111 protein-coding genes (2 of these 111 cut by a window edge) are annotated in these 115,343 nt (G+C 39.5%); 57 read left to right on the plus strand and 54 right to left on the minus strand.

Going from position 1 to position 115,343, the window contains the following annotated elements; genetic code table 11:
* Positions 1-146, plus strand: partial view of a hypothetical protein gene (locus tag CH362_RS04310; RefSeq protein WP_100709277.1) — the end only. The gene continues 199 nt to the left of window position 1, outside the view; the window shows 146 of its 345 coding nt (coding positions 200-345); the start codon falls outside the window, past its left edge; its stop codon occupies positions 144-146.
* A 41-nt stretch (positions 147-187) separates the two neighbouring features.
* Positions 188-841 (plus strand): DedA family protein, encoded by a 654-nt coding sequence (locus tag CH362_RS04315; protein WP_100709074.1) that lies wholly within the window; start codon positions 188-190, stop codon positions 839-841.
* A gap of 7 nt (positions 842-848) precedes the next feature.
* Here the strand turns inward: CH362_RS04315 and CH362_RS04320 are convergent, their stop codons facing one another.
* Both CH362_RS04320 and CH362_RS04325 read right to left on the minus strand, forming a co-directional pair.
* Positions 849-1,742, minus strand: coding sequence for a hypothetical protein (locus tag CH362_RS04320; RefSeq protein WP_100709075.1), 894 nt, complete (start codon positions 1,740-1,742; stop codon positions 849-851).
* 44 nt (positions 1,743-1,786) lie between these two features.
* A complete protein-coding gene (locus tag CH362_RS04325; protein WP_100709076.1) occupies positions 1,787-2,605 on the minus strand; it encodes a hypothetical protein in 819 nt (272 codons plus the stop codon).
* 418 nt (positions 2,606-3,023) lie between these two features.
* Between CH362_RS04325 and CH362_RS04330 the strand changes: the two genes are divergently transcribed.
* The 4 genes from CH362_RS04330 to CH362_RS04345 all read left to right on the plus strand — a co-directional run bounded on the left by CH362_RS04330 (position 3,024) and on the right by CH362_RS04345 (position 6,617).
* Positions 3,024-4,232, plus strand: coding sequence for a DUF4785 family immunoglobulin-like domain-containing protein (locus CH362_RS04330; RefSeq protein ID WP_100709077.1), 1,209 nt, complete (start codon positions 3,024-3,026; stop codon positions 4,230-4,232).
* Positions 4,233-4,311: 79 nt separating this feature from the next.
* Positions 4,312-5,649, plus strand: coding sequence for an adenylate/guanylate cyclase domain-containing protein (locus CH362_RS04335; RefSeq protein ID WP_100709078.1), 1,338 nt, complete (start codon positions 4,312-4,314; stop codon positions 5,647-5,649).
* Between the two features lie 114 nt (positions 5,650-5,763).
* Positions 5,764-6,102: an ArsR/SmtB family transcription factor gene (locus tag CH362_RS04340; protein ID WP_100709079.1), complete on the plus strand. Its 339-nt coding sequence runs from the start codon at positions 5,764-5,766 to the stop codon at positions 6,100-6,102.
* Between the two features lie 2 nt (positions 6,103-6,104).
* Complete coding sequence (locus tag CH362_RS04345; RefSeq protein ID WP_100709080.1) at positions 6,105-6,617, plus strand: SRPBCC domain-containing protein; 513 nt, start codon at positions 6,105-6,107, stop codon at positions 6,615-6,617.
* 65 nt (positions 6,618-6,682) lie between these two features.
* Here CH362_RS04345 and CH362_RS04350 read toward each other — a convergent pair whose 3' ends face one another.
* Both CH362_RS04350 and CH362_RS04355 read right to left on the minus strand, forming a co-directional pair.
* On the minus strand, positions 6,683-7,039 hold the full coding sequence (locus CH362_RS04350; RefSeq protein WP_100709081.1) for a DUF2200 domain-containing protein: 357 nt from the start codon (positions 7,037-7,039) through the stop codon (positions 6,683-6,685).
* Between the two features lie 50 nt (positions 7,040-7,089).
* A complete protein-coding gene (locus CH362_RS04355) occupies positions 7,090-7,530 on the minus strand; it encodes a VOC family protein (protein ID WP_208859523.1) in 441 nt (146 codons plus the stop codon).
* A gap of 150 nt (positions 7,531-7,680) precedes the next feature.
* Between CH362_RS04355 and CH362_RS04360 the strand changes: the two genes are divergently transcribed.
* The 3 genes from CH362_RS04360 to CH362_RS04370 are packed head-to-tail and all read left to right on the plus strand — an operon-like array spanning position 7,681 to position 8,889.
* Complete coding sequence (locus CH362_RS04360) at positions 7,681-8,004, plus strand: ArsR/SmtB family transcription factor (RefSeq protein ID WP_100709083.1); 324 nt, start codon at positions 7,681-7,683, stop codon at positions 8,002-8,004.
* Positions 7,997-8,476 carry an SRPBCC family protein gene (locus tag CH362_RS04365; RefSeq protein WP_100709084.1) on the plus strand — a complete coding sequence of 160 codons (480 nt, stop codon included), beginning with the start codon at positions 7,997-7,999 and terminating at the stop codon, positions 8,474-8,476. Before CH362_RS04360 ends, CH362_RS04365 begins: the two co-directional genes overlap by 8 nt.
* On the plus strand, positions 8,473-8,889 hold the full coding sequence (locus CH362_RS04370; RefSeq protein ID WP_100709085.1) for a GFA family protein: 417 nt from the start codon (positions 8,473-8,475) through the stop codon (positions 8,887-8,889). Before CH362_RS04365 ends, CH362_RS04370 begins: the two co-directional genes overlap by 4 nt.
* Positions 8,890-8,950: 61 nt before the next feature.
* On the opposite strand, the gene CH362_RS04375 is transcribed toward CH362_RS04370, so the two are convergent.
* The 5 genes from CH362_RS04375 to CH362_RS04395 form a co-directional block, all read right to left on the minus strand.
* Complete coding sequence (locus CH362_RS04375) at positions 8,951-9,730, minus strand: aminoglycoside 6-adenylyltransferase (RefSeq protein ID WP_100709086.1); 780 nt, start codon at positions 9,728-9,730, stop codon at positions 8,951-8,953.
* Between the two features lie 30 nt (positions 9,731-9,760).
* Positions 9,761-10,321 (minus strand): dihydrofolate reductase family protein, encoded by a 561-nt coding sequence (locus CH362_RS04380; protein WP_100709087.1) that lies wholly within the window; start codon positions 10,319-10,321, stop codon positions 9,761-9,763.
* A gap of 236 nt (positions 10,322-10,557) precedes the next feature.
* Entirely contained in the window at positions 10,558-11,424 is an 867-nt protein-coding gene (locus CH362_RS04385) for an alpha/beta hydrolase (protein ID WP_100709088.1), read from the minus strand.
* Between the two features lie 112 nt (positions 11,425-11,536).
* Positions 11,537-12,619, minus strand: coding sequence for a PA0069 family radical SAM protein (locus CH362_RS04390; RefSeq protein WP_100709089.1), 1,083 nt, complete (start codon positions 12,617-12,619; stop codon positions 11,537-11,539).
* 84 nt (positions 12,620-12,703) lie between these two features.
* Entirely contained in the window at positions 12,704-13,333 is a 630-nt protein-coding gene (locus CH362_RS04395) for a glutathione S-transferase family protein (RefSeq protein ID WP_100709090.1), read from the minus strand.
* Positions 13,334-13,700: 367 nt separating this feature from the next.
* Here CH362_RS04395 and CH362_RS04400 point away from each other — a divergent pair, with 367 nt between their 5' ends.
* Positions 13,701-14,702 (plus strand): PAS domain-containing protein, encoded by a 1,002-nt coding sequence (locus CH362_RS04400; RefSeq protein ID WP_244280467.1) that lies wholly within the window; start codon positions 13,701-13,703, stop codon positions 14,700-14,702.
* Positions 14,703-14,720: 18 nt separating this feature from the next.
* Here the strand turns inward: CH362_RS04400 and msrA are convergent, their stop codons facing one another.
* Entirely contained in the window at positions 14,721-15,350 is a 630-nt protein-coding gene (gene msrA / locus CH362_RS04405) for a peptide-methionine (S)-S-oxide reductase MsrA (RefSeq protein ID WP_100709092.1), read from the minus strand.
* A 233-nt stretch (positions 15,351-15,583) separates the two neighbouring features.
* Here msrA and CH362_RS04410 point away from each other — a divergent pair, with 233 nt between their 5' ends.
* Positions 15,584-17,815: a carbonic anhydrase gene (locus tag CH362_RS04410; RefSeq protein ID WP_100709093.1), complete on the plus strand. Its 2,232-nt coding sequence runs from the start codon at positions 15,584-15,586 to the stop codon at positions 17,813-17,815.
* Here the strand turns inward: CH362_RS04410 and CH362_RS04415 are convergent.
* Positions 17,808-18,215, minus strand: a complete 408-nt coding sequence (locus CH362_RS04415; RefSeq protein ID WP_100709094.1) for a GreA/GreB family elongation factor — start codon at positions 18,213-18,215, stop codon at positions 17,808-17,810. The two genes, CH362_RS04410 and CH362_RS04415, sit on opposite strands and share 8 nt — an antisense overlap.
* Before the next feature lie 179 nt (positions 18,216-18,394).
* On the opposite strand from CH362_RS04415, the gene CH362_RS04420 reads away from it, so the two are divergent.
* On the plus strand, positions 18,395-18,976 hold the full coding sequence (locus CH362_RS04420; RefSeq protein ID WP_100709095.1) for a hypothetical protein: 582 nt from the start codon (positions 18,395-18,397) through the stop codon (positions 18,974-18,976).
* A gap of 158 nt (positions 18,977-19,134) precedes the next feature.
* Positions 19,135-19,665, plus strand: coding sequence for an SET domain-containing protein (locus CH362_RS04425; RefSeq protein WP_100709096.1), 531 nt, complete (start codon positions 19,135-19,137; stop codon positions 19,663-19,665).
* A gap of 26 nt (positions 19,666-19,691) precedes the next feature.
* Here the strand turns inward: CH362_RS04425 and CH362_RS04430 are convergent, their stop codons facing one another.
* From CH362_RS04430 to CH362_RS04490, 13 genes are all read right to left on the minus strand, one after another.
* On the minus strand, positions 19,692-20,282 hold the full coding sequence (locus CH362_RS04430; RefSeq protein WP_100709097.1) for a DUF2179 domain-containing protein: 591 nt from the start codon (positions 20,280-20,282) through the stop codon (positions 19,692-19,694).
* 39 nt (positions 20,283-20,321) lie between these two features.
* On the minus strand, positions 20,322-20,636 hold the full coding sequence (locus tag CH362_RS04435) for an LIC_10461 domain-containing protein (protein WP_100709098.1): 315 nt from the start codon (positions 20,634-20,636) through the stop codon (positions 20,322-20,324).
* Entirely contained in the window at positions 20,624-21,004 is a 381-nt protein-coding gene (locus CH362_RS04440; RefSeq protein ID WP_100709099.1) for a Bor/Iss family lipoprotein, read from the minus strand. Before CH362_RS04440 ends, CH362_RS04435 begins: the two co-directional genes overlap by 13 nt.
* Entirely contained in the window at positions 20,991-21,476 is a 486-nt protein-coding gene (locus CH362_RS04445; protein ID WP_100709100.1) for an LIC_10463 family lipoprotein, read from the minus strand. Before CH362_RS04445 ends, CH362_RS04440 begins: the two co-directional genes overlap by 14 nt.
* The gene (locus CH362_RS04450; RefSeq protein ID WP_100709101.1) at positions 21,473-27,268 is read right to left on the minus strand and encodes a beta strand repeat-containing protein; all 5,796 of its coding nucleotides are present in this window, start codon (positions 27,266-27,268) and stop codon (positions 21,473-21,475) included. Before CH362_RS04450 ends, CH362_RS04445 begins: the two co-directional genes overlap by 4 nt.
* Before the next feature lie 502 nt (positions 27,269-27,770).
* Positions 27,771-28,124 carry an LIC_10461 domain-containing protein gene (locus CH362_RS04455; protein WP_100709102.1) on the minus strand — a complete coding sequence of 118 codons (354 nt, stop codon included), beginning with the start codon at positions 28,122-28,124 and terminating at the stop codon, positions 27,771-27,773.
* A complete protein-coding gene (locus CH362_RS04460; protein WP_165780225.1) occupies positions 28,109-28,522 on the minus strand; it encodes a Bor/Iss family lipoprotein in 414 nt (137 codons plus the stop codon). The genes CH362_RS04455 and CH362_RS04460 overlap by 16 nt, the downstream gene beginning before the upstream one ends.
* Complete coding sequence (locus CH362_RS04465) at positions 28,470-28,943, minus strand: LIC_10463 family lipoprotein (RefSeq protein WP_100709104.1); 474 nt, start codon at positions 28,941-28,943, stop codon at positions 28,470-28,472. The genes CH362_RS04460 and CH362_RS04465 overlap by 53 nt, the downstream gene beginning before the upstream one ends.
* Complete coding sequence (locus CH362_RS04470) at positions 28,943-36,406, minus strand: beta strand repeat-containing protein (RefSeq protein WP_100709105.1); 7,464 nt, start codon at positions 36,404-36,406, stop codon at positions 28,943-28,945. The genes CH362_RS04465 and CH362_RS04470 overlap by 1 nt, the downstream gene beginning before the upstream one ends.
* Positions 36,407-36,803: 397 nt before the next feature.
* Entirely contained in the window at positions 36,804-38,294 is a 1,491-nt protein-coding gene (locus tag CH362_RS04475; RefSeq protein WP_100709106.1) for an HTTM domain-containing protein, read from the minus strand.
* A 19-nt stretch (positions 38,295-38,313) separates the two neighbouring features.
* Positions 38,314-39,270 (minus strand): DNA-processing protein DprA, encoded by a 957-nt coding sequence (locus CH362_RS04480; protein WP_100709107.1) that lies wholly within the window; start codon positions 39,268-39,270, stop codon positions 38,314-38,316.
* Positions 39,271-39,283: 13 nt separating this feature from the next.
* Positions 39,284-40,138: a tetratricopeptide repeat protein gene (locus tag CH362_RS04485; protein WP_100709108.1), complete on the minus strand. Its 855-nt coding sequence runs from the start codon at positions 40,136-40,138 to the stop codon at positions 39,284-39,286.
* 153 nt (positions 40,139-40,291) lie between these two features.
* Positions 40,292-40,639, minus strand: coding sequence for a DoxX family protein (locus CH362_RS04490; RefSeq protein ID WP_100709109.1), 348 nt, complete (start codon positions 40,637-40,639; stop codon positions 40,292-40,294).
* 94 nt (positions 40,640-40,733) lie between these two features.
* Between CH362_RS04490 and CH362_RS04495 the strand changes: the two genes are divergently transcribed.
* Entirely contained in the window at positions 40,734-41,165 is a 432-nt protein-coding gene (locus CH362_RS04495; RefSeq protein ID WP_100709110.1) for a GNAT family protein, read from the plus strand.
* Here the strand turns inward: CH362_RS04495 and CH362_RS04500 are convergent.
* Genes CH362_RS04500 through nadA form a run of 3 tightly spaced genes read right to left on the minus strand, consistent with a single transcriptional unit; the run spans position 41,162 to position 43,084 of the window.
* The gene (locus CH362_RS04500; protein ID WP_100709111.1) at positions 41,162-41,653 is read right to left on the minus strand and encodes a hypothetical protein; all 492 of its coding nucleotides are present in this window, start codon (positions 41,651-41,653) and stop codon (positions 41,162-41,164) included. The genes CH362_RS04495 and CH362_RS04500 overlap by 4 nt on opposite strands.
* Complete coding sequence (gene ispF, locus CH362_RS04505) at positions 41,626-42,108, minus strand: 2-C-methyl-D-erythritol 2,4-cyclodiphosphate synthase (RefSeq protein WP_100709112.1); 483 nt, start codon at positions 42,106-42,108, stop codon at positions 41,626-41,628. Before ispF ends, CH362_RS04500 begins: the two co-directional genes overlap by 28 nt.
* Before the next feature lie 4 nt (positions 42,109-42,112).
* Entirely contained in the window at positions 42,113-43,084 is a 972-nt protein-coding gene (nadA, locus tag CH362_RS04510; protein ID WP_086448087.1) for a quinolinate synthase NadA, read from the minus strand.
* A gap of 275 nt (positions 43,085-43,359) precedes the next feature.
* Here nadA and CH362_RS04515 point away from each other — a divergent pair, with 275 nt between their 5' ends.
* Both CH362_RS04515 and lep read left to right on the plus strand, forming a co-directional pair.
* Positions 43,360-44,424: a lipoprotein LipL41 gene (locus CH362_RS04515; RefSeq protein WP_100709113.1), complete on the plus strand. Its 1,065-nt coding sequence runs from the start codon at positions 43,360-43,362 to the stop codon at positions 44,422-44,424.
* The gene (gene lep / locus CH362_RS04520; protein ID WP_100709114.1) at positions 44,408-44,779 is read left to right on the plus strand and encodes a LipL41-expression chaperone Lep; all 372 of its coding nucleotides are present in this window, start codon (positions 44,408-44,410) and stop codon (positions 44,777-44,779) included. The genes CH362_RS04515 and lep overlap by 17 nt, the downstream gene beginning before the upstream one ends.
* A gap of 60 nt (positions 44,780-44,839) precedes the next feature.
* Here lep and CH362_RS04525 read toward each other — a convergent pair whose 3' ends face one another.
* The gene (locus tag CH362_RS04525) at positions 44,840-46,462 is read right to left on the minus strand and encodes a hypothetical protein (RefSeq protein WP_100709115.1); all 1,623 of its coding nucleotides are present in this window, start codon (positions 46,460-46,462) and stop codon (positions 44,840-44,842) included.
* A gap of 192 nt (positions 46,463-46,654) precedes the next feature.
* On the opposite strand from CH362_RS04525, the gene CH362_RS04530 reads away from it, so the two are divergent.
* From CH362_RS04530 to CH362_RS04545, 4 genes are all read left to right on the plus strand, one after another.
* On the plus strand, positions 46,655-48,568 hold the full coding sequence (locus CH362_RS04530; RefSeq protein ID WP_100709116.1) for a B12-binding domain-containing radical SAM protein: 1,914 nt from the start codon (positions 46,655-46,657) through the stop codon (positions 48,566-48,568).
* A gap of 134 nt (positions 48,569-48,702) precedes the next feature.
* Positions 48,703-49,278, plus strand: coding sequence for a hemerythrin domain-containing protein (locus CH362_RS04535; protein WP_100709117.1), 576 nt, complete (start codon positions 48,703-48,705; stop codon positions 49,276-49,278).
* Between the two features lie 73 nt (positions 49,279-49,351).
* Positions 49,352-49,633, plus strand: coding sequence for a helix-hairpin-helix domain-containing protein (locus CH362_RS04540; RefSeq protein WP_100709118.1), 282 nt, complete (start codon positions 49,352-49,354; stop codon positions 49,631-49,633).
* Positions 49,626-50,384 carry a helix-turn-helix domain-containing protein gene (locus tag CH362_RS04545; RefSeq protein ID WP_100709119.1) on the plus strand — a complete coding sequence of 253 codons (759 nt, stop codon included), beginning with the start codon at positions 49,626-49,628 and terminating at the stop codon, positions 50,382-50,384. Before CH362_RS04540 ends, CH362_RS04545 begins: the two co-directional genes overlap by 8 nt.
* On the opposite strand, the gene CH362_RS04550 is transcribed toward CH362_RS04545, so the two are convergent.
* The 3 genes from CH362_RS04550 to galK form a co-directional block, all read right to left on the minus strand.
* Positions 50,374-50,994, minus strand: a complete 621-nt coding sequence (locus CH362_RS04550; protein WP_100709120.1) for a uracil-DNA glycosylase family protein — start codon at positions 50,992-50,994, stop codon at positions 50,374-50,376. The genes CH362_RS04545 and CH362_RS04550 overlap by 11 nt on opposite strands.
* A 10-nt stretch (positions 50,995-51,004) precedes the next feature.
* Positions 51,005-51,424 (minus strand): STAS domain-containing protein, encoded by a 420-nt coding sequence (locus tag CH362_RS04555; RefSeq protein ID WP_100709121.1) that lies wholly within the window; start codon positions 51,422-51,424, stop codon positions 51,005-51,007.
* Between the two features lie 86 nt (positions 51,425-51,510).
* A complete protein-coding gene (galK, locus tag CH362_RS04560; protein ID WP_100709122.1) occupies positions 51,511-52,674 on the minus strand; it encodes a galactokinase in 1,164 nt (387 codons plus the stop codon).
* A 135-nt stretch (positions 52,675-52,809) separates the two neighbouring features.
* On the opposite strand from galK, the gene CH362_RS04565 reads away from it, so the two are divergent.
* The 3 genes from CH362_RS04565 (at position 52,810) to CH362_RS04580 (ending at position 56,415) form a co-directional block, all read left to right on the plus strand.
* Positions 52,810-54,150 carry a glucose-6-phosphate isomerase gene (locus CH362_RS04565; protein WP_100709123.1) on the plus strand — a complete coding sequence of 447 codons (1,341 nt, stop codon included), beginning with the start codon at positions 52,810-52,812 and terminating at the stop codon, positions 54,148-54,150.
* A 718-nt stretch (positions 54,151-54,868) separates the two neighbouring features.
* Positions 54,869-55,768 carry a hypothetical protein gene (locus tag CH362_RS04575; RefSeq protein WP_100709125.1) on the plus strand — a complete coding sequence of 300 codons (900 nt, stop codon included), beginning with the start codon at positions 54,869-54,871 and terminating at the stop codon, positions 55,766-55,768.
* 35 nt (positions 55,769-55,803) lie between these two features.
* On the plus strand, positions 55,804-56,415 hold the full coding sequence (locus tag CH362_RS04580; protein ID WP_100709126.1) for a GNAT family N-acetyltransferase: 612 nt from the start codon (positions 55,804-55,806) through the stop codon (positions 56,413-56,415).
* A gap of 12 nt (positions 56,416-56,427) precedes the next feature.
* Here CH362_RS04580 and CH362_RS04585 read toward each other — a convergent pair whose 3' ends face one another.
* Both CH362_RS04585 and CH362_RS04590 read right to left on the minus strand, forming a co-directional pair.
* The gene (locus tag CH362_RS04585) at positions 56,428-57,006 is read right to left on the minus strand and encodes a ClpP family protease (RefSeq protein WP_100709127.1); all 579 of its coding nucleotides are present in this window, start codon (positions 57,004-57,006) and stop codon (positions 56,428-56,430) included.
* Between the two features lie 12 nt (positions 57,007-57,018).
* Positions 57,019-57,585: an RNA polymerase sigma factor gene (locus CH362_RS04590; RefSeq protein ID WP_100709128.1), complete on the minus strand. Its 567-nt coding sequence runs from the start codon at positions 57,583-57,585 to the stop codon at positions 57,019-57,021.
* Between the two features lie 673 nt (positions 57,586-58,258).
* Between CH362_RS04590 and CH362_RS04595 the strand changes: the two genes are divergently transcribed.
* Positions 58,259-58,987, plus strand: coding sequence for a YqjF family protein (locus tag CH362_RS04595; protein ID WP_100709129.1), 729 nt, complete (start codon positions 58,259-58,261; stop codon positions 58,985-58,987).
* Here CH362_RS04595 and CH362_RS04600 read toward each other — a convergent pair.
* The 4 genes from CH362_RS04600 to CH362_RS04615 are packed head-to-tail and all read right to left on the minus strand — an operon-like array spanning position 58,984 to position 64,595.
* Positions 58,984-59,709: an NTP transferase domain-containing protein gene (locus CH362_RS04600; protein ID WP_100709130.1), complete on the minus strand. Its 726-nt coding sequence runs from the start codon at positions 59,707-59,709 to the stop codon at positions 58,984-58,986. The genes CH362_RS04595 and CH362_RS04600 overlap by 4 nt on opposite strands.
* A 1-nt stretch (position 59,710) precedes the next feature.
* Entirely contained in the window at positions 59,711-60,700 is a 990-nt protein-coding gene (locus tag CH362_RS04605; protein ID WP_100709131.1) for a phosphotransferase, read from the minus strand.
* 18 nt (positions 60,701-60,718) lie between these two features.
* Positions 60,719-62,230: a hybrid sensor histidine kinase/response regulator gene (locus CH362_RS04610; RefSeq protein WP_100709132.1), complete on the minus strand. Its 1,512-nt coding sequence runs from the start codon at positions 62,228-62,230 to the stop codon at positions 60,719-60,721.
* Positions 62,231-62,252: 22 nt separating this feature from the next.
* On the minus strand, positions 62,253-64,595 hold the full coding sequence (locus CH362_RS04615) for an ATP-binding protein (RefSeq protein WP_100709133.1): 2,343 nt from the start codon (positions 64,593-64,595) through the stop codon (positions 62,253-62,255).
* Between the two features lie 90 nt (positions 64,596-64,685).
* Between CH362_RS04615 and CH362_RS04620 the strand changes: the two genes are divergently transcribed.
* From CH362_RS04620 to CH362_RS04630, 3 genes are all read left to right on the plus strand, one after another.
* On the plus strand, positions 64,686-65,558 hold the full coding sequence (locus tag CH362_RS04620) for an alpha/beta fold hydrolase (RefSeq protein ID WP_100709134.1): 873 nt from the start codon (positions 64,686-64,688) through the stop codon (positions 65,556-65,558).
* A gap of 359 nt (positions 65,559-65,917) precedes the next feature.
* Entirely contained in the window at positions 65,918-66,535 is a 618-nt protein-coding gene (locus tag CH362_RS04625; protein ID WP_100709135.1) for a response regulator, read from the plus strand.
* A gap of 164 nt (positions 66,536-66,699) precedes the next feature.
* The gene (locus CH362_RS04630; RefSeq protein ID WP_100709278.1) at positions 66,700-67,332 is read left to right on the plus strand and encodes a hypothetical protein; all 633 of its coding nucleotides are present in this window, start codon (positions 66,700-66,702) and stop codon (positions 67,330-67,332) included.
* Positions 67,333-67,342: 10 nt separating this feature from the next.
* On the opposite strand, the gene CH362_RS04635 is transcribed toward CH362_RS04630, so the two are convergent.
* From CH362_RS04635 to CH362_RS04660, 6 genes are all read right to left on the minus strand, one after another.
* Positions 67,343-68,059, minus strand: a complete 717-nt coding sequence (locus CH362_RS04635; RefSeq protein ID WP_100709136.1) for a lysophospholipid acyltransferase family protein — start codon at positions 68,057-68,059, stop codon at positions 67,343-67,345.
* Positions 68,056-68,412 carry a hypothetical protein gene (locus CH362_RS04640; protein WP_100709137.1) on the minus strand — a complete coding sequence of 119 codons (357 nt, stop codon included), beginning with the start codon at positions 68,410-68,412 and terminating at the stop codon, positions 68,056-68,058. Before CH362_RS04640 ends, CH362_RS04635 begins: the two co-directional genes overlap by 4 nt.
* A 4-nt stretch (positions 68,413-68,416) precedes the next feature.
* Positions 68,417-69,835 (minus strand): FAD-binding oxidoreductase, encoded by a 1,419-nt coding sequence (locus CH362_RS04645; protein WP_100709138.1) that lies wholly within the window; start codon positions 69,833-69,835, stop codon positions 68,417-68,419.
* A 2-nt stretch (positions 69,836-69,837) separates the two neighbouring features.
* Positions 69,838-71,955 (minus strand): polyphosphate kinase 1, encoded by a 2,118-nt coding sequence (gene ppk1, locus CH362_RS04650; protein WP_244280480.1) that lies wholly within the window; start codon positions 71,953-71,955, stop codon positions 69,838-69,840.
* A 123-nt stretch (positions 71,956-72,078) separates the two neighbouring features.
* Positions 72,079-72,516: an LIC13259/LIC11441 family protein gene (locus tag CH362_RS04655; protein WP_100709140.1), complete on the minus strand. Its 438-nt coding sequence runs from the start codon at positions 72,514-72,516 to the stop codon at positions 72,079-72,081.
* A 45-nt stretch (positions 72,517-72,561) separates the two neighbouring features.
* Entirely contained in the window at positions 72,562-72,882 is a 321-nt protein-coding gene (locus CH362_RS04660; protein ID WP_100709141.1) for a hypothetical protein, read from the minus strand.
* Positions 72,883-72,998: 116 nt separating this feature from the next.
* On the opposite strand from CH362_RS04660, the gene CH362_RS04665 reads away from it, so the two are divergent.
* The 8 genes from CH362_RS04665 (at position 72,999) to CH362_RS04700 (ending at position 83,674) form a co-directional block, all read left to right on the plus strand.
* Positions 72,999-73,508 (plus strand): DinB family protein, encoded by a 510-nt coding sequence (locus tag CH362_RS04665; RefSeq protein WP_100709142.1) that lies wholly within the window; start codon positions 72,999-73,001, stop codon positions 73,506-73,508.
* A 17-nt stretch (positions 73,509-73,525) separates the two neighbouring features.
* The gene (locus tag CH362_RS04670; RefSeq protein ID WP_100709143.1) at positions 73,526-73,846 is read left to right on the plus strand and encodes an SH3 domain-containing protein; all 321 of its coding nucleotides are present in this window, start codon (positions 73,526-73,528) and stop codon (positions 73,844-73,846) included.
* Between the two features lie 38 nt (positions 73,847-73,884).
* Positions 73,885-74,682, plus strand: coding sequence for a hypothetical protein (locus CH362_RS04675; RefSeq protein ID WP_100709144.1), 798 nt, complete (start codon positions 73,885-73,887; stop codon positions 74,680-74,682).
* Positions 74,683-74,834: 152 nt separating this feature from the next.
* Positions 74,835-78,344 carry a PAS domain-containing protein gene (locus tag CH362_RS04680; RefSeq protein ID WP_100709145.1) on the plus strand — a complete coding sequence of 1,170 codons (3,510 nt, stop codon included), beginning with the start codon at positions 74,835-74,837 and terminating at the stop codon, positions 78,342-78,344.
* Entirely contained in the window at positions 78,334-78,741 is a 408-nt protein-coding gene (locus CH362_RS04685; protein ID WP_100709146.1) for a response regulator, read from the plus strand. The genes CH362_RS04680 and CH362_RS04685 overlap by 11 nt, the downstream gene beginning before the upstream one ends.
* Before the next feature lie 158 nt (positions 78,742-78,899).
* Complete coding sequence (locus CH362_RS04690) at positions 78,900-80,660, plus strand: acyl-CoA dehydrogenase family protein (protein ID WP_100709147.1); 1,761 nt, start codon at positions 78,900-78,902, stop codon at positions 80,658-80,660.
* Between the two features lie 71 nt (positions 80,661-80,731).
* Positions 80,732-82,675 carry a flagellar filament capping protein FliD gene (gene fliD, locus CH362_RS04695; RefSeq protein WP_100709148.1) on the plus strand — a complete coding sequence of 648 codons (1,944 nt, stop codon included), beginning with the start codon at positions 80,732-80,734 and terminating at the stop codon, positions 82,673-82,675.
* Between the two features lie 30 nt (positions 82,676-82,705).
* Positions 82,706-83,674, plus strand: a complete 969-nt coding sequence (locus CH362_RS04700) for a hypothetical protein (protein ID WP_100709149.1) — start codon at positions 82,706-82,708, stop codon at positions 83,672-83,674.
* Here the strand turns inward: CH362_RS04700 and CH362_RS04705 are convergent.
* Entirely contained in the window at positions 83,671-85,461 is a 1,791-nt protein-coding gene (locus tag CH362_RS04705; RefSeq protein ID WP_100709150.1) for a SpoIIE family protein phosphatase, read from the minus strand. The two genes, CH362_RS04700 and CH362_RS04705, sit on opposite strands and share 4 nt — an antisense overlap.
* The gene (locus tag CH362_RS04710) at positions 85,458-87,203 is read right to left on the minus strand and encodes a SpoIIE family protein phosphatase (protein ID WP_100709151.1); all 1,746 of its coding nucleotides are present in this window, start codon (positions 87,201-87,203) and stop codon (positions 85,458-85,460) included. Before CH362_RS04710 ends, CH362_RS04705 begins: the two co-directional genes overlap by 4 nt.
* A gap of 218 nt (positions 87,204-87,421) precedes the next feature.
* Here CH362_RS04710 and CH362_RS04715 point away from each other — a divergent pair, with 218 nt between their 5' ends.
* Positions 87,422-87,979 carry a hypothetical protein gene (locus CH362_RS04715; RefSeq protein ID WP_100709152.1) on the plus strand — a complete coding sequence of 186 codons (558 nt, stop codon included), beginning with the start codon at positions 87,422-87,424 and terminating at the stop codon, positions 87,977-87,979.
* Positions 87,980-88,022: 43 nt separating this feature from the next.
* Here the strand turns inward: CH362_RS04715 and CH362_RS04720 are convergent, their stop codons facing one another.
* Positions 88,023-88,955 carry a bifunctional riboflavin kinase/FAD synthetase gene (locus CH362_RS04720; protein ID WP_100709153.1) on the minus strand — a complete coding sequence of 311 codons (933 nt, stop codon included), beginning with the start codon at positions 88,953-88,955 and terminating at the stop codon, positions 88,023-88,025.
* Positions 88,956-88,990: 35 nt separating this feature from the next.
* Here CH362_RS04720 and CH362_RS04725 point away from each other — a divergent pair, with 35 nt between their 5' ends.
* On the plus strand, positions 88,991-89,614 hold the full coding sequence (locus CH362_RS04725) for an LIC10729 family protein (protein ID WP_100709154.1): 624 nt from the start codon (positions 88,991-88,993) through the stop codon (positions 89,612-89,614).
* A gap of 3 nt (positions 89,615-89,617) precedes the next feature.
* Here the strand turns inward: CH362_RS04725 and CH362_RS04730 are convergent, their stop codons facing one another.
* Positions 89,618-89,950, minus strand: a complete 333-nt coding sequence (locus tag CH362_RS04730; RefSeq protein ID WP_100709155.1) for an STAS domain-containing protein — start codon at positions 89,948-89,950, stop codon at positions 89,618-89,620.
* Between the two features lie 117 nt (positions 89,951-90,067).
* Between CH362_RS04730 and CH362_RS04735 the strand changes: the two genes are divergently transcribed.
* Genes CH362_RS04735 through CH362_RS04750 form a run of 4 tightly spaced genes read left to right on the plus strand, consistent with a single transcriptional unit; the run spans position 90,068 to position 92,743 of the window.
* On the plus strand, positions 90,068-90,760 hold the full coding sequence (locus CH362_RS04735; RefSeq protein ID WP_100709156.1) for an LIC_12936 family protein: 693 nt from the start codon (positions 90,068-90,070) through the stop codon (positions 90,758-90,760).
* A gap of 27 nt (positions 90,761-90,787) precedes the next feature.
* Positions 90,788-91,456, plus strand: a complete 669-nt coding sequence (locus CH362_RS04740) for a J domain-containing protein (protein WP_100709157.1) — start codon at positions 90,788-90,790, stop codon at positions 91,454-91,456.
* A gap of 6 nt (positions 91,457-91,462) precedes the next feature.
* On the plus strand, positions 91,463-92,449 hold the full coding sequence (locus CH362_RS04745) for a type I phosphomannose isomerase catalytic subunit (RefSeq protein ID WP_100709158.1): 987 nt from the start codon (positions 91,463-91,465) through the stop codon (positions 92,447-92,449).
* 3 nt (positions 92,450-92,452) lie between these two features.
* A complete protein-coding gene (locus tag CH362_RS04750) occupies positions 92,453-92,743 on the plus strand; it encodes an HNH endonuclease (RefSeq protein ID WP_100709159.1) in 291 nt (96 codons plus the stop codon).
* 9 nt (positions 92,744-92,752) lie between these two features.
* Here the strand turns inward: CH362_RS04750 and CH362_RS19145 are convergent, their stop codons facing one another.
* Positions 92,753-92,965 (minus strand): hypothetical protein, encoded by a 213-nt coding sequence (locus CH362_RS19145; protein ID WP_125169706.1) that lies wholly within the window; start codon positions 92,963-92,965, stop codon positions 92,753-92,755.
* A 10-nt stretch (positions 92,966-92,975) separates the two neighbouring features.
* Positions 92,976-95,462, minus strand: coding sequence for an ATP-binding protein (locus CH362_RS04755; RefSeq protein ID WP_100709160.1), 2,487 nt, complete (start codon positions 95,460-95,462; stop codon positions 92,976-92,978).
* 109 nt (positions 95,463-95,571) lie between these two features.
* On the opposite strand from CH362_RS04755, the gene CH362_RS04760 reads away from it, so the two are divergent.
* The 3 genes from CH362_RS04760 (at position 95,572) to CH362_RS04770 (ending at position 99,129) form a co-directional block, all read left to right on the plus strand.
* On the plus strand, positions 95,572-95,910 hold the full coding sequence (locus tag CH362_RS04760) for a DUF1292 domain-containing protein (protein WP_100709161.1): 339 nt from the start codon (positions 95,572-95,574) through the stop codon (positions 95,908-95,910).
* 93 nt (positions 95,911-96,003) lie between these two features.
* On the plus strand, positions 96,004-97,491 hold the full coding sequence (locus tag CH362_RS04765; protein WP_244280468.1) for a potassium/proton antiporter: 1,488 nt from the start codon (positions 96,004-96,006) through the stop codon (positions 97,489-97,491).
* Between the two features lie 12 nt (positions 97,492-97,503).
* Positions 97,504-99,129 (plus strand): hypothetical protein, encoded by a 1,626-nt coding sequence (locus CH362_RS04770; protein WP_100709163.1) that lies wholly within the window; start codon positions 97,504-97,506, stop codon positions 99,127-99,129.
* Between the two features lie 31 nt (positions 99,130-99,160).
* Here the strand turns inward: CH362_RS04770 and CH362_RS04775 are convergent, their stop codons facing one another.
* Complete coding sequence (locus CH362_RS04775; RefSeq protein ID WP_100709164.1) at positions 99,161-99,892, minus strand: motility protein A; 732 nt, start codon at positions 99,890-99,892, stop codon at positions 99,161-99,163.
* Between the two features lie 293 nt (positions 99,893-100,185).
* Between CH362_RS04775 and CH362_RS04780 the strand changes: the two genes are divergently transcribed.
* From CH362_RS04780 to CH362_RS04815, 8 genes are all read left to right on the plus strand, one after another.
* The gene (locus CH362_RS04780) at positions 100,186-101,730 is read left to right on the plus strand and encodes a cellulose synthase family protein (RefSeq protein WP_100709165.1); all 1,545 of its coding nucleotides are present in this window, start codon (positions 100,186-100,188) and stop codon (positions 101,728-101,730) included.
* A gap of 91 nt (positions 101,731-101,821) precedes the next feature.
* On the plus strand, positions 101,822-102,103 hold the full coding sequence (locus CH362_RS04785) for a hypothetical protein (RefSeq protein ID WP_010414765.1): 282 nt from the start codon (positions 101,822-101,824) through the stop codon (positions 102,101-102,103).
* A 7-nt stretch (positions 102,104-102,110) separates the two neighbouring features.
* Positions 102,111-103,262 carry a 4Fe-4S dicluster domain-containing protein gene (locus CH362_RS04790; protein WP_100709166.1) on the plus strand — a complete coding sequence of 384 codons (1,152 nt, stop codon included), beginning with the start codon at positions 102,111-102,113 and terminating at the stop codon, positions 103,260-103,262.
* Entirely contained in the window at positions 103,252-104,136 is an 885-nt protein-coding gene (locus CH362_RS04795) for a hypothetical protein (RefSeq protein ID WP_100709167.1), read from the plus strand. Before CH362_RS04790 ends, CH362_RS04795 begins: the two co-directional genes overlap by 11 nt.
* Entirely contained in the window at positions 104,133-104,588 is a 456-nt protein-coding gene (locus tag CH362_RS04800) for a PTS sugar transporter subunit IIA (RefSeq protein WP_100709168.1), read from the plus strand. Before CH362_RS04795 ends, CH362_RS04800 begins: the two co-directional genes overlap by 4 nt.
* A 12-nt stretch (positions 104,589-104,600) precedes the next feature.
* Complete coding sequence (locus CH362_RS04805) at positions 104,601-105,503, plus strand: ABC transporter permease subunit (protein WP_100709169.1); 903 nt, start codon at positions 104,601-104,603, stop codon at positions 105,501-105,503.
* Complete coding sequence (locus CH362_RS04810) at positions 105,500-106,270, plus strand: ABC transporter permease (protein WP_100709170.1); 771 nt, start codon at positions 105,500-105,502, stop codon at positions 106,268-106,270. Before CH362_RS04805 ends, CH362_RS04810 begins: the two co-directional genes overlap by 4 nt.
* A complete protein-coding gene (locus CH362_RS04815; RefSeq protein WP_100709171.1) occupies positions 106,267-107,895 on the plus strand; it encodes a PEGA domain-containing protein in 1,629 nt (542 codons plus the stop codon). Before CH362_RS04810 ends, CH362_RS04815 begins: the two co-directional genes overlap by 4 nt.
* Here CH362_RS04815 and CH362_RS04820 read toward each other — a convergent pair.
* Both CH362_RS04820 and aroE read right to left on the minus strand, forming a co-directional pair.
* Complete coding sequence (locus CH362_RS04820) at positions 107,879-109,090, minus strand: glutamate ligase domain-containing protein (RefSeq protein ID WP_100709172.1); 1,212 nt, start codon at positions 109,088-109,090, stop codon at positions 107,879-107,881. The genes CH362_RS04815 and CH362_RS04820 overlap by 17 nt on opposite strands.
* Positions 109,091-109,111: 21 nt before the next feature.
* Positions 109,112-109,978: a shikimate dehydrogenase gene (aroE, locus tag CH362_RS04825; RefSeq protein ID WP_100709173.1), complete on the minus strand. Its 867-nt coding sequence runs from the start codon at positions 109,976-109,978 to the stop codon at positions 109,112-109,114.
* A 67-nt stretch (positions 109,979-110,045) separates the two neighbouring features.
* Here aroE and CH362_RS04830 point away from each other — a divergent pair, with 67 nt between their 5' ends.
* Positions 110,046-110,438 carry a hypothetical protein gene (locus CH362_RS04830; protein WP_036090145.1) on the plus strand — a complete coding sequence of 131 codons (393 nt, stop codon included), beginning with the start codon at positions 110,046-110,048 and terminating at the stop codon, positions 110,436-110,438.
* A 47-nt stretch (positions 110,439-110,485) separates the two neighbouring features.
* On the opposite strand, the gene CH362_RS04835 is transcribed toward CH362_RS04830, so the two are convergent.
* Both CH362_RS04835 and CH362_RS04840 read right to left on the minus strand, forming a co-directional pair.
* Entirely contained in the window at positions 110,486-111,256 is a 771-nt protein-coding gene (locus CH362_RS04835; protein WP_165780226.1) for a glycosyltransferase family 2 protein, read from the minus strand.
* Entirely contained in the window at positions 111,253-111,945 is a 693-nt protein-coding gene (locus tag CH362_RS04840) for an ATP-binding protein (protein ID WP_100709175.1), read from the minus strand. Before CH362_RS04840 ends, CH362_RS04835 begins: the two co-directional genes overlap by 4 nt.
* 26 nt (positions 111,946-111,971) lie before the next feature.
* Here CH362_RS04840 and CH362_RS04845 point away from each other — a divergent pair, with 26 nt between their 5' ends.
* The 4 genes from CH362_RS04845 to CH362_RS04860 all read left to right on the plus strand — a co-directional run.
* Complete coding sequence (locus tag CH362_RS04845; RefSeq protein WP_100709176.1) at positions 111,972-113,327, plus strand: amidohydrolase family protein; 1,356 nt, start codon at positions 111,972-111,974, stop codon at positions 113,325-113,327.
* Complete coding sequence (locus CH362_RS04850) at positions 113,324-114,475, plus strand: S1 RNA-binding domain-containing protein (RefSeq protein ID WP_100709177.1); 1,152 nt, start codon at positions 113,324-113,326, stop codon at positions 114,473-114,475. The genes CH362_RS04845 and CH362_RS04850 overlap by 4 nt, the downstream gene beginning before the upstream one ends.
* On the plus strand, positions 114,476-114,937 hold the full coding sequence (locus CH362_RS04855; protein ID WP_100709178.1) for a tRNA (cytidine(34)-2'-O)-methyltransferase: 462 nt from the start codon (positions 114,476-114,478) through the stop codon (positions 114,935-114,937). It begins immediately after the preceding gene.
* A 73-nt stretch (positions 114,938-115,010) separates the two neighbouring features.
* Positions 115,011-115,343 carry the 5' end (the start) of an ATP-binding protein gene (locus tag CH362_RS04860; RefSeq protein ID WP_100709279.1) on the plus strand. 333 nt of this gene lie beyond the right edge of the window, so only the first 333 of its 666 coding nucleotides appear in the window; its start codon is at positions 115,011-115,013; its stop codon lies beyond the right edge, outside the window.

Raw genomic sequence — 115,343 nt, forward strand, 5'->3', positions numbered from 1 at the left:
GTGATCCAGTAGAATTTGATGCCAGGATCAGACCCGACAAGCGAGGAGTTTCCTCTGGAAAAATCCGTTTAAATTATCCTACAAAAATTTATAAACAAGGCCCAGATCAAGCAGGTCTATTTCCGGAAGTACGCTCTAACATTTGACTTCCCCGCTGGACCCTTGAATCTGACTCTCGGAGCTTAAATTGGAAACTATCAAATATCTTTTAGACTTCTTCTTACATCTTGAAAATCATTTGGATGCATTGATCGTTGCTTATGGAACTTGGATCTATTTGATCCTATTCTTGATCATTTTTTGTGAAACCGGTCTTGTTGTAACTCCTATACTTCCGGGAGATAGCTTGTTATTTGCATTAGGTGCATTTGCAGCCAGAGGAAGTTTAGATCTTAGTATCTTACTTATACTTCTCATTATTGCTGCGATCTTAGGTGATACTGTTAATTATGCGATTGGTCATTTGGCAGGAGATAAGATCCTCGCAAAGGAGAAGGTCCCCTTCTTAAATAAAAAGCACTTAGAAAAGGCTCATCAATTCTACGAAGAATACGGTGGAAAAACTATCATCATCGCAAGATTTATCCCTATCGTTCGGACGTTTGCTCCTTTCGTAGCAGGGATCGGAAGTATGACTTATACTAAATTCATTTTGTATAATATAGTCGGCGGAGTTGTCTGGATCGCTATTTTCTTATTCGGCGGTTATAAGTTCGGGAACCTGGAGTTTGTTCAAAGGAACTTCAAGATAGTTATTCTAGCGATCATTGTCATTTCAGTAATGCCTGCGGTGATAGAGTATATTAGAGAAATGAGAAAAACAAAGGCCTCGGAAAAATAATCGAAACCTATTGGCTACAATCCTTGGTCTTATTTAAACTTTTGACCAAGGGTTTATCCTTATAACGTTTAAATGGAGGAGGTTCCATATCCCTTGCGATATCCGAATCTCCACCTCTTCCTCCTGGACTGATCCCAACAGGTCCGAAACTAGAAGCAGGATAAAAACAAACTGGAAATTCCTTTGCTTCTTCTAATTTTTTAGATTTTTCATTCGTTTTGAAAACTTGGTCTTGTACTCGAACATAAAGAAGATTCGAATTCTCTGACCAACGTATCCTGAATTCAGGAGTTTCTTCCCATTTTGTTAATTGGAACTCAAAGTAAGATCTATCATAAGAAGAGGATTGTCCATTTACATCAGCTATGATCAGTGTAGGGGATTCTATTTCCAGATCCGATTTCAATTTTCCTAATATAATTGCTGCCTTCCCCCCATCTGGAGAAGGTACGAATTGAAAGATAGTTTGGTTTTCTTTTTGAAAATTTTTAGGTTCGAAGGAATGAAATCCTTTCGGGGACCAAACCGCAGGGAAACGAATTGATGCGCCGTATTCGTCATTTGTGCCTTGGATCCAAAACAAACGATTGGTTGCGGAATGGAAATAAACTGATCCTGGTAATGTCCAAGATCCTATTTCATAAGAATAAATTGGAGGATCTCCGGAATCGTTGCCGGGTCCTGATATTTCATAAATTCTAAATTTAGTTCTGTAATTCTTTTTATGAGTGGTTCCGCTTAAAGGATTCCATGCATCCTTCTCTTCGTAGATCACTTCAGTTTGGACTATATTTTTGCCGGTTTCAGACCAGCCTCTTTCGACCGCAAGACTTGCAGGTCTCCATTGTATTTGTGAGCAGTGGAATATTAATAAGGGGAGTAAGACGGTTAAAATTTTCATAAACGATAGCGCGCCGCTTTTTCGACGCGCTATTTTGGATTGGATTATCTCCAGCCTTCGTTTTTCAATTCACTGTGGTTCAAGTATAATCCGGAAGATCCTACAGAAGGAGCTCTCGTGTGACCTTGGAACTGAGTATAGGTAACGTTCGAGTTGAACGGCCAAATACCTTCGCTCTGAGTCAACGATGATTGGCAAACGCTAACTCCGCCCGACTTGTTATAAGCACAGGAAGAATGGAAAGCGACTGCGTAATCGTCCTCGCCTGGAAGAATCAGGGATGCACCAGCCATACCTTTATAACCTGGTACTTGGTATACAGTGATACCTGCAGTGTTGTTGTGGTTGTAAGCTCCACGAGCAGTTCCAACAATTAGGGATTTATCCATTGCGTTACCGCCGAATCCGAATGTAATACCATTCAGAGCAGAAGCAAGCTCGGATCCACCGGAAGCAGAAGCTAAAGCAGTAACTTTAGTTACATTATAACCTTTGCTAGAAGTAGTTCCACCTAAGTTAGATAACCAATACTCAATCGCATAACAACCCGCGCTATGACATACGATCTTGCAGGAATTAGATCCCTTGCAATATGTATTCAAGCCCGTAGTGATATTGGTCTGAGCTCTTGCCGATCCATAATTTCTTGGGTCAGAAGTTCCGTCGTATCCAACGAAAATTTTGCTTCCCGACACAGAGTTCGGTGCGCTTCCCCAATAATTATTCACGTCAGTAGTTCCCACTCCGTTGTGGTTGCTGTCAGACTTTCCGTGAATGAAAACCGTATAGGTTTGCGCAGAAAGTGAGCCAACAAATAACGATGCGAAAACACATCCCAATACCATACTTTTCCAATTTTTCATCTTCTCTATTCTCCGATCTTTTGGGAAAACCAAAACCTTAACTTTTGATTTTCCCGGTCTACAAGTATGGGGTAAGTGGCTTTTCGAGTCAAGTGATTGGACTTTTTTTAACATAACGGGTTGAATGTAAAAAAGTATACAAATCAAAAATAACATTATAAAATTATAATGTATAACGTACGCTACAATAGCATGCAGTGTTAGTTACAATTTATTTCCAAATAATTCTACATAAAATTGTAAGTGAAAAATAAGAAGATTGGCAAACCAAACAATAAGACCTAAAAGAATTCGTTCTAATAAAATTAGTCCAAAAGGGTTAGCCAATTTCTTCTTTAATGATTCTTAAAATAAAGGTTGAGAAAGGTCTCGCATTTCATATACAGGTGAGCCTGTACTGGGCATTGAAAAATTAGAGATGAGTCAAAAAAAAATTTTTATCTACCTTGGCATTATGATCGCAGCTGCCTTGGTTTTCTATCTATTAAGGGATGAAGCAGAAGAGAACGGTTGGTTCTTGTCTGAAGAAGAGAAAAAAGCAAAAGCTGAATGGATGGCGAAAGGAAGTCCTCCGGGTGGTGGTTCTGCATCGGACAATCCTGACTTCTTAGGAAGTCTAGATGAATCCATTCCTCCTGAAAAAGTTTTAAAAGATTATTTAGAATGGTCTGAGTATCCACCTAACTCGAGACCTTTGACAAAGTATAATGAAGATCTAACAAATCCGTATTTTATCCAACTTTCTCCAATTGCGATGGTGGATAAGCCTGAGGATAAAAAGCCAAACGGTTATTCTTGCAAATTACAACCTTTACAATGGGCCGCAATAGGTGTGAAAGAACCTCTTCATATCACCTTAGAATGTTTTAATACGAGTAATTTTGAAAAAGTTCCATTAAATATTCGTAATGTAAAACTTTGGAAAGAATTCGACGGCAATAAATTTGTGGCCCTTCCTCCTGACGGGAATGACAAGGGGATAGATGGGGATGCTCACGCTAAGGATAATGTTTTTACCTTCGAATGGAGGCCAACCTACAAGGATTGGGGAGACATGTTCATGGAAGTGGAGTTTGAATACACAAAAGAGAAGAAGCAGGGTAAAGTCCTGTCCTCCTTCTTCTCTTCTCCTTATCAACCTGCAGAATGGAGCGGTTACTTTTTGGATGTTCCGAGAGACGGTTCTTTGAGTATGAAAACTGGTGTGAACGTATTCAAGGCTGGGACTTATCATTTAGAAGCCAATCTTGTGAATGCAGGAAATGGAGATCCTATTGCCTGGGCGAGTTTCGACGGCAAATTGAATGCAGGAAGGCAAGAAGTAGAATTTTTGTTTTTCGGTAAATTGATCCGAGAAAGTGGGTATGAGGGCCCTTATGCCCTAACTCAATTAAGAGGTTATAGGGTAAATCTTGCAGTAGATCCGGATTGGTTTGGGCAGGGAGAAGAAGGAATGAGAAGGATCCTTGCCGCAAAGACCACAGAACCTGATAAAGAGTTAGTCGCTCCTTATAATAAAGACAACTATACTACCAAAGAATATAATTTGAATACATTCTCCTTAAAAGCTTTCGAGTCTCCGGAGAAGGACCAGAAGGTAAAACAATTACAAGACCTCGCACGTTAGTTGCAGATGACTGGATTTATTTGAAATAGGAATTCTTGTTCTTGAGCCGATATTAGGATGAAAAGAGGGCAACTTCGGAATGAAGAAAGTAAATGATATATATGATACGATTCGAGAATGGTTTCAGGCTAAAAAAATCACTAGTGGTCTGACTCAGTCCGAAGCAAGGCCGGTACGAACTACATTTTATACTCAATTGAGTATGCTTGTGATCCCGACACTACTAGTTTTCTCAATCTATTTTAATGAACCTCCTGAAACCCATACTTTCTCTTTTATCCATTATTTCCTTCTCATCATTCCGTTACTATTTGCCTTTTATTTATTAAGATTACGTTATTATAATTTATCTGCGGTAATTACATTAGTCGCTGTTAATTATCACCTTTTGGCGCTGACAATGTCTCAAGCGGATGATCCTGCACCGTTAGCGTTTTTACTTACTTCCACTTTGTCATTTCTAATGATCTCTAAGAAGTTTAATACTGTAAGGGTCGTAATCTCCATTTTGCCATTAGGGCTTTTTCTTTTTAGCCAGTATTATTATAAAGTTTTAGGTGGGCATGCGATATTTGGTCCACCGAGATGGGTAGTACCGGCCGAATATCTCATGCCCCCTCTGGTCTTACTATGTTTTACTTTTGTTCTGGTTGTTTACCAATTTGTGAAGGCGGTAGATTTGGCAGAGGCAAAGTTAACGGAAGAACATAAAAAGTCGGAGCAATTGCTTCTTAATATATTGCCGGAAGAAATTGCCCAAGAGTTGAAAGAGAAAGGAGTTTCAGAACCGCGCTTGCATCGCAGTGCAACGGTTTGTTTTACTGACTTCAAGGGTTTCACTCAGATTGCGGAGACTCTATCTCCTGCGGAACTCGTTGCCGAACTCGACCGCTGTTTCTCTTATTTTGATAGTGTAATGGAGAGAAATAATTTAGAGAAACTTAAGACGATCGGAGATAGTTATATGTTCGCGGGTAGTATCCCGGAATCGAATCGAACACATGCGGTCGACTGCGTAATGGCCGCTCTTGAAATCCAGGCTTTCATGAATCAAATGAAAGAAATCAAAGCAAACCAGGGCCTACCTTACTGGGAGCTTCGACTTGGGATCCACTCAGGCGATTTGATAGCAGGCGTAATTGGTGAGAAGAAGTTTGCTTACGACGTTTGGAGCGATACTGTCAATACTGCAAGCAGATGTGAATCATCTGGTATTCCCGGCCGTATCAATATTTCTGGCGCCACATACGAACTAGTAAAAGATTTTTTCGAATGCGAATATAGGGGTGCTGTGCCCGCCAAAAATAAAGGAGAGATCGAAATGTACTTTGTCAATGGTCTCCTTGCGGATCTTCGACGAGCAGGAGAAGATCGGATCCCGAACGAAGAGTTTCTGAGAAGATATAAGCAGCTTTGACACTTCCTTTATAGTCATACCGCGATTTTCCATTGCTTCTATTCAAAAAAGACGTTCAAAAAAGGATTGACATTTCTTTGTTATATAACTAGATGCTTATATAACAAACTTGCTATGCAAAATCTCGACTCTACCTTTGCTGCACTTGCTGACCCAACTCGCCGTGCGATTCTTATGCGTCTCGCAAAAGGCGACTCTACGGTCATGGAGCTTGCTAAACCCTTTAAAATGAGCCAGCCGGCAATTTCACGGCATCTCAAAGTTTTAGAGGAAGCGGGTCTTATCTCAACCACGATCAGAGCGCAGGAACGCCCGCGCAGACTTGAGACCGCACCTCTCAAAAAAGCCACTGATTGGATTGAGAAGTACCGCCAAATGTGGGAGAAGAACTATCAATCACTTGATGGGCTACTTGAAGAATTGAAGACGATGCAAACAATAGGAGATGAATAGAAATGAAAGCAGATCTAACAGAATTGAAGGTAGAGCTTAGAGGTGAAAGAGAAGTTGTGGCTACACGTTATTTTTCCGCGCCTCGTCAATTGGTATTCGATTGTTTCACTAAACCCGAGTTAATGCGTCGTTGGTTGACTGGTCCCGAAGGTTGGACTCTTGAGAAGATTGAAAACGATCTTAGGGTAGGGGGCAATTACCTATACGTCTTTGCAGATCAAAAAGGGATTCAAATGGGTGTTTATGGAAAATTTCTTGAAGTGATCATTCCTGAGAAATTTGCGAATAACGAAAATTATGCGACAGACATGTCCACCTTTAATCCGGAAGGCCCGACAAATCCAGATGCTACTGTAGAGTCTCGCACCTTTACAACAGAAGGAAATTTAACCCTCATGACTCACGTGGTCAAATTCGCTTCTGCAGAAGTGCGTGAGGCGGAAATCGGTGCAGTCGAAGCTTGGAAAGATATCTGCTTAGTGCTCGATAAACTATTGGCAGAACTTTCTGGATAAATCCAAACATTTAACGTCGCCATGTTGCATGGGCGCATGTTCGCCCATGCAGACAAAATGAATCTCTAAACAGACCCCCGTAATATTTTTTCCATGGCCTTTCCTTTGGCCAATTCATCTACCAACTTATCTAAATAGCGGATCTTCTGCATAAGTTTATCTTCTACATCTTCTACACGAATGCCGCATACCACTCCTTTGATCAGTGATACATTATCATTGAGATGAGGCGCCTGATCAAAAAATTCTTTGAAGTTCACTTCATTCTTAAGTTGTTTTTGAAAACTTTTAGAATCGTATCCAGTGAGCCAAAAAATGATTTTATCTACTTCTGCTTTTGTTCGTCCTTTTCTTTCTGCCTTTTGGATGTATAGAGGATAAACTTTTGAGAAAGACATAGCAAAAACTTTCGAATTTTCCATTTGATCTATTACCTTATTTATTTCTCGGCACTTGTTTCATTATTAAAACTTTATTTGAGTTCCTCGGCGAGTGCGATGATGAATCCTTCTGGGGTTCTTAAATAACATAGAAGATAAGTATCTTCGTACTGTTCCAATTTGCCGACGAGTGTAACTCCATGTTTTTCGAGTCGAGCGACTGTATCTTTGATATCCGTGACTGCAAACATCACACGAAGATAACCTATAGTATTGGAGGGAGCATTCTTTGGTTCCCGGCTTATGGCTTTCGGTCTGATAAATTTAGACAGTTCTAGTCTGCTATGCCCATCAGGTGTTTTCATCATCGCCATATCGACTTGCATTCCTTCAAGCCCTACAACATGGTCCGCCCAGGATCCTTCGACTCTCATTTGTCCTTCGAGCTCTAAACCAATTTCGGTGAATAGAGCAATCGTAGCCTCAAGATCTTCTACAACAATAGCAACATTGTCCATTCGTTTCACTGCCATTTTCTCTGATCCTCCGATCTGGCTAAGTATAGGCTTCGTATTTGCTTTGGCGGTCGATCCATTTATTGATCTATTTGTTGGTAATTTTTTAGGTATTCTAGTTGACATGCAGGCATTTACCTGCATATTATTTTCTTACAAAAGCAACGAATGGACGCTGATAATGTTTTCAAAGCGCTGGGAGATCCGACACGCAGAAAGCTTCTCGACCTTTTATACGAGAAGAACGGCCAAACTTTGGGCCAGCTCTGCGAGCACCTTGACATGACTCGGCAATCTACTACGCAACATATCGGGATCCTTGAATCGGCCAATCTGATAAGCACGGTTTGGCGGGGAAGAGAGAAGTTGCATTTTATAAACCCCGTGCCGTTGCATGAGGTCTACGAACGCTGGGTTAGAAAATTTGAACAGCAACGACTTAGTCTGTTGTATGACCTTAAAAAGGAACTCGAAGGAGAGAATAATGAGTAAAGAGAAGACGAGCTTTGTTTATGTGACTTATATCCGCTCGACACCGGAAAAAGTTTTTGAGGCAATCATGAAGCCGGAGATCACACGACTCTATTGGGGTCATGAGAATATTTCAGACTGGAAGCCTGAATCAACCTGGGAGCATGTACGTGCTAACGATCGTGTAGTTAATATTGTAGGTAAAGTGGTTGAGGTAGTACCTCCAACACGCTTGGTAATCACTTGGGCAAGTCCTTCTCAAGCGGATGATCCTGAAAGTTATAGTCGAGTGACATTTAACGTAGAGCCATATGAAGACATGGTGAAGCTAACAGTTCTTCATGATGAACTCGAAGCAGGTAGTGGAATGGCTAAGGGAATCCAACAAGGTTGGCCGATCGTTCTTTCTAGTCTTAAGTCCTTGTTGGAAACAGGGAAGGGTATCGATGTTTTTGCGAAACCTAAGTCTGCTTCCAGTGGAAGTCTTTCATGAGTTCACCATTTACTGGCGGATGTGCATGTGGTGCTATCCGTTACTTGACCAAGCATGAACCTGTCTTTCAAAATCATTGTCAATGTCGTGACTGCCAGCTCAGAAGTGGTACAGGACATGGTTCATACCTGACCTTTCCCGCTCGAGCTGAGATGACAATCACTGGCGAAGCAACTCATTGGGAAGTTGCGGGTGATAGTGGTAACATAAAGATACATTCTTTCTGCCCAAAATGTGGAACTCCCGTTTATCTACGTTTTGCAGCTATGCCGGATATGATTGCTGTTCATGCAGGAAGTTTAGATGAGCCTGGCCGTTTTGCACCTCATGTACTTACTTACAAAGTTCGAGGATTAGCATGGGATTCAATTGATCCTGGGTTGAAAGCATTTGAGAAGATGCCGACTGGTTAAAGCAGATATGCGCATGTTCGCCCATGCACGCACGCACACACATTTGCATGGGCGCACGCGCTTAATCGTTTATATTATTCAAATAGTTCAAAGCATAATTCTCTGCTTCGGATAAGTTTTTAATATCAGAATTATAAAGAGCCAATCTTAATTCTTGGTATAGCTTAACTGAACTCAGTATGCTGTCCTTAATTGATTTAAAATTATAACTAGGAACTGTGGATTTTAGTTTTTCAAGATCGATTGGATCAAGAATGAATTCAAGTTTCCGAACTCCCCGGGGAAGAGATTTGTTTTTAAGGTGAAGGAGAGGACCTAAAACAACATTTCTTACGAATGATAAAAAATCAATCGTCTCAAAATATTCTCCTCTTCCTAACTTTGTGCCTGCGTAATGTACCCAAACCCAAAATCGATCTTCTATCCATTGGAAATCTGGATTCGGCCATTGGGCTTTTGTTGATTCGAGGATGGATGGGATCTGTTTGTTATTCTTGTAAGTGAAGACTGGATTTTCGATCCGGTCTTTTAATTCGGAAAGCTGAATGAACTTAAAATCAACGTGAAGAAATGGATCTTCATACAGGCAAATTAATAGTCTTCTTTCTCCAACGTGTTCGCCGGTAAATGCCGATAGTAAAGTTCCGAAATTATTCGCGAAATCAATCATCTCTTTTCGCGCATAACGAATCCCATCTTTTAATACGATAACAAAGTCGATGTCGGAATATTCATCAAGCTCGTTGGAAATGAATGAGCCTGCTATTGCAACGCCTTCGATTGCGTTGTTATTCGAAGCAAACTCATTCACTTTCTTGATGAATAGATCTATCTTCTCCATATTATTTTTTGTGTATCATTGTCTTAACTTTTATTCAGGAGCATAACGAACAAAGATGCCTCCTGTAGCAAGGGTGCGAGATTCAAGTAGTTTGAGTTTTTTATTGGGAATTCCCTGATTGAACAAAAGTTTTCCCTTTCCTAAAAATGTAGGCGCAATGCATAGACGAATCTCATCAAATAACTCAGCTTTCAGTAAGGATCCGGATAAGTTGCCACTTCCGAATACAAACATATCCCCGCTGCCTTGCTCTTTTAATTTAGGAATTTCGACCGCAGCATTTTTTACGATTGTACTGTTGTTCCAGTCGGCAGTTTTGAGAGTAGAAGAGCAGACGATTTTTCGGATCCCATTCATAAATTTGGCGATTTCTCCTTCCGTCTTTTCTTCTTCAGCTTTGATCCAATAATCTGCCATTCCTTTGTAAGTAGTCGCACCAAACACAAGCATGTCGGCTGATCTTAATTGAGTGAGGCTTAACTCCTCAAGCTCTTGACCCCAAACAAGTTCATGGAAACTCAAGTCCCAGTGTGTCTCGCCCTCAAAATATCCATCCAAGGTGATTACATTCCACATTATCAGTTTTCTCATGACAGGCTCCTATAATATTATGATTTTATAAAGTTATGATTTCTCGAAAAGGGTGCTGATGGCGGTTATGCGAACGTTCGCGTATGCAGCGAGAGGCAGGTCCATCGGCGTTATTTACACATAGGCGTCGGTTCGCCCATCCACCCAGGGACAGAGCATGGCCGCATATGCGCCCATGCACAAATCCGGGCTAAGTGAGGTTGCCATACCCCGCTCAGAAAGAATTTTCCCTTTTATCAATGAGTCTGCAACCAGTTCACTAGATCGCCCAAAACTTTTGCCTTGTCCTGTGGGAGTTCATTCATTGTCTCGTGATACAATCCGTCATAAATTTTCATGGATTTGTCTGAAGAAGGGATCACTTTAAATGCTTCTTCTGTTCCGACAGAAAGTGCGATCGAATCTTCTTTTCCATGGAATAGATAGACTGGGAAATTAATTCGTGCTGCTTTCTCTAAGGCTTTTTCTTTTGAGTTCAAAAGGAAATCTCCTAAATAAGCTCCGACTGAACCGTGAACTAAAGGATCTTTTTTATAAGCTTCTACAACTGACTTGTCTCTGGATAATGCGTTTACATCTAATCCTGTTGGAACAGTAAGAGTAGGGAATGCTCCTGCGAGTAAACTTCCCGCACCTTTTTTAATATTCATTACTAAGTCTGTTTTAACTGCGATAGGCAATCCACTTAGAACAAGTCTGTCTAAACTTGCTTGGTGAGAAGGTTCTCCTGCGTAAAACAATGAGATCAATGCTCCCATGGAGTGTCCCATTAGAGTAACTTGTTTTACCCCTTCTTTTTGTTTTGCGATGCTTATCAGTCTGTCCAGGTCTGCTAAAAATTGGTTAAAATGAGTGACTACTCCTTTGCTTCCGCCTGATTTTCCATGGCCGCGAGCATCTATTAGATAAACATTATATCCTTTTCCGGCAAGTGCTTCGAGTAGATTATCGTATCTTTTTCCGTGTTCTCCGATCCCATGATGAACCACTAAGGTTCTAGGATTGTTTGCGTCTTTTGCGCGGTAGGCTCTATAATAGATGGATACGTCGCCGGCTCCTACAAAGGTTCCGTCTTCCAGATGGTAGTTTTGTTCCCAATTCATTCGGTAAATATCCGATCTGTCTGAAAAATGGGGAAGGAAATTTCTATCCAATCCGCTTCTTTCTTTCTACTATTTCGAACGAACGTAATGCCTGTGGTCTTCGTTACAGTCCTTATTCCGGAAATAGCCCTGGTAGGAATTCCTCATGTTTTTTCTTTTTCAGAAGATAACGAGTAGGAACTGCAAATAAGTCCTTTCTCAATTCTCTTCTTTTTGTGAGCCCAAACCTTTTGGTGGAGATCGAAAATCTTTTTTGGAGAAGTTCCGCATAATTCCCTTCTCCTCTCATTCTCTCTCCCCAAGTTGCTTTGTATAATTTGCCTCCTCTTGCTTCTGAAATGACTTTTAGGACTTTTTCTTTTTTGAGAGGGAAATGTCTGGTAAGCCAGTCCTCGAATAAAGGTGCAACTTCGAAGGGAAGTCTTACGAATACCATTCCGGCTGTTTCTGCACCAGATAAAGAGGCTTGTTCCAGTAGATGTTCCATTTCGAAATCGTTTATAAATGGAATTACAGGAGCAAATAATACCCCTGTTGGAATTCCAGCATCTGTAAGTTTACGAAGAGTTTCCATTCTTCTTACAGGAGCCGGGGCTCTTGGTTCTAGCTTGGACCAAAGTTCTTTATCCAAAGTGGTGATAGAAAGAAATACTTTCAAAATCCCTAATTTTCCCATTTCGGAAAGAATATCTATATCTCTTTGTATCAGAGAAGACTTGGTGATGATAGCTGTCGGCTGTTTGAATTCCAACATCACTTCCAATAGTGATCTTGTGTTTTTATAGATCCGTTCTCCTGGTTGGTAGGGATCAGTTGCGGTGCCTATCGTGATTGGTTCAAATGCCTGCTTCCTCTTTCTTAATTCTTCTGCTAAAAGTTTGGCAGGTTCCTTTTTCACAAATATTTTTGTTTCAAAGTCCAGTCCAGGTGAAAGATCCACATAAGAATGATTAGGTCTTGCGAAACAATAAATACAGCCGTGCTCACAACCTCTGTATGGATTGATACTTGCATCGAATGGAATGTCTGGCGATTTATTTCGAGTTAGGACCGATTTTGAATCTTCCCAAAAGAATTGGGTAGAAGGAGAGGATTCCTCTTCTAAGTCTGTCCTATCTTCTAACCAAATTTCTCTTTGGGTTTTATCAAATCTGCTGGGAGGGAGTTCTTCTGTTCCTCTTTTCTTAGAATTCATAAGATTGAATTCTAAGAAATACTAAACAAAAAACAAGCAAAAATATGATTGTGTTTTGTTGGAAGTCCTACAAAAAGATCTTACTTAGTTAATCTCTAATTTTGCTCCTTCTCCCCAAGATTTGTAAGAAGGTAAATTAGAGATTGTTTGCACATACTCGCTTGCTTTAGGCCCGAGCTTTACACCGTACGTTATAAATCTGGAAACTACAGGAGCATAGAATGCATCTGCTATGGAGAAGTTTTGGCCGAACAAGAAAGGCCCGCTGTAGGAATTCAAACATTCTTCCCAAAGTGTTTGGATCCTATCTATGTCCTTCTTTGCATCTTCAGGAACGGAGAAGTCGGACTTTCTGCCATGAAAATTCATACTTAGATTAGATCTTAGGCCTGTGAATCCTGAATGCATTTCTGCAGTTATGGATCTTGCCTTGGCTCTCGCGATTTGATCCTTGGGCCAGAGTCCCTTCTCCGCATATTTTTCTGCCAAATATTCCGCGATACTAAGGCTGTCCCAAACTCTTAGGTCACCGTCGTTTAAGACAGGGACTTTTTTAGAAGGGGAGTACTTATCGATTATGGCTGCGTATTCAGGTGTGAATAGTTTTAAGGAGATCTCTTCGAAAGGAATCCCAAATTGAGTGAGTAGGATCCATGGACGGAAAGACCAGGAAGAGATGTTTTTATTTCCGATTACAAGTTTCAGATCGCTCATAACTTAAAGGTCTCTCAAGGCGGGATGATTCTGCAAGAAAGTAATCCTTTCGAGTTAGTAAGTTTTTGTAGAGATTGATACATAGGCTTTCAATTGGTTTGCCTTTCTTTTGCTACAATTAGCTTCGAGAATTTACATGATCAAGTGTACATAATCCAGTGAAGCTTGGATGTCTTCATTTAACAGTGAAGACTTCTCCTTAGTATTCTAGGAATGGTTTGTAGGATTTTTTTAAAAAACCATGTCTTAAGTTATTAATAAGAAAGAAATCTTTTCGAAAAGAATCGAGCGGTTTCTTAGATACAAAACAAATCGGATGGATCTAAGCTTGGAAAACGTTAAAGAAATTATTCAAACACAAGAAAGTATGCCCGATATTTTGTTAATTTGTGATTCGGGCGGAAGGATCCTTCATATTAACGAGAATGGAAGGAAGATCCTTAGTATCGCTTCTATAGAATCTGCTAAGAGTATGAGTCTTACTGATCTTCTTTCTGAAACGGATCAAAAATATTTCGAAACAGTCATACTACCTAATGTAAGCAAGTCCGGAGAGTTTGAAGGAAGAGGACTTCATCTAATGAAGAAGGATGGGAGTTTCCTCCAAACAAAACAACATGCTTATCTAATGCCGGAAAAATCCTATCTATTCATATTCACGGAAGATAAAGAATCAGAAGCGGGGAAGAAGGAAGCTTTATACAAAGCATTCCAACAATCCCAGAACGGAATGTTCTTAACCGATAAAGAAGGTGTAATCCTTGCGGTGAACAAACAGTTCGAAAAAATTTCCGGCCTAAAAGAGAATGAACTTATAGGAAAAACCCCAAAAGCATTCCAATCTGGAGCAGGAGCATCTAAAACTTTTTATGATGAGTTCTGGGAATCAGTCCTCCAAGGTTCAGTTTCTATTTCTAATTCTAATCTTAAAAATAGTTTCGTAAAAGATTGGAAACAAAATGTTCTTCCTATCAAAGATCGTAATGGAGAAGTTTCCAGCTTCTTAAGCACTATCCTTGCTAATCCTGAACTTTCTGAGTCAGGAGAAGCAAAGAACAATTCAGATTTTGGGAAATCTCCATCTGATGCTTTCAGAAAATACGAAGGTATGGATCGAGAAGCTCTTATCGGAATTTTAAGAGATAAAACAAAACTCACCAAAAAAGAAACAGAGATCTGTGCGGGAATTGCTTCCGGTAAGGATAAGAGTCGGATCAGCGAAGACTTAAGTATCCATCCTGGGACTATGAAAAACCATCTCAAATCGATTTATAGAAAAACTATCGATTTAGAAAAAGAGATCCCAGGTCCAGAAAGAGATAAACTGCAAAGACTTACAATTTACCTCTTCCGTTTACTCGGAGAATGAGACACAGAGATTTTATTTTTAATCTGACTTAGTGCCCCAAACTTCTTTCACATAATCCTCTCTTCCGGAACCCTTTCTGTATTGTTTATAATGCGAAGGGTTCTTTTTATAATAATCCTGATGATATTCTTCTGCTGGATAAAATTCTGATGCAGGCAATATTTCGACGGCGATCGGAGAAGAAAATTTTTTAGAAGCTCCTATTTTATCCTTAAACTCCTGAGCCAATTTTCTTTCAGATTCATTCTTATAATAAATAGCTGCTCTGTATTGATTGCCTCTATCTGCGAATTGTCCTCCTGAATCAGTTGGATCTATCTGTCTCCAATATGTGTCCAAAAGTTTTGTATAATCGATTTTTTTAGGATCGTAAGTGATCAGCACTGATTCTCTATGTCCTGTTCTTCCATAACCTACATCTTCGTACGTTGGATTTTTCTCTTTTCCGCCAGTGTATCCTGAAACTACAGATATGACACCGGGTAGTTTTTCGAACGGTCCTTCCATACACCAAAAACATCCACCTGCAAAAATGGCTGTCTCCGTTTTCGGATTTTCTTTCGAGACAAGTATATTCGAAAAACTAAATATTATGAATATTATAAGTATGGATTCTAATCTTATAAGTTTGAACAAATTTGTTCTCATGTGGTTCCTCATAGTTTCATTTTTTTATGAATTTTTAATCTAACTATTCTTACTGATCACTTGTTCGTATTTTGATTTTTTGCAAAAAATCCTGGTAAGCACAAGTTATCTCAATTTTAGTAGTTATGGATACTTTCGACTGACGTCGGAAAAAGTTACGGACTTATCAACCGTTTCCAATTCTGGGTTTTTATTCTTAATAGAATATAATATGCCCGCCCGTGCGAGTATCGATGAATTTAAAAACAAAACAATTTCTTTCCAACCTTCCTTACGATCTTTCCTCAAGTATCGCAGTTTTTCTTGTAGCTATTCCTCTTTGTTTGGGGATTGCTCATGCGTCTGGAGCTCCTTTATTTTCAGGGATTATCTCTGGTTTTATAGGTGGGATCGTAGTAGGAACCTTCAGTAAATCCGCCTTAAGTGTCTCAGGGCCCACGGCAAGTTTGACTGCGATTGTTCTTTCAGGTATTAAAGATCTGGGAAATTTCGAAGCATTTCTTCTCGCACTTTTAATTGCGGGAATGATACAAACTTTGCTTGGGATCTTAAGAACGGGAGCCTTATCCGCTTATCTTCCTTCTGCTACGGTAGTCGGAATGTCTGTCGCGATCGGATTACTTTTAGTTATCAAACAATTACCTCACTTGATCGGTTATGACGTGGAGGAATTCGGGGTAGAAGAATTCGATATCACTAAAGAAGACGTAAACGAATCTTATCACGATCCTCACGAAGCAAAAGAGACGAACTCTCTCATGTTGCTTGTGCATGCGTTCCGGAATTTACAGAGTAATGTATTAATAATTGGGATAATTTCACTTCTATCTTTCTGGGTTTGGGATAGATATTTTGCCAAAAAATTCAAATATGTTCCTGCGTCTTTAGTGGCGATCATACTGGGAACAGGTTCGAATTTACTTTTAGGTCATCTTCTTCCTGGAGGAACTTTAACTCAGGATCACTTAGTTACTCTTCCCATTTTTAAAAATCCTTCTGAACTATTTGCTCATTTGGATTTTCCGAATTTCTCCTATTGGGACCAAGCTCCCGTATGGACCTTGGCATTGACGATCGCGTTTGCTTCTTCTTTAGAGTCATTACTTTCTGTTGAAGTGGTGGATAAACTAGATGAAGAGAATCGCAAAACTCCAATGTCCCAGGAATTGATCGCACAAGGTTTAGGGAATATGGCCTGCGGACTTGCGGGAGGAATCCCGATTACAAGTGTGGTAGTCAGAGGTTCAGTAAACGCTTCTTCCGGTGCAAAAACCAAATTTTCTGCAATCTTTCATGGTGCGTGGATAGGGATTAGTGTATTACTTTTTCCTAAATTTATGAATACCATTCCTTTGGCGTCTCTGGCTGCGATCTTAACTTTTACAGGTCTAAAACTCGCAAAACCTGCGATGTTTAAGCTGATGTTCCAAAAAGGATATTCTCAGTTCCTGCCATTCTTGGCCACTGTGGTCGTTACATTCTTCACTAATGTTTTGATCGGAACATTCTGCGGTATCTTGGTAGCCTTAGTTTTCGTTTTATATGAAGATCATAGAACTGCAATCTTTAGAGAAGAGCGTCATGGTAAGTTTAGAAGGATCGTTTTAGGGGAAAACTTAGGCTTCTTCCATAAGGCAAAGATCAAGGCGGTTTTAGAAAGTCAACCTTCTGGGATCACCTTGGAGATAGACGGAACTAGAACATTACATATGGATCAGGATATTAAAGAGCTGATCCACGAATTTAGAAAAAATGCCCACCGTAAAGGGATTACGGTGATCCTAGGAGGGATACCGAATATGGAAAATGATATCGAATCCTTGAAAAAAGAAATGAGCGAGTCTTATCAAAAATTATTAAAGAATAACCAAGAATGGGTGGAGGAGAGGACTGCAGAAGATCCTGAATTTTTTGCAAGACATGCAGAAGGCCAAACTCCTCAAACATTATTCATTGGATGCAGCGACTCCAGGGTTCCAGTGAATGTGATCACTAAGACAAATCCTGGAGAAATTTTCGTAACCAGGAATATCGCTAATGTGGTGTCTGTGGACGATATGTCTCTATTCAGTGTAGTTCAATATGCGATCGATGCATTAAACGTAAAACATATCATTGTTTGCGGTCATACCGGCTGCGGTGGGGTAAGGGCTGCTCTTCAAGGAAAGGCTGCCGGGCTCATAGACAACTGGATCACTCATATTAAGGATGTGTATCTGAAACATAGAGAAGAATTGGATGCTCTTCCTGAAGACAAAAGAGAAGAAAGGCTGATCCACCTGAATGTTGCAGAACAGGTAGTGAATTTATACAAGACCGGAATGATACAGAATGCTTTGGCGAAGTACGGATTTCCAGAGATACACGGTTGGGTTTATGATATCCGGAACGGACAGATCAGTGAAGTAGATTATAAGGACATTCTCTCCAAGGAACTTGGAGGATTGTACGGTTATTCTAAATAGCGGCCGGCTGGTAGAGTAGTTCTTGGACTCTTAGGTATTTGTCCATTCCATTGATCTCCCAACGAACTACTTCTCCTACTCTAGCGCCTAATACTGCAGAACCGTGAGCAGAGAATAAGGAAAGTTTACCGTTAGCAGAAGCATTTTCAGTATAATCGTCAGGATATACTAAGGTAAATTGGAATGCTTCTGCGTTTCCAAGGTCTTTAAGCACGAATTTAGAATTCATCGTGATCAGATCTTGGGGAACTTGATTCTGATCTATCTTTTTAGCCTTGGATAGCGTCTTACGTATAATTTCTAAAATGCTTGGTTGAACTACTGCTGCTTGGGCGGAAACCTCAAGGGTCGAAAGAATCCTTTGATGATCATTCCTAGAAAGAAATCTTTTGCCACTCATAACGCAGTACCTCCCCTATAAAACAAATCCGAAACTTACATATCCGCATAATGTACTCAAGCGTTTTTCCTTTTCTTGAATTTTACGAAAATTGCATTCGATTATGCGACATAGGATTTCTTCTTTCTTATAAATTATACTAAACGAAAGATAAGTTTCGTTCGACATAAGAAGAAGACATGTTCCTGACTTTGTTCCAGCCGACTAGAAATAAATCCTTCGCATTAGTTAAATACCTGTTTCGTCTGGTTCGCAAAGACATCCGACCTATACTCATACTCCCTAAAGGAAGTTTGAGTCTTGAAGATGGACTTAGTTTCGGAAGAATGATCTCCAGAATTTCTAATCATCGTGCATCAGCAGTGTTGGGCTTCGCAGAAAATTTTTCGCAGGGCACTCACTTCTGCAAAGAGATCAGATCCGGTACTCTTGGTCATGCGGGGAGAGAACTTCCTATCTTTGTGGATGTTACTAGACTTGGTCTTGGCTCTAAGTCCGAAGATTTAGAAGAGGCCATCCTAGGTTTGGGGGAAAATTGGAGCAGGATTTTTCCTCTGACTTGTTTTCTAGAAATAGGAAGGGACAGTTCCAGACTGGAAGAGGCAAGCGGTCGCACATCTCTATTCAAGATTTCTTCTTTAGTAATGGAAAGAAAGGGAAAGGACTGGAGGTCTCTCAAGAGTGAGAAGAAGGATGAGGATCCGTACGGGGACTGGACCTACGAACTGATCTCGGATCTTCTTCCTGATCGAGGCGTTTGAAATTTTTTTCCAAATATGAATAAGACCCATCAGGACAGGTCTTTATTTTTTAGGGGCCAAGCTAGGGGGTATTTCATATTTTTAATTGAAGTTTTTTCGATCTCGGTCTTGACTGATAAAAATTTTGCCCCTAATGGGGAAGAGCAGGTTGATCTTGCATGATCGAAAGACGCACGAACAAGTTCGGGGAAAACGGAATCTTCGCCTCTCAACCAATCGCTAAGGGAACTTTATTGTTCAGCTATAGCGAATGGATCGAAGATGAGGAATTCGGATGGAAAGTACTCTCCGTCTCGGAAGCCGATGAACTTCCAGAAGAGGAGAAGGAAATCTTCATGAAATACGGCTATGACGTAGACTTCGGCCTAGTCACTGGACCTTCCGGACCTGAATTTGTTATCAATCATTCCAACTTTATGAACCATTCCTGCGATCCGAACATGTGGTACGATCAAATGGACAATATTATAGCCAAAAGGGATATAGAAGTTGGGGAAGAACTGAATATCGACTACGGTAACTTCGTAGTGAACTTCGACCAGACTTTTGAATGCGCTTGTGGGTCTCCTAACTGCCGTAAATACATCCGCAAGGACGATTGGAAAGTTTTACTACCTCAGTACAATCTTAACTTTCCGACCTTCATGCATAAGGAAATTAAGAAGATCCTAGTAAAAGTCCCTGCTTAAGGGGCTTCTTCTTTATAGATCCGGGATCATTTCCTGATCCTGGATTGCCTTCTCCATAGGATGCGGGCAAAACTTTCTCCTTCCTGTCCGGAAGTCTTCCAAAGTTCCGGATCGCTTGTTTTACGAGCATTTTCAATCGTATAAAAGGCCCCAGGTGCTGTTCCTTTCAGAATTCCAAGTACAATGGGTATATCCTTTCTTCTTAATAAGGATAGAATGACTTTAACCGGTCCTCTGGCGCCTTGTGCTTCCAGTGTGGTGGTGCGGTAGCCTGCTTGGGTCAGGTTCTGGACAATTTCATCTCCTTTTTCCGGAACGATGATGCGGATGAGTGAATGTCCTAAAGCGAGTTTTTCTTCTACCACCATTCCTAAAAAAGTGCCAGTAGCAAATCCACCTGCGTATGCGATGTAACAGAATACATTGCTTAGGTTTCTCATGATCTGAGTGATTACGATTAACCAGAGAAGTACTTCTACAAAGCCAAGCATTGCCGCGAGGATCTTTCTTTCTCTGGAGATTAGAATAATGCGGACTGTGCCTATGCTTACGTCCGTCATTCTGGCTAAATAAATTCCGAGTGGTAAAACTAAATAATCAAAGGCCCAGTTAGGCATTCGATTATTCTGGAGGATCCTGGGCGCTTGGCCAGCAATTTACGGTTTGCAGTAAACTTCTACGGTTTTGGTAGTATAGAAGGGGCCGATCAGTGCATGAATGACTAGGTCCACAAAGCCGGTCTTCATGATCACTTCAGGGTGGTTTCTGTCACAGCTTGCTTCCATGGGAGCGCCAGTAGGATAGATCCCAAAAACTGTACTTCCTTGTTTTACTTTTTTATCCGGACCTGGAGTTTCCTTTGCCAATGCATATGGAGTTTCTCCACCTTTATGGACCACAGTGGTAGTATGACAGTCCGCAAAAAATCCAAGGAATAGAACTAAGATTAGAATTTTGATTACTTGTAACATTCTATCTCCACTGTTTGAGGGGAATAGATTGCGAGAGTTAACTGTTCCCAAAGTCCATTCCAAAAACTTGTGTATTGATGAACTGATCTAGGACCTTCTGCACAATACTTAGAAGTGTCCAATACAAGATTTCCAGGATAAAGTCCGAAGAAGTAGTAGGTATGTTGGATCTTATGAACTTCTCCGCCTTGTTCCGCCTGAGCTGATCTTAAATCCAAAGCACGTTTACATTCTCTGGAAGTAGGATAGATCCTACACGCTTCTGGAGGACTTTGAGGATAACGTACCATTGCATGCCTGCAAGATTCCCCGAATCCTAAACTTAAGAATGAGATGGCGAGTATTGCTAAAATTTTATCTGCGCGCAACTTCTTCCTCCCAAATTACCGAAGCATAACCTGGGCCATGCACTGCGGCGAATATTCTGTAAGAAAGAACTTCCGATGGGTTGGAAGATATATGGTTTAATACCAAGGAATAATCTCCTTTTTCAGGATTGTTGATTTCAAGTTTGCAAGGAGAAAGCTGGCTGATCTTTTCTCCACATTTGATCTTAGAATCGAATAAGATCCCTTTTCTGGATAAGGACACTCCCAGGTCAGGTTTGTCTGTTAGAACTTCTATGATAAGAGAAACTCTATCAGCCTGTTTGATCCTAAATCTATATTCCCAAGAACCTTCAAGAATTGTTCCGTCTACTTGGGCCTGGAAAGCAGATGCTTCCGCTTTGGTAACTTTTTCAAAACGTAATGGTTCGTATCTCTGATCCTCTCTACAATTATAGAGAAGGACCAGAGTGAATAAGCTGAATATCAAACAGAGGCTTATATTCTTTTTCATAAGTTCTGTTGTCTGTATACTCTCACAGGAGTATTGTTTTTTCCAACACTCACGTAGAGATAATACACACCGCCAGTGCTAACAGATACTGCGGAGAATATCTGCTGCACGTTACTGGAATCAGTAAGTCCGTTACCCGCAATCTGAGTCCAAACGTTAGAAGCGGATCCTGGGTTGGTCGTGTTCGTGCGATAGATTCGGATACCGGCAGGATTATCGAATCCTACATAGAGATACGCTCCGTTCTTAGCCACCATTGTGATCGTTTTGTTGGAGGTATCTCCGAAGTTGGTGATACCGTTTCCATCGTCTCCTACCACGCTCCAGTCTCCAGCATCACATTCAGTGGCGCCTCCTGTTGCAGTAGGATCACATTTCCAAAGTTGTGCTCTGCGGTTTGTGTCTGTTCCGTCGGTACATCCTGACACAGTTCCTGCAGTCGTGCGGATTCCACTTGCTTGAGTTCCTTGGATACAAATGGTTCGAGTCACATATAGTTTATCGTTGTATTCCGCAAACTGAGCGAATGCTCTATCCGCAGGGATCAGATCGTAGAATTTTGCAAGTTCCAAAGAGAACCAATTATTCGTAGTGCTATTATGCCATTTGGTATTTGTTCTTGGGCCAATTTCAGTCCAGTCTGCGCAAGTGTTCTTAGTAGAACAAGCGGTTGTAGGACTGGAAGAATTGGAACGGATAATTGATCCGTTATGCCCAACTGCATGCAAGCCACCATTCGCAGCATAGATCCTATTCTTGAATACGATAGAAGAATCTACTCCGATATAATATCCCCAGTTAGGACTATTGTTTACATTTCCGGTGCCTCCGTTGGAAGGCCCGCCAAAGTAAGGCATATAATCAATACGTATCCTTCTACCATTGCTACCATCGTAAGCATCACAATTGGAACCTGCAGTACAGAAGCCTGTTGTGCCTGATCCAGTATCTGCAGTATTGAATGTGATAAACCCGAAGTCAGGAGCGTTTAATCCTCCTCCGGTTCCAGTTCCGTCATTACTTGGTTTTGCAAATCCAGGGAATACTCTATCATTCAAAACACTGATAGAAGAAGTTCCTGCAGTTACAGTTCCAGTAATGGAACCCATATCGATGTACTTATAATTCAGGTTGGTAGAAGTATCGTTCGAGTAGTAGAGATAGTCGAAGTTATAATTCGATCCACTTGGAACAGTTCTTGCTGCAGCGATGAAGATATAAGGGTTACTGCTTAAAGAACCTGTTGTGAAAATTCCCCTTCCACTTTCATTGTCCGGACCACAACCATTTGCAAGAGTTGCATCATTTTGGGTACAACCAGAATGCCCTAAGGTAACATAAGGTGGAACCGCAATGCTGTTCTCTCGAGTAGTAGCAGAGTTGGAACTAACGTTAGAAGAATCAGAGTTCTGAGCAGTAGTATCTTTTACGAAGGAGAATTGAACCGACTCAGGATTCGAGCCGTCATAAGCGAAACGTAATGCACCATTTCCTGCGTTGTTCGGGCCTGTGTAAATCTTACTGTTAAAGTCTGCAAGGTAACCGAATGTAGATCCGTTTGGATCAATGGAGATAGGCCCATCCTCAAAGTTTACAGGAGAAGTTCCACAACCTAAGAAGGAAGCTCTGTCCCTCGGAGAAGATTGGATATTTTCAGAATCTCCCGAGTCACGGATAGATCCCCAAGAAGTATTATCGAATCCGTCTCCATTTACGTTATTCGCAGCTACGATTGAGTATTGAGCACCAGTTTGTAATAAGCTATGAGTTACGCAGACTTTTGCGGAATCGGCAGTTGCTCCACCACAAACCACACCATCTAGTATCTTAGCAGAATTGATGGTTCCTAAATTTGTGGTTCCAACAAATGAATAACGGTTTGCACATTCAGAAGTGCTGCTACATTCTGCGGAGCCGCTTACATTATTACCGGATTTAATCGGCTTGGAGAAGTTGATGATCACGGTACTCGTGCTTGCGCAAGAAGCAGAACTTACTTTTAATTGCTCTTGTCCCACGAAGTCTGCATAGTTTGCACAACCTAAGTTGTTCGGACTTGCAGAAAGATCTTGGATACCACTCTTATTCACGATTATCGTATAGTTGGTTCCAGAAGTCTGAGAAGAAGCCAAGGTCAAAGTATAGATTGCTCCACTTCCGCTTACCGAAGAAACGGTGATATTAGAAGTAGAAGAGAAGTTGCTATTATTCGAACAAGAACCTGTTACTCCCGAAGTCAGAGCCAATTTATAATTGGAAGCTGTTGTTGCCTGAGTAGCATCCACGGATTCTGAGAATGTTACTCTCACTGTAGTCGGGCTCAAAGAAACCGCGTTAGATACAGTCGGAGCTGTAGTATCTAAGAACACAACAGTCAACTGAGTGTTTCCGCTCACTGAGCCGCTTGTTGCAGAGATAGTAACAGTTCCTGCTGCAACACCTGTTGCTCTACCTTCTGTTCCGGAGGCATTACTTATAGTAGCCTTGCTTGTATCAGAAGAAGCCCAAGTAACAGAAGTTGTTAAGTTCTGAGTAGAACTGTCTGAATAAGTTCCAGTAGCAGTGAAGTCCTTAGTCTGGGTTGTATACACACTAGTATTCGTAGGAGATACGGCAATCGAAACCAATACTGCCGCCGTTACGGTGAAGTTGGTAGAAGAAGATACTGAACCTAAGGTTGCAGATATAGTGCTTGTTCCAACTGCAACTGCAGTAGCCACACCTTGGTTTCCATTCGCATTACTGATCGTAGAAGAAGAAGTATTGGAAGAAGCCCAAGTCACTTGAGCAGTAATATCCAATGTAGTAGCATCTGAATACACGCCGTTCGCAGTGAATGGAGTGGTGTACCCTTTTGCTAAACTTGAATTGGTTGGAGTGATTGAAATACTGTCTAAAGCCGCAGCAGTTACTGTAACGGCAGTATCCGTGCTTGTTACAGAGTTATAACTTGCTGAAATCTGAGTGCTTCCTTCTTGGAGAGCAGTCAATTTACCGTTGGTCCCAGAAGTATTACTAACAGTTGCCTTAGTTTGATCGAATGAACTCCAAGTTACCTGAGTTGTCAGATCCGAAGTGGAATTATCAGTATAATGTCCGGTCGCGGTAAAGTTCTGAGTGCGTCCCTTCGCGATACTCAAAGTAGGAGAAGGAGCAATCGTGATGCTTGTAAGCGCAGCAGCAGTCACAGTCAATACACTTGCAGGAGAAGTAACTGATCCCAGTGTCGCAGTGATATTTGTGGTTCCAGTTGCAAGAGTAGTCGCAAGACCCTTACTTCCTGCGGCATTACTAATCGTAGCTTTGCTTGTGCTGGAAGAAGCCCAGGTTACTGAAGTAGTCAAATCCTGAGTGCTTGCGTCTGTATAAGTCCCTGTTGCAGTAAAGTTCTGGGTAAGACCTTTTGCAACGCTTGGATTTGTAGGATCTACTTGAATAGAAACTAAAGTCGCTGCAGTTACAGTCAGATTTGCATTTCCGCTGATACTTCCCAGAGTAGCGGAAATATTAGAAGTTCCTAAAGAACCATTATTAGGAGAAGTTAAAGTCTTTTTAGGAGCTGCAGTCAATGCACCCAATTGAACGATAGAAGTTTGAGAACTGCCCCAAACTACTTGGTCAGTGATATCCTGAGTGCTTCCGTCGGAATAGGTTCCTGTAGCTTCTGCAAGGGTAGAAGTTCCCTTAGCGATCGAAGAATCCGTTATATGTACTTCGATAGAATCAAGTTCTGCAGAAGTTACTGTAAATGTGATGGAGTTAGATACAGAACCTGAAGTCGCAGTGATTGTTGCAGTTCCAACAGAAACACCTGTCGCCTTTCCCTTAGTTCCATTTGCATTACTTACACCTACAGTCGAGTTGCTGGAGCTTGACCAAGTAACTGAAGTTGTAAGGTCTTGAGTGGAATTATCAGAGTAAGTTCCAGTCGCACTTAAATTTTGTGATCTTCCTTTTGCGATACTCGGGTTAGAAGGAGTGATCGTGATTGATTGTAAAACCGCAGCAGTCACTGTCAGAGTGGTAGAAGGAGAAGTAATAGTTCCTAATGTTGCAGTAATATTTGTAGTTCCTACTGCAGCAGCTGTTGCCTTACCTTCTGTTCCGGAAGCATTACTAATTGTAGCCTTGCTTGTATCAGAAGAAGCCCAGGTAACGGATGTAGTCAAGTTCTGAGTAGAACTGTCTGTATAAGTTCCGGTAGCTATAAAGTCTTTCGTTAAACCTTTCGCTACGCTTGGATTTGTAGGAGTTACTGCGATGGAAACTAATTTTGCTGCAGTAACAGTGATATCCACAGTGCCACTGATGCTTCCGGAAGTCGCAGTGATTGTAGAAGTTCCGAGAGATCCACTATTCGGAGAATTTACCAACTTTTTAGGAGTAGCAGTTAAACTTCCTAATTGCAGAACTGAAGTTAAAGAACTGCTCCAAGAAACGGAACCAGTAATATTTTGAGAAGTTCCATCAGAATAAACTCCTGTTGCTAATATACTGGTGCTTGTTCCTTTTGCGATAGAAGAATCATCCGCAGTTAATTGAATAGATTCCAAAACAGCTGCAGTTACGGAGAAGGACACAGTTTCGTCTATCCCCCCTATTTCAGCAGTAATATCTACAGTACCAACATTGATACCGGAAGCTCTACCTTCGAATCCTGAACCGTTATCAACAGTTGCTATAGAATTGTCTACACTTGACCAAGTTACTTGATCAGTAATGTTTTCATTATGACCATCTGAGAAAATACCAGTAGCAACAAGATTTAATGTTCTTCCTTTCGGAGTGCTTGGACTAGAAGGAGTGATAGAAATACTTTCTAATACTGCAGCGGTAACGGTAACATCAGTGTTTCCTCCGATTGAATTCAGAGTGGCAGTGATTGTAGAGGTTCCCATATCTTCTGTGGATAAAAATCCTCTGGATCCTGCAGTATTACTGATCGTAGCTACTGAGATATCCGAAGAATTCCAGGTCACAGAATTTGTAATATCTTGGTTTGAATTATCCGAATAAGTTCCTGTAGCAGTATATTGCTGAGTTTTTCCCAATGCCAAAGACTTATTTGTAGGAGTTACTGCAATAGAAACTAAAGCAGCAGAACTAACAGTTAAAGATAGATTAGAAGCATTTAATGAATTATAAGAGGCTCGGATCGAAGTTGTTCCCGCATCTACTGCAGTCACAAGTCCTGCAGAATCTATAGTAGCGATAGCAGAACTTCCTGTGCTCCATGTAGTATTTGGATCGTTAGTCAGATCTTGGTTAGAACCATCCGCGAAATTACCAGTTAAAGTACATTGTCTTGTGATCCCTTTAGGTAAATTATCCGCTTGATTTACGCAGGAAATAGAAATTGTACTTAAAGGAGCTGAAGTAACTGAAAGAGAAATTTGTGCAGTTTTGTTTTCATAAGTGATGCCGATATTCGCAGCTCCCACTCCTGTCCCTGTCGCTTGCCCACCTGCAGCCATAGAAATAATATTGGAATCACTGGTGCTCCATACAGCGTCCGCAGTAATATCTTTATGAGTTCCGTTAGAATACGCAGCAGTCGCCACCAAAGACATGCTTGTAGTTTTCGCAAAACTTGAATTTGGAGAAGAGATCTCTACTCTGCTTAATGTAGGAGTTCCTCCACCAGGAAAGAAGAGTAACCCACCCCCTTTTTTTCCTGCCGCGAGCCCAACAGCTCCCGTTAGTAAAGGCCAGGCAACGCATCCTTGGAAAAGAAGGAAAGAACACGCCAGCGCGGCGTAGAATTTTTTGGTGGTGTTGATTCCGGAGCTCATATATATCTCTTTAGTTCGACAGTCGCTGTAGATTTTACTATCGACCTAATTCTATCGGACGATACATATCTAACGACTATTTCAAGAAAAAATAAATAATAAGGATTAGTTTTGTAAGTAAATACTTACTTCGTCCCGAGGATCGGGTATCGGAGTTCGGCCAATTGCAGAACCTGTTTTAAATTATAAAAACATTACTTAAGTGGTAAAATTTTTATCAGGAGGTAGATACTGCTATTTGCTTCTAAGAATATTTACTCTTAAAAATGTAGAAAACCAACGAGCCTCAAAGATTATTATTTGAAAGTAGAAATGTAATCGATTGATTACAATACGGATTTCGTAATTCGAACGAATTACATCTTTTTAAAGTAGTATTTTGACTTTAAATTAACATATCTGGATCTGAAATGTTTTTCCAGAATTGGAAGAATGAAAAATATCTCGTTCTATTAATAAGAGACTAACGTGAAAATTTTTTCTAAACTATTTAGTTATGTCTCTATTGACCGAAATTATTTCCGTCTAGGATACGTAAAGGCCTGCAATATACGATCACAGTCTTGGTATTATAGAATGGGCCCATAAAAAAATGTATTAGAGAATCTCCGGTCGTAGTCACTAACTTCACTTCTGCAGGAATATTATTCTTACAAATAGCTTCTTCTTTGTTAGAAAGGAAGTAAGTGCCGAATAACGTACTACTTTGTTTCAGGTTTTTTTCTGGAAGGGGTGGTTTTTCCTGTTGGGTGAGGGGTAATACATCTGATTTATGCATCAAAACGGTAGAATGGCAATAAATCCCGAATAATATCAGGTATAAAGAGAAACATATTTTTCTTATATAGGATAACATTCTATCTCCAGAGTCCTAGGGGAATAGATAAGAAGTGTGATTTGTTCCCAAAAAGCATCCGCAAACGATTGGAATTGGTGAGCCGATTTAGGCCCGCTTGGGCAATATTTCTCCAAATTTACTACTATTTCGGAAGGGTAGAGCCCGAATAAATAGTAGGTTTGGTTTATAGAATGCACCGGTCCGTTTTGACTGGTATGATTTGCTCTTTCTTCCATAGCCAATTTGCATTCTTTAGATCCTTGGTACAATCTACAAGGTTCAGGAACCTTTTGAGGATAACTGATCCAGGCATGTCTACAGCCGATTGAGAAACAAATGGTTAATAAAATAGTAATGTATATCTTAACGGCGTACAATTTCTTCCTCCCATGCAACAGAAGCAAAGCCAGGTCCATGGACAGCGGCAAAAATCCTATAGGCCACAGGTCCTGAGTTTTCTTTTCCGGTTAGATCTAATACCAGTGAATACTCTCCTTCTTCCGGATTAGAGATCTCTAATTTACAAAATTTTTCTTTTTCAGAAGAACGGGGGCAGTGATAAATTTTCGGGAATAAAAAGCGGTTTCGAACTAATTTGATAGAGAGTCCTTCTTTGGCAGAGTGAACATCCAATACTAAATTTACACGATCCGCTTGTTTGAGCCTAAACTTGTATTCCCAACTTCCTGAAACTAAAGTGCTATCTGCCTGGGCTTGAAAAACAGAAGAGCCATTCTTTTGGATCCTTTCGAATCTTAATGGTTCTGATCTTCCAACATTGCTGCAAGCTTCCACGAGGAAGAGTAAGTATATAAGAAAAATTGGATGCTTCTTCATTAGTTTTGCTGCCTATACACTCTTACTGGAACGTTATTTTTTCCAACGCTTACATACAGATAGTTAATACTTCCGGACGGAACCGAGATCGCAGAGAATATCTGTTGCACATTTGTTGAGTCAGTTAGTCCTGCCCCGCTTACTTGGGTCCAAACATTAGATGCTGATCCAGGATCTGCAGTATTAGTTCTGTAGATACGGATACCACTCGGATGGTCGAAACCTACGTATAGATAAGATCCATTTTTCACAACCATTGACATGGTTCTGTTTGTAGCATCTCCGAAGTTTGTGATACCAGAGTTATCGTCTCCAACGACTGTCCAATCTCCTGCATCACAATCACCAGAACCTCCAGTTAGAGTAGGATCACATTTCCAAAGTTGAGCCCTTCTATTCGTATCACTTCCGTTTGTACAACCAGTGACTGTTCCTGCTGCGGTCCGTATCGCAGAAGCTTGTGTACCTTGGACGCAAATAGTCCGAGTCACATAAAGTTTTCCGTTAAACTCGGCGAATTGAGAGAATGCTTTATCTCCAGGAGTTAAGTCGTACAGTTTTGATAATTCCAAGGAGAAGTAGTTATTCGTAGGACTATTATGCCATTTTTGATTTGATCTAGGCCCTACTTCTACCCAGTCCGCACAAGTATTCGGAGAACTACATGCAGTTGTTGGGTTCAATGTGTTTGTTCTGATAATAGTACCATTATGATCTACAGCATGTAATCCACCGTTTGCAGCATAGATCCTATTATTGAATACGAATAGAGAATCTACGCCGATATAATAAGCCCAGTTCGGAGAAGAGTTATTATTGACTAGTCCACCTGAGGTCGGTCCTCCGAAGTAAGGCATATGATTGATAAGGAACCTTCTTCCATTACTTCCATCATAAGCATCACAATTAGAGCCGGCAGTACAATTTCCTGTAGTGCCTGAATCCGAACTATTGAATGTAATAAATCCTAGATCCGGAGCATTCAATCCGCCTAACAATCCGCCTACGATAGGACCTCCCTGGTTACTTGCTTTTGCGAATCCAGGATAGATCCGATTATTTTGCACTACCAATGCGGAAGCCGCTGCAGTAACTGTTCCTGTGATCGTGGACATATCTATATACTTATAGTTTAAGTTTGTAGATGTATCTGCAGAATAATACAGATAATCGAATAGATAGTTTCCTGATCCATCTGGCGTGGTTCTTGCTCCACCTATGAACACGTATGGAGTTGTGCCTAAGATACCTGTAGTGAATATACCTCTGCTGTTTTCGTTATCTGGTCCACAACCGCTTGCCAAAGTTGCGTTATTTGTGGTGCAAGAGGTATGCCCTAAGGTCACGTAAGGAGGAACCGCTATCGAAGTTTCCCTTGTAGTTGCAGTGTTGGAACTAACATTAGTAGCATCACTGTTCTGAGCGTTAGTATCTTTAGTGAAACTGAACTGAACGTTTTCAGGAGTATTTCCATCATAACCGAAACGTAAAGCTCCACTTCCGGCAGTATTTGGACCGTTATAAATTTTTCCGTTAAAGTCTATCAGATATCCAAAGGAAGAACCATTCGGGTCAATTGAGATAGGACCATCAGCAAAGTTTACAGGAGAAGTTCCACAACCTATAAATGAAGCTCTGTCCCTAGGTGAAGATTGAACATTCTCAGTAGAACCTGAATCTCTAATAGATCCCCAAGTACTGTTATCGAATCCATCTCCATCGGCATTATTTGCCACGATAACTGTATATTGCGCTCCTGTTTGTATCAGGTTATGTGTTACGCAAACCTTGGAAGAATTCGCAGCTGCTCCGCCGCAAACGATACCATCTAGGATCTTAGCTGAATTCACGGTTCCTAAACTATTTGTTCCAATGAACGAATAACGTTTTCCGCATTCAGTAGTAGTGCTACATTCTGCAGAACCAGTCGTATTGTTTCCAGATTTGATAGGTTTAGAGAAGCTTACTATCGCTGAAGTTACGCTGGAACAAGAAGCTGTAGTAACCTTGAGTTGTTCTTGTCCTAAGAAGTCAGCATAGTTTGGACAAGTAAGTGCATTTGAGACTGGAGACAGATCCACGATTGCGGATTTATTCGCAACTAATGTATATCCAGCTCCACTTGTTTGAGCTGAGCCCAAGGTCAGAACGAACACTGCTCCATTACCTGATACGGAGGAAACTGTGATCGCTGAACTGCTGGACGTGAAGTTAGAATTATCAGAACAACTTCCTGCTAGTGCAGACGTAGATACTATCTTATAGTTTGCCGCAGTAGTTGCAGGTCCACTTGCCATAGATTCTGAATAAGTGACTTGGATAGTAGTAGGTGTAAGAGACACAACGTTTGTGACTGTAGGAGGAATTAAGTCTACAGCTTCTACTGTAAGAGTAGTGTTTCCGCTCAATACACCGATAGTCGCAGTGATCGTACTTGTTCCCGCCGCTACACCCGTTGCTCTACCTTCTGTTCCGGAAGAATTGCTGATAGTCGCTTTGCTTGTATCAGAAGAACTCCACACTACCGATGTGGTGATGTTTTGTGTGCTTGCATCCGTATAAGTTCCAGTCGCAGTAAAGTTTTGTGTCTGGGTCTGATAGATAGTAGGAGTTGTAGGAGAAACAGAGACCGAAACAAGTTGTGCTGCTGTTACAGTAAGGTTAGAAGAACCAGTAACAGAACCCAATGTCGCGGAGATGGTGCTAGATCCATTATTCACCGCAGTCAATAGACCATTATTACCGGAAGCATTGCTGATCACCGCTCTACTTGTATTAGATGATGCCCAAGTAACTTGAGCAGTTAAATCCAATGTGGTTCCATCAGAGTAGGTTCCATTCGCGGTATAATTTACAGTATTTCCTTTTGGAAGACTATAATTCACAGGAGCAATCTGAATAGAATTCAACACAGCAGATGTGACAGTTACATCCGTAGGTGTACTTTGCATACCACCGTAAGTTGCAACAATTTGAGCGGCACCAGTATTCACCGCAGTAATTAGTCCGCTTGTTCCTCCTGAATTTCCAACAGTAACTTTACTTGCGTCAGTGCTGGTCCAGGTAGCTTGCAGAGTTAGATCTTGAGTGGTTCCATCCGTGTATATACCTGTAGCAGTAAAGTTTTGTGTTCTACCTTTTGCAATGCTCAGACTTGGGGCAGGAGCAATCGTGATGGAAGATAAAGTAGGGGAAGTGATGGTTAACGTGCTAGCAGGAGATGTCACTCCACTATAAGAAGCAGTAATATTTGTAGCGCCAGTTGCAACGGTAGTCGCCTTTCCTTGAGAGCCATTTGCATTGCTAATCGTCGCCTTACTTGTATCGGAAGAAGTCCAGGTAACTAAATTTGTAAGATTTAATGTGGATCCGTCTGTATAAGTTCCAGTAGCATTAAAGTTTTGAGGAAGACCCAATGCGATACTTGGATTTGTAGGATCAATCTGAATGGATACCAAAGTTGCAGCGGTTACATTCAGAGTTGCGGATCCGGTTTCTGAACCAAGAGTTGCAGAGATTACGGATGATCCTTGGCTTCCTCCTGATGGAGAATTCATTATTTTAGCAGGACCTGCTATTAGGTTTCCTACTTGAATTACAGTAGCCTGAGAACTATTCCAAGAAACTTGATCACTAATATTTAATGTAGTGTCATCAGAATAAGTTCCGATTGCTTGAGCTTGAGTAGAAGTTCCTAATGCGATTGTGGATTGATTTAAGAAAACTTCAATCGAGGTCAAAACCGCATTCGTAACTTTGAATGTTGCTACTCCGGAAACACCGGCTAAGGTAGCAGTGACATTCGTTTGTCCTACATTTACACCCGTAGCCTTTCCTTGTTTTCCCATTACATTATCTACAGTTGCTATGGACGTATTATTACTTGCCCAGGTGACCTGAGTAGTCAGATCCATCCAGCTTCCATCCGAATATGTTCCTGTCGCGACTAGATCTAAATTTCTTCCTCTAGGAACAGATGGAAGAGACGGATTGATCGTAATCGTTTCTAAAATTGCCGCAGTCACAGTTAGGGTAGTGGACGCACTTGGCCCGCCGCTATAAGTTGCAGTGATGGAAGAAGTTCCAGTAGAGAATGTTGATGCAAGGCCTCTGGAACCAGCGGAGTTACTTATAGTAGCAACGCTCGTATTCGAAGAAGTCCAATTTACTTGTGCGGTGAGATCTTGTGTAGTTCCATCCGTATAAGTTCCAGTCGCCATAAAACTTTGAGTAAGTCCAGAGGCCACGCTTGGATTTGTAGGGGTCACTTGGATGGAGACTAACGCGGCTGCTATTACAGTAATATCTGAAGAACCGGTGACTGCTCCTAACATCGCACTAACTGTAGAAGTGCCAAGGCTTCCTCCAGTTGCCATGATATTCTTTTTAGGTATTGAATTTACAGTTCCCAATTGGATCACAGTTGTGTCGGAAGAATTCCAGGTTACCTGATCGCTTATATTCAAAGTGCTTCCGTCAGAATAAACTCCGGTAGCAAGAACATAAGTGGACGTTCCTTGGTGAAGCGGATTTTCATCCGAGGTTACTTGGATAGAAGATAGAATAGCAGCAGTTACTTTAAAAGGAGAAGTTCCGGTAACACTTCCTAATGTAGCCGATACAGTAGTATTTCCTGTATTTACGCCTGTTGCTTTACCTTCTGTTCCCTGCCAATTATCAATACTTACAATCGAATTAGAATTACTTGCCCAAGTAACCTGAGTAGTGATGTTTTGAGAAGACCCATCAGTGAATATACCTGTGGCGACAAGATTAATACTTCTTCCCTTAGGGGTGCTTGGATTACCCGGTGTTATTGTGATCGATTGCAGAGTTGCATTCGTAACAGTCAGTACACTTGCAGGAGAAGTTGTGGCGCCCAATGTAGCAGTAATATTCGTATTTCCTAATGAAAGACTGGTTGCATTTCCTATTGTTCCGGAACTATTGCTAATCGTTGCCACACTCGTATTCGAAGAATCCCAAGTGACTTGGTCAGTTAGATCCTTAGTTGTATCATCTGTATAAGTTCCTACAGCGGTAAAGTTTTGCCCAACACCTAAAGCTACACTCGGGTTCGTTGGGTTGACTTGAATAGTTAAGAGGGTCGCGTTAGTCACTTCTACATTTGCGGTCCCGCTAGTGCCGTTAATAGATGCTGTAATTGTAGAAATTCCAATATTTCCAGTGCTTTGAGAAAACACTTTCATCCTAGGATCTGAATTTAAGGTTCCGATTTGTAAAATACTTGTGTCTGAACTACTCCAAATTACCTGATCACTGATATTTTGAGAAGTACCGTCAGAATATACACCCTTAGCCTCCGCATAAGTAAATGTGCCTTTCGGAATGGATGCATTATTCGGGATTACTTGTATTGAAGTCAGAGTAGCAGAAGTTACCTTGAAAGAAACAGTTGCAGTTTTTCCGGAAAGAAGTGCGGACACATTCGTTGTCCCTACATTTACACCTGTTCCCTTTCCTTCTTGTCCAACAGTATTATCAACTGTAGCAATCGAAGGATTCGAACTACTCCAAGTAACCTGAGTGGTAATATTCGAACTGGTTCCGTCAGTATAAATTCCTGTCGCAGTTAAAGCTAAAGAAGTTCCTTTTGGAACACTTGGATTTCCAGGTGTAATCGTAATTGAATCTAGAGTTGCATTAGTAACTGTTAATGTACTATCCGGAGAAACTACACCGCTCAGGGTTGCACTAATATTTGTACTACCAGTAGTTAACGTCGTGGCTTGCCCATTCGTTCCAGTGGTATTGCTAATTGTCGCGATATTTGTATCAGAAGAACTCCACGCTACAGAGCTAGTAATATCTTGAGTAGAATTATCCGAGAATGTTCCGATTGCAGTAAATGACTGCATTAGTCCATTCGCAACTGTAGGGTTCGTAGGATTTACTTGTATGGACACTAAGTTCGCAGCAGTCACTGTGATATCTGTAGTCCCATTGACTGCTCCTGAAGTTGCAGTCACGGTCACTGTACCTAATGTTCCTGAATCAGGAGATTGTACTTTCTGTTTTGGAATAGAATTCAAACTTCCTAATTGTAATCTAGATGTATCCGAGATAGACCAAGAAACCTGATCGCTTATATTTCTAGAAGAACCATCTGAATAAATACCAGTGGCCAAAACGTAAGTGATTGTTCCTCTATGGATGGAAGCTTGATCAGCGATCACTTGGATGGAGCTTAATGTTGCCGCAGTAACTTCGAAAGAAATAGTTTGGCTGATTCCTCCGATCGCAGCAGTAATATTCGTAGTGCCTACACTATTACCGGTAACTCTACCTTGTAAACCTGCTCCGTTGGATACGGTTGCTATATTCGTGTCTTGGCTGGACCAAGTTGTCTGCGCAGAAATGTCAGAAGAAGATCCATCTGAAAAAATTCCTGTAGCAGTCAAATTCAAATAGTTTCCGTTTGCAACTTTTGGATTTGCAGGAGTGATTATAATTTTTGTTAGAACTGCAGAAGTTACTGTTGCCTGTGTGATTGCACTGATAGCTCCTAAATTTGCAGTGATTGTTGTACTTCCAACAGACTCTGTATCTAAAAGTCCTTTATTTGTACTATTATCTATAGTTGCGACAGAGGTATCTGAAGACGACCAAGCAACTTGAGTTGTAATATTTTGAGTGGAATTATCACTATAAGTTCCGACTGCAGAGTATTGTTGAGTACTTCCCAAAGCGTAAGAACTATTACTTGGAGTAACCGAAATAGAAACCAAAGTTGCATTACTTACAGTAATTGGAATATTTGCGGAGAAGGATTCAAAATCTGCAGTGATTGTTGTACTTCCAACAGAAGCACCATATACTAGACCTTGGCTATCTACTGTCGCGACAGAACTGTTGGCGGTGTCCCATAAAACATCCGGATCATTTGTAAGATCCTGATGTGTACCATCTCCGAAATCTCCCATCAATTTACATTGTCTGGTTGTTCCTTGAGGAAGACTTGTATGAGAATTATCACATACAATAGAGATGCCGGTTAACGGAGATGCAGTTACAGTCAAAGCTACTACATCTGTTTTTCCCAAATAGTCTATGGAGACATCGGTTGTTCCGTCATTTATTCCTTTTGCCTGCCCAGTAATCAAAGCAGTCATTTGGATAATGGAAGAATCCACAGTGGACCAACTCGCATCGTTGGTAATATCTACGTTTGTGTTATTGGAATAGATTGCGGTCGCTTTTAATTGGATGCTAGTAGCTTTTGCAAAACTATTTGTAGGGGCAGAAATTTCGATCCGATCCAAAACAGGAGGACCACTTGGGCTAGACATGTTGGGGAAGAAAGGAAAGGCGGAACTTTTTTTACGAGCAGCTAAACCCGCCGCACCGATAAGCACAGGCCACGCAGAACAAGCTCCAAAAGAAAACAAAAGGGTAAAGGATATGACTGCCCGGAGAATATATTTTTTAATCAAAATTCCCATGAAACTAAGCGACCTAACTCAAAAATCTCATAAACTCAGGTCTTGGTTGATCAAAGTGATCTAATGAATCAGAATTATGTAATATTCCCCAGAACATTCTAAATTCAAAATATCTAATCCTTCAAGATTTCATCCAAGCCGATCGTATAAGCACAAATATCTATTTAGAGAAGGGTGTATAACGCATATGTGTTATTTCTGCAACAATAAAAGGCATTTTCTGGGTCATTTGACGGAAAAAATTTATTTATAACACTTTTGATGTTAAACGGACGTTCGTTTGAAAAAGAGAATCGCCGAATTACATAGTTATATATTGGATTAGAGTAGTATTATGTCTCATTAAAAGAGATTGAAAATACGTAAATAAAGGATTTGGAATATTCGAATAACAATATTATTTAAAGTCGGGGAGGACCCAATCTTTATGAAAAAAATTATCCTTCACTTTCATTAGATCTCGATTTGGATCAATAAATGGCAGGCTTTTTTTACCATTTAGAGAAACTCTAACTTCTGCATAGACTGCGATATCATCACCAGTTCTTTTCTTTTCTCTATCCCCTAAGAAATGGGCGAATTGTAGGATCAGATCAGGCTGAGTACTCATCATTGTTTTTTGTACTTCGTTTAAATAAGACTCAGGTAAAACGTACTGGGTCTCACCGGTCCGCAAATTGACCACTTGGAAGCTTGCGAATCCATTTTTTTGGATGAGCATGATATGCCATGCGAATCTAAAGCCTTGTTCCGTCCATAGATGATTCCCTGGATATAAAAAATGCCTTAGAGGAAAAATCACTTGGATCAAAATATACAAGGATACCGCCCAGATTCCGAATCTGGAAACAAAATGAGAAGCGAAGTCTCCAAGTTTGGTTTCGAAACTTCTTCCCAATACATTCGGTTTTTCTAAAGTGCGTAAAAGTATTAATAAAAATTTTGCAGAAAGAAAACGAAACCTAACTGGGAGTTTATTCCAAGCGGTTTTGAATAAATTTCTTAATTCCCCATAGGGAAAAATCCCTCTTCTTTTCAGAAATCCTCTAACTTTAATTGGCCAAGTCGGGGGGAAAAATAATAATGCGGAGAAGATCATGATCCAAGGAAACATTCCGATAGGAAAAAGTCTCCAGGTGAGAATATGAAAGATCAGAACAAAACTATATGCCCAAGGTCTTAGATTTTTTTTAAGAAGACAGAATGGAACAAGCAGATCGAAAAATAATCCTGCATAACTAAAAACATACCCTGCAATAGGATAAGAAAAAAAACCACCGATCACTGGAAAATCTGTATTTCGTGCTAACCAAATCCTAAGAGGTTGAGCAGAGAATAACCAATCAGGAACTAATTTTGCTAAGCCCCCGAAAAAATAAACACAACCGATTTGGAATCGTAGGATCCATAAAGACCAATTTGGAATTTTAGGAGTGCTCCATCTTCCATTTCGATATGCTTCTAAAAAATGAGATAAAGAAAAACAACGATCTGCAGGGATCCAAAACAAAAGAAAGAGTAATAAAAAAATTAGATAATAGTGATTTAGATAAGTGGAAACATCTAAAAGATTAAAATAAGAAAATCCCAGCCAATAAATGAAAATTGAGGTCCTGTATAAAACTCCAAGAGAGATGAATACGGCCGTGACACATAATATTATGAAAACAAAATATAATAATGGCCCTGGAATTACTCCCACCCAAGAGAATCCGAAATGTTTAAAGTGAAAACTCGGCTCTAAAAAATATTTTTGCACCCAACCGTAATAAATATAACGAGCTGAAGTAAAAAATAAAAGAATACCGAACCCGAATCTAAAAAATCCTAAGGACCAAGCAGGAGATTGTTCGAATAGTTCGGACTTATACCGATTCCAAAGAGACAAGGTTGATTCCTTTTTCTATTTATTGAACGGATCGAATGAAACCGTTTCCTAGATCGATCCAATTACCATTCAATTTGTTTTTTCCCAATCGAGCAAGCATTCCCGGAATTTCTTCGAAGTTAGAAGGAAGAATTTCTTCCAAATGAAAAATTTTCTCTCCATGATTTTGACAATTATCAAACGAGGCTGGACTTGCGCCTTCTGAGAGTAATTTTTTTCCGCCTTGGTTCTGTGTTTGTAGCGGATGATCAAAAACGAAAACATCTCTATCTTGAGAAATTGCGTTAGATGCAGAAGACAACGCTCCACTTTTAGAAGGAGCTTCCATCACTAAAAGAGAAGGTGAGATTCCAGTGATGATCCTGTTTCTTTTTGGGAATGCATATTTTCTGACTTCAAAATCGGGAGGACATTCAGTGATCACTAAACCATTGACAGAAGATTTCATTCTTTTATACAAATTCCTGTTTTCGTAAGGATATTCTTTTTCAGGGCCTGTGCCCATCACTCCTATCACTGGAATTTCTTGGTCCAAGGCGTGCAACATTGCTGCTTTATCCACTCCCAATGCCAAACCGGAAACAATACCATCTAATCCAAGAGAAGATACAAAATTTGGAATTAGTTTAGAATAATATAATGTAATTGGGGAAACTTTTCTCGTTCCCACAACGGCCAGATAAGAAAGATTTAAAAGATCAATATTACCGAAACAGAATAAATTAGGAGGAGGATCATAAATTTCTTTGAGAAGACTGGGATATTCAGGATCAAAATAGGAAACGATCTCTACTCCTAATTTATTTAAGGAAGAAGAGTAATGTTTAGAATCGAACTCTGCTCTTTCTTTTAGATCTTTAGGAAGTATTTCTTTTAATTTTTCCAGAACCTCCGATTTGGAGAGGCTCTGGGATAAAAATCTGGATCTGCTTAGTATTTTATATAAACTTGGAGAAGAAAGAGAAAGAAAATCCATACCGGATTGTGTATTAATTCTCAGGAGATTCCATTTTATTCAGATTATTAATTACGTTTTTATAAGATTCATTTTCGTTTAGATCTTCTTTAATGAATCCGTCCTTTTTAAGACCTTCTATCGTATTTTTTAAATGTAGATAGATATCTTTTGCTTCTTGTGCCTTTCCAGATCTATATAAAAAATTCCCTTTTGCAAATAGCACAGGAACATTTCGAGGCTCTTTTTTTAAGATAGAATCCAAAAGAGTAAACGCTTTCTCCTGGTCTTGGAAGCCAGCATTAATCCCTTCCCATGAAGAATCGGCCATGGAAGAATCAAAATAGATCAAAGCCAATTGGTATGGAAATCTGGAATCTCTTGTATCTTGTCTGGAAAGTGATTGGAAAATTTCGATTGCGATCTGCCTTCTTTTAGGTTCCCAACCTCTGTCCTTGGAGGCATTTGCATAAGACAATGCAGTTTCAAAAAGAAGTTGTTGGTCTACAGGTATTAAAAGTAAGGCCTTGTCAAAATAGGGGAGAGAAGATTCAAAAAAATGAACATCGGCGCCGATCACTTCTGTTTTTCCGGAACCTTCTTCTTGGATTGCTTTATTATAATATTTAGATGCTAGGTCGTAATCACCGATCTTCATATATCCTTGAGCAATCTTCCAACTGAGAGCGCCTGCAGATCTGGTCTTCGAAGCCATGTCACGGATCTTCTTCTCTAACTCAATGATCTCGGATTCGTCCATATTTAAACGGCGTTTCCAAGATTCAAGATCCTCGACTGTAGGAGGTTTTGTATTCTTTCCTGAAAATTTACTTAGGTTCTTACAATCGGAAATCAGAAATACAAAAAGAAGAAGGAATATAATCCTCATTTGATTTCACCTCGGGAAGAAATCGTATTTGAAATACCATGTCCGAGAACTGTACGGATGGTCCACGGAAAATCCTGAAAATAGAATTTTTTTGAAAGGAAAAGGAAGATAGAAGGAAAGGGGAGAAGGCATAAATCCTTCTCCCTTTATAAATTAAGCGTTGTCTCTGGAAATTCCAGCGATTACTAAAGCTCCACCCAAAAGACCCAGATCTTTCAAGGTATTGATAGTGGAAGACATATCTCCTTTGATTGCTCCTGGTAAGTGTAGAAGAACAATGTAAATTCCTAAAAGTACTGCCAATAGGATCATAGCGAGTTTGGTTTTTTTGTTTATAAAAATGCTGACCGAAGCTGCGATCATTGCTGCTCCAGTTACATAGATCCAAATAACTCCGCCTGGAACAGGAACCATTCCGCCCATTTGGCTTCCAGCTATAAAGTGATTGATCCCAAAAAGTAGGAACGGGACAGCATACACATATTTCCCGATTGTTTGCATAAAAATTTTCTCCTCGAGTTTGATCGAAAATTGCTTTCGCAAAGCGACCGTTAATTAGTATGGAAGATCCCGCCTCACGCAAGGAGAAAATGGATTGGATCTTGGAAAAAAAAATGATCTGCCACAAGGTTGGAGAATGGTCCAACCTGAAGATTTACAAATTCTGATCCAAATGGAAAAAACCGTTTTTGGAAATTTTTCTTGGTCCAATTATTCTATCCAAAGTCATATCGAAAACCATCCGGCTTGGATCAAAGAAGATACTGGTTTCGTATTTTATATGGACTTAATAGATTTTTCAGAATTATTACGGATCGGAATTCTTCCCGAAAAACGTAAAAAAGGAGAAGCAGAATCCATTCTAAAAACACTATGCGATCTATTTCCTAAAACTATTTTAGAAGTTTCTAATTTGAATTCTTCCGCTATTTCTCTTTATACTAAATTAGGTTTTAAAGAATCGGGAAGAAGAAAATCTTATTACGGCCCTGGAGAAGACGCGATATTAATGGAGAAGTTCCGCTAAATAGGAAACGATTTTTTGATCACTCTGATCTGCACTAATTGTTGGTTTGAAAATAAGAAGTATAATCTCACTCGGAGGGGAAAAGGGTTTTTCCAAAATCTGAATTCTTTCAGATTTACATACATTCCCAAATTCACTTCGATATAACTAGTCTCGGTTGGTATCCAATGGAATGCGTTGGATTGGACTGTTCCTTTTTTGGTGAATACCATTATATCGGAAACATATTCTGGATCATCCGGAAATTGCCCCTGATGAAAACCAACCAGGTCCAGATTTTTTCTTTTGATATAATCCATTACCCGTCGTTTAGAACTTCCAAGAGGTAAGTCTTCTAATACTTCTCTTCTTAATAAATAAGCAGAAGTTTCTAAATATGGATCTTTTAGAATATATAAGAATATCGTAATGAATATAGATAAAATTGCGGCCCATTTGATCGCGATTTTATGAGAAGGTTTTAATTTTTCTGCAAAAGTACCACGCAACTTGCGCCCAATCCTTCGGTTCTGCCCAAGGCTCCCATTTTTTCGGTAGTAGTCGCTTTCACAGAAACACAATCCTCAGGTATTCCTAATAAATTAGAAAGGGAAGATTGTATCTTTATTCTATGTGGGGAAATTTTAGGTCTTTCGCCTATCAAAGTGCAGTCAATATTTACCAGACTGAAACTTTTCTCTTTAGCAAGATCTAAAGTTTTTTGTAAAATCAATTTGGAGTCCATGTTTTTAAGAGAAGGGTCAGTATCCGGGAAATATTGTCCTATATCTCCTAGTCCCATTGCTCCCAAAATTGCATCAGCTAACGCATGTATTACGATGTCGGCATCCGAATGACCGATGAGTGCATATTCTGAATCAATTATGGCTCCGCCCAAGATTAATGGGCGAGCCTCGTTTGTTTCCAGTCTGTGGAAGTCTAATCCCTGTCCTATTCTGTACATTAAGTTACTTATAACTCACTTCCAGCATTCTTTGGACTGCCATTCTTCCTTTTTCTACAATTTCCGGATCTAACTTGATCTCGAATTGTTCATATAGAAGCGCATCTTTAATTTTTTCTAATGTGATTCGTTTCATATGAGGACAGGTCCGGCAAGAAGAAACAAATTGTCTATCAGGGAATTCGGATCTAAGGTTATCTCCCATAGAACATTCAGTAACTAAGAATACGTCCTTAGCGCCTGAATCACGGATATATTTGGACATCTGAGAAGTGGATCCAGCGAAATCGGAAACTTCTACCACGTCTGTGTTACATTCTGGGTGAGAGATTACTGTAACTCCAGGCCATTGTCTTCTGACAGAAAGTATATCTTCTGCAGTGTACATCTCATGTACCATACAACGCCCAGGAAAGGAGATGATCTTTTTATTAGTTTGTTTTTGAACATTCCCCGCAAGATATTCATCGGGAAGAAAGATAACTGTATCGCTATCCAAAGAGTTTACGATCTGGACTGCGTTTGCAGAAGTACAACAAATATCAGTTTCTGCTTTTACTTCTGCAGTGCAGTTGACGTAAGTCACCACTGGAACTCCAGGATACTGGCTTTTTAGTTTTTTAACATCTTCTCTAGTGATACTTTCTGCGAGGGAACAGCCGGCTTTTAGATCAGCGATGAGTACCTTCTTCTCTGGAGACATAAGCTTTGCAGTCTCCGCCATAAAATGGACCCCGTTAAAAAGAATAATATCAGCATCCGTTTCAGCGGCAGCCTTACTTAGATAAAGTGAATCTCCTAGTATGTCCGAAACTCCGTGAAAAACATCCGGAGTCATATAATTATGTCCTAAAAGTACTGCGTTTTTTTCTTTTTTGAGACGGTTGATCTCCTGGATGAGAGGAAGTTTTTCCTCTATCTCATGTTCCATATAAGTGGATTCCAGGGATTTTCGAATATCCTCTATGGTTTTCATTAGGCCCCCAGCCGGTTTAGGCGGTTCTATCTCTTTTTTAATTTCGACTCCAATATTTTGGAGTTCGGCAACCTAAATGTAAAATTGCCGAAAGAACTAGGTTTTGCAAGTTTTTATAATCAGTTTGATGCCCAAAACCTATTATCCATTCTCCCGACCCCAAGTTTTTTGCCTCCGACTGACCGTATCCTAAAATAAATTGACAGGAAAAGAAATACCGGAACAAATACGAAGTTATTCCTAAAAATCATCCATAAAGGATTGGTATTAACCCAATGAAAAAATTCTCTGCTCTGCTCCTTGCAGGAGCTATTGCATTTTCGGTTTCCAACTGCGGCGAAAAAGTTGAAGTCGAATACCCTGTTTTTCCTAAATCAAAAGAGGGACGCCAGCTTCAAAAATTCCTAGGCTCTATCCGCAACGTTGGATTAGCAGTCGAAAAACCCCAAAAAAGTCTTTGGGAAACCGTTTTCGGAGCAGGTTCCAGCTTTATTGATCAAATGCCTTCTAAAGTTTTCGAAGCTTTTGACAAGGAAACTTATTACAAACTTATCGACCTGAGCAAAAGAGCTGACTCTATCAATGAGGCTACTCTAACTCTTACCGGAATTACTAAAAGCCGTGTGAAACTCGGAAACCAATTAGGTGCAGAGGCAATTCTTCATATCGGTTATCAAAAACCATACACTGAGTGTGGAAGCGAGATGATGGTAGATTACGGCGCGGCTGCGTTGAAAGTTGGAGGAGCAATCGCTTCTATCGCAACTGGAAAACAAGTTGATACTGGAAATGGACCAATCAGCAAACAAACTGGTATCCGTTATATGCTTATTCCTCTAGATGCTACTTTAATCAAAGTAGAAACTGGAGAAGTTAAAAAAGCTGTAGTTTCTAACCCTGCAAAAGTTGATGCAGGAGTTGGTAATTTAGATTGCCCTTCCGTTCTTGACTCTTTCGGAAAAGCTTTAGACGAAGCTGCTCTTTACATCAAAGACAGACTTTCTCCAAAAGTTAAAACTGAGTATATCAAAGTATTCAAAGATGACGAAGATCCTGAAGTTGCAGGGTACCTTGACGATGGATACCAAGAGATCACTGGAGAAACTCCTAGCTTCAAAAAAGCGAAAGAGAACTGGGACAAAGCTGATAAAAAAGCTGGTGGAAAATCTTGGGGAGCAAAAGCAAACCTAGGAACTTACTACTTCCAAGCCGGAGACTTCGAAAAGGCTATCAAATATTACGAAGATGCGATGAAACTTACTGGAGCTGACAAGAACTACGTAAGAGAACTTCGTAAACGTGTAGAAGCGGCTGCTGCCGTTGATGACACTGAAAAGTAAGAAATTAATACTTTCTTTCGGTTTCGAGAAAAGCGGGCGGATAACGTCCGCTTTTCTTTTATGTAGTGTATTCTTCTTGTCAGATTGCAGCAGAACAAAACCGAATTTGGAAGAATGTTCAGATGCTCAGATCCATATTTCCAAACTAATCGCAAACGATGAAACTATGGAAAAAGGTGTACAAGCATTGATGTTAAGATCCATACTAAAACCTGAGACTAGCGAAGCGATTATCAGAAGTTGTGTGGAGAATAAAAGTTTGCTCCAAGTACAATGTGAACTTTCCAAGGAAAAGTTTTCTGATCTACAGGAATGTAAAAAACATGCTCCTAAAAGGGAAGAGACTGAAGGTTAAGGATTTTATTTCTTATATGAAACGAAAAGGGCCCCGACCAGTATCGGGGCCAATCAGATCTTAAAATACTGGAATTAAATTCACCGAAGGTTTCTGCAAAACTCCACCTGCCGGTGCCGAGTACGTGGCAGATTGTAATTCTGTCCCGTTTTGCAAATTATACCGTTTCAGATATGCATTGCTTGTGGAACCAGAATCAATGAAGGTAAGAAATACATCTGCATTGGTTCCAGTACTTACAATATCGATTTCTCGAAAGGTATTTGAGCTAGGATTATTCGGAAACGTGTTCGCAGTATTGTTCGGAAAAATTCCATTTATAGATGTCACATATTGTATTGGAACAACGCCAACACCTCCTATCGAAAAGGCTAGGATTGTTTCTCCATTCGATAATGCAGCAAGCTGAGCGGAAGTTGCGTATGAGCTATTGTAATAATAATAACTACTAGTCCAATTTGAACCGTCGGTACTTGTGCGGATTGTAACACCGTAACCCGGTAAAGGAGTCGCGTAAGAAACCCAGATCTTTTCCGCAGCTGATCCGGCGCCTGTCACGACTGCTGACAAAGAATAATTATAACTTCCTGATCCACCATACGCGAATACATTAGTCCAGTTGATACAATCGCTACTTCTATAAACACTCTGGCCGCCTTGGGGACTCGAATAGTTCAGATAAAAATTTCCTTTAAAATAAACGAAGCCGAAAGAGGAAAACGTAGAGAAGCTAATATTACTCGCTGATAAATCTGTCATGGCAAGATTTCCCGTTGTAATTTGATTCCGAGGAGCGGAAGCAAAACGAATTATATTTCCTTTTGCATATGCCATATAGCTAAGCCCTCGATCAGGCGCATTCGCGATTTTCACTGATTGAACACCCGTATTTTGCGAATAATATGCTAACGGACTCTGTGGTGTCGGATAGATGCCGGATTGTCCTAAAATTTGTCCACCTGCGGAAATGCCACCAGCACTACCGTTTTCGACAGAAAGAGCCAATTCCATTTGATTCACTGGAATTACTTGATTCGGTTGGAAATCGATGTAGTAATTCCCACTTCCAGAGGTACTATGATTTCCGTGAGTTGCAGGACACATACTCTGAGAAACTAAAGGTCCGTAATGAAGGACTCCGCATTGGTTGCACCATCTCCATTGATCCTGCTGAGAGTTTGGAGAAGTGGAAGTGAAGCCTAGAACATACGAACCGCTTCCTGTAGAATCATGTGCTCCTCCCCTTGGACAAACATTCGGGGCACCCGAAAGATCGAACCAGATTGCCTGGCAATTTTTACACCAATGCCAATGGTCTTGGTATCCAGATGGAGTGGGTTGCCCGTTGCTAAGATAGGGAAGTTGATAGTTTGCACTTCCTATTGCTTCATGTTGTCCGCCATCTCTGGGACAAATGCTATTAGGAGGTTGCCCCGGACCAAAATAAAAAAGTCCGTTGCATTTATGGCACCAAGCCCAATTTGATTGTGCTGACATGCCCGATATTACAGTTTGCGCACTCACGGAATGAGTAGGAGCAGAACCTAAATTTTTAGCCGAGGACAAAAGGCCTGAAAGGAAAGAAACTTCATTCTCTCCATTATGTTCATGTGGGATACAATTCCCAATCATTGGTGAAAGAATTAGTATCAATAAAACTGCACTGATAATACGTGAACGCATAAATGCTCCCTAAGTTAAAACGGATCTGAGGATTTTTAGGAAATAAATTATTAATTACTTCGAAATAACAAATCGGAGACACATATAATCATAGATTAGAAACTTTGTATATCGCTCAAATGAGTAGTTTTATTCATTTTTCCGGATTGTAGAAACCGAAGAAGTCTAAAGCCTTGTATTCAAGGCTTCTTTATGGCAAAGTTAAAACTAGTACAATTGCCTGTTCCTCCTCCTACAGCCTTTGCAGCTACTGGAAATGTTCCCTTGGCGGCGGGCTGCTTAGCTGTATCTGCTCGAGAGAATGGCCTGGAAAAAAAAGGCCTGGAGCTAGAAGTTTTAGATCCTGATATCACTGATAAAGAAGGCGATAGCCAACTTGCAGACAGGATCGCAAAAGATGAGCCTGAGTTTTTGGGCTTCTCACTTTATCTTTGGAATACTGAAAGAAGTCTTCATCTCGCAAAAGAAGTAAAACGTAGATCACCATCCACTAAGATCTTAATTGGTGGACCTGAAGTAAATCCGGACAATCCATTTGTTCTTTCCGAAACAGGTTATGATATAGCAGTCTCTGGAGAAGCAGAGCATACATTCTTCGCTCTTATGGACACTCTTCTCAAAAAAGAAGATCCTAGAAAATTGCCGAATATTGCAGTTAGGGAACAAGATGGAAAGATGGGAATATTTTCCCGGGAAGAGAATGCCTCCTTCCCACTGACTAGTTATCCTTCTCCTTATTTGCAGGGGTTTGTGCCTGTGGATCCTGCAAGATCTACTTACTTGGAGACTGTAAGAGGATGTAGATCTCAATGCACTTATTGTTTTTATCCTAAGAGTAGTAATGTATTAAGAACTTTAGATATACCTGAGACGATCAAACTTCTCTCCAATTTGAAAGATAAAGGAGCCAAAGAATTAGTATTCTTAGATCCTACATTCAATCATAGACCTGGCTTCGAAGAATTTTTAGATGCAATCATAGATGTAAACTCAGACAGATCCATGACTATGTTTGGAGAATTAAGATCTGAAGGAATTACAGAAAAGATCGCAGACAAACTTGCATTAGCAGGTTTCAATCGAATCGAACTAGGAATGCAATCCATCAATAAGGAAACCTTAAAACGAGTAAAACGTTTTGGAAGTCCGGAGAAGGTTGCCGAGGCCGCGAGAATGTTGGCTGATAGAGGAATTGAACTCTTATTAGATCTGATCATCGGACTTCCTGGAGATACTCCTGATGATGTGATGGAAGGGATCGAATTCTTTTATGGACATGGACTGGGAGAATGGGTGCAAGTGTTTCCCTTATCCATTTTGCCTGGAACTGCGATGAGAAAAGATGCAGAGTCAGAAGGTTTGGTTTATCTTCCTAAACCTCCTTATAGAGTGATCCGAACTCCTAATTTTAGTGCAGAAGCCCTTAGTTCCACTTTGTTTCGTTCAGAAGATAGATTGGATAGAAGGTTGGACGAAACTCCTCGAAGCCTATTATCAGATCCAGATCCTTCAGTTTCCGATACATTTTCATTTTCTCCAGGACTCGCCGAAAAATTTGCATTAGAAGATTTTTCAATATCAGGTGCAAGACATGTTTCTATTTGGTGGAGAGGAGGTAATTTAGAAAAATCTAAAAAAGAATTCTTTGATAGATTGAATTATAGATTTACTAAAGATCCTTTTGCAGTCACCGACCTGGTTTTATATCCTAAAACTTCTTTCGATCCTGACTTGATTACAGAGATTATGGAAGAATTTTCCAAGGTCCCAGCGTCTTATCTTTCTCGTACACTCGCGCACCGAGGAGAAAATATGCTTCATAGGATTGTTCTTGTTCTCCCTCATGGGGTTTCTTTTCCATTAGAATGGGTTTCTGAGATTAGAGAATATATTCCGGTTTTCCAAGAAATGGAATGGGAAGAAGCAGTTCAAAAATCAGCAGAGCTTGGAGGAGAATTTGCAGGAGCAAGGATCATTTCTAAAAATGAAAACGGCTCCGCGTGGAAAGTCCTAAAAGAAAATGCAGATCCGGAATCTGTAACCTTTGCAGATAGAATTTTAGAAAAACGTTGGTGCTGGGAAGTTTTAGGTTATTCTGAAAAATAGAATTTATACTAAATAATCCGATTTATACAATACTTAGATTTTTCAGTAATTTTTCAAAAAACCAAATCCTGACGATTTTATACAATTTTTCTCCCAAGTTTGCGGTTAGGATCTTTCCATTATTGGAGAATGAAATGTTGAACAACCGTAAGAAAGTATATGATTTCCCTCATAAAGCCCTTCGTTATGGGATCTCAAAATTAGTACAGGAAGCTGGAAGAACCGATTACTCCGATCCGAAAGATGTACTCCAACTTTTTGAATTAGGAGAAGAGATCTTTCTAATGTTAAAAATTCATGCGAGAGATGAAGAAGGAGTGAGTCTTAAACATTTAGAAGAAAAAGATCCACAGGCGTCTCTCAAAGATAAAGAAGAACATAAATATCTGGATGAAAAAATAGAAGAACTAGAATCACTTTTGGATAGAATCAAAGAAGAAGATGAACAGGCTCACGATCTCTCCGAAAAATTTTATACAAAGTTAATTCGTTTCCAAACGGATTACTTTTCCCATATGACCAGAGAAGAAGAGGAAACTCAAATCAGATTACATTTGTACTTTTCGGATACTGAATTGGATGAGCACCAAAAAGAGATCATGAGTTCTTTAGGCGGAAATGAACTTAAAATTTGGGCAAAATATTTGATACCAAATGTTCCGACTCCGATCAAAAATAGATTCGAGGAAATGTTAAAAACCTTCTCTTGAACTATGGTATTGGTTTGTTATAAACCAAGTAAGTCACTTGATTTTTGGGCGGGTTTCCTATAAGATCCTTCTCATGAAGTCGGACAAATCCGAGGTATTAAAAGAATTTCGCACTCTTCCAGGAGTGGGTAAAGTAATCGCAGAAGATCTCTGGAATCTAGGAGTTCGCAGTAAGGCTGAACTCGCAAAATTAGATCCTGAAAAATTATACGAAGAAATTTGCGAATACCAAGGTGCTCGAGTAGATCTATGTATGCTGTACGTATTTCGTTGCGCAGTATACGTTTCTGCCACTTCCGATCCTGAACCAGAAAAAATGAAATGGTGGTTTTGGAAGGATAGGCAGCTTGTCTGATCTGATCCGGATTTCTTGGAGCCATAAAGAATCTCCCGAAACTTATACAATTCTTCCTGGAGAAGAATGTGTAATTGGAGTTCAAACCAAGGGAAGAATTTCCTTAGGTTCAGGCAAACAATCTAAGACTCTTGCTAAGGCCGGGATAACTGGGATTTTAAGGGGGCCAAGAACTTTCATCTCAGAGAAAAATACAAAATCACTTTTAGTTTATATTTCTCCCTTGGTTCTTTCTAGAATGATCTCTGTGCCGATGGATCAAATCAGCGATTCAAGTTTATCTTTAGAAGATCTGTTTTCCAAGGAAATGATCTCCGGATTAATTGCAGACTGTGAAGAAGCAGATTGGAAAGGTCAGGAGGCTTCTTGGAGCTTAGAAAAATTTCATCGCCTTCTCCCCATAAAAGAAGAAAAGGAAAAATTCTTACCAGAGGCAGTTCTCCGGATCAAATCGTCATTTGGAGAAATTGGGATCAAAGGTTTGGCGGAGGATTTGGGCGTAAGCCAAAGTAGTTTAGAAAGAGGTTTTAGATCCAGAGTGGGTTTAAGTCCAAAAGAATATGCAGGACTTGTCCGGTTCAGAAACATATTCAGATTTTATAATTCTTCTTCCAGTTTCACCGAACTCGCCTTGGAAGCAGGTTATTATGACCAGGCACATTTTATTCGCGAATTTAAGAAGAAGACAGGTTTTAGTCCAAAACAATGGTTTCGTCAGAATGAGAGCCTAGGATTAAATCCTAATTTTTAGAAAAAAATTCTCTTTTGATGGCAGGATGTTTTCGGATTAAGTCCAAGGATTTTGCGATCAGTATCTTAGCTTCCGGAGAATGATTCCAGACGTTTAATCCGGAAGGATGAGGCAAAGGAATCCAATCCAGTTCCACTCCATAGTAGTTTTTCTTAAACTTCTTACCGATTACCTCATCCAGTTTGTATTTTTTATTATCTACTAGTTGATCGATAGCGAGTTTACCTATCGGAATGATGAGCTCAGGTTTATTAAATTCAACTTCGAAGCGCATATATCTGGAACAATTTTCTACTTCGGAAGGATTTGGTTTTCTATCCCCACTTTTTGCTTTGCCTGGGAAACATCTACAAACAGCAGCCATATTCACTTTAGATCTATAGACTTCTTCTTCTATTCCTATAGATAAAAACCATTTGAATAAAGTTTTACCTGCTGTGTATGCGAATGGTTTTCCGAATTTTTCTTCGTGGATTCCTGGAGCCTGGCCTATGCTCATAATTTTTGCACCAGGAATACCACCTTGCACAGGGTTGCCCACCATGTCTGGACAAAGTCTGCAATGAAGTAATGTCTCTATATGTTTTTTAAATTTTTGAGAATCGGTCATCGCCAACGGGTCAAGGCGCTAAAAGTTTCCAAGCTTCTAAGGAGGTGCTACCTACTCGGATAAGACTTTTTAATTTAGTAAGTTCTAAAATTTTATTCACTTGAGAAGAAGGGGAGAAGACCGCGATGCCACCCTTGCCGCTCTTTACTAGTCTGGAATGTGTCGCCATAAAAACTCCAAGCCCAGAAGAATCTATGTACTTCACATTTTCCATATTTACTAAAAGATATATGAATCCTCGATCGAGTAGATGAAAGAATCTTTCTTTCATGATCTGGGCAGAATATAAATTGATCTCGCCAGAAATTTTTACAACCACTGCTTCTCTCGGAAGACCCTCCGGAATATTGTCTTGATCAAGAAATACACCCAGCTCGGGTGCATCATGATCAAAATCTTTACTGTCCAGGTTCCAAGGAGTATCTGCCATAGTGTTGTTCGCTTATTTTTACCGAATGCGAAGACTATCGAATTACTAGCCGTTTCTGCAAGGATTTTATCCCATTTTTCAACGATCTAAATATCTTCCCTTACACCTTCTGAGATAGAGAATTTATAGATCTTCGCATTTAGTCCGAATTTTTGGAAATATTCCTTTTCGAATTTGGAGAATAAGGAAGAAGATCTGCCTTCTTTGTCTAAAACTAAGACACAACCTCCAAATCCTCCTCCAATCATTCTGGCCCCTAAAGCATATTCAGAACGGAACCATTCTACTATAAAATCTATTTCATCACAGGAGACTTGGAAGTTTTTGGAAAGAGATTCATGGCAAGAGTAAAGTTCTTCTCCTACCTTCTCCGCATTTTTATCCTTTAAGGAGCGGATAACGTTTTGGGCTCTGGATCTTTCTCCCAAAATATGAGTGGCTCTTTTAAATTCAGCCGGAGTCAGCTCTGCTTTTTCGATTAAAGAGAAGTCTGCTTGGCTTAATGTTCGAACCTCTGGAGAAATTTTATTACATTTTGAAGTCGCGGATTCTACTTCCTTTCTTCTGTCATTGTATTCACTTTCTTTTAGGCTATGTGGAACATTAGAATCGATCAGATAGAATTCATAACCAGGAAGATCTAAATTGTGATAAGAATATTCTAATGTTTCTGTATTCAAAGAAATACAAGAAGAAGGTTTAGCCACTGCGATCACGAACTGGTCCATGATCCCGCAGTTAACACCTACAAAATGATTTTCCGCGGCTTGAGCGAGTACCGCAATCTTCTCCTTGCTAATATCCCAGTTGAAAATTTTAGAAAGCGCAAATGTTACTCCAACTTCTACAGCAGCAGAAGAAGAAAGTCCTGCGCCTTGGGGGATGTTTCCTGTAAAAGCAAGATCGAAACCTTCTACCCTTAATCCTAACTTTAGAGCCTCTGAGATGACTCCTAAGATATAATTTGCCCAAGGTTTTTCTTCCGAGTAGGTAAGTTCTTTTGTTACAAATTCGGATTTAAAATCCAAGGAATACAATCTGAATGTTCCGAGTCCGTTTGTTCGGATTGCAAAATGCGTTCTGAAATCGATTGCAGCAGGGAATACCAGACCACCTGCGTAATCCACATGTTCCCCTATGATATTCACCCTGCCTGGAGCGGAGAAAAAACGAATTGGGCCAAGGTTCGGCGCGTCCGGAAAAATATTGGATAGAGAAGAGGAAAGATTCTCTCGGATAGAAAGAGTCATTCTGGAAAATAAAATCTAAGTCTGAATACTTACAAGGGATTTTGGAAATTTAGAACATTGAATTATTTCGTTTTTCCTTGCTATTCCAATTAACATAAGTAATTTGTCTCGGATGTCCGATTTTGAGGAATACCGATGGCCTTTTCTTTAGAAATAAACGATAGATTTGCCTCGGAATTTGCAGATCCTAAAACCTATGAGCTCTTATTAAAAGAGTCAGGCATTGCGTTACAAAATCTTCTCTCTGGAAAATCCCCCGGCTCCGAATTTTTAGGCTGGGTCAGACTTCCTCAGGAGACCCAAAGAATAGAATTAGATATAATTCATTCTGAAGCCCAAAGACTCAGAAAACAATCTGAGACGATTGTTGTGATCGGGATTGGAGGTTCTTACTTAGGAGCCAAGGCAGTTATCGAAGCTTCTAAACCTTATTTCAAGACTCCAAGTTTAGGATCACCTGAGATCGTTTATGCGGGACATCATTTAGATGCACGTTATCATTCAGAACTTTTAGAATATTTAGAGAATAAAGAATTCTCGATCAATGTGGTTTCTAAGTCGGGAACTACTACTGAACCTGCTTTGGCATTTCGTTTACTATGGGATCTTGCCAAAAAAAAATACGGCGCAAAAGCAAAAGATAGAATAGTTGCTACGACTGATAGTTCCAAAGGTGCTTTGCGAAAAATGTCGGATGAGTTAGGGTTTACAACCTTCTCTATTCCGGATAACGTAGGCGGAAGATATTCAGTTCTAACACCTGTCGGACTTTTTCCAATTGCGGCCGCTGGAGTAGACATATTTTCTTTTTGGGAAGGGTTTTCAGAAGCTGCCGACTTTTTGATTTCGGAAACTTCTCCGCATAAAAATACGGCATGTATTTATTCGGCTTACAGAAATCTATTTTATAGATCCGGAAAGAAGATAGAAGTAATCGCAAATTATAATCCTTCTATCCGAACTCTAACCGAGTGGTGGAAACAATTATTCGGAGAAAGTGAAGGTAAAGAAGGTAAGGGTATTTTTCCTGCTTCTGTGGAACTGACTACCGATCTACATTCTCTTGGGCAGTATCTGCAAGAAGGGGAACGTAATATTTTCGAGACCGTCCTTTATTCCAAAAATACTGGTGCAAAGGTTTTGGTTCCCAAGGACTCAGACGACTTGGATGGACTCAACTTTTTAGCTTCTAAAAACTTAGAAGAAGTAAACTTACAGGCTTTTCTTGGCACTTTAGTAGCGCACTCGGAAGGTCGGATACCATGTTTGGAGATTTTGTTTCCGGATACTGGGCCAAGAAGCCTAGGCCAAATAATGTATTTTTTTGAATTAGCCTGCGGAGTTTCGGGGAATGTACTGGGTGTAAACCCGTTTGATCAGCCTGGAGTAGAGGCTTATAAGAAAAATATGTTCGCATTACTCGGAAAACCAGGTTTTGAAAATTTAAGAGAGTCTCTTCGCAAAAAAGGAGTCTAAGCTAGAAGATTCTTCTTTGGATTGATCGGTTTTTCACTTATCATTTCGAAAAGGTTTTCTAAAAGCTTGACAGAGATTCGTTCAGGTTTCGGATTAGATTCAGTATGGTCCTAAGAGGAAAAAAACTAAGGTTCGTTTCGGCTTCCTTAGCCTTATTTACTCTATTATTCTTTATCCATTCAGGACCATCCAACAGCCCTTATCCCGGGAAGAAGTCCGACCAATCACAAATAATCATCGGACAAGAGACCGATATAGAAGAATTAAGCGATCTCGCCGAAACCTCCGATCCTTCGGAAACGGTTTGGGGAGATTTTTTAACTTCTGAGGTAAACACTCCAGGTCTCTCTAACTCAAACCCTTCCCGCCAGGATAGGTTTCAATTTCTACACAATAAATTATTATCTCAGCATCTGCTGAATATTCCTCCACCATCTATCTCCTAATCTAAGCTTCGAAAGCCAGTCATGGCCTAACTAGCCGTACTCCGCTTTCTTTAGCTAAGCGTTATCTAGTTTCGCGCTCAAAATAGAATTTTCGGAGATCACATCGTAATATTTTCCCATCCAATATAGCACCAATTTAGCCGGTCCCAGGTCTTGGGCTTAGGCCCTTCTCCGGGGACCGGTTCCTTTTTCAATCTCAGATCTATAAAAAAAGGCAGACACGGACCCCAATCTCCCGATACTTTTGCGGGGAGCCAGAACTCCGTAAGCGGATGGAAATAGAATTAGCCAAAAAGGAACGTTTGATCCGAGGGATGGAACTCGGAAAAAAGATCGTCCTTCACGGAGTGGTACTTTCCGAATATTATAAATCCAACGTGGAGAATTATCTTCGGTTCTGTTTGGAATATTACCAAAAGACTGATATTCTTCCTCCTTCTCTTTCTCTCATTTATTCCCTATTAGAAATGGCCTTTAAGGAAAATTGTAGGAATTCCTACTTTTTGGAGAAGGGTTGGGATCCTCTTAGTTCAGAATCATTAACCGAAAGAGAAGCTGAATTCGAGACAAGCTGGGACTTCTCGGATCCATTAAAATTAAAGAATAGATTAAAAGGAGAAGGTTCCGTACTTAGGACCACCATCCACCATTCGGGTTCAGGAGTTTCTTTAGAGATCGCAAATTTAGCTCCTATTACCTCTGAAGCAGAAGAAGCGCTAACAGAATATCTTTCCAGAGCAAAGTCCTACCAAGATCTTTCAGAATACTACGAAGATTATCCTTTCGATGAAGAAGGAAGAGAAATCGGCATAGCATTAGCAATATTACAATTTAAGGAAATAGGATTGGATCCTAATCTTCTTAGATTTGATACTATGGAAGGAGAGCATGTTTTCAGATTAGAGATCAGTTTTGGTGAGGAATATCTTTCTCTTAGGACCAAATTGGAAAATGATGAAGATGTTCGACCTTTTCGGTTCCATTCCCAAGCGGAGAAGGATGGGGAAACAATTTCTCCTTGGAAGATATCAGTTTGTAAGATCTGCGGAAGAACTGTGGATGATAGGATCTTCTTCCATACTATTCCTGCTGATGTTGTCGCAAAAGCAAAAGATCTTCCATTTACGGAAGAAGTTTGTGCTTGGTGTTTGTCTGGCTATTTGAAGTTATAGATCAGGCTGCATCGCATAAAGTTTATTATAAAATTATGATTCAATCTACCTATTACCCTCCTAAACCTATACATCTTTCCGGAGATCGTGTGGAACTTGTACCTCTTGGTTTAGAGCATACTGATGCATTGACAGAAGCTCTGCATGATGGAGATCTTTGGAAACTTTGGTACACAAATATTCCGGAACCGGAAAGAATGAGTGCCTGGATCCAAAAAGCTTTAGAAGAACAAGAAGCAGGGCTCTCTCTTCCATTTGCAGTTATCCGAAAAGAAGATTCAAAACTTTTAGGAACTACAAGATATTTGAATATAGAAAAGGACGCTCGAAGATTGGAGATAGGAGCAACATGGTATCCTAAAGCAGTTCAAAAAACTTTTGTAAATACAGAATGTAAACTTTTACTTTTGGAACATGCCTTTGAAACTTTGGGTTGTATCGCAGTGGAATTCAGGACCCATATAATGAACCTATCATCTAGGAAAGCGATAGAAAGATTAGGAGCAAAACTGGATGGGATACTCAGAAATCATCGAATTAGCAAAAACGGCACTCTAAGAGATACCGTCGTTTACAGTATTACGAAAGAAGAATGGCCTACAGTAAGAGGAAATCTTTTGTTTAAACTGGGAAAACCGCAGGTTTAAACAAATTTAATATTATTTCCAGTTTTCTAAAACTCCATCGATCACACCATAGATTTGTGCTTCAGAAGGAGTAAGCCAGAGATCTCTATCTGTATCTCTTTCCACAACTTCTAAAGGTTGACCGGTTCGTTCAGAAACGATCCGATTGATTTCCTTCTTATCTCTTTCGATCATGGAAGCAAAAATCCCAATATCGGTTGCCTTTGCTTGGTAAGTTCCAGGAACATGAGGTTGGTGTAACATGATCCTGCTATGAGGAAATGCGAATCTTTTACCTTTTGTACCTGAAAGAAGAAGTAGTGCACCAAAACTTGCGGCCAATCCCATACATACAGTGCTCACATCATTTGGGATCAGATCCATAGTATCCAAAATAGACATACCGGAAGTGTTCGCACCTCCAGGACTATTAATCACAAGTGTGATATCCTTTTCCGCATCTTGATTAGAAAGAAATAATAAACGTTCTACCACATGTTTTGCAGAAGAATCATCTACCTGTCCCCAAAGAAAAATTTTTCTTTCTTTGAGTTGGTTGTCCTCCATGCGGAGTCCCGGAAATTGGATTGGTTCTACTAAAGTATCAGTCATTCTATTCTCCAATCAGGAAGCGATTGCCATAGGTCCGTGTAGGACTTCCAACCAATCTTTTCTGTCCGATTTATTTAAAAGTTGTCTGCGTAATAATTCTCTACTTCTTCTCAAACGGTTTTTCAAATTACCGATTGGGATCCCTGTTTTTTCAGTGATCTCTTCGTAGCTCATCTCGCCGAAATATCTCAGATTCAAAAGTTGTTTCTCTTCGTTAGGAAGTTCATCCAACGCTTCTAAAACTTCTGTTCTCCAAGTGTCTCCTGAACGAGGAGCGGCCCTAGTGATCTCAGGATTTAATTCAGTCCCGAGCAGATCTTTTTTTCTTAAGATACGATCGGAATGTTTTAGCACCAACCTTCTGAGTAAGAAAGGAAATGCTTCCGGCTGCCGTAACGTTGGAAGAACTTTCCATGCTTCTAAAAATACTTCTTGGCTTAGATCCTCTGCCTTGGATTGATCTCGGATCCTTTTGATAGCCTGACTACTGACGTATTTTTCGAAACGGGTCATCAACTCCGTCCAAGCCGGTTCTTCTCCTTTGGAAGCTTCTGTGACTAGTACTTTAAAATCGCGCATATCTGTTAGAAGGTCCCAGTTTGCATTTTGGGGTGTACGGATCTAAACTATTTTTGCATTTTCGGGACTCTTGACCTCAGTCTAGATTTTGGTGATTTGCCGCAGATTGCGATGTTGGAGCTCCTACAATAGTAAAAATTGGGGCGACTCCTGACTTCGTCAGGACCGGGCTCTTCGCTCCAATCAGCGAAGCCCCATAACAAATTTTTTAATTCAAAACTTTTTTCCTTACAATGGTGCATCGCCGGATTTCCGCTGCGATCCCTGTCGCTATGAAGTTCTATATTCGAGTTTGTTCTTACATTCTTTCTCAGATGCAAGGTTAACGGCATTGGAGAGTGGGGATAGATGTAGGAGTTCCTACGGAGATTAGGGAGCAGAATTCGTTGACGGAGGGAGAATTTTGTGATATGGGGAATGAGCTCTCCCACAAGCCACTCCCCCCAATCCCAAATGCAGGGCGGGGGGCAACTTTATTTTTTGTAGGAGTTCCTACGACCTCTGACCCGATTTGATTCTTAACCAACTCACGCAAAGTTGCGAAGGTTTAGTTCGCAAAGAGTGCACCAAGATCACTGAGGGAGTTTGTTATTCTTTAGTGTTCTTATACTCTGTGTGCTCCGTACGAAAATTATGAATAGTCTGAATTCAAGAATGGGAAAAAGTTTAAGAAATGATAATCAACTCCGAACATAGACCTTGGCCAATTCCTAAAAGCAGTTGGAGAATGAAACAGATTTGGCATGATCTATTATTTATCCATTGGCCTTTGCCGATCTCAATGATCCGACCATTTGTTCCTAAACGTTTAGAAATTGATACATTCGAAAACCAAACTTGGATTGGAGTAGTGCCATTTCATATGAGCGGAATCAGAATGAAAGGTTTGCCTGTAATGCCGATCGCTTCTCGTTTTCCCGAAATTAATGTTAGAGTGTATGTTACTTTAGATGGAAAACCTGGAGTATATTTTTTCAGCTTAGATGCGGAGAGCTGGCTAGCAGTAAAAGTTGCGAGGGCATTTTATCATCTTCCTTATTATCTGGCGAATTTAGAGGTTACTGAAAAGGAAAATAGGATTTTGTATCAATCCCAAAGGACTTCTTCTAATGGTAGGTTTTGTTTTCAGGCGGAATATGGAGCGACTTCGGATGTTTTTCAGGCTAAGAAGGGGAGCCTGGATTATTGGTTAACTGAAAGATATTGTTTATATTCTAATAATAAAAATTCTTTATATAGATGTGAAATTTTGCATAAGCCTTGGCCTCTACAAAAAGCGGATGCAAACATTATCCAGAATACAATGGCTGATATAGAGGGGATTCGCCTTCCGGATATAAAACCGATATATCATTTTTCTAAAAAAACAGAAGTATTGACCTGGGGTTTAGAAAAAGTTTAAGAAGATATCCTACCTCTAAACTCAACCCAATCGCTCGAAAGCCGGTCCGAAAAATCAGTGTCCTTGTATTTCTCGTAAAACTGTTTTTCACCTAGATCCAGAAACGTGCCCGGGAAAATTTTCCCACCCAGGCGGTTTTGAGAAGAAAGTTTACGGAATGTATCTGCAAGATCATAAGGTTTGTTAGGTTCTAGATCAGAAAGACATTCTGCCTTCATCCAGGAAAGTCCCAGATAAAAATATCCGCCTGTTGTAAATTGGACCATGTCGTCATACAAACTGAGTCCTGTGTAATTCGCATTTTCCGGAATTTTAGATAAATATAATATACAATCGAATCTCTCTTGGTCTTTTTCGTTTGGCCAAGGAGTAAAATCTGGTTTTGGAAAAAGAATAAAATCGGGATTTAAGACTAAGAAGTTATCTTTCAAATCCCAAAATTTTTCGATTCCTGTGCGAATCCCTCCACCAGTTCCTAAAATTTCGGGAGTTTCTTGGGAAAAGTGTAATTGAGGATCTTTAAAATCTTTTAGCTCTTCTTGTATTTTTTCCCCGAAATAATGCAGATTGAGGATGCCGTCTTCCACGCCCCAGGACTTAGCATGGAAGAGAGAATAATAGATAAGAGGAATATTATTTATTTTTAATAGCGGTTTAGGAAGAGACTTGGTCCATTCTCCCATCCTGGTTCCGAAACCTGCACATGGAAAGAATGCTTTCATTCTAAAGTTTTTCCAAAAATAAAGTATTCTCGGATAATTCTTTCTTTAGTAGATGAAAGAATAAAAACAATTGGTCCGGGAAAAGTCCAACTTGTACAATCTCTAATAAATTATCTAAACAGTTGAGAACACTCTTTCTGTATTTGTCCTGCTTCTTTTCCGCAACTAACATAAAATAAGATCCAAGTGCCTTGTAGGATCTTTGTAAACATTGTAAATAATAACATTCTCTTGGTTTTTTGAATCTATTATCGGTGAGTTTTAGGAAGAGAAGGAAAAGCCCCTGTCTCATCGCAAACGGGATCGGTCTATACGCATCGTATAGCAGACTAGAAATGTCATAGAATGGAGTTCCCATTCTTGCATCTTGGAAATCGATCAATGTCAATTCTCCAGTAGGGGAGAGCATGATGTTCCGTGCATGAAAGTCCCGATGACAGAATACCTTGTCCTTATATTCTGCTAAAAACCCAGAAGCTTCTTCCAAGAAAAAAACAACTTCTGGTCTAAGTTTAGTCTTGAGTTTGAACATTTCAGAGAAATTAGTATATGAAGAAAACGTAAACTTATTTTCGAAATTTAACTTTTCATAGTCGAATTCACGAGTGGAAACCGGAGGTTCCGGTCTGGTTTTTTGTAGAGAAACCAAAAGTTCCAAAGATTTTACTAAAAAGGTCCTATATTCTGCATCATCTTGGATAGAACTTAGATCTGAATCTCCTTCGTCGGAAAGGAGCATAAGCTTATTGAACACATCCGTCTTATATATTTTAGGGACCTTGAAGCCGTGGTGTTCTAAAAAATGTCCAACTTCTTGAAAATCATGCTGAAAGACTTGGTCTTTGCATAAGATCTTTGTGGTGCCATCAGGATATATTGCGCGATAATATCTGCGTGCCGAAGCTTCCGGGTTGAGTGAGTCTATCTTTTCAGGAAACTTTCCATCTATCGCAAGGAAGCGAAAATCTATCTCACTTAAAACTTCGTTCATAGCCGCGTATGGCTAGTTCTACAATTTGTCCGGAAAGACCAAGCGGAATTCGGTGCCTTTTTCCGGCTCAGAATCGATTTCTATTCGTATCCCGAATACATCGGCTATCTCTTTTGCAACGAACATTCCAAGCCCAGTGCCTTGGCCTGTTTTCTTTGTGGTGAAGTAAGGTTGAAAGATCTTATTCAAAATATCTTTGCTCATCCCGACCCCGTTATCCCTGATCTTAACCATAGGATGATGATTTTTTTCTCCTACAGAGATCTCTATTCTTCCTTTATTCTCAGTAGCGTCTGCAGAATTTAAAAAGATATTAGAGAATAAAAGACTCAATTGATCTGCGTTAGAATGCACTGCTGTTTTTTCGGGACTTCTATCAAATACAATCTCACAATATTTTAAACGAGTAGTCTTTCTAAAAACTTCTATTACAGATTCTACTACTTCGTTTAGATCCAAATCTTCTTTGGCTCTGCCTGAATCTCCAGGTTTTCCAAGTTGTAATAAGTTGAAAGTCAGGTTCTTTAATTTTGTGATCTGGTTCCAGGTAACTGAGATTGCCTTATCTTTGATAGGTTCATCAGCATCTGGAAGTCTTGCTACTTCTATAAAACCTTGGATGGCAGTGAGTGCATTATTGATCTCATGACCAATGCTCGAAGCGATTGTGGTTAAGAATGCTCTTCTTTCTGCGTCGATTAGTTTTTCTGAGATAATATTTTTCTGTGTAATGTCTCTCGCGATCCCAGTATAATATGTTTTTCCATTTAGTTCATATCTACATACAGAAATATCAAAATTGAATTTTTCTCCACTTCTGCTCACTAATTCCGCATTATGTAATCTAGCAATATTTTGGTCAGATTTACGGCTCATCAAATGAGCGATCCTTTCCAAATACGCGCCGGTATTTTCATCAGAAATTAGAAGGGTAATCTTTTGTCCTACGATTTCATTTTCTAAGTATCCGAAGTTCCGAATAGCAGCTTCGTTTGCTCCTCGGATAAGAAGATCTTCGTCAAGGGTGATCACACAGTCGCCAGTGGTTTCTAAAATTAAACTATTACGATAATTTAGATCTTTAGACTGCTGAGCGAAGTGAGTCTTTTCACGGACTGCTTTTATGATCTTTTTAGATTTTCTGTCTCTATCTTCTTTTTCTTTACGGGCATTCTCTAATGCAGCTAAGATGTTTTGCCTGCTGACAGGCTTGGAAATATAATCGAATACTCTATTTCTAAGAGCTTCTTCAGCGGTATGAAGTTGAGGGTTTCCTGTTATGAGTATTACCGGAATATTAGAATTATATTTTTTGATCTCTCTTGCGACTTCGATCCCGTCTTTTCCGCCCATTAGAATATCAGAAATTACTATATCAACTGCGTGATCTCTTACGATTGTCATTGCGGATTCGAAATCTTCTGCAAGAAAAACATGATATCCTTCTCTAGAGATTACACGTTCTAAAGCGGTTCTTATTTCCGCCTCATCGTCGATGATCAATACGTTGGGATTTCTTTCCCTTGTCATAGTTTTATAAAGAATAAGTTCATTATACCTTTCCTACAGGCACTCGGACAGTGACCTTGGTGCCTTGTCCCGGATTGGATTCTAAATGTATGGTCCCACCATGATCGGTAATGATCCGTTGAGAGATAGTCAATCCAAGTCCAGTCCCTTGTTTGGTTCTCCTAGTCGTGTACAAAGGTAGAAATGCCTTCTCAGCGACTTCGGCGTTCATTCCGGGACCGTTATCTTGAATGGTAAAACTCACCATCTCTCCGTTCAAATATAATTCTTTTCGTGCAGAAACTTGTATTAAAGGAATCACCGGTTTATGTTCCATTTCGGAAATCGCGTTAACTGCATTTACTAGACAGTTGATCAATACCTGTTCGATTTCTTGCCAAGCAACATGGATCTGAGGAAGTTCAGGATTAGTAACCCGTTTCAATTCGATTCCATTCTTTTTACAACTCACCTCGATGAGTTCGCAAGCTCTCAAAAGAATAAAATAAGGAGAAACCAATTCTTTTTTTCTCGGAGCTCTTCTTCCTAGATCCAAAAGTCCTTTGATCAAATCTCGGATCCTTAAGGCGGCGCCTTCAACTCTCTTGTAAACTTTTTTTCTTTCGATTGGATCCGGATCTTCATGTTCTAAAAGATCTTCTAAATATAACAAACTGGATTGAAGCGGGTTATTTACTTCGTGTGCGATACCTGCTGCGATTTCTCCGATGGATGCAAACTTTGCGGTCTCATATAATTGTCTGTCCAAAATTTTAGTTTGGGTTACATCCGAGAATATTAACATCGCTGCGACAGGGAAATCCTGGTATTTTTTAAGCGGAAGGAACTTTATAGAAAAGTAATTCTCTTCTTCTCCCAATAACACCATGGAAAGATCCAAATATGCTGCTCTTTGCGTGCGAATACATTCTTCCAGTTTAACTAAGATCCCTTTTTGAGCCTCTTCCGGAAAAAGAGAAGGGAATTCATCATCCACATCCACATTTAAAAATTGGAATAAGTAGAATTTCAAAATAGGAGCTACTTCCAAAACTTTTCCCTGAGGATCCAATATTACGATCCCGTTATTCATTGAGGCGAATAAGTTCCGAAGTTTCATTTCGGAGGCACGGATCAGTTCTTCATTCTTCTTCTGTTCCGAAATATCTAATAAAAGTAAGATTGTCCCGATCCTATTCCCATAATCATCTTTCAGCGAAGAAGAAGCTAATAAAAACGGAACCTCATGCCTACCTCGGATCGTGATCCTAGTCTCCGCTCTCGATCCTAAAAGGATCATATCCATTGCTTCCGGTTCTAATTTCAGAAGTTCTCTTACTTGTACACCTACGATTTCTTCTTTAGAAATTCCTAATAAAGTGCTGATATTGTTATTCACATAAGTAATAAATCCTTCGTCGTCAGTAGACAAAAGAGGAACTTCTAAAGAATTTAATAGTGCACCTTGGAATTGTAGGATTTTTGCAGTTTCTCTTCTTTGTTTTTCTATCCTTAAATATTGAAGAGAAGAGAGAAGATCTTCTACTATCTCGAAATACAGATAGTTTTCTCCGGAATCGAATGCCATATTCTCTCGCGAAATGATCTGGATCCCGCCGATAATTTTACCTTCTTCTCGAATGATAAGGCTTAAGGATCTTCTGAAATCTTTTGCGACTAATGCTTCTTCCCATTCTGGATACACATTAGAACCAAATTCATAAATATGGAATTGTTCCTTTCCTTCTAGAAGAGTTTCGAAAGGAGATTTAGTTTTTTTTTCTTCCCAAGCAGTTTCTAAATTTTTTCTCCACTTAGAATCCAAGTCTGATTGGATGAGTATTTGATCTGTTCCATCTTCCCTTCTATAAAAACCCCAGACTAAACTATAATGAGGATTTTCTTTGAGAGTATCACAGATCTTTTGAAATAAAGTATTCTCAGAACTTAAACGTAAAGATCTAAGATTTAATTTTAAAAGTCGGAGAGACCTTAAGATACTTTGTAAATAATATAATCTGAGCTCTATCTCTCTGATCTCTGATCTTTGGTAGATGTGAAAAATTAAAGGTGAGTTTGGAGTTTCTGAGAAGGCGTTAATCGTGAAGTCAGCAAGAAGAAGTGATCCATTTTTTTTTCTCAAATTCCAAAGAAGGGAAATACCTAGTTCTTCTGCTCCGCCCCCGTAATTACCGATACTATCCGGGCGAGCGAGTAAATTGCCTAGGCTTAGAGTTTTTAGTTCATCTGGATTATAATCTAAGATAGAGCAAGCCTTAGGATTTGAACCGAGTATACTATAGGTCCCAGGCTCTAAGATTAGAATTCCTTCCTGGGCGGGAAAGAAGGCCTTTTCTAAGAGTAGAACTAATTCCCGATTCTTCATGAATTGTATATAATATCGGAATTCCGCATCGTAAAATTGATTTGGATTCCTTGCTAGATTCGACTAGAGAGGGAATCATTGACTCAATCTATGGATTTTGTATACGAACTTTTTCTTCGAAATTATACCAGGCAAAAAATTCGGTTTATGGAGAAGGAGCTGGGATTTCAGCGCCTGCAACTTGACCTGGGTGGGCATAAAATTTTCTTCTTACAGAGACCTTCTGCCCAAGGATCGAACAAAACTCTTTTTTTCATACACGGACTTCTGGATTCTGCCACAGGTTTCAGAAGACTGGCTCCTTTTTTACGAAATGACTTCAATCTTTTGGTCCCGGATATTCCCGGTTTTGGATTAAGTCCTCTTCCTAAAGTGAAATATTTGTATCAAGTAGATATATTTGCAGACCTTCTTTACAATTCGATCCGCAAACTCGCGTTAAACGATGTAGTGTTGGCTGGGCATTCCATGGGATCTTTGATCGCGATGATGATTGCAATGCGCGATTCTGAAAAAGAAAAAAGGATCCAGAGACTCGTGTTACTTTCTCCTGGCGGAATTCCGCATCCACAAAGAGACGAAATGAGGAAGTTACTTTTTCCTTCGAAAACGGAAGAGATTGAAAGACTTCTTACTGCATTGTATCAGGAGAATGTTCCGGAATTAGGTGGTATCGCAAAAAAAGCCCTGCTCAGCCAATGGAATAATTTAGCTCATCAGTTCTTAACGGAAAATACTCTAGATAGAGAAAAAGAAATTTTTCTGGGCAAAAAACTCTCTGCTGTTACCCAAAAATCTCTGATCATTTCCGGAACAGAAGATCCGATCACGGATCCTCCTATGGTCAAAAAGTTACATTCTTATTTAAAGAAAAGCAAACTGGTATGGATCCCAAATGCGAAACATGCTATTCACATGGAAAGGCCTAAGGAGGTTGCAGAAAAGATCAATTCTTGGCTTTGAAGATTGATGTTGGCTGAATTCTACTCCTCGAATAAGGGAGAAGAAGGTAAGCTAACCTTATAAAAAGAGTCTTTGTTGGGAAATAAATTATTTATTATTAAAACCTAATACTCTTCTTATTTATTTTCTCTTCTGAGATCCTATCTATAGGATAAAAAAAGACAGACACATAAATTTAAAAAAATGGCGAAAAAATTTCGTACAATATTGTTACGAGAAATCCAAATCAACTCTTGATCCGTATTAGATTTTATAAAATAAAAAAAAATCTTCCTACCTTCGTCCGAGTTTTTTGAAAAACGAATATAGAAATTAGAATCAAAAAACCGTAATACAAGGGACTGGCTGGCGGATAAAAAATGGAAAAAGTAAAAATAGCTATAGTAGAAGACAATTCCGAGTTTGCTCAAAACTGTGCAAACACTCTCTCTGTGATGGAAGAAGTGGATCAGGTAGAAGTATTTTCTTCTACCGAAGACTTATCACATAATCACCAAGATAAATTTGATCTTGTATTTATGGATATCGTTCTTCCTGGAAAATCCGGGATCGATTATATAAAAGAAAGATCTGAATTTGATAACGACCCTAAGTATATTATGTTATCTACGTTAGACACTGACGATGCTTTAATACAAGCAATGAAGGCTGGTGCAGTCGGATTTGTTCTCAAAAAAGATCTGAAAGACATAAAAGAAGTAGCGAGGATGGTGATGAGAGAAGGAGGGATACTTTCTCCTGGTGCCGCTGCGAAAGTGATTTCCTTTTTCAGGAAACCTCCAACGAAGGAGACACATTCTTTAACTCCTCGAGAAAAAGAAATTTTGAATCATATCATAAATGGTTATAGAACTAAAGATATAGCGCGTAACTTTGGGACGAAAGAAGGTACAGTTCGAATTCAGATCAAAAGTATTTTCAAAAAATTACAAGTGAACTCTAGAGTAGATCTGGTTCGTAAGTATTCTCGTTTCTAAAAATTTTACTAATCCAAAGTATCTAATTTTGCTGTGACAGTACACATTAGTTTTTGCGACACGGAAAGATTAGTTTTATATGAGGTTGAAATAAAAACTTAATTAATTTAAAATAATAAGTAAACTTGCTTTCATCGAATTGTTACTAGTGTATGGTATTCAACATGATGGAGATCCGAGAAACGGAATGGTCCGAAGCTCTGGCTCGTCTCGCTGTGGTAGTATCCACTTATAAACATGTCGGAAGTACTACAGATCAAGTCTTTCTGGCTTGCGAGTCATTATGGGCGGATTGGGACGGCTTCGAGCCAACTGGACCTGATTGGTTACAAGGTTTTGAGGAATCCATGGACGAAGGAGAGATGCAATATGCTTCAAACTCCTTTTCACAAGTAAGATCTCTATTGAGAGAAAAATTAGACGAGGTCAATCACACTTTCGAGAATGGAGAAGATTCAGTAATCGGTGATTTGATCTTAGAGTTATCTGACGGAATATATTCTTTATTAAACGGACCGGAAGAACCGGATAAAACTGTAGAATCTATACTCATAGAAGCAGAAAAACTTTTAGAGATACTTTTAGAATCTAATGATCTCAAATTTCCTGAGGATGAAAATTTGTCCTCTATCGATTTGGAATTGATAGAGGATTTGGGAGAAAGAGAAATTTTAAGAGAATTGATCTCCGCTTTCGAATCTGCAGTAGAATCCAAACAAAACGGAAAAGCATTATATCTTTTGATGTCCAGGATCTTTATAGTCCACTGGAGTTTTTACAGATTAAGAGTAGCTTAATTAAAAAATTCTAATTTTTCTTAGGCTTACTTTTGGCCTCTTGAGCCAGTCTTACTTCTTCCCTTAAATTTTCTGCTTCTTGCCAGGTGATCCCTGCTTGATCTAACATGAATGTTTCTAATTTTTTTCTCCAAACTTCTAGTTCTTCCTCTCCGTTTAGTTTTGGAACGTAAAACGGCTCTGAAATAAAAAATTCAGCTTTAGAAAATAGTTTTGGAACTGGAGTTCTATCCCAACTTTGCACAATGCTATAATGATCATATTTTGCGTAGTAAGATAAAATTGGAAACCCTGTCATAGAGGCCAACTGAATGATACCTGGTTTGAGAGTATAGACTGGGCCAGTAGGGCCGTCTGGAGTGATTAAACTGATACTACCTTTTTTAGCGTCATTAACTAGTGCCCTTAACGCAGAGGCGCCTCCTCTTTTACTGGAACCTCTTTTTGGTTTCATCCCAAAATGAGAGATCACTCTTGTGGCTAATTCTCCATCTTTGGATTGAGAAGCCATTGGGATCACTTCCAAACCATAACGTTTTACATAAAATTTATATGTGAAGTCTATAACGAATGGGATTTGGTTATGCCAAAGTGCTAAAACGAATCCTTTTTTTTGGAGAAGTAGCTCTTCTGTTTTTTTGGGGATATGTATTTTAGTCCAACGGACTGTAATATATATAATTTTTAATATTGAAGTGGCGATAAAGGAAGAAATTGCGATCTTCATGATCGGCCTCTCCCTTGGAAGAATGGTAATAAAAATAGCCAGATGGATGATAATACAAGTCCCATACTGTCTTTGAAAACTTCTGAATCCAGGTCAGGTTTAGGGTTATCTAAGAAATTATAAAATCCCCAAACAAAATATCCTATACCAACAGATTTTCCTAAACCTGCGATTAAGATCCTTCTGCTTGGATCATGAAAGTAAGAAGACCATTCAGTGGAATATAAAAGACTTACAGTTAGATAAGTCGGGATCCAAACTTGTGGATCCGATTTTATATAACTTAGGCCTGCAAATACGATCCAGATAATTACGGTCAGAAACCTAAAAAAACCGGACAGTTGTTTATTCATGACTTTAAGGGAGAATTTTCCCCGGATTCAAAAGATTTTTAGGGTCCAAAGATTTTTTGATCATTCTCATCACTTCTATCTCTGCAGAAGAACGAGAGAAATGTAAAAAGTCTTTTTTCAAAAGGCCGATCCCATGTTCTGCACTGATAGATCCATGATGTTTTTGTAATAGTTCAAACATAGAAGGGTCCACTTTCTTACATTGAGAGAAAAACTCGGAATCAGAAAGATCCTTAGGTTTTACTATATTCAAGTGAAGGTTTCCATCACCTATATGACCGAAAAGTGCGATCTCGAAGCCAGGATATTTGGAAGAAAGCAAAGATTGCATATCTTCCAAGAACGGATTCATATTTCGAAGAGGAAGAGATATATCATTCTTATGAACTGTATAATCTATAGAAATGGATTCACTGATTCCTTCTCTATATTTCCAGAATGTTTCTGCTTGTCTGGAGTTTTGAGCTAGGCTTCCGTCGGAAACATAACCTTTTTCCATAATGGTTTCTAAAAAGGAGAATAGTTTCTCATCATCTGATTCTTCAGTGATCTCGAATTCCATCAAAACATAGTATGGGCTCACTTCAGAAAATGGATCAGGAACATGTAGGTGATCCATCACCTTATCCAAACAATATTTGGTCAAAAACTCAAATGCCAAAATAGGCAAGGACATATTATGAGTTTCTTTAAATAATTCTAATATAGAAGGGAAGTCAGGAACCGCCGTGAAAAGGATCCTGTTATCCGCAGGTTTTTTGGTAAGTTTTAAGGTACATTCGGTGATAATTCCTAATGTTCCTTCGGAGCCAATGAATAGATGTTTTAGATCATAACCTGTATTGTTTTTCAAGATCTCGCCGTTAAATTCCAGGATTTCCCCTGTTCCTGTAACTACTTTCAGGCCCAAAACCCACTGGCGGATCAGACCATAATGAACTACTCTCACACCACCCGCGTTAGTCGCTATGTTACCACCTATATGAGAAGAACCTGTGGCTGCAAAATCTACAGGAAAATAGAAGCCTCTTTCTTCTGCTTCTTTATGCAGATTTTTAGTGATCATCCCCGCTTGTACAGTCAAGGAGCCGAAGAATGGATCGAAATCCAAAACCTGATCCATCTTGGTGAGTGAGATTACAATTTCGCCAGACTTGGCTACTGCTCCGCCTGCGTAGCCTGTTCTTCCACCGGAAGGAACGATCTTAATATCATTCTCGAATGCAAATTTTACGATTTCAGAAACTTCTTGGGTATTTTTAGGGAATGTTAGGATTTCATAATCTGGAACATATACTTTTGTTCTGTCCGTTCCGAAAGAAAGAAATGTCGCCTGATCCATTTGGGTTTCATCTTTGAAAAAAACCCTGTCGTCTCCCAATAGGGATTTGAGTTTATTTTTATTTTCCTGGCTAATACTCATATTTATTCCGTGAAGTTCATTCTTTCGATCTGGCTATCCACAGGCTTCTCGCCTTCTACTCTTTCTCTTTTGCGATAGATCCCGTCGGAAGAAAGTAATCTTGCTTTTACATTGTCCCTGATCTGAACATCTAAGATCTTTTTGATCCTATCTTTATTTTTTGCATCTAGTATAGGGAATAGAACTTCGATCCTTCTTTCAAAGTTTCTAGGCATACAGTCTGCGGATGCAAGGAAGATACTTTCTTCTCCGCCGGAAAGGAAATAATAGATACGTGTATGCTCTAAGAATCTACCTACGATAGAGATCACTGTGATATTTTCTGAAATTCCTGGAAGTCCAGGTTTTAAACAGCAGATCCCTCGAATGATCAGTTCGATAATCACTCCCGCGCGACTAGCATTATACATTGCTAGTATAATATGAGGATCTACTAAGCTGTTCATCTTGAAAATGATACGTGCAGGTTTTCCTGCTTTTGCATTTTCAGTCTCTTTTTCGATGAGAGCTAAGAATACAGTTTTTAGGTTATGTGGAGAAGCGGCCAGTTTGTGTAAGAAAGGCATCTTTGCATAACTAGTGATTGTATTAAAAATAGTGGAAACATCTTCAGTAATTTCTTTGTTAACAGTGAAGAAGCTTAGGTCCGTATAATATTTACTGGTTGTGGAGTTGTAATTTCCGGTACCAAGATGCACATAACGCACTAGATGTTCTTCTTCTCTTCTTACGATCAGAAGCATCTTGCTGTGGATTTTAAGTCCAACTACTCCATATACTACGTGAACCCCTCTTTCTTCCAGTTTTTGGGCCCATTTGATATTTCGTTCTTCGTCGAATCTTGCTTTTAACTCTACAAGTACTGTGACCTGTTTTCCGTTTTCAGCAGCCTGTCCTAAATATTGGATAATAGGAGAGTCTCCGCTTGTACGGTATAGGGTCATTTTGATCCCTAACACTTTCGGGTCTTCGCTAGAAATTCTGAGTAGGTCTTCGATTGCTCCGAAAGATTGGTAGGGGTGATGCAATAACCTGTCTTTCTTTTTGATCGCTTCGAAAATTTTCTCAGGAGATTCGAACTTTAAAGTAGTTTTTTGTTGGAAGAAGGTATACTTGAACTTAGAAGTATGCTCCAATCCGTAAAAATACATTGTATCACTAATATTTAATATAGAAGATACATCGAAAATCTCATGATCTTGTAGTTCCATGAGTTCTTTTAGAGTGTTCCTTACGAAAGAAGAAGTTCCTTCGTAAATATCCATCCTCACCGCGTCTCCCCAGATACGGTTTCGGATCTCTTTTTTCATAGTGATGAGTAAATCTTTTACAGAAGCTTCTTCATCTATGGAGATGTCTGCATCTCTTAAGATACGGAAAGGATAAACTTCTTTTACTGTCATTCCGTAGAATAAGTCATCCACATGTAGTTTGATGATCTCTTCTAATGGGAAAAATCTTCTGGTTTTACCTTCTCCCTTAAGTTGTAAAAATCTTGGTAGTACGGAAGGCACTTGAACTACAGCGAACAGATCTTTTTTAAGTCCTGTTTTTTCGTCGTCTGCGGTAAGGACGATCGCTAAGTTTAAGGATTTATTAAGTATATGAGGAAATGGGTGAGAGGGATCTATAGAAAGTGGAGTTAAGATCGGAGAAACATCTTCTTTATAATAATGTTTGATGTCTTCTATTTCATTTTTATTTAATTCATCTGGATTTAAGATAAGATGGATACCATTCTCTTTCATCTGCTCCAGAGTGTGAGTCAGCGTTTCGTATTGAACATTTACGAAATTTCTTACCTTATTGGATAGATCAGTTAAGATCTCGGAAGCTCTTTGGCCATTTAGACTTTTTTCGTCGTTACCTTCTGCCAGTATGTTTCTCAAACCTGCTACTCGGACCATATAGAACTCGTCTAAGTTTGATTCAGTGATACATAAAAATTTTAGGCGTTCCAGAAGTGGATTTTCAGGATCGGTAGCTTCTTCTAAAACCCGTTTGTTAAAATCTACCCAGGAAAGTTCCCGATCAAAAAAGATATCGGAGTTACCGATATGGATCGGTCCCTTGTTTCCATTTCCCCCACTTCCTAGAGTCTGGGTTTCAGGCGATTTTATCTTTTGGGCCACTGATTTTGTCCTACTTTCTTCTGGTTTAAAATGGACGGGCCGAGAGTCAAGCCTGCTTTCAGGGGAGAAGAAGCGGAAGATCCTGAGTTAAACCGCTTCTTTCTGATCTTGTTAAACTATCAGTTTTCCTGTTTCTCTTTCATCTATCAGGTAAGGATTTCGGACTTCTTTTGTTTTAGAGATCCAAACCTTTCCTGTTTTAGGGCAGAGAAAAGAATAAAGTTGGAATTTGGGTGCCACATCTTTTAAGGAAGAACATAACTCTGAATATAAAAATTCCTGCTCTTCTCTTGAACTCGCTTTTTCCAATAATTCTGCAAAGGTCAATGACTTAGCATATTTGATCCTTTCTTCTCCGGAACTTTCTTTAGCTCTACGGATCATTCCAGAGAGTCCTTTTGGATTTGTTCTTTTGTCATCACTGGAAAGTAATTGTTCATGAAATACTGATAGTCTTTGAAATAATCTCAACTCGGAAGATTCCGCAGCCACTGGAGCGGAAACTGAAACCACGGATGCCGCGGCTATGTATGAGAATACGTTGCGCATAAAATTCTCCTATATTATAAAAATTAAATATATGTGGAGAAGTTTCTAAATGATGAGTCGGATCGTGTATAAGTTTGAATTAAACGCAGAAATGTATAATGGCGCTTCAGAATCCAAGGAAGAAAGTAATGATTCTGAATGAGAGAATAGACCTAAACTTTTCCAATATATAGAAGCAGCTTCTGTTTCTATTCGTTCGGATTCTTTTTCTAAAATGACTAAATTAGAAAGAGCGGAATGAGAAAGTTCGAAATGAAAACTTTGTTTAGAATTTTTTGTCCCGGAGAAAGATGTTACCGTTCCGTTAGCAGATACTGCGAACGAAAAACAGAATACAACTAATCCTATGAAAGTCCGGGCAAACATATAAAATTGGACCAGAGATATTGTCGGTAGGTTTCCTATTTATTTTGAAGAAATAGGGATTGTCTTCAGATTTTAATATGTATTGACCTATTTAGATCATTGCTCAAAATTTCAGCATGATAGATCCAGAATACTGTGTCGCTTTGGCAGAATACAATAGTTGGCAAAACGAATCCTTATTAAATGTATCTGAAAAATTAAGATCAGGCGAATTGGAAGAAGATAAAAAACTTTTTTTTGGCTCTATGGCTAAAACCTGGAATCATATCATCATGATGGATCTTTCTTGGTTGGATCGATTCCATTCTAGGCCTATCCAAAAATTGGATTTTCATGAGATGCAGTTTTCTAATCTGTCAGAACTCAAAAAACTTAGGACTGAATTAGATTCGACGATTTCGGAATGGGTAAAAACCATTACCTCAGAGTGGCTCACACAAGATCTGAAGTTTTACAGTTACATGTACAAAAAAGAAATCACATTGCCCATATGGCTTCTGATCACTCATTTTTTCAATCATCAGACTCATCATCGCAGCCAAATCTCTACAGCATTATTACAAAGTGGATTGGACTATGGAGTTACGGATATTCCTTGGAATCCATTTTATCCAAAATCCAGATAATATATTCAGGAAGACGAATGAAACAGATCCTCGCATTCTTTTTGGCCTTTGCTTCTATTTTAATTTGGAATTGTGCCTCCGTAGAAAAAGTAGAACCTCGTAAAATAGAAAAGATCATGAAGGTCCATGCAGGAGGAGGTCTTCGTTTGAGGATCGCTCCTAATATAGAAGCTAAAAAAATAGATCTGGTCCCGGACGGCGACGTTGTAGAAACTTTAGGCGAGACCGGAGAAGTCGAGATCCAGGACGGTAAACAAGGCCGTTGGGTCAAAGTGAAGTGGAAGAAAAAAGACGGATATGTGTTCGGCGGATTTTTAGAATTTATCAACGTCAAATAATTTATACTTTTTGAATATTCTCCTGTTAAGGAATTCCATTGAGAAGATTAAGAAACCAATTTATAGATATTATTTCATTCCAAAACGCAGCTGGATATTTTGCTGCTATTACGTTCTTTGTGAGTTTATTTTCCTTATTGATCGATCCTAAGATCGGTGTATTAACTCCTGACATGTTGGATGGAGGAAGATGGTGGAATGCGGGCCTATTTGTATTTCATCTACTTTCTCCGGCTGAGATCCAAGCTGGAACTTATATGCCTTGGATCTTTTTGGCCTTCTACACGTATCTGGTTTTTTCCGTCGGAAAAATTTTGGAAGAGGACATGGGTTCTCTTCGATTTAATCTATTTTTGTTTTCTTTAATTTTCTTTATTACGATAGGTGGAGTTCTTTCTTTATATTACCCATTGTTTGTGGAGACTAAGATGATCTATGATTGTCTTTTATTGGCTCTTGCAATCCGTATGCCTAATTTAGAATTCTTTATTATTCCAATTCGAATGAAATGGATTGGGATCGCTTTATTTGTATATTTGTTCTGGGAAAGGGGAGACGAGATGAGAATGTTCAACTCTATCCTACCTTGGGCGGGATTATTTTTTGGATTCTCCAGCTTATTATTGTTCTTCGGAAGAGATATTTTAGGCACAAAGATCCGGGAGCGTAAAACCTCTAATTGGAAAGCCAAACAGTCAGAAGTATTTACAGTTCATAAATGTCATGTTTGTGGGGCCACTGAGGCAACGGATCCTCAATTGGAATTCCGCTATTGTGTGAATTGTGAAGATAAGGAATATTGCGAGAATCATCTTCATAATCACGCACATTCTTAAGAGATCTTCTTTATCCCTTAAGAGCGGATTTTTTGCATTCTGTTTATTCAATTTTTTTTAAACCGGATTGACTTTCTTTAGGTTAGGTGTGAAATCTTCCGGCACTCCAAAATTCTCTCTGGCCCGAAGAGAATTTTGTAGGATAACCTCCCGTGAATTCGATCGTCTACTGGTTTGAAGAATTATTTGCCTCTCTTCCTCTGTCTTTTCTAGACATCTGGGGCAGATTCGGCTATATTGTCGGGCTCTTTTTAATGATCTGCGCCTACGGAGGTTTTACTTTTAACCCCGGAGGTAAATTCGGTTTTGGTCGCCGAAAACAAAGCTGGGACACCCAGGCATTTCTAAGCATTCCATTCACTTTTGTTTTTATTTTTATCACAGGTTATGTAGGTTCTTTTATCGTTTTGGTTCCGGGTGCTCAGACATTCGAGTCCTTAAAGGATCTAACGGTTTTTCTTTGTATTCTTTTGTTCGGTTATCCTGCACTTCTTGCGGTTCCTTTTGCTTATGGACTTTCGGATCTGATAGAAGGTGTTCCTCCTGATTTTTTATTCGATTGGCTTTTAGGTTATTTTATCAACCCGGCCTGTTTTTGGGTGGCATATCAGTTGATCGGAAGAGATCCAGATTTTAAAAAACTGAAAACCTGGATATTATATTCGATTTTCGTAATTATCTTCATGAGTATAGAGCCTCAACTTTGGGGATATATCTGTTCTGAACAATTTACTAGAGAGATCTCTTATCGAAATATCACTCCTGCATTATTTTTTACTACAGGAGTTACCTGGATAGTCGCTCCTTTTGCGATGCTGATCGCATTACCTTTGGCTAAAAAGTACGGATTATTTTGGGCGGAAATTCCAGGCCATACAAGAGAGTTAGTTTTAAGTTATAAAGAATGGTACTGGCAGGAAGAAAAATTTGGAAAAGATGGAGTTCCTTTGGGACAAGGACTTCCAATCCGAATGTTCTTAGTTACTCCATTTATACTTTTAGTTTTGATCATGGTGGCTGCCACTGCTTATTTGACTTTGAGAAGTTCAGAAGCTGCGTCCGGCAAACTCGCTGCTAGATTACACCAAGAGATCTCGGAGAATATTAATCTAAGGTTAGATGATTATCTGGCTCGCTCTATCCAGAAAAAACCGGAAGAAGTTTCTCTTTTATTGAAAAATACGAATATAGCCAGACATGGTAGAGCTTTTATTGTAGATAGAGAAACTCGAATTGTAGCTTCTTCGGATTTACGTTTTAGTAATATTGGATCCGCCTCAGAGAGTGGGGACCCAGTAATACGGAATTCTATTCTTTCTGTTCTCAAAGATTACGGAGATCTGTATTCTGTTAGGGCAGCGTTTCAATTTAGATTTGATATAGTAACTGCAAAACCTGTTTCCAGAGAGACTTGGCTCACTCAGGTAACTCCGTATAGGGATAATGCAGGAGAAAATGATTGGATCGTAATCACAGCAATGCCTGCTTCTTATTATTTAGAAGGTGTGCAGATAGGTAATAGTGAGTCCGCAAAAGTATTCGCTGTCGCTCTGACTCTTTCACTTTTGATCGCGGCATTTCTCGCAGGAATTGTTACATCACCAATCCGTAATATTTCTCAAGCTACTAGAGCTATGGCGGCAGGGGATTTTTCTCAAAGAGTCCCTTCCAGTAAATTGGAAGAGATTGGGACTCTTGCGTTTTCATTCAATCATATGGCGGAGCAGTTACAAGAAGCGTTCCGTAGAACAAAGGCGAGTGAGGAACAATATAAAGATCTTGTAGATACTACTCCAGGCGTTGTTTGGGAAGCGGATGCAATCACTTTTAATTTCACGTTTGTGAGTAAACAAGCTGAGGATCTGCTAGGATATTCCGTAGAAGAATGGAAAACTCCTGGATTCTGGGCGGACCATATTCACCCAGAAGATAAGGATTATGCGGTGAATTACTGCGTTGCCTGCACGGGAAGATTGGAAGCCCACGATTTTGAATATAGATTCTTGAAAAAAGACGGAACTGTCATTTGGCTTAGAGATATGGTGAAAGTAATCACCGAGGGCAATAGGGAAAAATGGCTTCGCGGAGTGATGGTGGATATCACTGAGCGTAAAAATATAGAAGAGAAATTTTTAGAAAGGAACAGATTTGTAGAATCCATTTTGGATATTAGCCCTGATATATTATATATATATGATATACAGGAACGAAGGAACGTGTATAGTAATATAGGCGTAGAGAGGTTATTAGGATATTCTGTAGAAGAGATTCAGATAATGGGGAATTCTCTTTTAAAATCACTTATGCATCCTGATGATTATCAGGTGTATTTAACTGATATCATTCCAAGATATTTAAATGCTCTAGATAGAGATGTAATTGAACACCAATACAGAATGCATCATAAGGACCGGAAATGGCGTTGGTTCGTTTCTAGGGAATTGATCTATAAGAGGGATTTTGAAGGAATACCAACCCAAATTTTTGGTATTTCCAATGATATTACTAAGAGTAAAGAAGCAGAAGAAACAATTCTAGATCTAAATGCAAATCTGGAACGTAAAATTGATCAAAGAACGGAAGAACTGAAAAGAACGAATAAAGATCTAACCGAATCTTTGGAATATCAAAAGAAGATCTCCAAAGAGTTGAATGAAACTCAAAGCCAACTTCTTCTTTCCGAAAAGTTAGCGGCCCTGGGTCAGCTTGCTGCCGGAATGACTCACGAATTAAATACTCCATTGGGAGCGATTGTCTCTTCAAATCGTGCAATTTTGGATATCTTATACGAAGAGGTTAAGGAAATACCTGACCTTCTTCTTAGCCTAAACAAAACAGAAGTCGAGCATTTCAAATTTTTATTAGATGAAAGTTTGAAGGAAATTTCCCAGGCGGAGATCTTACCGAATCGTTCTTTGAGACGAGAACTTGTGCGCGTATTTAAAGAAGCTTCTGTTTCAGATCCTGAGAATGCGGTAAATATGATCTTAGAATTGGGGATCCATAGATTGGGAGAAAAACTTCCTGAACTTTTGAAGACTGAAAATTCTCTGAAAATTTTGAACGCGGTTTCTTCTATCGCATCTATTGTGAGATTCAGTAATGTGATCTCGATCGCGACTGGAAAGGCATCTTATGTTGTAGATGCGCTTAAAAATTATCTGAACCCGGGAGCGCATAACGGAGATGAGGAGCTTGTCCCGGTAGATATTGAAGTTGAGCTGGAAACAATTATCGCCCTATATCATAATAAGATCAAATACGGGGTCGAAGTAATTAAACATTATCGGACAAACGAACTTTGTTTGGGAGATCCTGATAAGTTGAATCAAGTATGGATCAATCTATTAAATAATGGATTGCAGGCCATGAACTATAAAGGTAAAATCGAAATCTCAACGGAAAAAAGGGAATCCTGGATTATAGTTTCTTTCATGGATTCCGGTTCTGGAATTTCGAAAGAGATCCAAGATAAAATTTTCGATCCATTCTTCACTACCAAAAATCCTGGAGAGGGTATCGGTCTTGGCCTGGATATTTGCAAAAAGATCGTAGAGAAGATGGGCGGAAAAATAGAATTTGAAAGTGAGCCTGGACGCACTAAGTTCGAAGTTTGGCTGAAATCTGCGAACCGTAAAAAAGAGGAATCTATTGGAAACTGAAAGATCACAGAATGCGATCCTATGTGTGGATGATGAAGCGATCATCTTAATTACCTTACAAAAGGAATTAAAAAAACAACTAGGAAATTTATTCCAATACGAAACTGCCTTAAACGCAGAAGAAGCTATGGAAGTCATAGATGATCTGGTAGGTGCAGGTGTGAATGTGATCTTAATCCTTTCCGATTGGTTGATGCCAGGGATTAAGGGGGATGAGTTTTTAATTTTGGTCCATCGAAAATATCCTAAGATCCGATCCATTTTGATCACTGGACATGTGGACGCAGCCGCAGTGGACAGAGTAAAAAAAGAAGCAGGGACTTATACAGTGATCCCAAAACCTTGGGACGTGAATAAATTAATGGAAGCTGTTCGAGTTTGTTGTAATTTGAATTAGAGCGAACGTTACGAAAATCACCTTGGAAACATTATCCGTTCAGATATTTTGCCCTTCAAACTAACACTAGTTCATTCGAATACTTCTATCTTGAAAACGAATTGACCTTTCCTTTTCTAAGAAGATACTTTATCATCTCCTAAAGGAATCTTCTTATCATGCTGCAAAACAACTACTTTAACGATGTATCCGACCTGAGGTTACATTTCGATCATATTATTAATTGGAAGGAAATTGTAGATTCCTACGAGGGCGGATTTACTGATGCCGCAAAATATAAAGCGGGAGACGAAAGATTTGCTGCCGCTCCTTCTTCTCATGAAGAAGCATTAGAATATTATAAAACTTTACTGGACTCTGTGGGAGAATTTGCAGGTAAAGAGATCGCTCCTTATGTTGCCGAATTGGACAAAGTTGGAGTAAAATTCGAGAACGGAAAAGTTACATTCCCGGAAAAATTATTAGAGATCGTCCGGAAAGCAAGAGATGCAGGATTACAACCTACAGGTTTTTCTAGAAAGTACGGTGGTTTAGGAATTCCTTGGACGGTTAGAGCATTCTTTAGCGAAATCTTATATAGAGTAGATGCGTCCGTTTGTATTTCGATAGGTTGCGTGAACTTGGCGGAGATCGTAGAAAAAAATGGAAGTGAAGAATTAAAAGACGAATGGTTGCCTCGTTTGGCCGCTGGAGAATTTGCCTGCGCTATGGGACTTACGGAACCTGATCATGGTTCCGATCTACCAGGACTTCGCACTAAGGCCACCCATAAAGAAGGAAATACGTATTTATTAAACGGAACCAAAAGATTTATTACCCAAGGTTGTGGTACTGGCGAAATTCCTGCTATATTGTTGCTATTAGCTAGAACTGGAAATCCTGGAAGTGGTGCGAGAGGACTTTCTTTCTTCTTAGTCCAATCCAAAGATATTCAAGTTGCTGGAATAGAGAAGAAGATGGGACTACATTGTTCTCCAACATGTGAGATCGTTTTAGAAAATACTCCTGGCATCTTGATTGGAGAAGAAGGTCACGGGCTTATCAAACATACTATGGGAATGTTGAATGGGGCACGTATGGGGATCTCTCAACAGGGAGTGGGGATCGCACAAGCAGCGTTAGCTGAAACTAAAAAATATACTACTGAAAGAATTCAATTTGGGAAACCGATTGGAACCATTCCTGCAGTTCGCAAAATCCTGCGCAGAATGGAAAGAGAAACAATGGCAATGCGTTGTTTGATGTTAGAAGGCGCTCGCGCGATGGACCTATACTATTTCAGAGGAGATCATCTGAAAGAAAAAGGTGCCACAGAAAGAGATCTAAAATCAGATGTTGTATTGAAATATTGGGAAAAGTTAGCCGGAATACTTACACCTATTTCCAAATTTTATTGTTCAGAGTCCTGTGTTAAGATTGCTGGTGACGCGGTTCAACTTCATGGAGGAGCAGGCTTTACCGAAGATTATGATGTCTCGAGAATTTATAGAGACTCTCGGATCACAACCATCTATGACGGAACTTCTCAAATCCAAGTGAACGCGAGTATTGGTGGGATTGTCACAGGGATGAGTGGCCATGGTTTCCTAAGAGAATATATAGATAACGAATGGTCCCATTTTCCAATGGAAGAAACAAAAGTCCTCTCTGAAGTTTGGGATGGTTTCCAGGAAGCAGTTATTATGTATAAGGATCTAGCGACTTCCGAAGAGAGAGAAGAAACTGCGGATGAGATCGTATGGGCAAGTGCCAGGCTTCTTTCCGGTTTATTATTCTATCGTTCTACACTTCGTATTCCTGAAGAGCTAAGAGCGGAAAGACTTTCCTATGTAGACGAATACAATTTGGATAGTTTAGGCTATATGGAAGGTTTAAAGGCCAAATTGAAGGTAAAGGTTTCGGCAAGACAAACGGTTTAAAACAACGAAAAAATCGTTTTTTGCCCTTATACTTTCAGGAATTCGGTCGATGGAATTAGAAGGAGGGGACTATGCCCGCATTCTCTATTCCGGGACTGAGTTCCGGCCAGGATACGAACCAAATCGTAAAAAAACTGGTAGAGCTAGAAGCAAAGCCGATTCGCCGTTTGGAAAGGCAAAACGGTTTTAATCAGGCTCAGGTCAAAGCATGGTCCGATCTTAAAACTCTTACTACAGACCTCCAAAACAAGACTAGAGAAATTATATCTTTCACTGCGCCATTTGCGACCAAGTCGATCGTTTCTGATCCAGAAGGTGTGATCACAGGAGACGCTGCGCGCTCTGCAAGCAGCGGAAAGCGTAAGATAGAAGTGAAAGAACTTGCGACATATCATCAGATCTCTGGTGATCCTATCGATTCTGAAAGAAAGATACCTGCTGGTACTTTCAAAGTTCTTTCAGGAGAAATAGAGAAGGAGATAGAATTCCAAGGTGGAACTATCCGAGATCTATATCTTACAATCCGTACTGCTGCTGCAGGGATTATTCAACCGACTATCGTAAAAGTGGATCAAGATAAAACGGTTTTAACTTTAGCTGCTTCTCAGTCTGGTAAAGACAATCAACTGAAATTTGATGATCCAAATGGAGTGCTTAAGGCGGCCTCTCTTGTAGGAGGAATGCTTCCTCAGGATCCACCTCAGTCTTTTTATCTTCCTTGGGAAGCAAGTCAGACAAATCCTTTTCAACCGGATAAGTATGGTATGACTGCGACTTCTAAACCTACATTTATCGCGGCAGATCCTGAAAAAAAAGAACCTTCTAAGATCAAGTTGAGTTCTAAACAAGCATTCCAATTTCATATGGATGCAAGAGAAGGGAAGAAGGGTGCAAGAATTGAAGCTACTCTTTCTGAACCTTTGGAAGAAGGCGAAACAATTTCTCTAGGTGTGATCTACGATCAAGATGAGCAGGATAAAGTATTTTTAGAACAGGCCTATCATAAAGAGGGGAAGGTTCGTGTTACTTTCAAATCCAATATGGATGGGAAGAAGATCCATAAGGTAATTGTAATTAACCAAACTGGAAAAGAGAAAGAATTCTCTAATTTCAGATTTGTTCTTCCTGCCGAATTTAACGGTGCCAAACCTGCAAAAACAATCGTAGAAGCTAAGGATGCGGTTTTTTTAGTAGACGGAATAGAGATCACTCGGCCTAAAAACGAAGGTCTGACCGACGTTTTGGACGGAGTTCTTCTGAACCTGAACAAAAAGAGCGAAGGTGGTCCTGCCACCGTAGACATCAAAGTGGATTCCGCAAAAGGGATCCGAATGATCAAAGAGTTTATAGAAGCATATAATAATGTTCTAAAATACTCTAAGGATGCAACCGCGGTTAATAGAGAAAACGGGATCAGCGATTCTAAACTGGAAGATCCGGATATTACCAGATCCTTCTGGGAAGGAAAAACTAAAACTGGTATTTTAGCCGGAGAAAATTCAGTCATCCGTTTGGTCGCAGGTATGAAGACTGTGACCACTTCTTCTTTTCCTGCTTATCCTAATTCTGAGATCAGAACACTTTCGGATGTTGGAATTTCAACAGGTGATGTGGGAAGTAAATGGGCGGATATCCAAGAAGGTCTTCTTGCTTTGGACGAGGCAAAACTCGCAGCTAAACTTGCAGAGAATCCGGATGCAGTTCGACATTTATTCGCTCAGGATACAAATTCCGATGCCAGAATGGACACCGGAGTTGGTGTAAACCTGGTAGAACATTTGAAACCTTATACTCAGTTCGCAGGCGGACTGGTTACAAGCAAGATCAAGTTATTAGAAGAACAAGTTTCTGATAATAATAAGAAGATCAAAAACTTCGAATCACACTTGATGAGTTACGAAAAAAAACTCAAAGAAAAGTTCCTATATATGGAGCAGGGTGTGGGTCGAAATAAGGCCGTTGGTTCCTATCTGAATAATAATCTCAGTAGGGGACAGGGCGGAGACGATAAATAAAGGAATTATAATATAAACGGAGGAATCACCGTGGAAATATTCGTAAACGAGCAAAAATTGGAAAGCGTCATTGAAAATGAAAAGAACCTTGGAGAGGTTTTCGACGCGGTACGTCGTTGGGTGGAAACTAACGGAAAATTTTTATTATCCTGCGTTGTGGATGGGGAAGAATTTACCCAGAATACAATGCGTGATTCTTCCATTTCAAAAGCTTCCAAGATGGAATTTTTTGTGGGAGAGGAACTGGATATTCTGATCAGTTCTCTTCACGAGTTGGATTCTTATGTAGATAAAGTCGGAACTACTTTACTTGGTAGAGATTCTCTGACTGAAAAAGAATCTAAAGAGTTAACAGACGGAATAGAATGGATCCGTAGCCTTTTGGAATCTGCAGGCAAACTTTTAAAATTGAAGTATGATCAGATCAAACCTATGGGAACCGGATCAACAGTAAGTGATATCCTGGATGAATTGAGCCGTAATTCTTCCAAGCTAGATGGAACTACTGCGATCGAAGAATTTTTGGAATACCTAAGAGATCTGAAATTATTCGTGATGGATCTTGTAGCAAGAGCTTCCGTTCTTGATCTGGAACTTCCTACTTTAAGAGAAATTTTAGATACTTTTATCAAGGCTGTTCCTGCTTTGAAAGAAAGTTTTGTAAAAGTAAATGAAAGTTATCAGGCCGGAAAAGACGAAGTTGCAACACATCTTCTTACTCAATCTGTTTCTCAGATCAATGTTCTTCTGACTTCATTTATTACTTTAAGGCAAAAACTTCCTGGAATGGATTTCTCTAAGATCCAAATCGCAGAAAGAACTTTTGAAGAAAAAACAAACGACTTAAACGATACACTTGCTTCCGTTGCTTTAGCTCTAGAAGAAAAAGATATTATTCGTGCAGGAGATATTATCGAGTATGAGATCCCTGCAGTTCTAGATGAATTCCTTCCATTCTTGGAAAAAGTAAAAGAGCAGGCGGATTCTCTCGCAGTTTAACCTGTAATTTCTAAACAGAATAAGGTTAGATCGTCCGTCATGATCCCGTCTCCGAAGGATTCCGAATAGGATACTAAGGAGCGGATCAGACTGTCCGAATCCTGATAAGAAAGTTTTTTTACCGCTTCCACAAGAGTAGCGTTTCCCATCGGAATTCCTTTAGATCCCCTAACTTCAAATAAACCATCCGAATATAATAATACTCTGTCTCCAGGCTTAAGTTGTATTTGAAAATCCTCCAAGATAGGAGTTCCTACTGCAAGTAAAACCCCTCCTTTCCCTTGTAAATCCAAGGTTTGTTCATCTCTAAGAAGAAGTCCAGCATGGTGACCTGCATAACTATATTCTAATATTCTTGTGTTAGGATCGTATCTAAGAAAAACTGCTGAGATGAAATGTTGGGTCACTACTGAAGAAAGTAGATCATTTGTGAATAATAGACCTTCTTTAGGTTTATTTCCCTTTCTGGAAAATACATTGAATGAGATGGATGCCATTGCAGCCACCATTGCGGAAGATATTCCATGTCCTGAAACATCTGCAAATAAGATCTCAAGGCTTCCGTCTGCACTTTCGGAACAATTCAGAACGTCCCCTCCCACTCGATCATATGGGCGGAAATAGGAGAATATTTTAAATTTATCTGAAGAAGGAAAGTCTCTGGTAGTAATCGTATTCTGTACTTCTCTGGCTATATCTAGATCTCGGATCACTCTAGAATAGAGCATATTTATCCTTTCAGAAGCTTCTTTTTTTTCGGTGATATCTCGTAGTACATATACTCTACCTAAGTCTCTTCCGGAGATTGGGATTTCCGATTTGGAAACTTCTAAATAAACTGAATCGGAAGAGGGGAGTATATCTTCTTCAGAAGAGATCTTTTTTGGTTCCGAAAATTTTCTTTTGAAGTCCATTCTGGAGAAGGGCCTTCTTGTAAATCCTTCTAAAAATTTTCCTAAATCCAACTTTTCAGGAGTGGCTGTTATTTTAGGAAAGCCTAACATTTCCTTTGCACTTTCGTTCCAATAGAGCAGATCATCAGATGCAGATAATAAGATCACACCTTCTCTAAGTTTTGCGTATAATTGGAGTGCAATCTTTTCCAATCGGATCTCTAAAAACCCGTATTTTGCGATCGCTATGAATACGCAGGCAGATTGGATCACAGTTACACTTCCGCTTAAAGGAGGATAATGCAAATCTCCTTTGGATAAGATCCTAGGAAGAACTGTAGTTAAAAATCCAAGCACGGAAGAAAGGAATGTTCCGAATGCCAAAAGATAACATTGTTTTCTGAATCCTATCTCTTCTTTTCTGGATTCAAAAATCAAAAGAAAGATCGCGTAAACAGGAGGAGAAACTGTGAGAAGATTGATCCCATATACATAAAGGGGACCTTGGATAAGCATATCTCCCCAATATTTTCTTTCTACACCTGCTATAATCCAATCGGTAGTCAATGTGATCGGAAATATTGCGAGTGCCAATCCTCTTAAAAGATATAAAACTATATTCGGGTTTTTTGATAAGAATGCGAATACAAACTCTAAAAATAAAGGGCCAACTAATAGCCAGGAAATTGAACTGATCTTAAATATCCAAGTCATCCAATGAAATGGCAAAAAAGACCAATACAGAATAATAGAAATAATCCAGAGACTTAATGCTGCGGAGTAGAAAAGATATAAATGAACTACTCTATGTTTTCCTTTCAGTGCTAAAACATAGGTGAATAACCATAGATTGATAAATAATGCGAATAATGGAAGGATTAGATATGGGTTCACGGTCCAATCTCCAAGGCTAACATCGCCAGATCATCATTATGTTTTCCATTGCCGAATTCTAATGCTTTTCTATGAGCTGCTTCTAACAGAGAGCGAGTGTCTCTGTCTGCCATTCCTTGGATCCAATCTAAGAATTCTTCGTAACCGAAAATTTCTCCCACATTATTCTTAACTTCATATAAACCATCTGAATAAAATAATAATCTGTCGGAAGCTTGCAGATCGAAATGATAATCATTCAAATGTAGCTCTTTGACAGCGAGTAAGATCCTACCTTCTCCTTCTAAAGGCAAAATTTTGCCTTCTCTGAAAACAAGCATAGGATGATGTCCGGCGTAAGAGAATCTAACTCGATTTTCCTGAGGATAAAAACTTGCATACACTGCGGAGATATGATGATGCAATACTACTTTAGAAAGCATTTCGTGGATCTCAGACAAACTTTCTTTAGGAGAAAGTTTTTTATCTGATACGATCTGGAATGCGATGGAAAGCATTCCTCCTACCATGGCGGAAGCGATCCCATGCCCAGAAACGTCCGCGAATAAGATATCCACTCTTTCTTCAGGATGTTCTATTACTCTCAACATATCCCCACCCACCTTGTCTATTGGTTGGAAAAAAGAATGTATCCTATAAGAACCCTTATCTGGAAATTTTTGGGTAATGATGGAAGCCTGAGTGACACGAGCAATCTCTAAGTCATTTACGATTTGTGAATATAGTTGATGGATTTTTTCTTGGGCCGCTTTCTTTTCAGTGATGTCCCGTAAAAGGTATAAGGTCCCGGATTCATTTTCTGTGATCCTAATCTCCGAGACTGTGAGTTCAATGAACTGTAGGTTTGAGTTACCTATTAATTGATAGTCTCTCGGAATATGATCCTGCTCTTGTCTATAATTTGCAAAATGCCATTCTGGTTTGAACAGACCTTCTCTAGAAGGAGAACCATCTAAGATTGCGATTGCAGCTTGGTTAGCAAAAAAGAATTCATGGTTTTCTTTTGTAAGAACGATCCCATCATGAATATCTCGGAATAATTCTACTGCGATCCTTTCTAAACTGATATTTAAAAATCCATAACGTGTGATCGCCACAAAAATGAAAAATGCCTGTATGCTAATAGCTGCTGGGCTTAAAGGAACGAATAGAAATCTGCCCTGTTCGTCCAGATTGAATAACTCAGTGTAGGCGCTGATCCCAAGTGCGATCGTTGTTCCCCAGATCCAAAAATTCAATTGTTGTTTGATCTTTCTTTGTTTTGTCCTGAATCTTTCTTTTAAAAGAAGATAGAGTCCCCAGATCGCTGGGCCACTGACCGCGACCGTACTAAAAGGAACGAACAAAATCCCAGGTTCTAATTCATAACCCCAATCGTATAAGATAGAACCCTTGATGACCCAATCCGTAGAAGCTGTCAGGAAGATGGTTAATACTACAGAAAAACGAAAGAAAGGGAGTAGGATTGTCGAACGAATGTTTAAAAATCTATGGACTGTTTCTAAGAATAGAAGGCCAACAGGGATCCAGGTAAAACAAGAAAGTTTGAAAATAGGAGTCATCCATTCCGGAGGAAGCATACTCCAATATAAAATATAAGAAACCAGCCAAAGATTTAAGAATAGAACGAATCGTAAAAAGTCCCGGATAACTGCGCTTCGGAACCTTCTTGCGAAAACATATGAAATAAGAAGAGTATTTATAATTAGAGCGCTTATTGGCAGAAAAAGGTAATAATTCATAGGCCGACGCTTCGAGGCATCCTAACCGGGTCCTAATTCGGAATCAATCCCGAATGACTTCTCGACGGACCTTTTTTGGCCCAGAAAACCATAGTTTTAGAGAGATTAAAATCCAGAAAAATTAGGATTCGCTTATTAAGAAAATAGATTGCGTTAGACGACATTGTATATAGGATTGACGCGACTAACGCTCCGTCGCGGCCTAAGAGGAAAATCGAATGAGTGTACTGGATCCCGTAGGAACGATGGAACCTAGCTCCGATTATTTGATCCAAGAATCAATATCTCATACTCTTAAAGAGACTCCGATACTTTCCTTTAAAGGAGTAACACTTACTCCAGTATGTATTTGCCCTGAATGTGGGGTATCCAGTAAAACTCCTTGGTATAAATCCAGAGGTAGACTCAGAGATTGGGCTGCATTCTTGGAAGAAGTCAGATATATCATCTGTTCCAATGAGTCCTGCCAGGCTAAATACCCTCAAAAGTACCTTTTAGATTTCCCAAAAGGGATTAGTATTTTAAATAAATCGAATTTACTACAATCTTTGAAGTCTTGGTTCGAAGAATTTTCAGGAAAAGAGATCGTTTTGGTAGAAGATGAAGCATCAGGTGGCTTATCTTGGGACCCATTCTTCCAATCCGTGCCAAATTGGGCGGATCATATTCCTACGCATCTATTTGCCAATATTCTGCGTTATACTCCTCCCAAGGATTTGGAAGGGATCCTTTTGGGAAGAAAAGGAATTCCTGTATTTGGCGGATTTAAATTTTAAAAAAAGTTAATAATCGGCTTTGCCGGTTTCAGGAGGGAACCGACTATCTTTCTTGTAGTATCTTTCTAGAAAGAGTCTCGTCCTTCTTCAATTGAGAGATTAAAGCATCTACTCCAGGGAATTTGATCTCTTCTCTGATCTTTTTGGTAAAAATAACGTTAACCTTCTTCCCATAGATATCATCAGAAAAATCGAATATATGGCTTTCTAATGTGACTGTTTGGTCACCAAAAGTAGGATTATTTCCTATATTGATCATAGAAGGGTAGGTTTTACCTTCTACCTCGGTTCTTCCCGCATAAACTCCTACTCCAGGAAGTATCAACTCGGGCAAAGGTTGCACATTAGCAGTAGGAAATCCGATTGTTCTTCCTCTTTGGTGTCCTTGTACAACTGTTCCTGTAACTGAGAATTCTCTTCCAAGACATTCTTCTGCTTCTTCTACCTTACCTTCTCTTAATAAGGAGCGGATATAGGAGCTAGAAAGTTTTGTAGTGCCAAGAAATACAGGATCTAATTTTTCCAAATCGTATCCGTATTCGGAAGAGTATTGTTTGAGAAGTTCATAATCTCCTCTTCTACCTTTTCCGAAACAATGATTGAATCCGATCAGAATGGATTTTGCTCCTAGTTCATTGATTAGTATTTCTTTAAGGAAGGTTTCTGCCTCTATTTGGGCGAATTCAAGTGTGAACGGGACAACGACTAGCCAGTCAATCCCATAAGATTCTATTAAATTTTCTTTATCTGCTTGGGTGGTGATCCCTCCCAGGTCCTTGTCTTTTCCCAAAACTAGAGCAGGGTTAGGATGGTATGTGACTACGCAGGAAGGGAGACCTTTTTCCAGGGAAATTTCCTTGGTTCTTTCTAAAAGAGCCTGGTGGCCCAGATGGATCCCGTCAAAATTCCCTAAAGTTACGACTGTGGAAGTCTTTAGGTTGCTTTTTAAGTTCTCCAGACTTCTAAGAATTTTCAAGTTTCTCTCCAAAGGACGGTCGATATTCTAAAAAGATGGACTGGCGCCGAATTGCAATTCTCTTATTCTTAATTCTTGCCGCTGCCGGACAGGGTCCGATCAGTCAGGAAAATCGGAAAACGAAAAATTTTGAGAATTTCTCCAAACCGATGGGGGGAGAAAACTATATTTCCGAGGATTATAAAACCTTCCCCGAACTTTCCATTTGGGCCTATCATAATGGTCTGAAATTAGCTCCGGACAGAAAGGATCCCGCTCCAGGCGCCGGAACAGGTCGGCTATTCGACAACCAATGTAGAATGGTCCCAGAAACTGGGTTGGATATCCTACTCATCGCAGACTCGAACAGAAAAGACATCATCTACGTTTATTTTGATCTCACACTATTTTCTAAGACGGAAAATGCAGCGATTTTGCCAGATAGGGAGCTAAGGATTTCTGCAAATGGGATCTTGAAGAGAACGATCCGCTTTCCGGATGCAAACCTATACTCCAAGTCTATTTACGCGGTAACTCCTCCTGTTTATATCACAGTGGATCCATCTGAGTTGAGAGAAGGTAGACTGAATTTAAATCTTACGCCACTTGCCGGCGAAAAGGGAAGGTTTTGGGGAGTTTGGGACGCGTTTTTGTCCTACACCGCCCCGGAATATCCTTAAAGATCAGGGAAACTGGCTTATGAACTCTGACTCTGAAAGAGTTTGGAAATAAGAAGTTAGTCCTGCTACTTTGAAAACTTTTTCGATCGCAGGCTTCATGTTCGCGATGAAAAATTTTCCGCTCAATTCTTGGACATAATTCAGTTGTTTAATTAGCATCCCGATCCCAGAGGAATCGATATAGTTTAACTTTTCCAGATTGATCACAACGTTATTGTTATTTCGGTCAATGTTCTGTTCGAAAAAGTTTTTGAGATCTATGGACGTATAGATGTCCAGGCTCCCGGAGAGGCTGATTATATTTGTTTCGCTGGATTTTCTAATGCTGATTTCCATAACCGTCCCTTCCCTTTTCGTAGAATCCGGCCGGAATTCAACGAATTTTTAGGAAAAATCCGGGCTTTTTGACGGAATGGACGACACTAATTATAGGAAATCGTCCGGACTCTACGAATGAAGAAACCATTCATCTTACTTCTTTTGATCTGCTTATTCAGTTGGGAAATATTTTCCCAAGACTTTGAGAAGGACGGTCAGATCAAAATTCTTCCTTACGAACCTTTACAGGTCCGTGACATAGAAGGACTGACCAAAGATATCAAAGACTTTCATAAAAGAATAGAAGATATGCTCCCTTTCCTTAGTAGAAGGAAAAAAATTATTGATAATGAGTATTTCCAGTTTGTTCCCGCGATGGAAACTTTCAATTTTCCAGTTAGAGACAGGTTTTTAGTAGATAAAAAGTTTTATCTAAAAGTTTCAGGGGGAGAAGGTTCCCTAAAACTGGATGGGGTTCGCTTTATCACTCGAAAGTCACTGGTTACTAAACTCAGACCAGTGAACGATGAGATCGGAGAATTAAAAAACGAGAAGGTTGCAGCTTCTGATCCTTCCAATATTGTTTTAGTTGTAAAAAGAAAAACGGATGCCGGAACGAAAGAAGAGGTGTATAGTCTCGGAAACATCAGGAGTCCGAACCAAAGAGTCAAGTTTGTTCGTTCTTATAGAGACAATCTTGCGGAAGTGGTCCAAGCTATTGACAAGTATGTGGAAGGAACAATCCGTGCAGACAAGAAGGATGTGGACACCATGCTTGATGGATTGGAAAACGGTGGTTCCTTCCAAGAATATAATTCGAATCGTTAAACTAGTTATAGAGTCTAAAATTTTACCATGAGTTCGGCCTGGACAGATCATTATCGAGTTCTGGGCCTGAGTTTCGATGCCAGCCCGGATTCTATCAAACATAGATATAGAGAACTCGCTAAAATTTTCCATCCTGATAATAGGCTTACTGGTTCTAAGCCTGTGTTCTTAAAAGTATTGGAATCTTATCAGATACTTTCTAAACCGGAAGAACGTTCTCGTTTCGACCAAGAATTTAAGATCCGTAAACGACAAGAACATGCAAAAAATGGAATTCATCTGATCCCACCTTCCAGGATCTTATTCGCTACCCAAGCGGTTGAATTTGCAAGAAGGGGCCTTCTTCGTGCCGGAATGAGAAGCAGGGATCGCAAAAAATACACGGGCATCTATCATGATATTCGGATCTGTCTTAAACCGGAAGAGCTATTGGGTAGAATATTCGCAGCAATTCCTTTGGTAGTCAGATCCATTTGTCCAGAATGCAGAGGTTCTGATTTGAACTGCGCTTCCTGCGGAGGAAAGGGATCTTATAAAAGTTATAGATACCTAAAATGGAGCCCTGAACCAGGTACATTGGTGCCAGGAAGGATCTATACCTTGGACCTATCCGGGTTTCGCCCCGACGTATTTACTCATTTCAAGAAAAGGATCTTAAAAGTTAAAATTGAACTCTTCCAGGGTCAAAAAAAATAGGCATATATGCAGAAGGTTTTAAAATTCGAGCCCATCTATAAGGAAAAAGTCTGGGGCGGTAGAAAATTAGAAACCGTATTGGGACGAGGTATTCCTTCAGGGGATATTGGTGAATCCTGGGAGATTTCGGATTACGGTTCAGATCTTTCCAAAATTACAAACGGAGAATGTTCCGGAAAAACTTTTAGAGAAGTATATACTTCCAATTATGAGTCGGTGCTCGGAAAACCTTTTAAAGGACAGAGCTTTCCCTTATTGATCAAACTGATAGATGCTAAAGAAAAATTATCCGTACAAGTCCATCCGGACGATGCATATGCGGAGAAGTTTGATCCTGAAAGTGCAGGCAAAAAAGAGGCTTGGACAGTTTTACAAGCAGATAAAGGTTCCAAACTAGTTTGTGGATTTTCTAAACAAACAAATAAAGAAGAATTTTCAGAATACGTACAAACAAACAGAGTAGAAGAAATTTTAAACGAAGTAGAAGTAAAAGAGTTAGATTCTTTTCTTCTCAATCCCGGAAGAATTCACGCGATCGGCGGCGGTATTCTTTTGATGGAAGTCCAACAATCTTCTGATTCTACTTATAGAGTGTATGATTATGGAAGACCAAGAGAGTTACATCTTAAAAAAGCATTGGACGTTTTGGATTTTTCTTCTGCGGATCCTCAAGACAGATTGAGTCCTAAACAAATTGATTCTTTTGAATTCTCTCGTTCTGTTTTAACTGCAAATGACAAATTCAGAATGGAAATTTTAGAAATTGATTCTAAGAAGAAATTTTCTCTTCCTTCTTTTTCTTCAGAACCTGTGTTCCATGTTTTGATGGTACTAAGTGGAGAATGTAAATTAGAAGATCTGGATCTGAAAACTGGAGATACTGTTTTAGTAACTGCTTCTGGGATCAAAGACGGAGTTTTTTGCGAATCCAAATCTTCTTTCTTACGTTTGGCCTGGTCCGGTCCAGGTTCTGATTGGATCCAATATTCTTAAATCATGAATGGACCAGGAGAATATTCGGAAGAGCCGCTTCTTTGGGTAAGCGAATCCGAGATCAAAAAACAAAGACAGATCGCAAAGGAATTACGTAAAACTCCTTGGTGGAGAAAGAAAAAAGCGGACGGCATCTGTCATTATTGTGGTAAAAAATTTCCACCTGATGATCTCACAATGGATCATCTAATTCCTTTAGCAAAAGGTGGAAAGTCTATCAAAGCAAATCTGGTTCCTGCTTGCAAAGACTGCAATAATTCCAAAAAGAATAAACTTCCTTTCGAAGAATTCTGATCTTCTATTTTACCAACAATGTGTATGGTATACTGCTTCTAAAAGATATAGATCACATACTGTCTTATTACTCTGATCCGCCAAACAAGCAGTCTGCAATATTTCTGCAGTCTTTTTATCGCTTGGAGTTGCCCTTCCACAATCCTGTTTTCCCCCTGAATTACAATTGGAAGATGCGAACAGTATAAATGAGATAAAAGTGAAGAGAAATATATTACGCATTTTGAATGAATTAACCCGCAGGTTTAGGCCTGCTTTGCACATATCTTTCTAAAAACAGGATCCAATCCCTTTTGAGAGAAGGTTTTTTAAGATAAGAATCAAATCCTGAATTTTCGAAAAATTCTTCTGAACCTGGTAAAGCATGAGCAGTCCAAGCCACAAGATAAGGAGGATGAGCGAAAGTTTCCTTAATTCTTTTGCAAACTTCTAAACCGCTAATATCTGGAAGATCAATATCTAAAAGTATGATCTCGTAGGTTTCTCTGTCCAATTGGACGATTGCATCTTTTCCCATTCCTAAAGAATGTACTTTCATTCCAAGTTTAGTCAAAATATCGGATGCAACCCTTCTGGAAAACTCTTGGTCTTCCACGAGCAAAATTTTGAGAGGAGGTAGGACGATAGGTGGAGCTGCCTCTTCTTCCAATTCCTGTTTTTCAGGTTCTTCTTGAGAGAATGGAAGTAAGAATGAAAATTTAGATCCTTTTCCTGGAGAGCTTGTGATACGGATACTTCCCCCCATTAACTCCACTAGTTTTTTGGAAATAGTTAAGCCGAGTCCACTTCCGCCGAATTTTCTAGCAACAGAAGAGTCTGCTTGTACAAAAGGTTCGAATAATACTGCTGCTTGTTCTTCTGCGATACCGACTCCGTCGTCTTGCACCCAGAATTCTAATACTCGAGAGAAAAGATCTTCTCCATAAAAACGAACTCCAAGGCAGACCTTTCCTCCTGAGCCTGTGAACTTGATTGCATTACTCAACAGATTTAAGAGTACTTGTTGGATCCTTCCTTCATCTCCCAGGAAAATTCCAGGATGGTGTTCCGGATAGGATATATCTACTAAGACTCTTTTTTCTTCCGCTCTTGCTTTTACCATTCTGGCAGCTCTTTGTAAAACAGCGAATGGATCGAAAGGTAGGATTTCCAACACGAAACGATGGTTTTCTATTTTAGAAAGATCTAATAATTGGTTCACTAAGTGGAGAAGGTTCTCTCCGGAAGCTTGAATGATCTCCGCGTATTCTTTTTGCTCTTGGGTCAAAGTTGTTTCGGAAAGAAGGTTAGAAGTCCCCAAAAGTCCGTTTAAAGGAGTTCGGATCTCATGGCTCATGATTGCCAAGAAATCATATCTATATTTTGCTTCCCATTCTGCTTTTTCTTTTGCAGCAGTAAGTTGAACAGTTCTGGATTCTACTTTATTTTCCAGTTCCGTTTTTAATTCGTTCAGGTTCTGGTTTGCGATTTGTAGTCCCTTCTCTGCCTCCATAGAAGTTCTCAAAACTCTGGAAAAGGAGAATGAAAATCCCAAACTATGGAAGAATATGAACAAAAATATCGCTGGAGCCAATATATAATGATTATTTAATACATAATTAGAAGATAGGATATCGTTTACACCTGCAACGATTATAAAAGAAATTCCGAGCAAGAAAAATCTGGAACCAGGTCTTGCGTGAATGACTGCTCTTGCGCATCCCAATAAAGTGTAAGCGCCACCTATTAGGATCGTGAATTGGAATGGGAAGAGTAATCTTGCATAATATTCTGCAGGTAATACCAATGTAGGGATTGTGAAAAATAACATTATAATCAGAGAGATCCTTTCCGTTTTCGGATGGAAATCCTGTTTGAATGCAGTGGCAGAATAGGACAAAAACCCTGAACAAAGAATATACGTACTCAGATATTCTAATCTATAACTGATCTCCCAAGGAACCTCAGGGAATACATAATTGAATAATCTATTTCCAGTCAGGAAAAATCTAAATACGGAAGCTAAGGAAAATAGCGCGAAGTATAATTGGCTTTTTTCTTCTCTTGTTCTTAAAAAAGCCATGATCTGATAGATCGCAAGAACTAACACCGCGGCGGAACTTGCTACGTCCATTGCTTGGCTATAATGCAATTTTTTTAATATGAGAGAAGGTACTCCGATCTCAGGAGTGAACCAAAGGCCACCGTTGATATGTGCAAAATTGGAAATCTCAAAATCCAATCTTTTCAGATTCTGGGGAAGAAGGACTAAAGAGGATTGCAGGAATGGAACAGAAGTCTCAGGAGTTTTTCCTACTTTGCCTACAGTTTCTAAAAGTTTTCCATCAGCGTAAATTGAGTAAGATGTTCCTAGATCTGGAACTTTTAACATTAACTCAGGACAATTTTCAGGAAGTTGAATATGAAGAGAGTAGGTCCCGAATCCTTTTCCATTCGGGAATAAAAGTTTTCCGTCTGTTGTAAATTCATTCCAGATCTGAGGAACTGGCGCATAAATCTTCTTTTGGATTCGTTCTGGCTCAGGCTCCGATGCCAAAAATTTCCCTGGAACCAATTCCCATTCTCCCCTAAGTGAAAGAATCGTTTTGTTTGGATCCCAATTTTTTGTGTTTAGTTTACCTTCTTCAATTTCTCCGAAGCCATAATCTGCCCTTCCGCAATTCCAAGAGAGTAGAAGGCAGAGAATAAAAATTGGGAAAATTACGCGATTTGAATGCATAAATGACGGAATTTCATCCTATAAACGACGTATTTTCGAGTTTGTCCACCTTTTACAGCAAAGCCGAATCCTTTTTTGGGCCGATCTTTACAGTAGGGAAAGACTCAAGGTGCTAGAATCTTACGATAAGGAAACCGAATCCACAGAGCATGAGGAGCTAGGTGACGAACTTCTTCACTTGCTGGATGAGGATGGAAATCCATATTCTTTTATTGTGGGAGAAGTAGTCGAGTTAGACGAGCATCAATATTTTTTACTCATACCTTCCTCCGAAGACGAAACTGATTTTATCAATTTGGATGTAGGATTTTTGAAGGGAGAAGAAAGTTTCGGATATTTTGCTGTGAAGATAGAAGCAGATGAATTCGGAGAGGATAGATTGGTAGAAGTCACTGACTCCAGAGAATTGGAAGATTTATTGTACGAATTGAACTCTGACGTAGTCTAATGGGTCCTATGGTTTTGATTTTTGTTTAGAAAATAGTTTTTTTCACACAAAAAAAGAAATCGCATAATTTTCAAAGGATTAGAATCTATCGTAGTGGAATTGAACTCTCTTAACTTCGAGTTTCAAATTTTAGCTCTTTCGAGCCTCATCATCCTAAGCATAGGCCTATTGCGCGTTTCCACAAAATTTGGAATTCCCTCTCTACTTATATTCTTAACGATCGGAATGTTGGCAGGTTCCGACGGCATTCTAAAGATCTGGTTTAATGACGCAGATCTGACTCGTAAGGTCGGTTCTATCGCATTAGCATTTATCTTATTCTCCGGAGGTCTAGAGACAGACTGGGTCAAGGTAAAACCTATACTTGGTAAAGGTATTTCTCTCGGAACCTTAGGAGTACTTCTCACCTGCTTGTTCGTGGCAGTATTCGCAATTTTTGTAATGGGTTTTGATCCTATTATCGGATTTCTTTTAGGTGCGATCGTATCTTCTACTGATGCTGCTGCAGTGTTTAATGTTCTCAGAACTAGTAATATAGGTATGAGAAAAGGACTCACTTCTCTTTTAGAATTGGAGTCAGGAAGTAACGATCCACTTGCGGTTTTATTGACCACTTCTGTTTTAGGTTTTGTTGGATCTACTTCTCCTTCTTGGGACACTTTAGCTTGGACTATCTTCCAGCAATTCAGTTTAGGAATTATCTTAGGTCTACTTTTAGGATATTGGATCTATAGAGGTATGAACCGGATCAAACTAGATTACGAAGGTTTGTATCCGGTATTACTTTCAGCTTCTGTTTTATTTGTATATGCTGCAACTGATTTGATCGGAGGAAACCCGTTCTTAGCAGTGTATATAGCAGGGATTATCATAGGAAATCGATCCTTCGTCCACAAACGAAGTAATGTTCGTTTTATGGATGGGATTGCATGGTTGATGCAGATCGTGATGTTCCTCACCTTAGGACTTCTGGTATTCCCATCTAAAATTCCTTCCGTCGCCGCGTTAGGAATAGCGTTTTCAGTTTTCCTAACAGTGATTGCGAGACCTGCAGCGGTGTTTTTGGCTCTTACCGGATTTAATGTAGATTGGAGAGAAAAACTTTTAGTTTCCTGGGTGGGATTAAGAGGTGCTGCACCGATTATTCTCGCAACATTTCCTTTTGCAAAACAACTCCCAGAGTCGGAGATGATCTTTCATATAGTGTTCTTTACTGTATTAACTTCTTTACTATTGCAAGGATCTACCATCCCATTTGCAGTTCGGATTTTAGGACTTGAGGCAGCTTTGGAACAAAGAGCTTCTTATCCATTTGAATTCGAAAACAAGGACAAGAGCGATACTCAACTTTTGGAATATATTGTTCCCTATGGCTCTGCTTCTGTGGGTAAGTTCGTTTACGAATTGGATTTCCCTGAAAACTCTTTGATCACTTTGATTTACAGAGGAGATTCTCATTTGGTTCCAACTGGTAAAACCAAAATGGAAGATGGAGATGTTCTTTTGGTTTTAACTCCTGAAGGTGCAGAGGGTAAGATCCGAGAAATTCTTTCAAGAATGGGAGAGAAAAAGGAAGCCTAGCTTCTTAATAAGATGGATCGTTTTGATTGGAAGAAGGTTGTTCGATCGAACTATTTCGAACTAACCTTAGTTCTTTTTATCTTCTCTTATTTCTCTTACCAAAACGCTTGGCTAAGCGACGATTCATTTATTAGCTTTAGAGTTTTAGATCATTTCGTAAATGGTTTTGGTTTGCGTTGGAATATCGCAGAACGTGTGCAGGCATTTACAAATCCACTTTTGGTCCTTGTACTCTCTCCTTTTTATTATCTATATCAGAATATAGTGTTCTGGTCTTTTTTCAGTTCATTTGTTTGGGGACTTTCTGCATTTTATTTTTTAAAGAAGATCTCTGTTTCTAAAGTTTCATTTTGGCTGGGATTTGGATTTCTTTTATCTTCCAGATCTTTTGTAGATTATTCCTATTCAGGTTTGGAAAATTCTCTGAATTATCTAATCGAAGCAATCTTCTTCTTTTTATATTTTAAAAAAGAAGAAGGGACCGATTCCAAATTACCGGGCCTGGTCCTTCTTGCCGGTCTTGGTCTGGTTTCCAGGATCGATTTTATCCTGATCTTTATCATTCCACTTTTGATCACTTTTGCACAGGATTGGAAGAAAGGTAAAATTAATATTTCTTTAAGTTCTAAAATTGCTCTTTGTGGTTTACCTTCAGTTCTTTGGTTTCTATTTTCTGCTCTGTATTACGGATCTCTTCTGCCAAATACATATTATTCCAAAACAAATGTAGAAGATTCCTTTATCCAGATACTTTCGCAGGGTTTGCAGTATTACATTTTTGAATTGAAGTGGGACTCTATCGTATTCGCATTTCTTCCGATCGTTGTGATTCTCCGTGCGGTTTTACGAAAGGATTCGAGTTCTATTTTAATATCTTTGGCCTTTTCTTTACCATACATGATGTATATTCTCTTTGTTGGTGGAGACTTTATGGCAGGAAGATTTTTTACGTATGTGATTTTTCTTTTCGGTATCGCGTTGGCCCGTCTGGAAAATGTAGAGAAAAAAGAGATCTATATCTTGGGATCTGCATTAATTCTTTATAATATTATTCTACCGTCTACTCCTATCCACTCTATCAAACAACAGGCGAAACAAAATCCTTGGATTTTGGGAAAAGGGGAAATTGCAGACGAGAAACTTTGGTATTATCCCGGCACTGGGCTCGCTTGGTATAGTAAAAAGGATTCTCTTCTTTCTAATATTTCGAATAAAAAACCTTTCTTCCCCCCGACCGACCAAAAAGTCTTTATTAAATATAATACAGGTGTGATTGGTTTTTTTCTGCCGGATCAGTATATTATCGATATAGTTGCCTTAGGAGATCCGCTACTTTCTAGAATACAAGGAAAGGGCAGGGTGGGTCATAAGATCAGACATATACCTTCAGGATATTTTGAATCTGTAGAATCCGGAGAGAATAAGATCCAAGATCCAAAGCTCAAGGAATATTATGATTCTTTGAACTTATTAACAAGAGGGGAAATATTCGACTCCAGGAGATTGCGTTTGTTTTGGAAGTTTCAATTCGGTTCTCTTCGGAAATACAAAGAGCCTTATTTAATAGATGAGCTGCGAGAAAATAGAATGTGGAAAGAAGAGAATCGCAAGAAGAACGACGGAATTAATTCGATATAGGGCGAAACCTCGCCCTAAAATGTAGGATCTCCTACAAAAATGGCGCCATTCTCTCTACAAGGATCCTTCTGTTATCTCCAGTTTGTAGAGAAATGATTCCTCGGATGATTGCCTGTCTTCTTCTGTCTCTGGAAAATGCCCAAGTCCTAAGTCTATTCGCTAATGGAAAATACGCTAAGTTGGCAAACGCAATCCCGTAGAAAGTTGCGATAAATGCAGTAGCGATCCCTTCTCCCAGAGCTCTTGTTCCAGCTCCTAAGTTTTCTAATACGCTTACGAGTCCCATCACAGTTCCGATGATCCCGATCGTAGGAGAAAATCCTCCTGCGGTTTCTAAAATTTTTGCGGAGCGAGTTTCTTTATTCTCCAGACCTTCTGCTGCTTCGAATAAAATTTCTTCGACCGCTCTTGGATCTGTTCCATCTACAATGAGTTGGATCCCTTTTCTTAGGAATGCATCAGGCACAGCAGCAAGTTGGTCTTCCAACGATAATAGTCCGTTCTTTCTGGCCTTCTCCGCGAAATCCAAGAATACATCTGAGAGGGAAAATTCTCTTTTAGGAAAAAGTGACTCTCTTAAGTGAATGATCAGATTTGCGAATTCTTCTGGAGTATAACTTGCGAATGTAGCGCCCGCAGTTCCCCCCAGGATCAATACAAGTGCGGATAGTTTTAGAAAGGAGAGAAAATGCGCTTCTTCCAATAAGATTGCTAATAATACCGAAGCAAATGCCGCAATTAAACCTAAGATGGCCGAACGCATGGGAGCAAATTAGGTAGATTATGTCATGGAGACAAGCGTTTTCAAAAAAATAGAGGACGGTTCGTCCCATCCCCTCTACAAGAAAGTGAAAATTCGCAGTGGATTGGCTTTAACCAGGGAGGTTAAAGGTCCATCCGTTTTAGAATATCGGATTTCAAAGTTCGGACCTTAGGGTTTTCACCCGTTTTTTCCGGAATGGGACCCAATTTAATTCCAGGGAGAAAAATATGCGTTTGAATGTTGCGCTGCAAAATACATTGACTTTTTAGGTATTTCCAAAATTTTTGTCCCAAATGCTCACTGTAGTCACCGTTCTGTTTTTGGGAATTTACGCCCTCGATATTCTAGGATTATTTTTCTTTGGAATTCATACATATATCATGGTGTATCTGTACAAAAAGTACAACGCCAATTGTGATACAGACCCGAGCAGAAACCTTTCTCTGGACGATCCAAGTCTTCCAATAGTCACTGTCCAACTTCCTATTTTTAACGAGTTTTACGTAGTAGATCGTTTGATCGACTCCACAATCGCATTAAAATATCCTAAAGATAAATTAGAGATCCAAGTTCTGGATGATTCTACTGATGAGACCATCCAAAAAGCTGCTTCCTTAGTGGCAAAATACAAGGCACAAGGTTTCGATATCCATCACCTTCACAGAACCAATCGTGTCGGTCATAAAGCAGGCGCTTTGGACGAAGGGATGAGAGTTTCTAAAGGTGATTATATCGCTATTTTTGATGCGGACTTCATGCCGGATCCTGATTTCCTTCTTAAAACCATGGCTTACTTTGATGATCCTCAGATCGGAATGGTGCAGGCACGTTGGGGTCATATCAACGCAGATTATAATATTCTAACCAAAGCGCAAAGTTTCGGGATCGACGGTCACTTCATGATCGAGCAAGTCGCAAGAAACGGTTCCAAACTTTGGATGAACTTCAACGGTACTGCAGGTACTTGGAGAAAGAAAACTATCGAGGATGCTGGCGGTTGGGAGCATGATACTCTTACTGAAGACTTCGATCTTTCTTACCGTGCAGAATTAAGAGGTTGGAAGTTCCGTTATTTTAAAGATGTGGTATGCCCTGCAGAAATTCCTGCGATGATGTCTGCATACAAATCCCAACAGTTCCGTTGGTGTAAAGGTTCTATCCAGACTGCAGTGAAACTTCTTCCTCGTATCTGGAAAGCAGACCTACCTTGGAAAACCAAGGCTGAGGCTGTGACTCACTTGATCAATTATTCTGTTCACCCACTCATGATTGTGAACATTCTATTCAGCGCTCCATTATTATTGATGGAATACTGGTCAGGTTTCAGTTTCTACGATCTTCCGTTAGAAGTATTATCAGGAACTGCAGCGGTCCTTTCTATCGGATCAGTTGGACCTTTATTCTTCTACGCATATTCACAGAAGACATTATACAAAGATTGGAAAAAGAGATTAGTTTATCTTCCTATTCTGATCATGATTGGAACTGGGATCGCGATCGTAAACACCAGAGCTTGGCTCGAGGCTGTTTTAGGGATCCAATCTTCCTTCAAAAGAACTCCTAAATTGAGAATCGAAAGCAACTCTGACTCTCTGAAAGAAAGGCTGAAATATACCGTTCCTTTGGACTTCCATGTAGTTCTTGAGTTCCTATTGGGTTGTTATTGTGTATTCTCCGTTGTGCTATCTTTCTTAGTGGGACGTCCTTATATCGTGGGCTTCCTATTGATCTATGGGATCGGTTTCTTCTTCGTAGCTTTTAAATCTTTCCAAGAATTTACCTGGAAATACAAAGAAGCAAGGAACGCGACTCAGGAAGAGATCCCTCAGGAAGCCTGACACAGCTTCCGCCACACAAAAGGCGAGAAACGGGTTGACTCCCTGTCCCCTCGCCTAAATCTGTCAAATACCCCAGGAAACAGGATAACCGATGAGTGAGAAAGTCTATTGCGCCAACTGCCTGCATTGTGTAACCGTCAGACAGTATGAATCCGAGGCGGACAAATACATCCTCCGGGTCAAATGTACCAAGAAAAAATGGTCCAAACGTTCCGGCGAAGAGAAGTTATACAAATACTTCACAGTGGCTCGCCGTATGCAGACTGATTGCGAATTCTACGAGCCGATGGGAGAAATCCTTCCTTATATCAAAAATTTGAAGAAAGAACTTCCCATTAAAGACGAAATCTATATGGTGAAGTCGCCTAACTAAAAGGGCATTGTTCTCCAAACCGTTCCTCCTCCAACCCAGGACCGTAAAAGAAACGGGAAATCGCAAAACGGTCCTGGATGAACCCTACACCCTCTTCCCGGATAAAGACGCCTTATTACTTAAGGATTTTCCAGTCCGGGTAAGTGTAGGAGATCCTCTTTACAAACAATCCTCTGGTTCAGTTCTCTCTCCTGTAAACGGGATCGCCTCATTAGAACATAGCGAAGAAGGATCTAAAATCCGAATAGTCCAAGACGGCAACTTCATTGGTTCTAAACCTTGGATACCTAAAACCCTCAAAAAAGAAGAAGTACTCGAACCAATGGATAGACTTGGTTTGGTTAGTCTGGATTTTCCGGAACATTCTCTTTTATCTTATTTTAAATCCAGACAGAAAACATCTCTTATCATCTTAGCTCCATTTACAAGAACGCAAGATGTGGATTATCTTCCTGAGTTAAGAAAGAACTCAGAATGCCATATTCGCTTTTTAGAAGTTTTAAAATCTCTTTTTCCAGAAGCTCAGATCAAAGATTATATTTTCGGTCTGAAATCTCCTGTTAAAAATTATGCTTATCCTTGGGGAATTCCTGAATATTTCGTTTCTCAAACAGAAAAATTGCCTTTTTCTAAAATTAAAGAAATATTATACTTAGGTCCTGAAACATTATATAATCTTTATAGAGCTTTATTTGCTGATTTTCCTTTTATAGAAAGAGAGATTGCTCTTTATTTTTTAGGGAAGAATGGCGGGCTTAGAAAGGCGGATTCAACTGTTCGTATCCGTAACGGACAAAGTTTAAAGTTTTTATTCGAAGAATACGGTCCTAAGTATTCCAACTTTACTCTAAATTCCTTTTATGAAAAAAATCCGGTTCGAGATATCAAAAAGGGATTCTATTGGGATATCAGGCAGAATTATTCATTAGTCTTTTTGACCAAACATGATCCTCAGAGAAGAGAATTCCCTTGTGTAGAATGTGGGGAATGTTCTTATAATTGTCCTACCCAAGCAAATCCAATGGCTTTGGTTTCCAGCTTTGGCAATTTTAATTCTTCACTTTGTATGGAATGTGGTATCTGTACATTTCTTTGTCCTTCAACCATTTCTTTAAGGAATCAGATCAGAACTTGGAAAGAGGCGAATCATGGCTTTTAGTTATGTTCTCTCTACCCAAAACGGTTTTTTCAGAAGAAAGGACCTTCTTCTTCCTGATATCCTTTTTGCGATTTTAGCAATTGGCCTTTTGATTTTAGGCTCAGGTGGATCGTATTATCCAATTATTCCTGCAGGTTTTGGGATTTTATTTGGAGCGGCCGCTTACTTTCTTCTTACCGGTGGGAAGTCCTACCCATTATATTGGGTGAATCATGCATTGAGTTTTGCTCTTCTTCTTCCAAGAGATTCAAGATATGCATTACATGCTATTCTTGCTTTAGGAATTGGACTAGGGCTTTGGTGGGTTTTAGAGCAGAGATTTAAGATCCGATTTCCTTTGGCTCTGTTGCAATTTTTACTTTTTCTAATATTCTATTTTTTGCCTGGGATAGATAGCTGGGCTTCAGAACCTTCTTCTGTGTTTAGAGGATCTTCTTATCCTGATATATATACTCCGGGTTTTTTCACAGAAGGTAACTTGCCCGGATCTAGATACTCTTCTTTGGAAGCATGTGGTGGATTCGGAGTAATTTTAGCAGTACCTTTACTATTAAGAAGTAGTTTGGCTCTTTTATTACCTTTAGGATTTTCTATCCTTCTCTCCGTTTGGATCCATATCGCTAAAATTCCAGGTTGGGAAACAGTTTCTGGTCCGGTGTGGCTAGGAACTTTCTCCTTCATAGTACTTCTAAATTTACCGGGAAGAAATACAGGCTCACTTTTGCCTCTTTCTTTTTTGAGTTTGGCGCCTCTTGGGTTGGCAATTTTTTTCCTTCCCCCGGTATTTGTTCCTACATTCCTGTGGGTCTCATCGTTTTTTTTCATTGAATCCATCCTGATTCGTATTTTCCTAGGAGATAGGACAGAGGCATGAACCAGCTCCTTGCTTTACTTAAGCCAGAGACTGTAATTTTTGAAATAGAAGGTTCTTCTAAGGAAGAAGTGATTAATCAACTTCTCCAAAAGGCCGTCGACTCTACGCTAATCGATAGAGACGATAGGGATCTTGTGTACGAATCTCTTATGGCGAGAGAAAAATCCATGTCTACTGGTATCGGCAGTGGGGTAGCAATCCCGCATTGTTCGGTCAATCTGGTGGATGAACTTAAATGTGTGATGGGTCTTTCTCGAAAGGGAATCGATTTTGATGCTATCGACCATCTTCCCGTTCATATTTTTATTCTTCTAATCGTTCCTAAATCCAAATTCCAAGAACATATCAAAACTCTGGCTCAGATCGCAAAGACCCTCAATGTAAAAGAGGATCGCGAAAAACTGATCCTTTCCAAAAATTTCGAAGAGATCCGGAAAGCTTTCTCCGCGTGAGAGGGTGAGAGTTTGTTAGAAGAAGCGAAACGCTTTTTGATCTTTGCGGTTTTTCTTTCCGCGATTTCAGTATTTTTCTCCCAACTCAGATCTCTAAATAAGGAATTTTTAGAGGCAGATTCTGGGATCCAAGTTCAGGATTCCTTAGTTAAATCGACTAACACTGGTTTTGCGGAAGAATATTTTCAGTTTTGGAAAGGACTGGTCAGTTTTGATCTAGGAGAAACTGAATCTGGAGATCCTGTACTTTCTCATATTCTCTCCAGATTTTGGCCAACATTACATTTGGCAGGATTTGCAGTTTTAACAGGCACATTCTTTTCTGTTTTTTTGGCCTTGGTTTCTCTTCTTCCTCGTTTTGGCTTTGTAGGAGAAGTTTTCGGATTTATCAGCCAACTTATCGTATCTACTCCAGTATTCGTAGTTTCTGTTTTTCTGTTAGTATTTTTTTTTCTGATACTGGGCTGGCTTCCTCCTGGTGGGTACGAACCTGGGAATACGGCTTATGTGATCCTGCCTGGAATTGCATTGGGATCTAGAGTATTCGCTAGACTTTTTATTTTTGCTCATCAATTGGCGGGCACAGAAAAAAAATCTGCTTATACAAATGTTCTAAAAGCGAGAGGATATTCAGAAAATAGAATATTATTCCGACATATTCTACTCAAAGTTTCTCCTGTGCTTCTAATCTTGATCTTGTTAGACTTAAGCTCTTTACTTTCAGGAGCAATCGTAGTCGAGGAGATTTTCTTTTTTCCCGGGATTGGAAAATCCATGTATCATGCGATTAGAACCATGGATTCAGCGTTACTTTCTGCACTTTTGTTTTATAGTGGGATAGTGTTTTATATCCTGACTAGAGTTTCTGAAAGAGTAAGAGACAGTCTTTTAGGTTGGGAGGCGGGCGCCGCTTGAAAACTCTAAACCTGCTTCGTTACGGCACAATTTCCCTATATCTAGTTTTAGTTATATTCGGAATATTATTCAAAGCCGCTCCTACAGAATTGAACTTAAAGGAATCCTTTCTTCCTCCTTCTTTTGATTTTCCATTCGGTAAAGATAGATTGGGAAGAGATGTGTTCTCCATGTTTGCATATGGAAGTTTAGCCACTTTCTTATTTGCATTTCCTGCGAGAGTCCTTACATTAGCAGTAGCTTCTTTGATCGGATTGGTATCTTATACCAGCCCATTCTTTAAGAAGAATATATTCTCTCCCTTGTCTTCTGTGTTTGTTTCTCTACCTTCTTTACTTTTAGCTCTACTTGTAGTTCAGGTTTTTGGAGCAGGGCCTATCCCTTTATTCTTAGCAATCGTGCTTGGAGATTGGGCACAGGCTTATGAAACGGTTCGAGCTAAAATAGACGAGGTAAGTACAAGCGGATATGCGCTAGCTGCTTCTTGTTTTGGAGCGAGTAAGTCTTATGTTTTTCGGGCACATCTTCTTCCTCAGGCATTTCAAATATTGAGAGTACTTTTATTTACGGGACTTCCAGCTGTTGTGATGACTCTTGCAATATTCGGATTTTTAGGAATTTCTGCAGGCGGAGAAGTATTTGGTCCAGGTCTTGGAGAACAAATTGCGTTTTCTAAAGATTATGCGCAAAATGCTCCTTGGTCTTTAGTGTTTCCTACACTAGGGATTTTAGGTTTAGTAATGACTGTAGGAGGAAAACGTTCTTGAAACTGTTATTCTTCCGAAAGGTATTCGCTTTTATTTTACTGATCTGTTTGTCCCCTTTATTCGTTGGAACTCCAACTTATGCGATAGATGAGTATTATCGCCTTCCCGAATATTCTTCTGCTGAGAAGATACGGTTCGAGAAGGAAAGAAAACTTTGTATTTTTCCACTTAGGAATTTATCCGGAGATACTTCTTTGGATTTTTATTCTTCAGGATATGCTTCTGTTCTATATTCTGGTTTAAAATCTTTAGTTCAGATCTATGACGAATCTTTAATCCCTAAATCTATCCAACATCCTTTTGGTCCAAATCCGTCTGAAGTTAAACCGAATTTAAGAGAAGGGGAATGGGATTACAAAGGTCTTGAAAAATTAAAGAAAGAAGAACTTTCTTTAAACGTTTCGAGGGATCCTAGATATCTAACTTTAAAAGTTCAGCCTTACGAAGCAGAAACTGCTCCTGATGAGGGTTTTCTGATCCCAATCTCCAGAAAATACGACTGTTTTTACTCTACTTACGGCGAATTTGAGAAGAAGGGAGAAGAAATCCGAATTAATATCCGGCTGAGATCTTCTAAAGACGGATCTAAAAAAGAATTCTCTCATAAAACTAGTGTTAGGCGATCTTACCAAGAATTAAATCCAGTTATTGAAGAAATTCGCAAAACACTTTTAGGAAAACATACTAAAGCACTTTCTGTCAAAACTGGGAACCAATACGATTCGCTTGTATTTTTAGATGGGAATTATATAGGTAAAACTCCTTTAAAAAGAAATGATGTTCTTTCTGGGATACACGATATCCGCATCACTAAAAACGGATATTCTGAATGGATCGGCCAAGTGGACTTAAGAGAGTCTGCTAAAGATCTGGATATTACATTAGAAAAAGATAAAAAAGAAGGTTTTCTCTCTGCAGATTCTGATCCTCAAGGCGCCAAAGTATATTTAGGTTCAGAATATTTAGGAATTACTCCTCTCGTAAAAGTTCCTGTCAAGGTAGGTTGGAACAGATTGAGATTCGTTTTAGCTGATCATGTAGATCAATTCAAAGGAGTTGAGATCAAAAAAGGAGAAGTTTCCGAGATCAAGGCTAAATTCAAAGAAGGAGAATCTGTTTCTTATTATAGGAACAAAAAGTATTTATTTTTAGATCATACCTACGATGACTTCGCGATCTATTCACTTTACGGAAGTTTATTCTTTTATGCAGGATACTATTATTTCAATTTAAGAGCTGACCAAGCTTTAGAAAATGCAAGGCCTATGGTTCAGATTACAAATTTTGCAGCTCTTCAAGAATTGCAACAATCCTCTCCTAATACCCAAACATTTGCTCTTTCTTATTTTTATCAGGAAAGTATCTATAATGATGCTAAGAACAAGTCTGATTATTTCAGATCTATCTCCGGAAGATTCGGAAAACACCAAGGCATTCATGGTGGACTCATGTTGTACGGGATCGGTACGATGCTTTTATTATCTGCGACGTTTTATGCTCTTGGATTAGATTCTGAAACCTTAGAAGTAGGAGTGGCTCCAGTGAAAACAATGCCTACATTCGTAAGAGGTATAGAAGGACAGTATGAAACAGAGTCTTACGCAAAATTTAATATGAGATTTTGATATAAGAATACAATCTAAAACTTCCAAGTACTAATATGCCTTCTTCCTTATCTGAAGGTTTTAGTATTTCTGAAAGTTTTTCTGGAAGTATCGAGAAGGGCCCATATCCTTCTGGAAGTTTGAATTCTTTTGAATCTAAAAAATACAAATTTGAGTTTTGGGTTTTTGTATAATCCAAAAGTTTTTCCGCCATTGACTCTCCTTCTTTGTCCGGTAAAAATCCAGCTAAGATAGAGAATCTTTTTCCTGGAAATGCAGATTGCAAAGAAGCAAGAGTGACTCTGATTGCATCTGGATTATGAGCCGGATCAAATACGACAAATGGAGAATTGGATATAATTTCTAATCTACCAGGTGGCCTGGGGAGAGGTTTTGTAATTGCTTTTTCCGTTCTTTCGATCCCGATTTTGTTTTTTGAAATGATCTCTTCTAATCTATGTACAATAAATTTTACGTATTCTTGGTTATGATCTAAATAAGATCTTCCTTCCGGTAAGGAAGGATAAAGATATAGTTCTAATTTTTTTTCGGAACAAAATTCTTTCAGTATTTTTAAGAGAGAAGGTTCCGGTTCTAACGCAAATACTATCTTAGTTCTTTCGGAAACTATTCCTAACTTCTCCTTTAGGATTGCATCTTTTGTATTTCCTAAAACAGCCTTATGATCTTCTCCGATAGCGCATACTACAAGTACGTCAGAGTCAGCCAGTTTCGTGGCATCTAATCTTCCTCCGAGACCTGCCTCATATACTTGGACTGCAATATCCTTTTTTTCGAATAAAACGAAAGAGCCTAAAGTAAACCATTCAAACCAAGATAAAAAGGAAAGTTCCTCTGAATTGCCATCAGTAAACAGTATATTAGAAATCTCTTTTAGATCTTCTTCGGTTATCGGGTCAAAATTCGGGCTGAGGCGGATCCTTTCTTTTGGATCGAATAAATGGGGAGAAGTATATAAACCTGTTTTATATCCTAGATTGGAAAAACTTCCCGCTAAAAAGTGAGAAACGGAGCCTTTTCCGTTTGTACCTACCACTGAGATCCTAAGTCTTTCTTTTTTTCGATTTCTCCAGCCATGTGAATCGACAAGATTACGGAATGGATCCAGAGAATAATCCCCAAATACATTAAAATTCCTGGTCTTCTCTAAATTGGTTAATTTGGATCCGAATTCTAAAAAATCTGGGTTAGACATTTATAATTTTCTAATACTTTTTCAGGTATATCCGAGGGCTTTTAATAGTCGATATCTTCCTTTTTCTATTAGCTCAGGACTTAAGCTCACACCTGTGAATAATCTAAATTGTTCTACTGCTTGGTAGAGAAGCATTTCTGTCCCAGGTACAATATTCGCACCCTTCTTCTTAGCCCCTAAAACCAAGGGAGTTTCCAATGGGTTATAAACTATATCGAATACAACTTGTCCTTCTGTAAAACAAGACTCTGGAATAGCTGGTCCTGGATCTTTTCCTTTCATTCCGAGAGGAGTTGTATGAATGACCAGAGAATATTCTGAAAAATTCTTTTGAACTTCGTTTAGATCCGAGGATTGGATCTTTGCGGAAGAAATATTAGAGAGTAGTCCAATTAATTCTTCGGAGGTTTTGGAATTTCTTGCTGCGATAGTAAGATCTTTCACACCAGCTTCTTTCAATAATGTGAAAGAAATTCCGCGAGCGCTTCCTCCACTTCCGATCAATAGAACTTTTCCTTTTAAACTTTCAGGAAATGATTCTTGGATAGATCGAACTGCACCGATTCCGTCCGTATTATACGCGCTAATCGATCCGTTCTCAAAAACTAAAGTGTTACTTGCTTTAACTGTTTGGGAAGTCTGGTCTGTTTTGTCTGCGAGAAGGAACGCAGATTCCTTATGAGGAATTGTGACTGATAAACCTCTGACTCCGAACTTGGACAAAGAAAGAAGTTCCTTTTTTTCCAAAGTTTCCACTGGAAAAACCAAATATCCGCAGTCCAGACTCAGGTCTTCATACCATGAGCTATGTAGTAAGGGTGATAAGGTATGAGATAAGGGCTGGCCTACGATTCCGAAGTATTTTGAGCTGTCTCGAAAGATTTTCAATGGGTTCCGCTTCTTTTTTACTAAAATTCTCGACTTTATCCGAAAACCCGGAAAACCTGTAATGCAGATGGGAATCCTGGCCTCGCTCAACGATTTTCTCCCTTTACTCGGCACTCAACCCTTTTTAGTTTTAGCTTCTTCTTCGGGTTGGTGGACGACATTCACGGATATACTGTTTGTTCTGTCTATTAGTGGTGGATTAGCCTGGTATTTTTATTATTATAAAAGAAAGGATCTTTTAGGTGGTTACTGGGTGGCGTTTTTAGTCGCTATTCTGGGATCTCTGATCATTCTTTCTATCTTCCAAGACCTGATCCGAGAAGTGGTGTATTGGTTAATCTCACCAAAGATCGGAATCTACCAGGTTGCAAATGTGAATTTGATCGCGGTTTTGTTGGGCGGATACTCAATGCTCTATATTATGAACCGTATCAATCATAATAAAGAACGCAGAGACTAAATCTAAACTTTCTCGAATGCTTCCGGGGTTTATCTCGGGAGCAAAACTTATTTCTTCTTTTGTTTTTCCGCCAAAGTCATTTCGAATACTTTTGCGTATTTTAGAAAATTATAATAGAAGCCCATAATTGCGAGGATCAGTCCTCTTCTTCCGTCCAAAAATCCTAATCTTACAAAATACATCCAAAAGGATTTATATCCCGCTTCTAATAGAGCTAAGATTAAACCGCTACGTTTTCCTTTTCCGAATTTTTCAGTAGCAGCAAGTTCAGAGTATCGATTGATAAAGCTAACATGATCGAATAGATTTTCGTAAGAATAATGGAATACAGGATGTTTTAACTTTTTCCTTTTTCCGGATAATTCCACTGCTTCATGGACCTTTCCGCCCACAAATTTGCCTTTGGAGCTTAAGAATAATCTGGCTCTATAATTTGGATACCAGCCCCCGTGTCGGATCCATTTCCCCATGTACATTGTAAGCCTTGGGATTATAAATCCGTCTTCTTCCGGTTCTCCATTCTTGAATAAACTTTTGATCTCTTCTTTTAGGCCTGGAGAAAGTTCTTCGTCTGCATCCAGAGTGAGTATCCAAGGATTTACGGCTAAAGAGATTACATGGTTTTTTTGAGAAACGTAATCATCAAACTTTCGGAGAACTACCTTGGCTCCCTTTTGTTTTGCGATACTTTCGGTTCTATCTTTAGAACCGGAATCTAAAACTATGATCTCGTTTACGAAATCTAGAGAAGATAGACATCTTTCGATATTATCTTCTTCGTTTAATGTGATGATACAGGCTGAGATTGGTAACATCAAGCGCGGGAAAAATCCTGGTCTCTTACGGATTTAAAATTAGACGAAAGAGGAACTTCCAATCTGGCGATGGTTACGTCTTTGCGGATGATGATCCTGAAAAAAGAAGGATCGATACCTTCTCCTTTTAGCATGATTAATATAAGTGCAAGTCCCAATCCGGCTCCTTCCGTATTGTCAGCGTTATCTAAATAGAATTGAGCAATGTCTCCGTACTGCATTCCTTTTTCTAATTTTTCGCGGAGGGATTTTTCTTCTTCTATGGTGACTGGAGTATTGTTTGTGACTTCTACCCGAATTCCGTCCATGGAATAATCGAATGAGATCAGACAGAAATATCCCTTCTTTTTGGATTTGTTTCCGTATTCTTCCGCCATACTTTCGGAGAATAATTGCTTATATTCGGAGACTCCTTTTTTGTACTGGATCGGATTTTCTATATCGTATCCTTTTTCCTCGAAGAATATCCTTTTTTGATTTGCCTTGCAGGCGTTGATCGATAATTCTTTTACGATAGTGTAAATCGTTGGAACAAGGGTGGGATAAGTGACTTTATCCAAGATAAGCTCGATCGCTTGTTGGATATGTTCCTCTACCGATCTGGTGATCCGATGGGTCTTTAAAGAGAGGATTCTTCCGTCCTCCACCGTAAGCCGGATATTGTCTGATATATCCCGGATTTCCTGACCCATTAACCTTGAACTTTTCGGAACTCGATTTGTTTGTCAAGAGACTCATTCTAATAGCTTTAAAAAAGGTCCGTTCTAATTCGGTCCGAATTTTGCCGAAATTCTTCCCTTATTTTTTAGGGTGCCTTCTTTTTTCTTGGAACATCCATGCGGATTCCTGGTCTTGGAGCGGGGCTTATCTCATCCAACCGGAAACTTTGGAATATTCTGGGCCAGTTCAGATCCAAGTGAAAGACGGTTTGGTGGAGAAAATATCTTCTTCTCCCACGTCTAAGGAACCTCTGTTCATTTTGCCGGGATTCTGTGATTCTCATGTAACCTTGGGAGCAAATTCTCTAGGAGGTTGGAAAGAACGTTCAGAATTAGAATCCGATCTGAAACAATTTCTGCTACATGGGTTCACTCATATCCAAAGTATTGCAGATCCTCCTTGGGCTTCTGAACTTTCTGAGATCAGAAAAAAGAATTCTCAGTATCCTAGGATCTCTGTTCTTCCACCTGTTTTACTTGCAGAGTCCAAAGAAATTTCTGCATCCAAAGTTTCCGGTTATAAAATCCTAAAATCACCTGAAGACGCGATGTCTTCTCTTTCTGGCAAAAGAGGAAAGATCCATTTATTCTTAAGGCATAACGAAGGTGAAACTTTCGAAGTAGATGGAAAACTTTTATATAGAATGAGAAGTGAAGCGGAGAAGAATGGTTTAGAATTATCAGTTTCCACTTTCGGAGAAGAATTTGCAAACTGGGAAGCATTGTCTTCCGAAACGAAGGTGTTGTATCATCCTATTCCGGAAACTTCTTCCATTCGTCCCGTTGCTCATAATTTGGTGAAACAGATTTGGGCACCACTTTTCGGGATCTATTTTACTAGAAAAGGAATAGGAACTTCTTCCTTTGCAGAAGAATGGGAAAAATGGACCCAATGGAGTCCTACTTTTAAAGAAAGAGCACTGTCTAAAGAAGTGTTATCTACTTTGCCTGCACTTTCCGAATCGGAAAGAGAAGAAGCGGAGAAAGAATACGAATCCTATCTTGCTTTCTTGAGGGCCCGCAAGAATCTGACCTTAAGGATCTTACTCGGTTCGGGTGCGGGTCACCAATTACAGTTTCCTGGGATTTCCGGCTGGAAGGAACTGAGAATTTTATCTGAACTTCTGGGACCCAAAGAAGCATTGAGAGCGGCAACCGAAACCACCTGCCAATATTTGGGAGCGGCTCATGAGGGGAAGATCCGAGTAGGAAAACCGGCTCATCTTTTGATTTTTAGAGAAGACCCTCTTCAAAATTGGGATAAACTAAAAACATTAAGAACGGTTGTGACGGAGAGAGTGAAAACCGAGATCTCTTCTCCTGAAAAAAAGAAAACAGAGAGGCGGAGACGATGAACGAAGATCAAAAAGAACTGTTTCAAAAATTACTGGACGAAAGTTTCAGGAAAAAAGCGGCCTTAGAGCCTGGAGCAAAAGTTTCTGCGTTAGTCACTAGTTCTAAATCGGATTATGTTTTTATAAAGATCCAAGGAGCAGGTCTCTCCGGGATTATCGCCGCAGACGAATTTACAGAAGCTCCTCCCAAACAGGGAGAAACTATCGAGGCATATTTTTTCCAGGAATCTTCCGGGGACCAATACTTCACCACTTGTTTGAATGGGGATACAATCTCCAAAGATATGGTATCAGTAGCTCATACTGCTGAGATCCCAGTTTTAGGTCATATCGTAGGGGAGAATGATGCTGGCGTAGAAGTTAAGTTAGGCGAACAAACAGGCTTTTGTCCATTCTCACAATTAGATCCTGAGTTGAAAAAACAAAACAACGGAGTAGGCAAAAGGGTTCGCTTCCTTATTTCAGAAGTAGGAAGTAAAGGGAAGATCATCGTTTCCCAAAAGAAAATCGCAGATAAAGAAAGAGAGGCTAAAATTTCAGTTCTAAAAGGAGAATTGAAGCCCGGAATGTTTGTCACCTGTAAGGTCAAATCAGTTCACACTTTCGGATTGATCGTAGAAGCTGACGGACTTACTGCACTTGTTCCTGCTTCCGAGGCAACTTTTAAAAAGGGAGCAGATCTTGCGAAAGATTTCCATCCTGGACAAGTTCTGAGAGCAAAAGTTTTAAAATTAGATTGGGAAGAAGGAAAGCACAGTTTTACTGTTAAAGATTTTCTAAAAGATCCTTGGGCCCAAAATGTTCCATTCAAAGAAGGTGATTTGGTCACGGGAACTGTAGAAAGTGTAAAACCTTTCGGAGTATTCGTAAAATTGAATGAACAATTCTCCGGACTGGTTCCTAATAGAGAAACTGGATTACAAAATCGTACACCAGCCGCTCAACATTTCAAGATGGGGGATTCAGTTTCCGCTTTTGTAACAGAAGTGAATATAGGCAAAAGACAGATCTCTCTTTCTCTTGTGAAAGCAAAAGAAGTTCAGGAAAGATTGGATTATAGTGGATATCTTTCTGAAGAAACTTCTTCTACTGGATCTTTTGGTGCGATTCTTGCGAAATCCTTAAATAAAGGACAGAAAAAAGGATAAATGGCTCTCCGGATCGCATTGTATCGACCGGAGATACCTCCCAATACGGGAAATATCGCCCGACTATGCGTCGCTTTAGGAGCGGAGTTGCATATCGTAGGAGAACCTGCCTTCGAGTTATCTGAAAAAGCAGCAAGAAGAGCAGGTTTAGATTATTGGGATAAACTAAAATTGACCCTTCATCCAAGTTGGGATGCTTTCTCAAAAACTTTGGACATTAATTCCAAATTATATTTAATCTCTACCAAGGGAAAAGTTTCTTATACAACTCCTCAGTACGGGGAGAACGACGTATTTTTGTTCGGAAATGAAACATCAGGATTGCCTCAGGAAATTTTTCAATCTGAAATTCCTAATGGAATCCTTAGAATCCCAATGGAAGAAGATTGCAGATGTTTAAATTTGAGTAACGCAGTCGCGGTAATTGCATACGAAGCATTGCGCCAAATTCGTCGTTGGTGACTCGGAAACTGTCTTCCGAAAAAAATCGGATTTACACCCCTCGAAAAAACCAGTCCTATGGAAAAATATGGGAATGTCCTTTTCCCTAGGAGAGATAGAAGCCCGAATTCGGGAACTCCTAGCAAACGGTTTAACAGGTAACTCCCAGGATTTCCATGCGTGGATCCGTATGGACACTCTTCGAAAATTCAGAGAAGAGCCTTCTTTCTCACCCGATTGGGTTCCCAATACTCTAGATGCACTTGTTACATCTGGAGAAGCAGCAAAAAGTAAATTAGATCCGAGAGAATATACTCTCTCTGTAGAATCAACTCTACGCAAAAAAACTTCCAAAAACGAAGAATACCTTCTTCTTGGCCGCACCGAATTCCAACCAATGCAGTATGTTAGAAGCAGAATGGAATCT

Origin of the sequence: Leptospira saintgironsiae (assembly GCF_002811765.1) — a bacterium.
In the GTDB taxonomy this organism is placed as follows: Bacteria; Spirochaetota; Leptospiria; order Leptospirales; family Leptospiraceae; genus Leptospira_B; species Leptospira_B saintgironsiae.

What these genes read in the sequence shown, in the direction of transcription:
- CH362_RS04320 (WP_100709075.1), bottom strand. Translation starts at nt 1,742, where the DNA reads ATGAAAATTTTAACCGTCTTACTCCCCTTATTAATATTCCACTGCTCA.
- CH362_RS04325 (WP_100709076.1), bottom strand. Translation starts at nt 2,605, where the DNA reads ATGAAAAATTGGAAAAGTATGGTATTGGGATGTGTTTTCGCATCGTTA.
- CH362_RS04330 (WP_100709077.1), top strand. Translation starts at nt 3,024, where the DNA reads ATGAGTCAAAAAAAAATTTTTATCTACCTTGGCATTATGATCGCAGCT.
- CH362_RS04335 (WP_100709078.1), top strand. Translation starts at nt 4,312, where the DNA reads ATGAAGAAAGTAAATGATATATATGATACGATTCGAGAATGGTTTCAG.
- CH362_RS04340 (WP_100709079.1), top strand. Translation starts at nt 5,764, where the DNA reads ATGCAAAATCTCGACTCTACCTTTGCTGCACTTGCTGACCCAACTCGC.
- CH362_RS04345 (WP_100709080.1), top strand. Translation starts at nt 6,105, where the DNA reads ATGAAAGCAGATCTAACAGAATTGAAGGTAGAGCTTAGAGGTGAAAGA.
- CH362_RS04350 (WP_100709081.1), bottom strand. Translation starts at nt 7,039, where the DNA reads ATGGAAAATTCGAAAGTTTTTGCTATGTCTTTCTCAAAAGTTTATCCT.
- CH362_RS04355 (WP_208859523.1), bottom strand. Translation starts at nt 7,530, where the DNA reads ATGGCAGTGAAACGAATGGACAATGTTGCTATTGTTGTAGAAGATCTT.
- CH362_RS04360 (WP_100709083.1), top strand. Translation starts at nt 7,681, where the DNA reads ATGGACGCTGATAATGTTTTCAAAGCGCTGGGAGATCCGACACGCAGA.
- CH362_RS04365 (WP_100709084.1), top strand. Translation starts at nt 7,997, where the DNA reads ATGAGTAAAGAGAAGACGAGCTTTGTTTATGTGACTTATATCCGCTCG.
- CH362_RS04370 (WP_100709085.1), top strand. Translation starts at nt 8,473, where the DNA reads ATGAGTTCACCATTTACTGGCGGATGTGCATGTGGTGCTATCCGTTAC.
- CH362_RS04375 (WP_100709086.1), bottom strand. Translation starts at nt 9,730, where the DNA reads ATGGAGAAGATAGATCTATTCATCAAGAAAGTGAATGAGTTTGCTTCG.
- CH362_RS04380 (WP_100709087.1), bottom strand. Translation starts at nt 10,321, where the DNA reads ATGAGAAAACTGATAATGTGGAATGTAATCACCTTGGATGGATATTTT.
- CH362_RS04385 (WP_100709088.1), bottom strand. Translation starts at nt 11,424, where the DNA reads ATGAATTGGGAACAAAACTACCATCTGGAAGACGGAACCTTTGTAGGA.
- CH362_RS04390 (WP_100709089.1), bottom strand. Translation starts at nt 12,619, where the DNA reads ATGAATTCTAAGAAAAGAGGAACAGAAGAACTCCCTCCCAGCAGATTT.
- CH362_RS04395 (WP_100709090.1), bottom strand. Translation starts at nt 13,333, where the DNA reads ATGAGCGATCTGAAACTTGTAATCGGAAATAAAAACATCTCTTCCTGG.
- CH362_RS04400 (WP_244280467.1), top strand. Translation starts at nt 13,701, where the DNA reads ATGCCCGATATTTTGTTAATTTGTGATTCGGGCGGAAGGATCCTTCAT.
- msrA (WP_100709092.1), bottom strand. Translation starts at nt 15,350, where the DNA reads ATGAGAACAAATTTGTTCAAACTTATAAGATTAGAATCCATACTTATA.
- CH362_RS04410 (WP_100709093.1), top strand. Translation starts at nt 15,584, where the DNA reads ATGAATTTAAAAACAAAACAATTTCTTTCCAACCTTCCTTACGATCTT.
- CH362_RS04415 (WP_100709094.1), bottom strand. Translation starts at nt 18,215, where the DNA reads ATGAGTGGCAAAAGATTTCTTTCTAGGAATGATCATCAAAGGATTCTT.
- CH362_RS04420 (WP_100709095.1), top strand. Translation starts at nt 18,395, where the DNA reads ATGTTCCTGACTTTGTTCCAGCCGACTAGAAATAAATCCTTCGCATTA.
- CH362_RS04425 (WP_100709096.1), top strand. Translation starts at nt 19,135, where the DNA reads ATGATCGAAAGACGCACGAACAAGTTCGGGGAAAACGGAATCTTCGCC.
- CH362_RS04430 (WP_100709097.1), bottom strand. Translation starts at nt 20,282, where the DNA reads ATGCCTAACTGGGCCTTTGATTATTTAGTTTTACCACTCGGAATTTAT.
- CH362_RS04435 (WP_100709098.1), bottom strand. Translation starts at nt 20,636, where the DNA reads ATGTTACAAGTAATCAAAATTCTAATCTTAGTTCTATTCCTTGGATTT.
- CH362_RS04445 (WP_100709100.1), bottom strand. Translation starts at nt 21,476, where the DNA reads ATGAAAAAGAATATAAGCCTCTGTTTGATATTCAGCTTATTCACTCTG.
- CH362_RS04450 (WP_100709101.1), bottom strand. Translation starts at nt 27,268, where the DNA reads ATGAGCTCCGGAATCAACACCACCAAAAAATTCTACGCCGCGCTGGCG.
- CH362_RS04455 (WP_100709102.1), bottom strand. Translation starts at nt 28,124, where the DNA reads ATGTTATCCTATATAAGAAAAATATGTTTCTCTTTATACCTGATATTA.
- CH362_RS04460 (WP_165780225.1), bottom strand. Translation starts at nt 28,522, where the DNA reads ATGGACCTGGCTTTGCTTCTGTTGCATGGGAGGAAGAAATTGTACGCC.
- CH362_RS04465 (WP_100709104.1), bottom strand. Translation starts at nt 28,943, where the DNA reads ATGAAGAAGCATCCAATTTTTCTTATATACTTACTCTTCCTCGTGGAA.
- CH362_RS04470 (WP_100709105.1), bottom strand. Translation starts at nt 36,406, where the DNA reads ATGGGAATTTTGATTAAAAAATATATTCTCCGGGCAGTCATATCCTTT.
- CH362_RS04480 (WP_100709107.1), bottom strand. Translation starts at nt 39,270, where the DNA reads ATGGATTTTCTTTCTCTTTCTTCTCCAAGTTTATATAAAATACTAAGC.
- CH362_RS04485 (WP_100709108.1), bottom strand. Translation starts at nt 40,138, where the DNA reads ATGAGGATTATATTCCTTCTTCTTTTTGTATTTCTGATTTCCGATTGT.
- CH362_RS04490 (WP_100709109.1), bottom strand. Translation starts at nt 40,639, where the DNA reads ATGCAAACAATCGGGAAATATGTGTATGCTGTCCCGTTCCTACTTTTT.
- ispF (WP_100709112.1), bottom strand. Translation starts at nt 42,108, where the DNA reads ATGTACAGAATAGGACAGGGATTAGACTTCCACAGACTGGAAACAAAC.
- nadA (WP_086448087.1), bottom strand. Translation starts at nt 43,084, where the DNA reads ATGAAAACCATAGAGGATATTCGAAAATCCCTGGAATCCACTTATATG.
- CH362_RS04515 (WP_100709113.1), top strand. Translation starts at nt 43,360, where the DNA reads ATGAAAAAATTCTCTGCTCTGCTCCTTGCAGGAGCTATTGCATTTTCG.
- lep (WP_100709114.1), top strand. Translation starts at nt 44,408, where the DNA reads ATGACACTGAAAAGTAAGAAATTAATACTTTCTTTCGGTTTCGAGAAA.
- CH362_RS04525 (WP_100709115.1), bottom strand. Translation starts at nt 46,462, where the DNA reads ATGCGTTCACGTATTATCAGTGCAGTTTTATTGATACTAATTCTTTCA.
- CH362_RS04530 (WP_100709116.1), top strand. Translation starts at nt 46,655, where the DNA reads ATGGCAAAGTTAAAACTAGTACAATTGCCTGTTCCTCCTCCTACAGCC.
- CH362_RS04535 (WP_100709117.1), top strand. Translation starts at nt 48,703, where the DNA reads ATGTTGAACAACCGTAAGAAAGTATATGATTTCCCTCATAAAGCCCTT.
- CH362_RS04540 (WP_100709118.1), top strand. Translation starts at nt 49,352, where the DNA reads ATGAAGTCGGACAAATCCGAGGTATTAAAAGAATTTCGCACTCTTCCA.
- CH362_RS04550 (WP_100709120.1), bottom strand. Translation starts at nt 50,994, where the DNA reads ATGACCGATTCTCAAAAATTTAAAAAACATATAGAGACATTACTTCAT.
- CH362_RS04555 (WP_100709121.1), bottom strand. Translation starts at nt 51,424, where the DNA reads ATGGCAGATACTCCTTGGAACCTGGACAGTAAAGATTTTGATCATGAT.
- galK (WP_100709122.1), bottom strand. Translation starts at nt 52,674, where the DNA reads ATGACTCTTTCTATCCGAGAGAATCTTTCCTCTTCTCTATCCAATATT.
- CH362_RS04565 (WP_100709123.1), top strand. Translation starts at nt 52,810, where the DNA reads ATGGCCTTTTCTTTAGAAATAAACGATAGATTTGCCTCGGAATTTGCA.
- CH362_RS04575 (WP_100709125.1), top strand. Translation starts at nt 54,869, where the DNA reads ATGGAAATAGAATTAGCCAAAAAGGAACGTTTGATCCGAGGGATGGAA.
- CH362_RS04580 (WP_100709126.1), top strand. Translation starts at nt 55,804, where the DNA reads ATGATTCAATCTACCTATTACCCTCCTAAACCTATACATCTTTCCGGA.
- CH362_RS04585 (WP_100709127.1), bottom strand. Translation starts at nt 57,006, where the DNA reads ATGACTGATACTTTAGTAGAACCAATCCAATTTCCGGGACTCCGCATG.
- CH362_RS04590 (WP_100709128.1), bottom strand. Translation starts at nt 57,585, where the DNA reads ATGCGCGATTTTAAAGTACTAGTCACAGAAGCTTCCAAAGGAGAAGAA.
- CH362_RS04595 (WP_100709129.1), top strand. Translation starts at nt 58,259, where the DNA reads ATGATAATCAACTCCGAACATAGACCTTGGCCAATTCCTAAAAGCAGT.
- CH362_RS04600 (WP_100709130.1), bottom strand. Translation starts at nt 59,709, where the DNA reads ATGAAAGCATTCTTTCCATGTGCAGGTTTCGGAACCAGGATGGGAGAA.
- CH362_RS04605 (WP_100709131.1), bottom strand. Translation starts at nt 60,700, where the DNA reads ATGAACGAAGTTTTAAGTGAGATAGATTTTCGCTTCCTTGCGATAGAT.
- CH362_RS04610 (WP_100709132.1), bottom strand. Translation starts at nt 62,230, where the DNA reads ATGACAAGGGAAAGAAATCCCAACGTATTGATCATCGACGATGAGGCG.
- CH362_RS04615 (WP_100709133.1), bottom strand. Translation starts at nt 64,595, where the DNA reads ATGAAGAATCGGGAATTAGTTCTACTCTTAGAAAAGGCCTTCTTTCCC.
- CH362_RS04620 (WP_100709134.1), top strand. Translation starts at nt 64,686, where the DNA reads ATGGATTTTGTATACGAACTTTTTCTTCGAAATTATACCAGGCAAAAA.
- CH362_RS04625 (WP_100709135.1), top strand. Translation starts at nt 65,918, where the DNA reads ATGGAAAAAGTAAAAATAGCTATAGTAGAAGACAATTCCGAGTTTGCT.
- CH362_RS04630 (WP_100709278.1), top strand. Translation starts at nt 66,700, where the DNA reads ATGATGGAGATCCGAGAAACGGAATGGTCCGAAGCTCTGGCTCGTCTC.
- CH362_RS04635 (WP_100709136.1), bottom strand. Translation starts at nt 68,059, where the DNA reads ATGAAGATCGCAATTTCTTCCTTTATCGCCACTTCAATATTAAAAATT.
- CH362_RS04640 (WP_100709137.1), bottom strand. Translation starts at nt 68,412, where the DNA reads ATGAATAAACAACTGTCCGGTTTTTTTAGGTTTCTGACCGTAATTATC.
- CH362_RS04645 (WP_100709138.1), bottom strand. Translation starts at nt 69,835, where the DNA reads ATGAGTATTAGCCAGGAAAATAAAAATAAACTCAAATCCCTATTGGGA.
- CH362_RS04655 (WP_100709140.1), bottom strand. Translation starts at nt 72,516, where the DNA reads ATGCGCAACGTATTCTCATACATAGCCGCGGCATCCGTGGTTTCAGTT.
- CH362_RS04660 (WP_100709141.1), bottom strand. Translation starts at nt 72,882, where the DNA reads ATGTTTGCCCGGACTTTCATAGGATTAGTTGTATTCTGTTTTTCGTTC.
- CH362_RS04665 (WP_100709142.1), top strand. Translation starts at nt 72,999, where the DNA reads ATGATAGATCCAGAATACTGTGTCGCTTTGGCAGAATACAATAGTTGG.
- CH362_RS04670 (WP_100709143.1), top strand. Translation starts at nt 73,526, where the DNA reads ATGAAACAGATCCTCGCATTCTTTTTGGCCTTTGCTTCTATTTTAATT.
- CH362_RS04690 (WP_100709147.1), top strand. Translation starts at nt 78,900, where the DNA reads ATGCTGCAAAACAACTACTTTAACGATGTATCCGACCTGAGGTTACAT.
- fliD (WP_100709148.1), top strand. Translation starts at nt 80,732, where the DNA reads ATGCCCGCATTCTCTATTCCGGGACTGAGTTCCGGCCAGGATACGAAC.
- CH362_RS04710 (WP_100709151.1), bottom strand. Translation starts at nt 87,203, where the DNA reads ATGAATTATTACCTTTTTCTGCCAATAAGCGCTCTAATTATAAATACT.
- CH362_RS04715 (WP_100709152.1), top strand. Translation starts at nt 87,422, where the DNA reads ATGAGTGTACTGGATCCCGTAGGAACGATGGAACCTAGCTCCGATTAT.
- CH362_RS04725 (WP_100709154.1), top strand. Translation starts at nt 88,991, where the DNA reads ATGGACTGGCGCCGAATTGCAATTCTCTTATTCTTAATTCTTGCCGCT.
- CH362_RS04730 (WP_100709155.1), bottom strand. Translation starts at nt 89,950, where the DNA reads ATGGAAATCAGCATTAGAAAATCCAGCGAAACAAATATAATCAGCCTC.
- CH362_RS04735 (WP_100709156.1), top strand. Translation starts at nt 90,068, where the DNA reads ATGAAGAAACCATTCATCTTACTTCTTTTGATCTGCTTATTCAGTTGG.
- CH362_RS04740 (WP_100709157.1), top strand. Translation starts at nt 90,788, where the DNA reads ATGAGTTCGGCCTGGACAGATCATTATCGAGTTCTGGGCCTGAGTTTC.
- CH362_RS04745 (WP_100709158.1), top strand. Translation starts at nt 91,463, where the DNA reads ATGCAGAAGGTTTTAAAATTCGAGCCCATCTATAAGGAAAAAGTCTGG.
- CH362_RS04750 (WP_100709159.1), top strand. Translation starts at nt 92,453, where the DNA reads ATGAATGGACCAGGAGAATATTCGGAAGAGCCGCTTCTTTGGGTAAGC.
- CH362_RS19145 (WP_125169706.1), bottom strand. Translation starts at nt 92,965, where the DNA reads ATGCGTAATATATTTCTCTTCACTTTTATCTCATTTATACTGTTCGCA.
- CH362_RS04755 (WP_100709160.1), bottom strand. Translation starts at nt 95,462, where the DNA reads ATGCATTCAAATCGCGTAATTTTCCCAATTTTTATTCTCTGCCTTCTA.
- CH362_RS04770 (WP_100709163.1), top strand. Translation starts at nt 97,504, where the DNA reads ATGGATCGTTTTGATTGGAAGAAGGTTGTTCGATCGAACTATTTCGAA.
- CH362_RS04775 (WP_100709164.1), bottom strand. Translation starts at nt 99,892, where the DNA reads ATGCGTTCGGCCATCTTAGGTTTAATTGCGGCATTTGCTTCGGTATTA.
- CH362_RS04780 (WP_100709165.1), top strand. Translation starts at nt 100,186, where the DNA reads ATGCTCACTGTAGTCACCGTTCTGTTTTTGGGAATTTACGCCCTCGAT.
- CH362_RS04785 (WP_010414765.1), top strand. Translation starts at nt 101,822, where the DNA reads ATGAGTGAGAAAGTCTATTGCGCCAACTGCCTGCATTGTGTAACCGTC.
- CH362_RS04795 (WP_100709167.1), top strand. Translation starts at nt 103,252, where the DNA reads ATGGCTTTTAGTTATGTTCTCTCTACCCAAAACGGTTTTTTCAGAAGA.
- CH362_RS04800 (WP_100709168.1), top strand. Translation starts at nt 104,133, where the DNA reads ATGAACCAGCTCCTTGCTTTACTTAAGCCAGAGACTGTAATTTTTGAA.
- CH362_RS04820 (WP_100709172.1), bottom strand. Translation starts at nt 109,090, where the DNA reads ATGTCTAACCCAGATTTTTTAGAATTCGGATCCAAATTAACCAATTTA.
- CH362_RS04830 (WP_036090145.1), top strand. Translation starts at nt 110,046, where the DNA reads ATGGGAATCCTGGCCTCGCTCAACGATTTTCTCCCTTTACTCGGCACT.
- CH362_RS04840 (WP_100709175.1), bottom strand. Translation starts at nt 111,945, where the DNA reads ATGGGTCAGGAAATCCGGGATATATCAGACAATATCCGGCTTACGGTG.
- CH362_RS04850 (WP_100709177.1), top strand. Translation starts at nt 113,324, where the DNA reads ATGAACGAAGATCAAAAAGAACTGTTTCAAAAATTACTGGACGAAAGT.
- CH362_RS04855 (WP_100709178.1), top strand. Translation starts at nt 114,476, where the DNA reads ATGGCTCTCCGGATCGCATTGTATCGACCGGAGATACCTCCCAATACG.